The organism is Allobosea sp. P4_E12, from assembly GCF_056401655.1.
The window spans coordinates 110,732-214,671 of record NZ_JBFUIY010000011.1; the positions used below are offsets into that span (position 1 = coordinate 110,732).

Annotated in this window: 99 protein-coding genes, 1 tRNA gene, 1 pseudogene and 2 riboswitches (1 of these 103 cut by a window edge); of the genes and pseudogenes, 61 read left to right on the forward strand and 40 right to left on the reverse strand. The window is 65.7% G+C overall.

All coding sequences use genetic code 11. The features are described from left to right. A protein-coding gene (locus AC1DW9_RS16140) for an alpha/beta hydrolase (protein WP_441506481.1) crosses the window boundary here: on the forward strand, positions 1-394 show its 3' portion. 380 nt of this gene lie to the left of the window's left edge; the window shows 394 of its 774 coding nt (coding positions 381-774); its start codon lies beyond the left edge, outside the window; its stop codon occupies positions 392-394. Positions 395-404: 10 nt separating this feature from the next. On the opposite strand, the gene AC1DW9_RS16145 is transcribed toward AC1DW9_RS16140, so the two are convergent. The 6 genes from AC1DW9_RS16145 to AC1DW9_RS16170 form a co-directional block, all read right to left on the reverse strand. Next, positions 405-671 carry a BQ00720 family protein gene (locus tag AC1DW9_RS16145; protein WP_441488957.1) on the reverse strand — a complete coding sequence of 89 codons (267 nt, stop codon included), beginning with the start codon at positions 669-671 and terminating at the stop codon, positions 405-407. A gap of 97 nt (positions 672-768) precedes the next feature. Then, on the reverse strand, positions 769-1,197 hold the full coding sequence (locus AC1DW9_RS16150) for an Hsp20 family protein (RefSeq protein WP_043233104.1): 429 nt from the start codon (positions 1,195-1,197) through the stop codon (positions 769-771). A gap of 225 nt (positions 1,198-1,422) precedes the next feature. After that, the gene (locus tag AC1DW9_RS16155; protein ID WP_441488956.1) at positions 1,423-1,779 is read right to left on the reverse strand and encodes an HdeA/HdeB family chaperone; all 357 of its coding nucleotides are present in this window, start codon (positions 1,777-1,779) and stop codon (positions 1,423-1,425) included. 1,424 nt (positions 1,780-3,203) lie between these two features. Continuing rightward, a tRNA-His gene (locus tag AC1DW9_RS16160) sits at positions 3,204-3,280 on the reverse strand. A gap of 150 nt (positions 3,281-3,430) precedes the next feature. Then, a complete protein-coding gene (locus AC1DW9_RS16165; RefSeq protein ID WP_441506480.1) occupies positions 3,431-4,483 on the reverse strand; it encodes a hypothetical protein in 1,053 nt (350 codons plus the stop codon). 100 nt (positions 4,484-4,583) lie between these two features. Further along, positions 4,584-4,979: a phasin gene (locus tag AC1DW9_RS16170; RefSeq protein ID WP_069877448.1), complete on the reverse strand. Its 396-nt coding sequence runs from the start codon at positions 4,977-4,979 to the stop codon at positions 4,584-4,586. 216 nt (positions 4,980-5,195) lie between these two features. Here AC1DW9_RS16170 and AC1DW9_RS16175 point away from each other — a divergent pair, with 216 nt between their 5' ends. From AC1DW9_RS16175 to AC1DW9_RS16185, 3 genes are all read left to right on the forward strand, one after another. Beyond that, entirely contained in the window at positions 5,196-8,111 is a 2,916-nt protein-coding gene (locus tag AC1DW9_RS16175) for a sensor histidine kinase (protein WP_441506479.1), read from the forward strand. Positions 8,112-8,445: 334 nt separating this feature from the next. After that, a complete protein-coding gene (locus AC1DW9_RS16180; protein WP_476776305.1) occupies positions 8,446-10,107 on the forward strand; it encodes a GGDEF domain-containing protein in 1,662 nt (553 codons plus the stop codon). Between the two features lie 210 nt (positions 10,108-10,317). Then, on the forward strand, positions 10,318-12,261 hold the full coding sequence (locus tag AC1DW9_RS16185) for a M23 family metallopeptidase (RefSeq protein WP_441506477.1): 1,944 nt from the start codon (positions 10,318-10,320) through the stop codon (positions 12,259-12,261). Between the two features lie 127 nt (positions 12,262-12,388). Here the strand turns inward: AC1DW9_RS16185 and mgtE are convergent, their stop codons facing one another. Further along, positions 12,389-13,762 carry a magnesium transporter gene (mgtE, locus tag AC1DW9_RS16190; protein WP_441488951.1) on the reverse strand — a complete coding sequence of 458 codons (1,374 nt, stop codon included), beginning with the start codon at positions 13,760-13,762 and terminating at the stop codon, positions 12,389-12,391. A gap of 323 nt (positions 13,763-14,085) precedes the next feature. On the opposite strand from mgtE, the gene AC1DW9_RS16195 reads away from it, so the two are divergent. From AC1DW9_RS16195 to AC1DW9_RS16235, 9 genes are all read left to right on the forward strand, one after another. After that, positions 14,086-15,243: an acyl-CoA dehydrogenase family protein gene (locus AC1DW9_RS16195; protein WP_441506475.1), complete on the forward strand. Its 1,158-nt coding sequence runs from the start codon at positions 14,086-14,088 to the stop codon at positions 15,241-15,243. 26 nt (positions 15,244-15,269) lie between these two features. Further along, a complete protein-coding gene (locus tag AC1DW9_RS16200) occupies positions 15,270-15,932 on the forward strand; it encodes a glutathione S-transferase family protein (protein ID WP_476768159.1) in 663 nt (220 codons plus the stop codon). An 82-nt stretch (positions 15,933-16,014) separates the two neighbouring features. Further along, positions 16,015-16,959, forward strand: a complete 945-nt coding sequence (locus AC1DW9_RS16205) for a DMT family transporter (protein WP_441506473.1) — start codon at positions 16,015-16,017, stop codon at positions 16,957-16,959. Between the two features lie 135 nt (positions 16,960-17,094). Further along, positions 17,095-18,084: a LysR family transcriptional regulator gene (locus tag AC1DW9_RS16210; RefSeq protein ID WP_476855126.1), complete on the forward strand. Its 990-nt coding sequence runs from the start codon at positions 17,095-17,097 to the stop codon at positions 18,082-18,084. Then, on the forward strand, positions 18,084-18,602 hold the full coding sequence (locus tag AC1DW9_RS16215) for a tripartite tricarboxylate transporter TctB family protein (RefSeq protein WP_441506472.1): 519 nt from the start codon (positions 18,084-18,086) through the stop codon (positions 18,600-18,602). The genes AC1DW9_RS16210 and AC1DW9_RS16215 overlap by 1 nt, the downstream gene beginning before the upstream one ends. 4 nt (positions 18,603-18,606) lie before the next feature. Further along, positions 18,607-20,109, forward strand: coding sequence for a tripartite tricarboxylate transporter permease (locus AC1DW9_RS16220; protein ID WP_113518957.1), 1,503 nt, complete (start codon positions 18,607-18,609; stop codon positions 20,107-20,109). Positions 20,110-20,171: 62 nt separating this feature from the next. After that, positions 20,172-21,146, forward strand: coding sequence for a tripartite tricarboxylate transporter substrate-binding protein (locus AC1DW9_RS16225; protein ID WP_441506471.1), 975 nt, complete (start codon positions 20,172-20,174; stop codon positions 21,144-21,146). An 81-nt stretch (positions 21,147-21,227) separates the two neighbouring features. Further along, on the forward strand, positions 21,228-21,755 hold the full coding sequence (locus AC1DW9_RS16230; RefSeq protein ID WP_441506470.1) for an ureidoglycolate lyase: 528 nt from the start codon (positions 21,228-21,230) through the stop codon (positions 21,753-21,755). A 121-nt stretch (positions 21,756-21,876) separates the two neighbouring features. Then, complete coding sequence (locus tag AC1DW9_RS16235; RefSeq protein WP_441506469.1) at positions 21,877-22,308, forward strand: DUF1236 domain-containing protein; 432 nt, start codon at positions 21,877-21,879, stop codon at positions 22,306-22,308. A gap of 99 nt (positions 22,309-22,407) precedes the next feature. On the opposite strand, the gene upp is transcribed toward AC1DW9_RS16235, so the two are convergent. The 6 genes from upp to AC1DW9_RS16265 form a co-directional block, all read right to left on the reverse strand. Continuing rightward, a complete protein-coding gene (gene upp / locus AC1DW9_RS16240) occupies positions 22,408-23,049 on the reverse strand; it encodes a uracil phosphoribosyltransferase (protein ID WP_441506468.1) in 642 nt (213 codons plus the stop codon). 70 nt (positions 23,050-23,119) lie between these two features. Continuing rightward, on the reverse strand, positions 23,120-24,337 hold the full coding sequence (locus AC1DW9_RS16245; protein WP_476776303.1) for a URC4/urg3 family protein: 1,218 nt from the start codon (positions 24,335-24,337) through the stop codon (positions 23,120-23,122). A 15-nt stretch (positions 24,338-24,352) separates the two neighbouring features. Continuing rightward, on the reverse strand, positions 24,353-25,615 hold the full coding sequence (locus tag AC1DW9_RS16250) for a GTP cyclohydrolase II (RefSeq protein WP_441506466.1): 1,263 nt from the start codon (positions 25,613-25,615) through the stop codon (positions 24,353-24,355). A 110-nt stretch (positions 25,616-25,725) separates the two neighbouring features. After that, complete coding sequence (locus tag AC1DW9_RS16255) at positions 25,726-25,893, reverse strand: Thivi_2564 family membrane protein (protein WP_441488940.1); 168 nt, start codon at positions 25,891-25,893, stop codon at positions 25,726-25,728. 236 nt (positions 25,894-26,129) lie between these two features. Further along, positions 26,130-28,268, reverse strand: a complete 2,139-nt coding sequence (glyS, locus tag AC1DW9_RS16260; RefSeq protein WP_441506465.1) for a glycine--tRNA ligase subunit beta — start codon at positions 28,266-28,268, stop codon at positions 26,130-26,132. Continuing rightward, entirely contained in the window at positions 28,268-29,185 is a 918-nt protein-coding gene (locus AC1DW9_RS16265; protein WP_069882152.1) for a glycine--tRNA ligase subunit alpha, read from the reverse strand. The genes glyS and AC1DW9_RS16265 overlap by 1 nt, the downstream gene beginning before the upstream one ends. Positions 29,186-29,423: 238 nt before the next feature. Here AC1DW9_RS16265 and AC1DW9_RS16270 point away from each other — a divergent pair, with 238 nt between their 5' ends. Together AC1DW9_RS16270 and AC1DW9_RS16275 are read left to right on the forward strand one after the other, a co-directional pair. Next, entirely contained in the window at positions 29,424-29,714 is a 291-nt protein-coding gene (locus AC1DW9_RS16270) for a hypothetical protein (protein WP_441488938.1), read from the forward strand. 161 nt (positions 29,715-29,875) lie between these two features. Then, the gene (locus tag AC1DW9_RS16275; protein ID WP_441506464.1) at positions 29,876-30,196 is read left to right on the forward strand and encodes a hypothetical protein; all 321 of its coding nucleotides are present in this window, start codon (positions 29,876-29,878) and stop codon (positions 30,194-30,196) included. Positions 30,197-30,321: 125 nt separating this feature from the next. On the opposite strand, the gene AC1DW9_RS16280 is transcribed toward AC1DW9_RS16275, so the two are convergent. Next, positions 30,322-31,077 (reverse strand): tRNA1(Val) (adenine(37)-N6)-methyltransferase, encoded by a 756-nt coding sequence (locus tag AC1DW9_RS16280; protein ID WP_441506463.1) that lies wholly within the window; start codon positions 31,075-31,077, stop codon positions 30,322-30,324. Next, positions 31,070-31,294 (reverse strand): putative signal transducing protein, encoded by a 225-nt coding sequence (locus AC1DW9_RS16285; protein ID WP_069877466.1) that lies wholly within the window; start codon positions 31,292-31,294, stop codon positions 31,070-31,072. The genes AC1DW9_RS16280 and AC1DW9_RS16285 overlap by 8 nt, the downstream gene beginning before the upstream one ends. A gap of 150 nt (positions 31,295-31,444) precedes the next feature. Between AC1DW9_RS16285 and AC1DW9_RS16290 the strand changes: the two genes are divergently transcribed. After that, complete coding sequence (locus AC1DW9_RS16290) at positions 31,445-32,461, forward strand: polyprenyl synthetase family protein (RefSeq protein ID WP_441506462.1); 1,017 nt, start codon at positions 31,445-31,447, stop codon at positions 32,459-32,461. Positions 32,462-32,495: 34 nt separating this feature from the next. On the opposite strand, the gene AC1DW9_RS16295 is transcribed toward AC1DW9_RS16290, so the two are convergent. The 3 genes from AC1DW9_RS16295 to AC1DW9_RS16305 form a co-directional block, all read right to left on the reverse strand. Beyond that, a complete protein-coding gene (locus AC1DW9_RS16295) occupies positions 32,496-33,377 on the reverse strand; it encodes a 4-(cytidine 5'-diphospho)-2-C-methyl-D-erythritol kinase (RefSeq protein WP_476776302.1) in 882 nt (293 codons plus the stop codon). Positions 33,378-33,409: 32 nt separating this feature from the next. Continuing rightward, positions 33,410-35,188: a tetratricopeptide repeat protein gene (locus AC1DW9_RS16300; protein ID WP_441488934.1), complete on the reverse strand. Its 1,779-nt coding sequence runs from the start codon at positions 35,186-35,188 to the stop codon at positions 33,410-33,412. A gap of 417 nt (positions 35,189-35,605) precedes the next feature. Further along, on the reverse strand, positions 35,606-37,285 hold the full coding sequence (locus AC1DW9_RS16305) for an electron transfer flavoprotein-ubiquinone oxidoreductase (RefSeq protein ID WP_441506460.1): 1,680 nt from the start codon (positions 37,283-37,285) through the stop codon (positions 35,606-35,608). A 219-nt stretch (positions 37,286-37,504) separates the two neighbouring features. On the opposite strand from AC1DW9_RS16305, the gene AC1DW9_RS16310 reads away from it, so the two are divergent. From AC1DW9_RS16310 to ypfJ, 4 genes are all read left to right on the forward strand, one after another. Next, complete coding sequence (locus tag AC1DW9_RS16310; RefSeq protein WP_441506459.1) at positions 37,505-38,317, forward strand: uracil-DNA glycosylase; 813 nt, start codon at positions 37,505-37,507, stop codon at positions 38,315-38,317. Positions 38,318-38,467: 150 nt separating this feature from the next. Continuing rightward, entirely contained in the window at positions 38,468-39,898 is a 1,431-nt protein-coding gene (locus AC1DW9_RS16315) for a cytochrome ubiquinol oxidase subunit I (RefSeq protein ID WP_476768150.1), read from the forward strand. 13 nt (positions 39,899-39,911) lie between these two features. Beyond that, on the forward strand, positions 39,912-40,916 hold the full coding sequence (cydB, locus tag AC1DW9_RS16320) for a cytochrome d ubiquinol oxidase subunit II (RefSeq protein ID WP_441506457.1): 1,005 nt from the start codon (positions 39,912-39,914) through the stop codon (positions 40,914-40,916). Between the two features lie 109 nt (positions 40,917-41,025). After that, entirely contained in the window at positions 41,026-41,907 is an 882-nt protein-coding gene (ypfJ, locus tag AC1DW9_RS16325) for a KPN_02809 family neutral zinc metallopeptidase (RefSeq protein ID WP_069877471.1), read from the forward strand. A 102-nt stretch (positions 41,908-42,009) separates the two neighbouring features. Here ypfJ and AC1DW9_RS16330 read toward each other — a convergent pair whose 3' ends face one another. Next, on the reverse strand, positions 42,010-42,498 hold the full coding sequence (locus AC1DW9_RS16330; protein ID WP_441506456.1) for a glycosyltransferase family A protein: 489 nt from the start codon (positions 42,496-42,498) through the stop codon (positions 42,010-42,012). Between the two features lie 127 nt (positions 42,499-42,625). Between AC1DW9_RS16330 and AC1DW9_RS16335 the strand changes: the two genes are divergently transcribed. The 3 genes from AC1DW9_RS16335 to AC1DW9_RS16345 all read left to right on the forward strand — a co-directional run bounded on the left by AC1DW9_RS16335 (position 42,626) and on the right by AC1DW9_RS16345 (position 45,854). Next, positions 42,626-43,816 carry a PA0069 family radical SAM protein gene (locus tag AC1DW9_RS16335; protein ID WP_476855127.1) on the forward strand — a complete coding sequence of 397 codons (1,191 nt, stop codon included), beginning with the start codon at positions 42,626-42,628 and terminating at the stop codon, positions 43,814-43,816. Between the two features lie 51 nt (positions 43,817-43,867). Further along, positions 43,868-44,479: a ribonuclease HII gene (gene rnhB / locus AC1DW9_RS16340; protein ID WP_441506454.1), complete on the forward strand. Its 612-nt coding sequence runs from the start codon at positions 43,868-43,870 to the stop codon at positions 44,477-44,479. Positions 44,480-44,669: 190 nt separating this feature from the next. Continuing rightward, positions 44,670-45,854, forward strand: coding sequence for a DNA methyltransferase (locus tag AC1DW9_RS16345; RefSeq protein WP_476776316.1), 1,185 nt, complete (start codon positions 44,670-44,672; stop codon positions 45,852-45,854). Here AC1DW9_RS16345 and mutY read toward each other — a convergent pair. Beyond that, positions 45,835-46,905, reverse strand: a pseudogene (gene mutY, locus AC1DW9_RS16350) (A/G-specific adenine glycosylase); the annotation flags it as partial. The gene AC1DW9_RS16345 and the pseudogene mutY sit on opposite strands and share 20 nt — an antisense overlap. Positions 46,906-46,997: 92 nt before the next feature. On the opposite strand from mutY, the gene AC1DW9_RS16355 reads away from it, so the two are divergent. The 11 genes from AC1DW9_RS16355 to AC1DW9_RS16405 all read left to right on the forward strand — a co-directional run bounded on the left by AC1DW9_RS16355 (position 46,998) and on the right by AC1DW9_RS16405 (position 56,678). Then, a complete protein-coding gene (locus tag AC1DW9_RS16355) occupies positions 46,998-47,594 on the forward strand; it encodes a demethoxyubiquinone hydroxylase family protein (protein ID WP_476776315.1) in 597 nt (198 codons plus the stop codon). A gap of 12 nt (positions 47,595-47,606) precedes the next feature. Continuing rightward, positions 47,607-48,170, forward strand: coding sequence for a GNAT family N-acetyltransferase (locus AC1DW9_RS16360; protein ID WP_441506453.1), 564 nt, complete (start codon positions 47,607-47,609; stop codon positions 48,168-48,170). Between the two features lie 48 nt (positions 48,171-48,218). Beyond that, the gene (locus AC1DW9_RS16365; protein WP_441506452.1) at positions 48,219-48,701 is read left to right on the forward strand and encodes a DUF721 domain-containing protein; all 483 of its coding nucleotides are present in this window, start codon (positions 48,219-48,221) and stop codon (positions 48,699-48,701) included. Between the two features lie 104 nt (positions 48,702-48,805). Further along, the gene (locus AC1DW9_RS16370) at positions 48,806-49,435 is read left to right on the forward strand and encodes a DsbA family protein (protein ID WP_441488923.1); all 630 of its coding nucleotides are present in this window, start codon (positions 48,806-48,808) and stop codon (positions 49,433-49,435) included. A 42-nt stretch (positions 49,436-49,477) separates the two neighbouring features. Beyond that, on the forward strand, positions 49,478-52,933 hold the full coding sequence (locus tag AC1DW9_RS16375; protein WP_476855128.1) for a chromosome segregation SMC family protein: 3,456 nt from the start codon (positions 49,478-49,480) through the stop codon (positions 52,931-52,933). 219 nt (positions 52,934-53,152) lie between these two features. Then, a complete protein-coding gene (locus AC1DW9_RS16380) occupies positions 53,153-53,500 on the forward strand; it encodes an AtpZ/AtpI family protein (RefSeq protein ID WP_113512844.1) in 348 nt (115 codons plus the stop codon). A 44-nt stretch (positions 53,501-53,544) separates the two neighbouring features. Next, complete coding sequence (locus AC1DW9_RS16385) at positions 53,545-54,303, forward strand: F0F1 ATP synthase subunit A (protein ID WP_441506449.1); 759 nt, start codon at positions 53,545-53,547, stop codon at positions 54,301-54,303. A gap of 64 nt (positions 54,304-54,367) precedes the next feature. After that, positions 54,368-54,595, forward strand: coding sequence for a F0F1 ATP synthase subunit C (locus AC1DW9_RS16390; protein ID WP_043231023.1), 228 nt, complete (start codon positions 54,368-54,370; stop codon positions 54,593-54,595). A gap of 80 nt (positions 54,596-54,675) precedes the next feature. After that, a complete protein-coding gene (locus tag AC1DW9_RS16395) occupies positions 54,676-55,260 on the forward strand; it encodes a F0F1 ATP synthase subunit B family protein (protein ID WP_441506448.1) in 585 nt (194 codons plus the stop codon). 12 nt (positions 55,261-55,272) lie between these two features. Continuing rightward, positions 55,273-55,749, forward strand: coding sequence for a F0F1 ATP synthase subunit B family protein (locus AC1DW9_RS16400; protein WP_441488920.1), 477 nt, complete (start codon positions 55,273-55,275; stop codon positions 55,747-55,749). A gap of 173 nt (positions 55,750-55,922) precedes the next feature. Further along, positions 55,923-56,678 (forward strand): dienelactone hydrolase family protein, encoded by a 756-nt coding sequence (locus AC1DW9_RS16405; RefSeq protein WP_441506447.1) that lies wholly within the window; start codon positions 55,923-55,925, stop codon positions 56,676-56,678. A 4-nt stretch (positions 56,679-56,682) separates the two neighbouring features. On the opposite strand, the gene AC1DW9_RS16410 is transcribed toward AC1DW9_RS16405, so the two are convergent. The 7 genes from AC1DW9_RS16410 to AC1DW9_RS16440 form a co-directional block, all read right to left on the reverse strand. Then, a complete protein-coding gene (locus tag AC1DW9_RS16410) occupies positions 56,683-57,960 on the reverse strand; it encodes a L,D-transpeptidase family protein (RefSeq protein WP_441506446.1) in 1,278 nt (425 codons plus the stop codon). Between the two features lie 130 nt (positions 57,961-58,090). Continuing rightward, positions 58,091-59,665, reverse strand: coding sequence for an aminomethyl-transferring glycine dehydrogenase subunit GcvPB (gcvPB, locus tag AC1DW9_RS16415; protein ID WP_476855129.1), 1,575 nt, complete (start codon positions 59,663-59,665; stop codon positions 58,091-58,093). Beyond that, on the reverse strand, positions 59,665-61,005 hold the full coding sequence (gcvPA, locus tag AC1DW9_RS16420) for an aminomethyl-transferring glycine dehydrogenase subunit GcvPA (protein WP_441488916.1): 1,341 nt from the start codon (positions 61,003-61,005) through the stop codon (positions 59,665-59,667). Before gcvPA ends, gcvPB begins: the two co-directional genes overlap by 1 nt. Positions 61,006-61,087: 82 nt before the next feature. Next, the gene (gene gcvH, locus AC1DW9_RS16425; protein WP_113512857.1) at positions 61,088-61,462 is read right to left on the reverse strand and encodes a glycine cleavage system protein GcvH; all 375 of its coding nucleotides are present in this window, start codon (positions 61,460-61,462) and stop codon (positions 61,088-61,090) included. A gap of 32 nt (positions 61,463-61,494) precedes the next feature. Next, entirely contained in the window at positions 61,495-62,652 is a 1,158-nt protein-coding gene (gene gcvT / locus AC1DW9_RS16430; RefSeq protein WP_441506445.1) for a glycine cleavage system aminomethyltransferase GcvT, read from the reverse strand. Positions 62,653-62,709: 57 nt separating this feature from the next. Further along, positions 62,710-62,807: riboswitch (glycine riboswitch) on the reverse strand. Positions 62,808-62,811: 4 nt separating this feature from the next. Then, a riboswitch (glycine riboswitch) is annotated at positions 62,812-62,911 on the reverse strand. 94 nt (positions 62,912-63,005) lie between these two features. Continuing rightward, positions 63,006-63,617 carry a hypothetical protein gene (locus AC1DW9_RS16435; RefSeq protein ID WP_441506444.1) on the reverse strand — a complete coding sequence of 204 codons (612 nt, stop codon included), beginning with the start codon at positions 63,615-63,617 and terminating at the stop codon, positions 63,006-63,008. Further along, positions 63,614-64,126: an invasion associated locus B family protein gene (locus AC1DW9_RS16440; RefSeq protein ID WP_441488912.1), complete on the reverse strand. Its 513-nt coding sequence runs from the start codon at positions 64,124-64,126 to the stop codon at positions 63,614-63,616. The genes AC1DW9_RS16435 and AC1DW9_RS16440 overlap by 4 nt, the downstream gene beginning before the upstream one ends. A 446-nt stretch (positions 64,127-64,572) precedes the next feature. Between AC1DW9_RS16440 and coxB the strand changes: the two genes are divergently transcribed. The 12 genes from coxB (at position 64,573) to AC1DW9_RS16500 (ending at position 77,613) form a co-directional block, all read left to right on the forward strand. Then, positions 64,573-65,457, forward strand: coding sequence for a cytochrome c oxidase subunit II (coxB, locus tag AC1DW9_RS16445; protein ID WP_441488911.1), 885 nt, complete (start codon positions 64,573-64,575; stop codon positions 65,455-65,457). 56 nt (positions 65,458-65,513) lie between these two features. Further along, on the forward strand, positions 65,514-67,148 hold the full coding sequence (gene ctaD / locus AC1DW9_RS16450) for a cytochrome c oxidase subunit I (RefSeq protein ID WP_441488910.1): 1,635 nt from the start codon (positions 65,514-65,516) through the stop codon (positions 67,146-67,148). A gap of 144 nt (positions 67,149-67,292) precedes the next feature. Next, the gene (locus tag AC1DW9_RS16455) at positions 67,293-68,246 is read left to right on the forward strand and encodes a heme o synthase (protein WP_476776300.1); all 954 of its coding nucleotides are present in this window, start codon (positions 67,293-67,295) and stop codon (positions 68,244-68,246) included. Continuing rightward, positions 68,243-68,413 carry a DUF485 domain-containing protein gene (locus AC1DW9_RS16460; protein ID WP_141739979.1) on the forward strand — a complete coding sequence of 57 codons (171 nt, stop codon included), beginning with the start codon at positions 68,243-68,245 and terminating at the stop codon, positions 68,411-68,413. The genes AC1DW9_RS16455 and AC1DW9_RS16460 overlap by 4 nt, the downstream gene beginning before the upstream one ends. Further along, the gene (locus AC1DW9_RS16465; protein ID WP_441506443.1) at positions 68,413-69,009 is read left to right on the forward strand and encodes a cytochrome c oxidase assembly protein; all 597 of its coding nucleotides are present in this window, start codon (positions 68,413-68,415) and stop codon (positions 69,007-69,009) included. Before AC1DW9_RS16460 ends, AC1DW9_RS16465 begins: the two co-directional genes overlap by 1 nt. Before the next feature lie 56 nt (positions 69,010-69,065). Further along, complete coding sequence (locus tag AC1DW9_RS16470) at positions 69,066-69,929, forward strand: cytochrome c oxidase subunit 3 (RefSeq protein ID WP_441506442.1); 864 nt, start codon at positions 69,066-69,068, stop codon at positions 69,927-69,929. Between the two features lie 66 nt (positions 69,930-69,995). Next, complete coding sequence (locus AC1DW9_RS16475; RefSeq protein WP_441506441.1) at positions 69,996-70,370, forward strand: DUF983 domain-containing protein; 375 nt, start codon at positions 69,996-69,998, stop codon at positions 70,368-70,370. Further along, positions 70,367-71,134, forward strand: coding sequence for an SURF1 family protein (locus tag AC1DW9_RS16480; RefSeq protein ID WP_441506440.1), 768 nt, complete (start codon positions 70,367-70,369; stop codon positions 71,132-71,134). Before AC1DW9_RS16475 ends, AC1DW9_RS16480 begins: the two co-directional genes overlap by 4 nt. Positions 71,135-71,225: 91 nt before the next feature. Then, positions 71,226-72,641 (forward strand): threonine synthase, encoded by a 1,416-nt coding sequence (gene thrC, locus AC1DW9_RS16485; protein ID WP_441506439.1) that lies wholly within the window; start codon positions 71,226-71,228, stop codon positions 72,639-72,641. Beyond that, a complete protein-coding gene (locus tag AC1DW9_RS16490; RefSeq protein WP_441506438.1) occupies positions 72,638-73,981 on the forward strand; it encodes a M16 family metallopeptidase in 1,344 nt (447 codons plus the stop codon). The genes thrC and AC1DW9_RS16490 overlap by 4 nt, the downstream gene beginning before the upstream one ends. A gap of 6 nt (positions 73,982-73,987) precedes the next feature. Beyond that, on the forward strand, positions 73,988-74,602 hold the full coding sequence (locus tag AC1DW9_RS16495) for a GNAT family N-acetyltransferase (protein WP_441488903.1): 615 nt from the start codon (positions 73,988-73,990) through the stop codon (positions 74,600-74,602). A 101-nt stretch (positions 74,603-74,703) separates the two neighbouring features. Continuing rightward, positions 74,704-77,613, forward strand: a complete 2,910-nt coding sequence (locus tag AC1DW9_RS16500; RefSeq protein ID WP_441506437.1) for an EAL domain-containing protein — start codon at positions 74,704-74,706, stop codon at positions 77,611-77,613. A 35-nt stretch (positions 77,614-77,648) separates the two neighbouring features. Here the strand turns inward: AC1DW9_RS16500 and AC1DW9_RS16505 are convergent, their stop codons facing one another. Then, positions 77,649-78,260 carry a YqgE/AlgH family protein gene (locus AC1DW9_RS16505; protein ID WP_441506436.1) on the reverse strand — a complete coding sequence of 204 codons (612 nt, stop codon included), beginning with the start codon at positions 78,258-78,260 and terminating at the stop codon, positions 77,649-77,651. A 176-nt stretch (positions 78,261-78,436) separates the two neighbouring features. Between AC1DW9_RS16505 and AC1DW9_RS16510 the strand changes: the two genes are divergently transcribed. From AC1DW9_RS16510 to AC1DW9_RS16520, 3 genes are all read left to right on the forward strand, one after another. Then, entirely contained in the window at positions 78,437-79,288 is an 852-nt protein-coding gene (locus tag AC1DW9_RS16510; RefSeq protein ID WP_441488900.1) for a protein-disulfide reductase DsbD domain-containing protein, read from the forward strand. Between the two features lie 46 nt (positions 79,289-79,334). After that, complete coding sequence (locus AC1DW9_RS16515) at positions 79,335-79,820, forward strand: peroxiredoxin (RefSeq protein ID WP_113518915.1); 486 nt, start codon at positions 79,335-79,337, stop codon at positions 79,818-79,820. Between the two features lie 150 nt (positions 79,821-79,970). Beyond that, positions 79,971-80,420, forward strand: coding sequence for a GNAT family N-acetyltransferase (locus AC1DW9_RS16520; protein WP_069877496.1), 450 nt, complete (start codon positions 79,971-79,973; stop codon positions 80,418-80,420). A 15-nt stretch (positions 80,421-80,435) separates the two neighbouring features. Here AC1DW9_RS16520 and rnhA read toward each other — a convergent pair whose 3' ends face one another. The 3 genes from rnhA to ispH are packed head-to-tail and all read right to left on the reverse strand — an operon-like array spanning position 80,436 to position 82,822. Beyond that, positions 80,436-80,882 (reverse strand): ribonuclease HI, encoded by a 447-nt coding sequence (gene rnhA / locus AC1DW9_RS16525; protein WP_441506435.1) that lies wholly within the window; start codon positions 80,880-80,882, stop codon positions 80,436-80,438. Then, positions 80,879-81,844, reverse strand: coding sequence for a homoserine kinase (locus AC1DW9_RS16530; protein WP_441506434.1), 966 nt, complete (start codon positions 81,842-81,844; stop codon positions 80,879-80,881). Before AC1DW9_RS16530 ends, rnhA begins: the two co-directional genes overlap by 4 nt. A gap of 6 nt (positions 81,845-81,850) precedes the next feature. After that, a complete protein-coding gene (gene ispH, locus AC1DW9_RS16535) occupies positions 81,851-82,822 on the reverse strand; it encodes a 4-hydroxy-3-methylbut-2-enyl diphosphate reductase (protein WP_441488898.1) in 972 nt (323 codons plus the stop codon). Between the two features lie 196 nt (positions 82,823-83,018). Between ispH and AC1DW9_RS16540 the strand changes: the two genes are divergently transcribed. From AC1DW9_RS16540 to AC1DW9_RS16550, 3 genes are all read left to right on the forward strand, one after another. Then, on the forward strand, positions 83,019-84,878 hold the full coding sequence (locus tag AC1DW9_RS16540) for a monovalent cation:proton antiporter-2 (CPA2) family protein (protein WP_441506433.1): 1,860 nt from the start codon (positions 83,019-83,021) through the stop codon (positions 84,876-84,878). Beyond that, the gene (locus AC1DW9_RS16545) at positions 84,875-86,230 is read left to right on the forward strand and encodes an MATE family efflux transporter (protein WP_476770029.1); all 1,356 of its coding nucleotides are present in this window, start codon (positions 84,875-84,877) and stop codon (positions 86,228-86,230) included. Before AC1DW9_RS16540 ends, AC1DW9_RS16545 begins: the two co-directional genes overlap by 4 nt. Before the next feature lie 99 nt (positions 86,231-86,329). Continuing rightward, positions 86,330-87,289: a DUF937 domain-containing protein gene (locus tag AC1DW9_RS16550; RefSeq protein ID WP_441488895.1), complete on the forward strand. Its 960-nt coding sequence runs from the start codon at positions 86,330-86,332 to the stop codon at positions 87,287-87,289. A gap of 122 nt (positions 87,290-87,411) precedes the next feature. Here AC1DW9_RS16550 and AC1DW9_RS16555 read toward each other — a convergent pair whose 3' ends face one another. Continuing rightward, positions 87,412-89,316 (reverse strand): methyl-accepting chemotaxis protein, encoded by a 1,905-nt coding sequence (locus AC1DW9_RS16555; protein ID WP_476855130.1) that lies wholly within the window; start codon positions 89,314-89,316, stop codon positions 87,412-87,414. 224 nt (positions 89,317-89,540) lie between these two features. Continuing rightward, positions 89,541-89,927 carry a DUF1127 domain-containing protein gene (locus AC1DW9_RS16560; RefSeq protein ID WP_441488893.1) on the reverse strand — a complete coding sequence of 129 codons (387 nt, stop codon included), beginning with the start codon at positions 89,925-89,927 and terminating at the stop codon, positions 89,541-89,543. 175 nt (positions 89,928-90,102) lie between these two features. Between AC1DW9_RS16560 and AC1DW9_RS16565 the strand changes: the two genes are divergently transcribed. Then, the gene (locus AC1DW9_RS16565; RefSeq protein WP_069877505.1) at positions 90,103-90,984 is read left to right on the forward strand and encodes a LysR substrate-binding domain-containing protein; all 882 of its coding nucleotides are present in this window, start codon (positions 90,103-90,105) and stop codon (positions 90,982-90,984) included. Between the two features lie 49 nt (positions 90,985-91,033). Here the strand turns inward: AC1DW9_RS16565 and AC1DW9_RS16570 are convergent, their stop codons facing one another. The 4 genes from AC1DW9_RS16570 to AC1DW9_RS16585 all read right to left on the reverse strand — a co-directional run bounded on the left by AC1DW9_RS16570 (position 91,034) and on the right by AC1DW9_RS16585 (position 94,959). Further along, positions 91,034-91,210 (reverse strand): Flp family type IVb pilin, encoded by a 177-nt coding sequence (locus AC1DW9_RS16570; RefSeq protein ID WP_441506430.1) that lies wholly within the window; start codon positions 91,208-91,210, stop codon positions 91,034-91,036. 102 nt (positions 91,211-91,312) lie between these two features. Continuing rightward, complete coding sequence (locus AC1DW9_RS16575) at positions 91,313-92,692, reverse strand: glutamate--cysteine ligase (RefSeq protein WP_441506429.1); 1,380 nt, start codon at positions 92,690-92,692, stop codon at positions 91,313-91,315. A gap of 192 nt (positions 92,693-92,884) precedes the next feature. After that, positions 92,885-94,057 carry a carboxylate-amine ligase gene (locus tag AC1DW9_RS16580; RefSeq protein WP_441506428.1) on the reverse strand — a complete coding sequence of 391 codons (1,173 nt, stop codon included), beginning with the start codon at positions 94,055-94,057 and terminating at the stop codon, positions 92,885-92,887. Positions 94,058-94,206: 149 nt separating this feature from the next. Further along, the gene (locus AC1DW9_RS16585) at positions 94,207-94,959 is read right to left on the reverse strand and encodes a 16S rRNA (uracil(1498)-N(3))-methyltransferase (protein ID WP_441506427.1); all 753 of its coding nucleotides are present in this window, start codon (positions 94,957-94,959) and stop codon (positions 94,207-94,209) included. Between the two features lie 201 nt (positions 94,960-95,160). Between AC1DW9_RS16585 and AC1DW9_RS16590 the strand changes: the two genes are divergently transcribed. Both AC1DW9_RS16590 and ubiA read left to right on the forward strand, forming a co-directional pair. After that, positions 95,161-95,637: a hypothetical protein gene (locus AC1DW9_RS16590; protein WP_113518927.1), complete on the forward strand. Its 477-nt coding sequence runs from the start codon at positions 95,161-95,163 to the stop codon at positions 95,635-95,637. Positions 95,638-95,644: 7 nt separating this feature from the next. Beyond that, positions 95,645-96,610, forward strand: a complete 966-nt coding sequence (gene ubiA, locus AC1DW9_RS16595) for a 4-hydroxybenzoate octaprenyltransferase (RefSeq protein WP_476770475.1) — start codon at positions 95,645-95,647, stop codon at positions 96,608-96,610. Between the two features lie 119 nt (positions 96,611-96,729). Here the strand turns inward: ubiA and AC1DW9_RS16600 are convergent, their stop codons facing one another. Further along, a complete protein-coding gene (locus tag AC1DW9_RS16600) occupies positions 96,730-97,251 on the reverse strand; it encodes a DUF6101 family protein (protein ID WP_476855131.1) in 522 nt (173 codons plus the stop codon). A gap of 246 nt (positions 97,252-97,497) precedes the next feature. Here AC1DW9_RS16600 and AC1DW9_RS16605 point away from each other — a divergent pair, with 246 nt between their 5' ends. The 5 genes from AC1DW9_RS16605 (at position 97,498) to lpxK (ending at position 101,801) form a co-directional block, all read left to right on the forward strand. Further along, positions 97,498-98,325 (forward strand): 3'(2'),5'-bisphosphate nucleotidase CysQ, encoded by an 828-nt coding sequence (locus tag AC1DW9_RS16605; protein WP_441488886.1) that lies wholly within the window; start codon positions 97,498-97,500, stop codon positions 98,323-98,325. Positions 98,326-98,434: 109 nt separating this feature from the next. After that, a complete protein-coding gene (locus tag AC1DW9_RS16610; protein ID WP_441488885.1) occupies positions 98,435-98,677 on the forward strand; it encodes a DUF4170 domain-containing protein in 243 nt (80 codons plus the stop codon). A gap of 39 nt (positions 98,678-98,716) precedes the next feature. Further along, positions 98,717-99,448 (forward strand): lysophospholipid acyltransferase family protein, encoded by a 732-nt coding sequence (locus AC1DW9_RS16615; RefSeq protein ID WP_441488884.1) that lies wholly within the window; start codon positions 98,717-98,719, stop codon positions 99,446-99,448. Further along, positions 99,445-100,749 (forward strand): 3-deoxy-D-manno-octulosonic acid transferase, encoded by a 1,305-nt coding sequence (locus AC1DW9_RS16620; protein WP_441488883.1) that lies wholly within the window; start codon positions 99,445-99,447, stop codon positions 100,747-100,749. The genes AC1DW9_RS16615 and AC1DW9_RS16620 overlap by 4 nt, the downstream gene beginning before the upstream one ends. Further along, positions 100,749-101,801, forward strand: coding sequence for a tetraacyldisaccharide 4'-kinase (lpxK, locus tag AC1DW9_RS16625; RefSeq protein ID WP_441506425.1), 1,053 nt, complete (start codon positions 100,749-100,751; stop codon positions 101,799-101,801). The genes AC1DW9_RS16620 and lpxK overlap by 1 nt, the downstream gene beginning before the upstream one ends. On the opposite strand, the gene AC1DW9_RS16630 is transcribed toward lpxK, so the two are convergent. Next, complete coding sequence (locus AC1DW9_RS16630; protein ID WP_113518934.1) at positions 101,747-101,968, reverse strand: DUF2093 domain-containing protein; 222 nt, start codon at positions 101,966-101,968, stop codon at positions 101,747-101,749. The two genes, lpxK and AC1DW9_RS16630, sit on opposite strands and share 55 nt — an antisense overlap. A 99-nt stretch (positions 101,969-102,067) precedes the next feature. On the opposite strand from AC1DW9_RS16630, the gene AC1DW9_RS16635 reads away from it, so the two are divergent. Beyond that, a complete protein-coding gene (locus AC1DW9_RS16635; protein ID WP_441506424.1) occupies positions 102,068-102,889 on the forward strand; it encodes a dienelactone hydrolase family protein in 822 nt (273 codons plus the stop codon). A 21-nt stretch (positions 102,890-102,910) separates the two neighbouring features. Here the strand turns inward: AC1DW9_RS16635 and AC1DW9_RS16640 are convergent, their stop codons facing one another. Next, entirely contained in the window at positions 102,911-103,873 is a 963-nt protein-coding gene (locus AC1DW9_RS16640; protein ID WP_476855132.1) for an IS481 family transposase, read from the reverse strand. Positions 103,874-103,940: the final 67 nt, after the last annotated feature.

Below are 103,940 nucleotides of genomic sequence, written 5' to 3' on the forward strand. Positions count from 1 at the left end.
CGGCATGGTGCTGATCGCGCCCGCGGTGGATTTCTCCGAAGAGCTGATGTGGGCTCAGATGCCGACAGCGATTCGCGAGACGATCCTGCGTGACGGAGTCTGGCAGCGCCCATCCGCCTATTCGCCGGAGCCGACGCCGATCACGCGGGCGCTGATCGAGGATGGCCGCAGCCATCTCCTCTTCGGCGGCGAGATCAAGACGGGTTGCCCCGTCCATATCCTTCAGGGAATGCAGGACCCCGACGTGCCCTGGCAGCATGCGATCAAGCTGGTGGAACACCTGAGCGGCGATCCCGTGACGCTGACCTTGATCAAGGACGGCGATCACCGGCTCTCGACGCCGCTCGACATTGCGAAACTGCAGGCTGCGGTGGCGGAAATCGCCACCGCCTGACGCTCGCAGTTCAATGCACGCTGACCATCCGCAGGTCGTGTTCCCAGGCATTGGCGGTCGCAGCTTCCCGGGAATCGGTTACCAGGATCGGCGCACCATCGGCGGAGAGCAGCGCGAAGAGCTTGAGGCCCGGCTCGATTTCCGGAGCCTGCGGAAAGATCCTCAGCAGTTCCTCGGAACTCATCGGCTTGAGATAGGCCACTTCGCCCGTGCCAAGGGCAGCGAATTCTGCCTGGGTCAGTGGTGGCGTGCGAATAACATTGGTCTCTTCAGTCATCGCGCCCTCCTTTGAGCAGTGCGAATGGCGGTTCCTATGTTGATCACCAGATCATGAACGAAAGCACAACCGCGAAGCCTTCGTTCCGACCTTGGGCTCAATCGCGACTGATAATATCAATACGCCTGATGAGCCGCTCCGGTTCCGGCCTGACCAAATCAATGGCTAGCAGGCCATTCGACAAATCCGCCCCGAGTACCTGCATTCCGTCAGCCAGCAGAAAGGAGCGTTGGAACTGACGCGCCGCGATGCCGCGATGCAGGAACTGCCTGCTCTTGTCGTCGCTCTGTCGGCCACGAATGGTGAGCTGATTCTCTTCCAGCGTGATCTCAAGCTGGTCTCGCGAGAACCCCGCCACGGCAAGAGTGATCCGGAGACGATCCGGCTCATCCTCCGTGCGCGGCATGCGCTCGATATTGTAGGGAGGATATCCCTCGCTTGCGCCTTTCGCGACCCGGTCCAGCGCGCGTTCGATATCATCGAACCCAAGCAGGAAAGGATGGGACAGGCTAGGCGTACGCGTCATGCAGAAGCCCTCGAAAGGCGCCTCATCTGTCGATCGGAGCCCGCTGGCGCAGCACTCCGCAGGCGGAAGGCGAAGCCCTTCCGCTTGATGGTGATATGGCAATCGCCAGCAACGGGTTCAAGACCGTCGAAAGCTCAGCCCACAAGCGCAGCGTCGGAAGGACGTCACTCGGCCAAATCGCGACGCCGCGCGAGGGCGATCAGCGGCGCCGGTGCGCGACCCGCATCATTTGGCGAGGACGATGCCACGCTCCTTGCGCATCTTGTCGAACACCAGGCCCATCGCCTTGATGACTGTCACCTTTGGGTTGGCCTTGCAGTAGACAATGGTCTCGTGCTCGGCCTCCCTGGCCCGCGCGACGTTGATGAAGTGTTTTTTGCCAAGGCCATTGTACCAACCGCTATACCACGTCGTCAGGAGATCGGCGTCTTGCTGGAAAGTACCGGCCAGCTGGGCACAGGTCAGTTTCTGGACATCGATGTAACCGTTCGCGTCGGCGTAGGTTTTCAGCTCAACCTGTGCATTCGCACCGGTTGCGGCGAAGGCGATGAAAGCTGCGGTGGCAAAGGCGAGGCTGCGCATGGTTCGTTCCTTCATTATCCAAAGATTGAGAATGGGAGGCGATGCCAGACTAGACCGTCGAAAGCTCGTCAGCAGGTTTTCTCGAGTTCAGTATCCGCCAGTCGTTATTCTTTCTCAGCTCAGATGACGGAAAAAGCGGCCTGTTGTCGTGCCTGCGCGCGAGGCTGGGACGTCGCTCATTTTTGGCATTTACGAGCGACGCCACAACATTGGACTGATCCACTTCGGCTGCACAAGTTGTATTCGGAGCGAAGCGAACTTCAAGTCCGCTATCCGAGAGCCGGACATCCAATCTCGGGCTATGCCATTTCAATCTGGAATCGAGGGAGAACCTCTGAGCTCAACGTCGGAATCCGCCGCTTCGCTTCCGGTTCGATTGCCCCATCTCGACCCAATTGACGCACCCCTTTGGGAGCTCAGGCGCGGCAGCACACGAGCACAGCCCTCCCCGATTATTGAGCAACCGCGAGGCGTTCAAAAACGCCCGGCGGTTGCTGAACGATCAGCGAAGGCTCTGATGGCTCGTGAAAACAGAATTAGGCGCTAGCGACGGACGCCGACCCTGTTGACCCCACCATTGCGATTGCCCGGACGCGGCGCTGTCACGGCACCGACCCCAACGGGCCGAGCTACGAGACGAACGCCGGGCCGCGCGACGCACCCGGCGGGATAACCGATATAGCTGCAATAAATGACAGCATTTGCGGGAGCCGTTGTCGCGGCAAGACCGGTGAAGGCGATTCCGACCGTCGCCATTGTGAAAATCGCAAGTTTAACTTTTGTCATTTCAGGTCCCCGGGACTTTGAAGATAACAAGCGCTGGGGAGGATAACATCACATCTACTTCGACGGAAGGACCGATGACATCACCGACACCACCGACACCCGAGTCGAAAATGGGATTCGCGCGTCCGGAATGTGGCGCCTGTGAGCTACCATCGAAATGCGCGTCGCCGGTCTATTTGACGCGCGCCGCACCAGGGGGATAGCCGATGCTGACGGCGGCTGCGGCGCAGATCCCGCGGGGGCGTTGACGGCGGATCGGCCTCGCCCGATGCCGCAGCATGTCGACGCCTTTGGCAGACACCGACACCCTGCCCCGCCACGCGCCCGTGCCGAGCCCCACCACAAGCGCGCGGACGTTGATGGCACCAAAACGCCTGAAGGCCCGCACCGGCCGCTGATCAGGGCCACTGGGGCGCTGACATCCCATCCCGCGATGGATGTGCCGCACATGGCCGCTTCGACGATGGAGCGGCTTCGCCGCTTCATCTGGACGGCACTGCCCCGAATCGCGGCGACTTCGAAAGGGAGCCCGGGAGCCCACGCGTCGGGTCGCTCAAATCCGCGCGGAGCCCCGACAGGCGAGGCCAGTCCAACCGGACACGCCTCCGACACGATCGATGATTTTCAACGGGGGGGAATGGTACAGCCACCCCGGCTTGAACGGGGGACCTCTAGATCCACAATCTAGCGCTCTAACCAACTGAGCTATGGCTGCACGGCACTCTCGGCGCCCTTCGGGCGCCCTGCCAGACCGCGCAAGGATGCGAACTGGCCGGCGGCGCGGAACCTAGTGCCGTCGCGGCGCGATTGCAACCGCCGAAATGCACCGCACCACACGAAATCCAGCGCGCCGTCGTTTGCCCCTTCAATCCCGCCGCAAAACGGCCTGCGCGGTGCGTGCCAGATCCGTCACATGGGCGGAATAGGCCTCGTAGCCACGGCGCAACGCCTTGGCGTGAATCACCACCGCATCGGCGGGATTGTCCGTCCTGGCGAGCGTCTCCGCCTCGCTCAATGCTGCTTTCAGCTCGGTACAGGCATGGTCGAGAACCTTTGCCTGCAGCGCGCCGACCACGCGTGCAGCGGCGAGCATCTGAGCCAGCCAGGTCGAAGCTGTCAGCGTCGCAAATTCCGGTGGGCGCGAAAGCGGCGATACAGCGGCCGCAACCGGCGGGGCCGCGCTGGCAAGCTTCCGAACGTCTGCGGAGACGGTCGCCGTCGCCTTCTTCACGACTTCCGTGCCGGTCTTTACGGCGGCGGCACCGACTTCTGCGGCCGATTTGAGGATAGCGGCCGGCTGGCTGGTGGCCGCAGTCGAAACTGCCTTGGCAGCGGCAGCCGGCTTTCTGGTCACCTGCTTTGCGACGCGAACCTTGGTCGACGGCTTGGCCTTGGCCGCAGCCGCTGCGGGCTGGCGCGCCACCCCGGACTTGGCAGCGGGCGCGACTGGCGCCGAGACGGGGGCAGCGGCGACCTTGGCGGGCGGCACAGCGCTGGCGGCCTGGACTGGCGCAACCGGAGGCTTGACGGCGCTCTTCAGCGGCTCAACCGGCTTGCTCACGGCCGCAGACGGCAGGGCGGAGGCCGGGACAGCGGCGACCTTGGCGGGCGGCACAGCGCTCGCGACCTGGACCGGCGCGACCGGAGGCTTGGCGACGACGGGCGCGGGAGCCGGCTTGACCGGCGCAACCGCGACGGGCTCCGCAGGCGCTGGAGCAGGATTGGCAGGGGCGGAAACTGGAGTTGGGGCCACTGCAGCAGCGAAAGCAGCAGGCGGCGCACCGACGACCGGACCGGTCGCGGCCGGGATTGCTGGCGCGGCCTTCGACTCAGTCGGCGCGTCGCCCGAGAGGGCCTTGACGGAAGCGAGACTGATCGGAGCCTTTGATCCGATCTTTGGCGGAGCAGGCTTAGCCATCGTCATTCCTCCTTCAGCGAGCGAACGGGTGGCGCCGAGCCCTGGCCCGGCGCCAATGACCTTGTCGCGTGGAGCGGCGCAGTACTGCGCCGCTGGCGACTCACTTCATCTTGGTCGCCTTGGCGGCGGTCTCGGCGGCCTTGGCCGCAACCTCCTGGGCGGCAACGCCCAGATCCTTGAGCTGGCCCTGGAGAGCCGCAACCTGCGACTTCAAGAATTCGGACTGATGCTGCAGGACCTCTGTCAGGTCCTTCGACTTGACCAGCTTCTGGGCGAGATCGAAGGCGGCGGCGACGTTGCTCTCGGCATAGGTCATGGCCTTGCGGGTCACGTCCTGAGCGTTGACGCGTGCGGATTCGGCCGAACCATGCGCACCGTCCACTGCCTTGTGGGCCGCGCCGATGAAGCCATCGAAGGCCTTGCGGGCCTGCTCGACACTGCGCTCGGCGAACTCGCGCATCTCGGTCGGCACTTCATAAGGCGTCTTGCCGGTCATGGGTTATCCTCCTGGCTGTGGATGGCTTGGTTTACCACTCGATTGTGCACTGCAATATCATTATTGCGGCGCAATGACAATCGCGTGACCCCGCTACGTTAACGCTGTTTCGATCAGACGCGGGAGAGCCTTCATCAGTTCCATGGATTTGCAGTCATTTGCCCGCTATTAAGGCTTTGTTAGCCATATCGGCGCAGACCGAACGAGCGGATGGGAATGAGCGAACCCGGGCAGGATTGGGCGATGCAGGGAACAGACGCAGCGAAAGACGCAGCGCTGGCGCCCTTCATTGCGGACGGCGCCTTGATGCTCTGGGACCAGAAGACTTCCCGGGTCGGCTTTGTCAACGCGGGCGCCGAAGCACTGCTCGGCCAGCACGCCGATGGCACATCATTGCCCACACCAACGCGCAACAGGCTGGCACTGCTCGCCGGCGGGCTCGCTCCGCGGGATCATTTGCGCCTTGAACGCCTCCGGCTGACGCCCGGCTTCACTGCCACGCTGGTGACATGCGGCTGCAAGTTGCTGACGGGACCAGAGGGTCAACAGATCCTCGCGATCGCCATCGCTCCGTCGGAGCTGCGCCGACTCGGCATTACGGTTCCGCCGGCTCCACGTGTCGTGGCGCCATCTGCCCCGGGCGCAACCGTCGCTTCTCCCGCTCCGGCGCCGGCAATTGCTGCACCGAAGCGCGCGACCGTGCGTTTCGTCTGGCAAAGCGACGTTGACGGCCGCTTCACGAGTCTTTCGCCCGATATTGCCGAGATCGTCGGGACCGATGCCGCCGCAGGCCTGATCGGTCGTAGCTGGCTCGAGCTGATCGACCGCGATCTGCTCGACCGCGAGGGCAGTCTGATCCAGCGGCTGGCCTCCGCCACCACCTGGAGCGGACACCCGGTCCTGTGGCGGACTGCCGGCCTCGCCGAAGGGGTTCGGGTCGAGCTTTCCGGTGTGCCCGTCCTCGATGCGAAGCGTGATCTTGCAGGTTTCCGTGGTTTTGGTCTCGCCCGCATGATCGAGCGCGAACCATTCCCGCTGCCCACCGATGCGTCGGACAGCCCCGTGCCCGCTTCAGCGCCGCCCCCCCCTGCCCCAGCCTCCGATGAGCCTGGTCCCGCGCCGCTCGTCGCGGTGTCCGCCGACAGCGCCGACGAAGGCAAAGCCCCGGAGATGAGCATCGACGTTCCGGCCACGGAGCCGACACCGGCGGCTCGCACCGAAACTCCGCCTCCGAACGAGGCCGGCGCCAATGTCGTGCCGCTTCGCAACGGTCATCTCACAACGGTCAGACCGCTGCTCGAACCTTCGAAGGCGCTGCTGACCTCCGCTGAGCGCAATGCTTTCCGCGAGATCGCCAAGGCGCTCGGCGCCCGCATCGCCGGAGACGACGAAGGCGAGCCCCGGCTGCCACCGGCGGTCCCGTTGCGCCTGAACGAAGAAGCCGACCGCCCTGGCCAGCCGGCACCCGAGCCGACGGAGCCGGTCGACACGGCGGCAGCGGAATCGAAGCCCGCTGCGGCGGAAGCGTCCTTCGTTTCCGAGCCGGTGCCGTCGGTCGACGCCCCCTCCGCAGCTGCGGCGCGGCAACGCCTGCCGAATTCGCATGCCGATGTGCTCGACCGCCTGCCCGTTGCAGTCCTGGTCAACCGCGGTGACGAACCGCTCTATGCCAATCGCACGCTTCTCGATCTGCTCGACTACGCCGATCTCGCCGACCTGACGTCCGGCGGCGGCATCAGCCGCATGATCAAGGGAGCGGCCCGCTCCGATGGCGGCACCATGATCCTGGTCGATCGGACGGGCCATCTCGTCAGTGTCGATGCCCGCCTGTCGAGCGTCTCATGGCAAGGCGAGCCCGCGACGCTGATGGCCTTCCGTCATCCCGATGGCGGCGGCGAGGTCAAGGTCCTGACCGAGGAAGAGACTGAGGAAGCGGAACTCGCAGCCGAGTTCGAGGCCGAGGAGGCCGAGATTGCGGCGCGCGTCGACGCGTTGCGGCTCGACATCGACGCCCGTGAAGCCCGGATCAGCGAGATGATCGCGGTGCTTGATACCGCGACCGACGGCGTCGTCACCGTCGACGAGCGCGGCCGCATTCTCTCGCTCAACAAGACCGCGGAGGCCCTGTTCGGTTACGACCAGCGGGAGGTCTCAGGCGAATTGTTCACGTTGCTCTTCGCTCCGGAGAGCCACGCTCCTGCCCTCGATTACCTCGAAGGCCTCAAGGGCGGCGGCGTCGCCTCGGTGATGAATGACGGGCGCGAGGTCATGGCGCGCGTGCGTCAGGGCGGCCGCATTCCGCTGTTCATGACCATGGGCCAGATCGCCGACGGCGCAGAGCGACGCTTCTGTGCCGTGCTGCGCGACATCACCGCCTGGAAGAAGACCGAAGGCGAATTGGTCGAGGCCCGCAAGGCGGCCGAGAAGGCCAGCGCCCAGAAATCGGACGTGCTTGCCAAGATCAGCCATGAGATCCGCACGCCGCTGAACGCGATCATCGGCTTCGCCGAGGTCATGGCCGAGGAGCGCTTCGGGCCCATCGCCAATGAACGCTACAAGGAATACCTGCGCGACATCCACCAGTCGGGCGGCTACGTCATCAGCCTGGTCAATGACTTGCTTGACCTCGCCAAGATCGAGGCGGGCAAGCTCGATCTCGACTTCGTCAGCGTCAATCTGAACGAGATCGCGCTGTCCGTCGTCAATCTGCTGCAGCCGGAGGCTCAACGTGGGCGCGTGGTGCTGCGCTCCGGGCTCTCGCCCAAGCTGCCGCCGGTCGTGGCCGATCAGCGTTCGATCCGTCAGATCGTGATCAACCTGCTCTCCAATGCGGTGAAGTTCACCGATGCCGGCGGGCAGGTCATCGTCTCGACGGCCCTCGGCGATCAGGGCGAGGCGATCCTGCGGGTCCGCGATACCGGCATCGGCATGGACGACAGCGAAATCGCAATGGCGCTGGAGCCGTTCCGCCAGGTGCCAACGACGCGACGCGCCGGAGGCACGGGCCTGGGCCTGCCGCTGACCAAGGCGCTGGTCGAAGCCAACCGCGCGGCGATGACCATCACCAGCGTCAAGAAGGAAGGCACGCTGGTCGAGATCACCTTCCCGCCGCAGCGCGTCCTGGCGGGCTGAGGCCCGCGCGCCTTCGGTTTACATCTCGGGGCGCGCCGCCTTGTCGCAGCGGAAGCTGCCCCGCATGCCCTTTACTTTGATGTCGTCTTGCGCGCCTAAGCTCTGACGTTCGGAGCAACTCTGCCTCCGAAGGCACCGGCCCCGGATCGGTCCGCCTGGACTTTCCTCTTGCGGCGATATTCTGAGCGGAATATCCGCCCCCTGGGCAGTTTCCCATGGGTGATGCGAGTAAATTCTGTCTGCCATGGTTCCCGCTGGAAGAAATGCCGCAGACCGCCCTGGCTCAGAGCATCCCAATCTGAGCTACCGGTTCTGGGCCGCGATCATCCTGGTCATGGCCTGTTCACTGGCCCTCGGCCTGACACTCATCGCCAGCTATTACAGCGATCTGGACGCCAGTCGCGACAATCTCTCCAAGCTGCAGGCCTTCCGGTTCGCCCTGGACGCGGCCAATCGGCTGACTGCTGAACGGGGGCCGACGAACAGCGTCTTGGGCGAGGAGCCGTCGCTCGACAGCCCTTCCCGCCAGCGGCTGATCGCGTTTCGCGCCGAGACCGACGCCGCGCTGGCGCGGATTTCCGAGACCGCGCAACTCAAGCCATCGCTGGATGCCCTGGTCCAGACGCTCGCCTCGGCCCGGCAGCAAGTCGACGCTCTCGCCAGCCGCCCGCTGTCAGGGCGCAGCAATGCCGAGATCGAGCAGGCGGTCGAGACCATGTTCGGCGTCTTCGATGCGGCCCAGCCGATGCTGTCCATGGTCATGACCGGCCTCCTGGCTGGCGAGACCGATCTCGTCGGCCACGCCATGGTCGCGCGCATGCTGAGCGAGCTGCGCGAATATGCCGGGCGGCTCGGCTCCCATCTGGTCATCCCGATGGCCAGCGGCCTGCAGATCGATCTCGACCGCAGGGGCGCGTTCGAGCTGAGCCGGGGGCGGGTGCTCGCCTTGTGGGATCTCGCCGGGCAACAGACCGGGGCGAGCGACGATGCGCGAGTCGCCGCTGCGCACCAGGCGGTCGTCGAGCGCTTCTTTGGGAACGGGATGGCGCTGCTCGAGCGAACGCTCAAAGCAGGCCAATCCGGCGATTTTGGCGTCACCCCGACCAGCTTCACCCATCTGATCGTGCCGACATTCGCACCGCTGGAGCAGCTTCGCGACGCCTATCTCGATGTCACCGTCGAGCATCTGCAGATGGAGCGCAACGTCGCTCTGCGGTCCCTCATCGCCGTCGTGGCCGCGACCTGCCTTGCGCTCATCATCGAACTCGCGCTGCTCGTCGCCAGCCAGAACCTGCTGTTCCGGCCCTTGCTGCGCGCCCGCAGCCACGTCCTTGCCCTCGCCGACGGAGCCGTGCAGGAGCCCATCGACGGTCGGGGCATGCGGGGCGAGATGCGCAGCCTCTTCCTGGCGCTCGATACGCTTCGCCGGCGGCTGATCGAGCGCAACACGTTGGACAACGAACGCGCGGCACTGACGGAAAAGCTGAGGAAACGGGCCGACACCGATGGCTTGACCGGCGTGCTGAACCGGGGCGCCCTGGAGCGGCTGGTCGCTCACCTCCATGACGGGGAAGCCGACCCGACGGGTATCGGTCTGATCCTGCTCGACATCGACTACTTCAAGGACGTCAACGACCGATTCGGCCATGCCGCGGGAGACGCGATCCTCAAGGAAGCCGCCCAGCGCCTGCGCTCGGCGCTGCGGCGCGACGACGTCATTGCCCGCTTTGGCGGCGAGGAGTTCGCCATCCTCCTGATGGATCCACACGTCGAATCGCCGGTCGACGTCGCAGAGCGGCTCCGGACGATTCTGCAGGCCTCCCCCTTCACGCTGGAAACGGGGCAAAGCATCGAGGTGACCGCGAGTTTCGGCGTCGCCCGAAGAGAAAACCAGGACGGAGGCTGGCCTGCGCTCGTCACAGCCGCCGATCGCGCGCTTTATGTCGCCAAGGCCGCGGGGCGCAACCGTGTCGAGGAAGACCGAGAGACGTCCTGATTCGGGCTCATCGCCATCCCGGCCGGGGATGACGACCAGCGGAACGTCACCGGTTCACGACGATCCTCGAACAGCCTCGAACGCGCATGCGCTGACGGGCCGCGGGTGAAAAGTTTCTGCCGTCATAGTTTCGCCCCTTCCCGCCGCACATAGGGAGGCACCCCGTTCTCGCAGGCAGAGTCGCGAAGAGTTCCGACCGACGGAGTGGTGTTGCGCCCGTTCTACGACGAAAACGCCGATGCGCTGACCGATCCCTTTGCGCCTCGCCCGAGCCCCATGCCGCTGCGCGATCACGCCGCCTTCTCGGGACGGTGGCTTTCGGCCAGCCTGCTTCTGGGGCTGGTCGGAGCCGGATTGCTGACCTGGTCATTGCTGGTTTCCGAGGCCGATAGCCCCGCCACGCGAAGCCCGGAACGGGCCGTCACGGCCTTGCCGCGCGGCACCAGTGCAAACGGTTCGGCCCGCAAGGGCGACCTGCTTGTGCAGCGCGGGTTCTCGATCGGCACGGCGCGTCATTTCCGTGCGCCGCTCACCGAAACGGTCGGCGCGCGCGAAATCACCAAGGTCCATGCGCTCGTCCATGTCGCCGCGGAACTCTCGCCGCTCGCGATAGCTGCTCCCAACATGCCCGACCTCGAATCGCTCAGCTCTCCGCCCAGCGCCGGTCGAGAGGCTGCTCCGCAGGCGGCAGTCGATCCCGCTGATGCCGATGTGTCGGTCGTGAGGCGCGATCTATCCGATCAGGCGGCGACAGGCACCGAGCCCGGCCTCTCCGATACTGCCGCCGCCGAGCAGGTTGCCGAGTTGCTCCGCCTCTCCGGATCGGAACCGCAACTGCCGCTGGAGTATTCGAACCAGCGCATTCTCTCGCGCACCCTTCGCTTGGCCGGGGAAACCGAAACGGAGCAGGCGGCTCCCCTCGGCTCACCGGCATTCGGCTCTCTGGATGTCAGAATCATCCCGGAGAACGTCACCAATATTCCTGTGCGCACCGGCTCTCCGGGACCGTTCGAAGAGCGCGACATCATGCTCGGCCATGGCGACACCCTGGCCTCCATCCTCCAGAACAATGGCGCAGACGACCGGCGGGTCGCGGCCATCGTCGCCGCACTCGGAAAGCGCGCGAAGGCGGAGCTCCCGGAAGGCCAGCATCTGCGCCTCCTGATCGCACCGGAGGGCAGCGGCCAAACCATCCAGCGCGTCATTCTCTTCGACGAAACCGGCCCGGAAGAGATCGCTGCGGCAGATGATGGCGGCCGGTTCGTCGCGGTGGCCAAGAATGACGCGCACCACAATCCAGCTGACGACAGCAGCGATGACGACGACGAGGACAGCGGCGAGCGCGCCACCCTCTTCCAGAGCGTCTATGCCAGCGCGGTCAAGAGTCAGGTACCGCGTGAACTCATCGACGAGTTCGTCGGCATCTTCGCATCGAATCTCGATCTCAAGCAGCGAACGAATGTCGGCGATCGCCTCGAGATGATCTTCAGCGACGACGAGGCCGCCTCGACCGGCCGCCGTGAGCTGCTCTATGCCGCCCTGACGGCGGAGGGAGAGACCCACCGCGTCTATCGCTACGCTTCGCCCGAGACCGGGGATGTCGACTATCTCGACGAAGAAGGGCTTTCGCTGCGAAAGCTCCTGCTGCGCCGGCCGGTCCAGATCGGACGCATCAGCTCACCGTTCGGTATGCGCCGTCACCCGATCCTGCGCTATTCACGCCTTCACAGCGGCGTCGACTGGGCCTCGCCCCGCGGCACGCCGATCATGGCTGCAGGTGACGGGAAGGTGGTCGCCGCCGGCCCGCATGCCGGCTACGGCAACCGCGTCGAGATCGAGCACGCGAACGGCTACGCCACCGCTTACAACCACATGGCCAATATCGGCTCGCAGATCAAACCCGGAGCCACTGTCCGCATGGGCGAGATCATCGGCACCGTCGGCACGACGGGCCTCTCGACCGGACCTCACGTCCATTATGAGGTGACGATCAACAGCCACTTCGTCGATCCGATGAAGGTCAAGCTGCCGAGCAATCACAGCCTGGGCGGCACGGCACTGAGCGAGTTCAAGGACCACCAACGCCAGATCGAGAAGCTCAGGCAGCCCGGGCCCGCCACCACGGTCGCGGTGCAGAACGGACGCGCCGGCTAAGGCATCGCCCCGGGACGGGGATTGCGGTTTTCGGGGAAGGCCGATGCGAGCACGGAAGGCTTACATCATCGGAGCGGATACGAGATCCGGTCCGATGATGGAGCCGTGCCCGTCCTGCAGCGGGCGTTCAAAGCAAGGTGCCGCTCAAGATCATCGCGGCCACCCCGAAATAGATCATCAGGCCGGTGACATCGACCAGGGTCGCGACAAAGGGAGCCGAAGCACTCGCCGGGTCGAAACCCAGGCGCTTGAGGATGAAGGGCAGCATCGAGCCGGTGAGCGAACCGAAGGTGACGATACCGAGCAGAGCCACGCCGACGGTTGCCGCGATCAGGGCCCAGTGCTCGCCATAATCGTACAGACCGAGCTTCTGCCAGGCGATGACGCGCACGACACCGATGGCGCCGAGGATGGCGCCAAGCGTGAGGCCGGTCGGAATCTCACGCAGCGCCACCCGCCACCAGTCGCTCAGCTTGATCTCGCGCAACGCCAGCGCCCGGATCAGCAGCGAGGTGGCCTGCGACCCGGAATTGCCACCCGAGCTCATGATGAGCGGGATGAACAGGGTCAGCACGATCGCCTTCTCGAGTTGACCTTCATAGTGCTGCATCACCGAGGCAGTCAGCATCTCGCCGATGAGCAGGATGCTGAGCCAGCCGGCGCGCTTGCGGATCATCCGGCCGAAGCTGATCTCGTTGTAGGGCTCGTCGAGCGCCTCCATGCCGCCCAGTTTCTGCACGTCCTCCGTCGTCTCCGCGATCATCGCATCGATGACGTCGTCGACCGTGACGATGCCGATGACGCGCTCGCCAGCATCGATGACGGGAACGGCAAGGAGGTCGTATTTCGTGAACAGCCGCGCGACATCTTCCCGGTCGACCTCCGGCGTCACGCTGATCGGCTTCATCTCGGGCACGACAGAGGCGACGAGCGCCTGCGGATCGCCGCTGATCAGCCGGCGCAGCGAAACGGCGCGGACCAGCTTCCCGGTCGCGGGATCGAGGACATAGATCGCATAGATCGTTTCGCGCGTACGCTCGACATGCCGGATGTAATCGAGCGTGCGCGCGACGGTCCAGTCGGCCGGGACGCTGACGAATTCCGTCGTCATGATCGAGCCCGCGCTTTGCTCGGGATAGGCGAGCAGGCGATTCAGCGTCGCGCGCGTGTCGTGGTCGACACGGCCGAGCAGGCGCAGGCGCAACGGCTCGTCGAATTCCGGGACCACGTCGGCGACGCGGTCCGCCGACATGGCGGACAGGAACTGCGCCGCGCGCGCTTCCGGCATCAAGCCGAGCGCTTCGGAGGCCGCCGTCAGTTCATGCTGGTCCAGGACCTCGACGGCCCGTTCGAACGGCAAGGCAAGGAGCACGGCGGCAACCGTTTCGACGTCCTGGTCGTTCAGGGTTTCGACAATGTCGGCGATATGGTCCCGCGCCAGCGTCTGGGCGAGGGTTGCAGCGAGAAGATCCCGCTCCGGTGCGGTGGCAACGGCATTCATAGCTCGTATCCTTTGATCGGCCGTCATGGCCGATCGCAGGCGAGCCGGTTTCCCCGGTCAGGCGCGCGAAGCGGCGTCAGACGGCATCGACTGTCGACTGGGACTGTCGGTTGGCATTGGGTCGGGGTTCCTGTGAAACTGCCGCCGGAAGGCTTGCAGCGAGGCCGAGATGCACCCGAAGGCTCATCGCGTCAACCCCCATCTCCGTGACCGGAGCGCATGTGCGGGAACGCGCGTCCATCTTCGCAGGAACGAGCCGATCACGCCGGTTGGCGGTTCAGTGCCGGCCCTCTAAGGTCGGTGCACGAAACGACGAGGGCAGCATGGAATTCGCGCTGAGCGACGAGGAAGGACTGATCCGCGAAGCCGCCCGGAAAATCGCGTCCGACCGGCTGGCGCCGCTGGCCGAGGCTCTCGATCGCGGCGAGGGTCGCAGCGAATTCCTGGCCAATCTGAAGACCCTCGCCGAAAACGGCTTCATGGCGCTCAATGTCCGCGGCGAGTTCGGCGGCAGCGAGGCCGGCACGGTCGCCTTCGCGCTGACACTGGAGGAACTCGCGGCCGCCTGCGCCTCGACCGCGGTCACGACCTCGGTGACCAATATGGTCGGAGAGGTCATCCAGGCGGTCGGCTCGGCCGCGCACAAGACCGCCTATCTGCCGAAGCTCGCTGACGGCACCTATGCGGCCGGCGCCTTCTGCCTGACCGAAGCCGGAGCGGGCTCGGACCCCGCGGGCATGCGGATGCGGGCGCGCCGCGACGGCGACAGCTATGTGCTCGACGGCCAGAAGATCTTCATCACCAGCGGCGAATATGCCGGCCTCTTCGTCGTTTGGGCCGTGACCGACCCCGACGCACCGAAAGGCAAGGGCATCTCGGTCTTCCTGGTTCCGGCCGACACGCCGGGCGTCAGCGTCGGCAAGGCCGAGAAGAAGATGGGGCAGACCGGCTCGGCCACGAATACCATCCATTTCGAGGGCGCACGCATCCCGGCCTCGAACCTGATGGGTCGGGAGAATGACGGCTTCCGGGTTGCGGTCGGCGAGCTGGCCGGCGGGCGCATCGGCGTCGCCGCCGTTTCGCTCGGCATCGCCCGCGCGGCCATGGAGGCCGCGAAATCCTACGCCAAGGAGCGGCAGCAATTCGGCCAGGCGCTCAGCGACTTCCAGGGCCTGCAATGGATGATCGCCGACCGCGAGCTCGACCTGCATGCTTCGCGGCTGCTGATCCTCGACGCCGCCGCCCGGAAGGATCGCGGCGAGCCTTTCGCCCGGGAAGCCTCGATGGCCAAGCTCTTCGCCTCGGAAGCGGCGCATCGCTGCACCGACACGGCAATCCAGATTCATGGCGGCGCCGGCTATTGCCGCGACTTCCCCGTCGAACGCTATGCCCGCGATGCCCGCATCACCCGCATCTATGAGGGCACCTCCGAGATCCAGCGCCTGATCATCGCCCGCGAGACCTTGCGCCAGACCGTCTGACCACCCCCAACCTGAAAGCCTGCCTCATGACCCTGACGATCTACGGGTGCTATCGTTCGCGCGCGACGCGCAATATCTGGCTCGCCAACGAGCTTGGCCTCTCCTTCAGGCACGTGCCTGTGATCCAGGCCGGCCGGGTGCCTGATCCCAAAGCGGCTGACGCACCGGTTCATACCCGCAGCGCCGAATTCCTGAAGGTGAACCCCAACGGGCATATTCCGTCGATCGACGATGACGGCTTCGTCCTGCACGAATCGCTCGCGATCAACCTCTATCTCGCCCGCAAGCATGGCGGGCCGCTGGCGCCGAAAGACGTCCAGGAAGAGGGACTTGCTGCGATGTGGACGCTCTGGGCCGCGACCGAATGCGAGATCAACGCGCTCAACACGCTCTATCACCGCATTGCCAAGCCGCCGGCGGAGCGCGACGCCAAACTGGCCGACGCCGCGGCAGAGGCCCTGCGCGCGCCTCTGGCGGTGCTCAACGATGCCCTCGCCAGGGACGGCTATCTCGTCGGCGGTCGCTTCACCGTCGTCGACATCAATGTCTCCGAAGTCATTCGCTATGCCCAGACCGGCGCGCCCGAGCTGTTTGCCGCCGTCCCGCATGTGAAGGCCTGGCTCGAAGTCTGCCAGGGCCGCCCTGCCTTCAAGGCGATGTGGGAGGCACGGGACGCCGAAGCCGCCTGATCAGAAAGCGGGTGGCGGCCCGCCTGACTTCACCCTAGCGATCCTGCAACTGCGTTTCAGGATCGCGTCAAGGACCGACCCCATGGGCTCCTCTCCCGCCTCCCCGCCTCCCGCGATGGGCACGCGCGAGTGGCTCCTGCTGCTCGTGCTTTCGCTGCTCTGGGGCGGCTCTTTCTTCTTCGCCAAGATCGCGGTGACGGAGTGGCCGCCGCTCGCCGTGGTGCTGGCGCGGGTCGCGCTTGCGGCAGCCGTGCTCCATGTCGCCGTGCGCGCGCTTGGCCTGACGATGGCAGTGGGCGGCCGGATGTGGCTCGCCTTCTTCGGCATGGGCCTGCTGAACAACCTCATCCCCTTCGGCCTGATCTTCTGGGGGCAGACGCAGATCGGCGCTGGCCTCGCCGCGATCCTGAATGCGACGACCCCGGTCTTCGGCGTGGTCGTCGCTCATCTTTTCGGAAGCAACGAGAAGGCCACACCACTGAAGATCACCGGCGTGCTGGCCGGTGTCGTCGGCGTCGCCATCCTGATGGGCCCGGATGTGATCAGTGGGCTCGGCAATGCACTGCTTCCGCAGCTCGCCTGCCTGGCGGCGGCTCTCTCTTATGGCTTTGCCGGTCTCTATGGCCGCCGGTTCCGCGAGCTCCCGCCATTGGTGACGGCAACGGGCCAGCTCAGCGCCACGACGGTCATGACCCTGCCACTGGTCCTGCTCCTCGCCCCGCCATGGCTCCTCCCGTTCCCATCCAAGGCCGCGATCGGTGCGTTGGTCGGACTCGCCCTGCTCTCGACCGCGCTCGCCTATGTCATCTTCTTCCAGATCATGCGGCGCGCCGGCGGCAGCAACGCCATGCTGGTGACCTTCCTCGTGCCGGTCAGCGCCATCCTGCTTGGCGTCGGGCTGCTCGGGGAAGCGCTGCTGCCACGGCATTTCCTCGGCATGGCAGCGATCTTCCTCGGCCTCGCCCTGATCGACGGACGGCTCTTCCGGCGCCGCAAGGGCCCTCATCCCAAGGAAAGCCTCGGCTAGGTCCACGGCTTTGTTGCCAAAAAATTATGAATTGCTCTACGGTCGCTTTCACGGCACCAGCCGCTAAAGGCCATAACCGCGAAGGCTGGAAGATATCGCAAAAAGCGATACGCCAGAGGGGAGCAGACGATCGTCATGGATGTTCGGCAACTGCGATGCTTCATCGCGGTGGCGGAGGAGTTGCATTTCGGCCGCGCGGCTGAAAGGCTTGGCCTCGCACCACCCGCACTTTCGCGCCAGATCAGCACGTTGGAAGACGAGCTGGGCGTCAGTCTGCTTACGCGCACGACACGTCAGGTCGCGCTGACCCGCGCCGGCCTGCTGATGCTCGAGGAAGCCAAGGGCATCCTCGTCAAGATGGAACATGCCTCGCGCGCCGTGCGCGAAGCCTCGCTCGCCTCGAGCAAGGTCTTGCGGGTCGGCGCAATCGACGCCGCCTCCTCCAGCTTCGTCCCGCAAGCTCTCGTCGCCTTCCGCGAACGCCATCCCGGTATCGAGATCAAATTTGTCGAAGCCAWGACCGCGGCACTGATCCAGATGCTGGAAGCCGGCAAGCTCGACATCGCGCTCGTACGTCCGCCACGCAAGCCGACAGACTGCGCCTTCGAGATATTGCGTGTCGAACGGCCGATCGTGGTGCTCAACGAGAGCCACCCTCTCGCCGCCCGTGAGAGCCTGACGATGAACGACCTGATCGGCGAGCCGTTCGTCGTTCCGTCCAAGCGGATCCGGCCCTTCGCCTATGATCTCGTGATGGCCTATTTCGAAAGCGTCGGCTCGGTGCCGAACGTGACGATCGAGGCTACCGAAAAGCCTGCCATGATGTCTGCGGTCGCCGCGGGGCTCGGCATGGCGCTCGCCCCCGACTGGGTCTCGCGACTGACCTTTCCGGGCGTGACCATGCGCCGCCTGCGTGGCGCATTGCTCGATCCGCCGCCGCCCGGCGCCCTTGTCGGCGTCGCCTGGCGTCCGCACCAGAAGCTCGCGGCGCGCGACGACTTTCTGAACATCCTTCGCGAAAGCGTGACGTTGATCGACGAGAAAAACGTCCTGCCATTCACAATGCCTGTCAAAAAACTGAAGCGTGCGGCCCAGACCGCCAGACCGCAGACTGGAGGAGCCTGATGAGCTTGAACACTATTGAACGCGCGCAGGGGCTGCGTGTCCGTTCGCAACAGGATCTGGCCGCCGGGCTGTTCATGATCCTTCTCGCTGCCGTGGCGCTGTTCCTCGCCAGCGATCTGCCGATGGGGTCGCTGCGGCAGATCGGGCCGGGCATGCTGCCGAAGGCGTTTGCCGTGATATGCGCCGGGCTCGGAGTGCTGCTGGCCCTGAGTTCGCTGCGCTTTAACGGCGAGAAGCTCTCGGGCTGGTCCTGGCGCGGCGTCATCTTCGTGCTCGGCGGCGCGGTCGTCTTCGGCCTCACCATTCGTGGCTTCGATCTGGGGCCGATCAAGGTCCCGCAGCTCGGTCTCGTCGTTTCAGGCCCCCTCGTCGTGCTGATCTCCGGCCTGGCCGCGGATGATCGCAAGATCAAGGAGCTGGTGATCTTCGCGCTCGTCATGACGACCTTCTGCGCACTGCTGTTCAAATATGCATTGGGTCTGCCGATCCCCCTGGCACCCTGGCTGTTGGGGATCTGATTCAATGAGTGAAATGATTGCCCATCTGCAGCTCGGCTTCGGCGTCGCGCTCTCGCTGCAGAATATCGCACTCGCCTTCGCCGGCTGCCTCGTCGGCACGCTGATCGGTGTGCTGCCCGGCGTCGGGCCGATCGCCACCATCGCCATGCTGCTGCCGATCACCTTCGGCCTCGATCCTGTCGGCGCTCTGATCATGCTGGCCGGCATTTATTACGGCGCCCAGTATGGCGGCTCGACCACGGCGATCCTGGTCAATATCCCCGGCGAGGCGACCGCGGTCGTCACCACCCTCGACGGCCACCAGATGGCCAAGCAGGGCCGCGCCGGCGTTGCGCTCGGAACCGCAGCGCTCGGCTCCTTCTTCGCCGGCTGCGTCGCCACCCTGATCATCGCCGCGCTCGGCGCGCCCCTGACCAAGCTCGCACTGCTGTTTGGCCCGGCCGAGTATTTCTCGCTGATGGTCATGGGGCTTTGCTTCGCGGTCGTGCTTGCGCGCGGCTCGATCCTCAAGGCCTTCTGCATGATCATGCTCGGCCTTCTGCTCTCGACGATCGGCACCGATCTCGAGACCGGCCAGGAGCGCATGACCTTCGGCTTCCCACCTTTGTCCGATGGCATCGACTTCGCCGTGCTTGCAATGGGCGTGTTCGGTTTTGCCGAGGTGCTGAGGAACCTCGAGAATCCCGAGACGCGCGACGTCGTGCGCGCCAAGATCGGCCGCCTGCTGCCGGACTGGAACGACATCAAGCAGTCGTTCTTGCCCGTCGTACGCGGCACCGCCATCGGCGGCATTCTCGGCATCCTGCCGGGCAACGGCGCGGTACTGGGCCCGTTCGCCAGCTACACGATCGAGAAGAAGATCGCCAAGGACCCCTCGCGCTTCGGCCGCGGTGCCATCGAAGGCGTGGCAGGTCCGGAATCGGCCAATAATGCCGGCGCACAGACGGCCTTCATCCCGCTGCTCACGCTCGGCATCCCGCCGAATGCGGTGATGGCGCTGATGGTCGGCGCGATGACCATCCACGGCATCATCCCCGGCCCGCAGGTCATGACCAAGAACCCAGAACTGTTCTGGGGCATGATCGCGTCGATGTGGATCGGCAACCTGATGCTGCTGATCATCAACCTGCCGCTGGTCGGCGTCTGGGTGAAGCTGCTTCAGGTGCCCTACCGCCTGATGTTCCCGGCGATCCTGATCTTCTGCTGCATCGGCATCTACTCGGTGAACAACCAGCCGGTCGACGTCGCCTTCACCGCGCTGTTCGGCCTGTTCGGCTACATCCTGATCAAGCTCGGCTTCGAGCCAGCCCCGATGCTGCTCGGCTTCGTGCTCGGCAAGCTGATGGAAGAGAAGCTGCGGCAGGCGCTGATCATCTCGCGCGGCTCGTTCATGACCTTCATCGAACGGCCGATCTCCGGCGGCCTGCTGGCCGTCGCCGTGATCATTCTGGTCGTCGCTCTGCTGCCATCGATCTCCCAGAAGCGCGACGAGGTGTTCACCGAATGACGGGGTTGCCTCGCCATCCATTTCACCATCACGCTACGTCACCGATCTCTGGGAGGATCCACATGAAGAAACTCGTACTTGGTTTGGCTACGACAGTTGCGCTCGCCCTCACCGGCAGCGCGCAGGCACAGTCGAAATATCCGGAGAAGCCGATCACCATGATCGTGCCCTTCGCTGCCGGCGGCCCGACCGACATCATCGCCCGCATCGTCGGCGAGAACATGTCGAAGACACTCGGCCAGCAGGTCGTGATCGAGAACGTGGCGGGCGCCGGCGGCACGACCGGTATCACCCGCGCCCTGACCGCAACGCCCGACGGCTACACCATTGCGATGGGCCATCTCGGCACCTTCTCGGCTGCGCCTGCGACCTATCCCGGCCTGAAATACGACCCGATCAACGGCATGCAGCCGATCGGCCTCGCCGGCGGCACGCCGATCCTGATCGTCGCCCGCAAGAATTTCGAGCCGAAGGACCTGAAAGAGTTCGTCGCCTATGTGAAGACGAACACCGACAAGGTGAACGAGGCCCATGCCGGCGTCGGATCGGTCTCATGGACGACCTGCACGTTGCTGAAGGGTCAGCTTGGCGTGCCGAAGCTGAACGCCGTCGCCTATCGCGGCACGGGCCCAGCTCTCAACGATCTCGTCTCCGGCCAGATCGATTTCATGTGCGACCAGATCGTCAGCGTCGCCGAGCAGGTCAAGGCCGATACGATCAAGGCTTATGCGATTGCCTCGACCGAGCGCTCGCCCGCCCTGCCGAACGTGCCGACCACCAAGGAAGCCGGGCTGCCCGAGTATCAGATCGAGGCCTGGAACGGCATCGCCGCGCCGAAGGGCACGCCGAAGGAGGTCGTCGACCGGCTCGTCGATGCGCTCGACAAGGCCCTGAAGGACGAAGGCGTCAAGAAGCGCCTGCTCGATCTCGGCACCGTGATGCCGAGCGCCGAGGAGCGCACGCCCGCCGGCTTCGGCGCGTTGATCAAGCGTGACGCCGACAAGCTCAGCCCGACCCTGGCGGCGGCGCCGAAGTAAGCGCCCTCCCTATCGGCTTCCATGGCGGCGGGCCCAGCGGCCCGCCGTTTTCTTTTGGCCCCGAACCGATAGCATCGCGCCATGACCGAGACGATCAGCCTCACCATCGAGCCTCTCACCGCCGAGACCTTCGCGCCCTATGGCCGGCTGCTTGCGCCGGAAGGGCCCCGCGATGCCGGGCGCGAGGGCTATGACATCTGGATCAAGCCGTTCAGCGCCGAGAGCGAGGCCAGGCTCCAGATCGTGCGCTATCACGCCCGCCCCTTCGTCGTGCGGGTCATGGAACGGCATCTTCATGTCACAGAAACCCGGATGCCGCTGGGAGGACCATCCTCCGTCCTCGTGGTCGCACCGCGCGAGGCAGATTTCCCGACGGGTGCCAACCTGCGTGCCTTCCGCCTCGAGCGAACCGGCATCCTGCTGCATCGCAGCACCTGGCATTCGATCGACGCCTATCCCGAGTCAGGCACGCATGCCGATTTTCTCTTCCTCTCGGAAGAGGCGACCGTAAGCGAGCTCTTCGACACCCCGAACAGCCCCCCGCGAAGGACCGAAGTCGTCGACCTTCGCAAGCGAGAAATCCACGTCGTGATCGACGTTAGTCGTTGATATCGCGAACTGATCGCGAGTTCTTTCGCGGTCAGTCACATCTCGTTACCTCGAAATTCCGGAACCTAATCTGCAGTACATCGTTCTCCTCCCAGTTTCCCGAATTCGAAGGAGAATGAAAATGATCAAGAAGCTCCTTATTGCTGCTGCTATCGCTGCAACTCCTGCGATGGCCTTTGCCCAGACGGATACAGCGCCGAAGGGCGGCGCGGTCGGCGGTGCAACCAGCGGGGCCGTGAGCGGCGCCGTCGGTGGCGCGGTTGTCGGCGGTCCGGTCGGTGCCGTTGTCGGCGGCGTCGGCGGCGCGGTGGTCGGTGCGATCATCGGCGACGCGACGACACCGCGCTTCCGCCAGTATGTCGTCGAGCAGCAGGTCCCGTCCTACACCTATGCCGAACCCGTTGCCGTCGGCACGGTCCTGCCGGAGCGGGGCGTGGTCTACCGCCAGGTGCCGACGGAATACGGCGCTCAGAACTATCGCTATACGGTCATCAACAACCGTGCCGTCCTGGTCGAGCCGCAGACTCGCCGCATCGTCCAGGTGATCGAATAACCGGTGATCGAAACGATCCGAAGGGCGACCTTATATCGAGACCCGGCCGCTCTTCAGATCGGGCCCGCTCCAGCAATGGGGCGGGCCTCAATCCATGCGTCAGCGCGTGCCGAACATGCGGTCGCCGGCATCGCCGAGGCCCGGCACGATATAGCCGTGCTCGTTTAGGCGCTCGTCGATCGCAGCCGTCCAGATGCGCACATCCGGGTGAGCACCGCGCAGGCGTGCGACCCCTTCCGGCGATGCCAGCAGGCAAACGAAGCGAAGGTCCTTGGCACCGCGCTCCTTCAGCCGATCCATCGCCGCCACGGCCGAGTTTGCCGTGGCCAGCATCGGGTCCATGACCACGATCATGCGGTCGGCAATGTCGGACGGGGCCTTGAAATAATACTCGACCGCCTGGAGCGTATCAGGATCGCGATAGAGCCCGATATGAGCGACGCGGGCAGCCGGGACGAGTTCCAGCATGCCATCGAGGAAGCCGACGCCGGCGCGCAGGATCGGCGCGAAGACCAGCTTCTTGCCGGCGATGATCGGCTGCATGCTCTTGGTCAGCGGCGTCTCTATCTCGATCAACTCGGTCGGCAGGTCGCGCGTGACCTCGTAGCAGAGCAGCATGCCGATCTCGTTCAGGAGCTGCCGGAAGCTCTTGGTCGAGCGATCCTTCTCCCGCATCAGCGTCAGCTTGTGCTGGACCAGCGGATGGTCGACCACGGTGACGCCGTCGGAATGCCTGGTCATACGCTCTACCCCTCATCGTTCTCATGAGCCCTCGCCCCAGGCGAAGGCTGCTGCTCACGGCAGCACGGTCTCAGAATACCGTGCCATCGCTGACGATGGTCAAGGGCGGCCCGCCATCCCCGCGTTTTTCTCGTGCGATGCGCCGTCCGGCAGCCCAGGTCCCACCCTCGAGGATCTTGGCGAGCGGGAGTTCGTCCCGCGAGCGATCAAGCCGCTCCCGAATGAGCACACCCAACTCATCGAGAAGGGCCACCGTGAGCGCCCGCCATTCGACCACGAGCGGCGACGCGACGTCGTGACTGCGCGCCGCATCATCCGCATGCTTGAGCGTGATCACGCCCACGTCGAGGAACAGCCCGCCATTGCGATACTCGGGCAGGCCGGTGAGATCATCGATATCGACGACGGTGATGCCGGCCCATTGCAGCGGTTCGATCAGCGAATAGGAGAGCCATTGCGAGAGCTTGTGGAACGGCACGAGTCCGGCCGTGGAGAGATCCGGAGCGATCAGCGGATGACGCCAGGTATCGCCCAGGGCAATTCCTGCGATCGTCAGTCGTGACGGCCAGATGCCGCCGAAGGTGCCAAGAACCTCGGCCAGGATGTGGGCGGCGCGGATCGAGCCGCCCGACGCCGTCTCGATGAAGCGATCGAAGAGGTCGCCCGGCCGTGTCAGGCCCTGGCGTTCGAGTTCCTCGCCGAGTCGGTTCAGCAATGCGGCCCGCCCTTCGAGCGCAAGCAGGGGATTGGCCGGTCCGGCCTGGAAACCGGCGGCGAGTGCCTCGGTGTCGAGCCGCTTCAGGGCCTCGGAATCGGCCCGTAGCGAGTCCGCCGCGTCGCTCGAGAACAGCCCCGCAGCGAACATGTCGAGCGAGGCGAGCGCCAGCCCTTCCGATCGGCTGATCGGCTTGCCCGTCACCCTGTCGTGATAACTCCAGGTGGGCCCCGCACCGGCATCGAGCAGAACGCTGACGACCGCGAGATCGTAGGCCGCGCGGCCGCGCGCTCCGGCATCTGGGAAATGCGCCCCGCGCTCAAGCATGCTCCAGCGATCCATGCCTCCGACCACGAAATGGCGCCAGCGCGCGTGGAAGGGGATGTCCAGCGTCGGATAATTTGCCCGGATCGTCTCGAGGACATAGTCCGCGCAGGCCGCCAGCCGCTCGGGATGCACGGAGAAATGCAGCAGGCGGCCCTCAAGGCCGAGCTGGAGCATTTCCTGCGCCCGCTCACGGATTGCGGCGGGCTTCAGGAGCCGGCGGACGGCCTCGGGGTCACGGTCGGACATGGCTGGCTGGTGCTCTCAGAACTTGTCGAGGTCGCGACCGACGGTCGCCTTCAGCGTGTTGTCGCCAGGCGTGCCCTCCGGCGAGTAGTAGCCGGCTGCCTTCTTGGCCTCGATCTCGACCGAGGCATCGGGCGGGATCAGCTCCGGCGGAATGGCAACGCGCTCGCCGATCTCGATGCCCGACTGCACCATGGCGTCGTATTTCATGTTCGACATCGACATCAACCGGTCGATGCGCGTGACACCGAGCCAATGCAGCACATCCGGCATCAATTGCTGGAAGCGGGCATCCTGCACGCCGGCAACGCATTCGGTGCGCTCGAAATAGGTCGCAGCGGAATCGCCACCCTCCTGGCGCTTGCGGGCATTGTAGACGAGGAACTTGGTGACCTCGCCAAGCGCCCTGCCCTCCTTGCGGTTGTAGACGATGAGGCCGACGCCGCCGCCTTGCGCCTCCTTCACCGCCTCCTCGATGCCATGCACGAGATAGGGCCGGCAGGTGCAGATATCGGAGCCGAAGACATCCGAGCCGTTGCATTCGTCATGGACACGGCAGGCAACCCTGCGCTTCGGATCGATGATCGCTGAGATATCGCCGATGACATAGCAGGTGATCGAGCCGATCGGCGGCAGGAAGACGTGCAGATCGGGCCGGGTGACGAGTTCGGGGTACATGCCGCCGGTCTGCTCGAACAGCGTGCGGCGCAATTCCTGCTCCGACGTACCGAAGCGCTCGGCAATGCCCGGCAGGTGCCAGACCGGGTCGATGGCGATCTTGGTGACGCTGATATCGCCGGACTTGTGCAGGATACCCTCATCGGCGGCGAGCCTGTGGCCAGCCATCGCAGCGAGAATCTCCGGCAGGTTCAGCCGCGCCTTGGTGATGGCGATGGTGGGCCGGATATCGACGCCCTCGGCAATCAGTCGCCCGAAATCCTGTGCGACCCGATGGCCGTAAGGGTCCAGCGAGACGATCTTGCCGGGTTCAGCCCATTGCGGCCGCGGCAGAATGTCGGTGGTCGGCTGCGTGTTCGTCAGGTCCGGGCGCTGCGACGGATTCATGGCGCGCGCCGAGATCGCAAGCGCACGATAGACCGAGTAGGAGCCGCCATGGGCTCCTATGACGTTGCGGTCAGCCGGGTTGGTGGTCGAGGCAATGACCGGGCCGCGCTCGACGGCGGTTTCCGCACCCCATCGGATCGGGAAGCGCGTCGCCGCACTGCCAGGCTCGGGATGCGACGTCAGGCGGATATGGGTGGTCCGGTTCTGCGAATTCATCGCGACGCTCTCGAATCGGAAAAGGGCCCATGACGGAGTCGTCCGGGCCCTTTTGACCGATAGGAGAGTGGATCAGTGCTCAGCGCACGTCAATCGACCCGCGCTGGCGCTCAGAAAACCGCGAGATAGCGCAGCAGCGAGATGATGCCGATGATGATGACGATGATCTGGACGATGTTCTTGATCTGGGCATCGAGCGGCAGCATGCGCACGAGATAAAGCACCAGACCGATCACCAGAATCGTGATCAGAAGCGAAATCAGAATACTCAGACCCATAGCCCACATCCTTTATCGCGGCCGCTTGCCGGCCCCCCGGAGGCCGTGCGCGAGGCGTTCGCGGCACGGTTTCTCTGCAGGACAGAACGTCGCAGGATGGGAATTGGTTCCGTTTCAGGGGCCGAGCGCCCGCTTATCCCGAGCTTTCACCGCCATTTTCGGCATAATCGGGACTGACCCGACCATGCCTGTCGCGAGGCGCGGATGCTCGCCGGAATGGCGAGCCATGGGGCGCGCTAGCCTGCGATCCGCGAGAAATCCGCCACGGCGCGCGTCGCCTCGCGCAGCTGGTTGAGCAGCTTGAGACGGTTGGCGCGCAGGGCCGGATCGGGATCGTTGACCGTGACCTTGTCGAAGAAGGCATCGACCGAGGGCCTGAGCTCGGCCAGCGCAGCCATCGCACCTTCGAAATCCTCCTTGGCGACGGCAGCCTCGGCCTTCGGCGTCGCCTGGGCCAGTGCAACGGCGAGCCCCTTCTCCTCGATCAGGCCGGCATCGGCGATGAGCTGGAGATCGGCGGCAGCGGCAAAAGCGCCCTCGCCGTCCTTCTTCTCCTCGGCCTTGAGGATATTCGCCGCACGGCGATAACCGCTGAGCAGGTTCACGCCGTCCTCGGTGTCGAGGAAGCGGCTGAGCGCGTCGACGCGGCGGGTGATGAGCAGGAGATCGTCGCTGTTCGATGCGCCTTCGCCCAGCACGGCATCGACCAGGTCATGCCGCGCCCCGGCATCGCGGAGCACGACCTTCAGGCGGTCGTGGAAGAACGAGACGAGGTCTGGATCTGGGGCGACACCGGCGAGCGAGAGCCGTACCCCATTCTCGACAACCAGCCTGATCACACCCAGCGCCGCACGGCGCAGCGCGTAGGGATCCTTGCTCCCGGTCGGCTTCTCGTCGATGGCCCAGAAGCCGACCAGCGTATCGAGCTTGTCGGCCAGGGCGACGGCAACGGAGACCGGGTCCGTCGGCACACGATCGGACGGGCCGAGGGGCTTGTAGTGCTCTTCGATCGCTGCCGCGACAGAAGCGTTCTCGCCCTGCAGCTCGGCATATTTCCGGCCCATCAGCCCCTGCAATTCCGGGAACTCGCCGACCATCTCGGTCGGCAGATCGGCCTTGGCGAGTTTCGCCGCGCGTTCGGCGAGAGCGGGATCGGCACCGACGAGCGGCGCCAGCTCGCGAGCCAGCGCCGCGATGCGCTGCACGCGCGCGCCCTGCGTCCCAAGCTTGGCGTGGAAGACGACGCCGAGCTTGTCGAGCTTGGCCATGCGCTGGTCGAGCGGCTTGGCGAGGTCGAGGCCAAGTGTCCCGGCACTCTCCCTGAACGTGTCGAGATCGGGCAGCGAGCCCTTGTCCGTCGCAAAGAAATAGGCCGCGTCCGAGAGGCGCGCACGCACGACGCGGCCGTTGCCGGCGACGATTGCGCTGCCGCCATCGCTGGCGTTCAGGTTCGAGACCAGGATGAACTTGTTGGCGAGCGCCCCCGTCACCGGGTCACGCAGCACGAAGCATTTCTGGTTGGCGCGGATCGTGGCGCGGATCGCCTCGCCCGGAATCTCGAGGAAGCGCTCCTCGAAGGCGCCCATCAGCACGACCGGCCATTCGACGAGGCCGGCGACCTCCTCGAGCAGGCCTTCATCCTCGACGAGGTCCAGCCCCTGCGCGAAGGCGAGGTTCCGGGCGTCGGTGAGGATGATTTCCTTGCGCCGGTCGGCATCGAGCACGACCTTCGCCTTCTCCAGATGCGCGACATAATCGTCGAAACGCCTGACCGTTATGGCCTGGGGCGCATGGAAGCGGTGGCCATAGGTCGTGTTGCCAGAGGCAATGCCGTCGACCTCGAACCGGACCACCTCGGGCTCCTCGGTCTCCGGCCCGAAGGTGCAGAGGATCGAGTGGAGCGGGCGCACCCAGCGCAGGCTGGCGCCAGCGGCGGAGGCTTTGCCCCAGCGCATCGATTTCGGCCAAGGGAAGTTGCGAATCACGTGCGGGACGATCTCGGCGATGGCCGCGACCGTCTCCTGCCCCGGCTTCTCGATGATGGCGACGTAGGAATCGCCCTTCTTGGGGTCGCTGACGATGGTCGCCTGGTCGAGCGAGGCAAGCCCTGCCGCCTTCAGGAACCCTTGGACGGCGGCGTCGGGCGCGCCCACGCGCGGCCCCTTGCGCTCCTCGCGGATATCGCGGCCGCGCACCGGTAGTTCAGCGATGTGCAAGGCGAGGCGGCGCGGCGTCGCAAAGGCCCTGGCGCCCTCATAGACGAGGCCGCGTTCGACCAACGCATCGGTGACGAGTTTCTTGAGGTCTTCCGCCGCCTTGCGCTGCATGCGGGCGGGAATCTCTTCCGAGAAGAGTTCGAGCAGGAGATCGGGCATCAGTTCGCTCCCCCGCCGGCGGTCTTCAGCCAGGCCGCACCGCAGGCCTTGGACAGTTCACGCACGCGCAGGATGTAGCTCTGGCGCTCGGTGACCGAGATCACCCCGCGCGCATCGAGCAGGTTGAACATGTGGCTGGCCTTGATGCACTGGTCATAGGCCGGCAGCGCCAGCGAGTGGCGCGGATCATTGGCTCCCTCCCCGGCTTCGCCCGCGGCGAGCAGCGCCCGGCACTCGGCCTCGGCATCGTTGAAGTGGCGGAACAGCATCGCCGTGTCGGCATGTTCGAAATTATAGCGCGAGAATTCCTGCTCGGCCTGGAGGAAGACATCGCCGTAGCTGACGCGATCCTCACCCTCGAGCCCGTTGAAATTCAGATCCATGATGCGGTCGACGCCCTGCAGATAGCAGGCGAGACGTTCGAGCCCATAGGTCAGCTCTCCCGCGACAGGCGCGCATTCGACGCCGGCGACCTGCTGGAAATAGGTGAACTGACTCACCTCCATGCCGTCGCACCAGCACTCCCAGCCGAGCCCCCAGGCGCCCAGTGTCGGGCTCTCCCAATCGTCCTCGACGAAGCGGATATCGTGGAGCCCCATGTCGACGCCAATGGCCTGGAGCGAGTCGAGATAGAGCTGCTGCAGATCCGGCGGCGATGGCTTCAGAATGACCTGGAACTGGTAATAATGCTGCAGGCGGTTGGGGTTCTCGCCATAGCGGCCGTCCTTCGGCCGACGCGAAGGCTGGACATAGGCAGCCTTCCAGGGCTTGGGACCGAGCGCGCGCAGCGTCGTCGCCGGGTGGAACGTACCGGCGCCGACTTCCATGTCGTAGGGCTGCAGGACGACGCAACCGCGCTCCGCCCAGAAGCGCTGCAAGGTCAGCAGCAGGCCCTGGAACGAGCGGGTCGGGTTCATCGGATCGGAGACGGGAGCACCGGCCAAGAGCTTGAGCCTTCCAGACAATCTAAGAATAGCGGCGTGCTTAGGGGCAGCCACGGCGCGCGGTCAAGCATTCCGCGCATGACCATGGAACCGACGCGGACAGCATTCGTTCATGATCGGCGGGATAATCTCCGCAGCAACCGTACAGTCCGCGGCGTTCGGGGCGAGCGCTCGAGACGGGCCGGCGGCGTCAGCCAGCAGGAGTAGCTTAATGCTGTCATCACGTTTCATTGCCGCTCTCTTCGGAGCGCTCACCCTCATGTTCGCGGCCTTCACCGTCGCCCCCGCAACGGCCGCACCGGTCAGCACCGGCACGATGCAGACGACGCAGGCTCCGACTGATCTGGTCCAGCAGGCGCAGTACTATGGCCCGCGTCCCTATTATGGCCCGCGCCGCCCGTATTACGGCCGCCCGGTCTATCGTCCGCGCTGCTTCTACAGTAACCGCCGCGTCTGGAACGGCTATCGCTGGGTGATGCGTTCGGTGCGCGTCTGCCGCTGATCGCGGCGTGAATTGTGGCTGCCATGTGGCGGTCCGATGAAGGATAGCTGAACGGCGCGGTGTCGCGCCGTTCAGTTTTTGAGCGTTAGCATCTTCACCGAATTGGTGTTCGACCGCGCGGCAAGGGCCGCGGGCGCCAGGCAGGGGAGAGAATCCACGCCATGCTTCGCAAAGCTTTTCTCGGTGTCGCGGCAGCGGTCAGCCTCGGCGGCGGCGTCATCGCCAGCGCCCCGGCCTCGGCCCAGGTCGTCACCCTCGGCTTGAGTGCAGCCGCGCAGGCGGATCATGGCTACGAGCAGGTCCAGTACGGCTATGGCCCGGGTTGGGGCCCGCGCCCCTATTACGGTCGGCCCTATTATGGCGGTCCGCAGCCCTATTACGGCTATGGCGGTCCGTATTACCGCCCGCGCTGCTTTTTCCGCCCGTTCCGTTATTGGGATGGCTCGCGCTGGGTCGTGCAGCAGCAGCGGATCTGCCGCTGATCTCACCGTCCGTGATTGCATCGGCTTTCCCGAGAGCGGTGATCCACTTTTCGGGCCGGTGATCTAACCTTCTGTGTTCGCATCGGCTTTCCCGAAAACCGCAATCCACTTTTCGGGCCGATGCTTTAGCCGAGCAGTGCCCGGCCACGGTGAACCGCTTCGCTGAGTTCGGTGAAGCGGCCATCAGGCCCGTTCAAGACAAAGGCCGGCAGCAGCGCTGCCGGCTTTCTGCTGTTCAGCGTCGCCGTGACGATGATGCGAATCGCCGGCCGGTCGGCCGAGGCGTGCACGGGGCGGATGGCCACGCCACCAAAGCCGGTTTCCAGCCCATTCAGAATAGCCCCCAGCGCCTCGGCCCGATGAATGATCGCGACGCGTCCGCGCGGCTTGAGCAGCCGGCGCGCTGCCTTCAACCAGATTTCGAACGGCTGATCGGCGACATGCGCCGTTCGCCGGTTGCTCACTGGCGACGCCTTCACCGTATCGTCTACAAAGAAGGGCGGGTTCATTGCCACGCAGGCGAAACCTGCTGGCACAAGGCTGGCTTCGGCACCGGCCCCGACATCGGCCGCAACGAGCCTGACCCGATCGCCGAAGCCGTTCAGGACGATGTTCTGCTCGGCCAGCGCCGCAAGGCGGGGATGCCGCTCGATCAACGTGACCGTCAGCTCCGGCCGAAGCATCGCCGCGGCCAGACCGACCGTCCCGACGCCAGCGCCGAAATCGGCCAGCGGGCCTGTCTCGTCTTCCGACAACGCCGCAGCGAGCAGAATCGCGTCCGTGCCGGCACGATGCCCCTTCTTCGGCTGACGAAGAATCAGACGGCCATCGAGCAATCGATCCTCGACGATCTCGCCGAGATCCGTCTCCGAATCACTCATCGCGCAGCTCGGCGCCGAACCCCGCCTCGATCAAAAGCGCGCGGGCCCTTCGGCGATCCACCTCGCGCACGAGCAGGCGCCTCTGGAAGGCTCCGGTCATGCCCTCAAGCGCGCTCATGTGCTGGTCGGCGATCAGACAATCGAGATTGGCGGATGCGAGCAGCGCCTCGATGGCGCCAAGCAGGACAAGGTCATTGGTACGGACGAGTTCGTGCATTGTGTCATGGAGACGAAGGCAGGGTCTGCGCGCAAGCCATTTTCGGCCCTGGACTCGCGGGTGCGGCGTCAAAGTGCGATTGCGGGGGCTGGCCACCCATGCAACGGTTGTGGCAATGCAACAAAGCTGAAATCGGCCGGAGTGAGCAGCGTGGGCGTCGTCGTACCCTTCGAGGACAAGGAACAGGGACAGGCCAGCATCGAGGGTCTCGTGGGCCTGACACGCACCGACATGGAGCGCGTCAATGCGATGATCCTGTCGCGCACCGGCTCGGACGTCACCATGATCCCCGAGGTCGCCAACCACCTGATCTCGTCGGGCGGCAAGCGCCTGCGGCCGATGCTGACGCTCGCCACGGCCGCGCTCTGCGGCTATCGGGGCGAGGGTCATGTCAAGCTCGCGGCCAGCGTCGAGTTCATGCACACCGCCACGCTGCTTCATGACGACGTCGTCGACGAGAGCGACATGCGCCGTGGCAAGCTCGCGGCCCGGATGGTCTGGGGCAATGAAGCGAGCGTGCTCGTCGGTGACTTCCTGCTCGGACAGGCTTTCAAGATGATGGTCGAGGTCGGCTCGCTCCGCGCGCTCGATATTCTCTCCACCGCAGCCGCCGTCATCGCCGAAGGTGAGGTGATGCAACTCGCCGCGGCCAAGAACACAGCCACGACCGAGGACGAGTACCTCGCCGTCATCCGCGGCAAGACCGCGGAGCTGTTCGCGGCGGCCTGCGAAGTCGGGCCGGTGATCGCCGAATCACCCAAGGCCGATGCTGCCGCCTGCCGCAGCTATGGGCTCAATCTCGGCATCGCCTTCCAGCTCATCGACGACGCGCTTGATTATGGCGGCGTCGCGAACAAGCTCGGCAAGAACACCGGCGACGATTTCCGCGAGGGCAAGATCACCCTGCCGGTCGTGCTCTCCTTCCGGCGCGGCGACGAGACCGAACGCGCCTTCTGGCGCCGCACGCTGCAGGATGGCGAGATCAAGGACGGCGATCTCGAGGAGGCGCAGGCGATCATGCGCCGTCACCGTTCCCTCGACGATACGATCGAGCGGGCCCAGCACTACGCCAAGATGGCGAAGGATGCGCTCGGCCTCTTCCCCTCATCGCCGATGAAGCAGGCGCTGAACGAGACGGTCGATTTCTGCGTGGCGCGGGCGTACTGAGCGTGGCGCGGGCGCACTGAGCAGCCCGCGGACCTCATCTCAGCAGGGTCGGCTTGATCCACCAATCCGGCCGCTCATCCGCCAGCAGCTTCGCAGCGGCAGCGCTCTGCCGGCAATCGTCGAACAGGGCAAAGCAGGTCGCGCCCGAGCCTGACATTCTGCCGAGCCGGTAACCCGGCAGCCGGGACAGCCGCTGCAGGACGTCGGTGATGATCGGCGCGACCTGAGCCGCCGGGGCTTCGAGATCGTTGCCGGTCCGATGCAGCGCCGCAAGGTCCGGGGCAGCAGCGAAGCGCTCCGCCGCACCGATGCCCGATTCCACTGCGGCCGGGCAAGATTGCCCCTGCGCAAGTCCGAGCGTACGGAAAACGTCTGCGGTGCCGACGGCGACATTCGGGTTGACCAGAATGGCGAAGAGCGGCGGCAGGCACAGTGCGGGGCCGAGGCGCTCGCCAATCCCGGCCATGATGCGAGCGCGCGACTCGAGGCAGACCAGGACATCGGCGCCAACCCTGATGGCAGCGCGCTGCAGCTGAGGCGAGGCAGGCGAGAGCCCGTTCAGCCTTGCCAGCAGACGCAAGGTTGCTGCCGCGTCAGCCGAGCCTCCGCCAATGCCGGAGGCGACCGGCAGACGCTTGACGAGGTGGAAATGTCCGGTTCGCAGTCCGGGGAGCTCGTCTGCCAGCGCCTGCACGGCACGGAGAACCAGATTCCCATCATCCGCGACAAGACTGGTGCCTTGCGGACCACCGATCGTCAGGCCGAGGCCTGAAGCCGGTTCCAGCGCCAGCGAATCACCGACACTGGCGAAGGCGACGAGGCTCTTCAGCTCGTGATAGCCATCGGCGCGACGGCCGAGGATTTTCAGATCGAGATTGACCTTGGCGCGAGCGCGGGTCGTCAGCGCAACAGGCACGCGAGGTCCGTCACCGCATCACAATGCATCGGTCAGCCGCCATCCGCCTTCGGCTCGGCGGCATTGGCCGACGGGGCCTCCTCCAGCCCCTTCTCGATCTTGTGCTTGATCTTGACCAGATCCTCGGGCTCCGGGCTGAGATCGCGGGCGGCGTTCCACTGAAAGACCGCCTCCAGCTTGCGGTCGACGCGCCAATAGACATCGCCGAGATGATCGTTGATCACCGGATCGGAGGGCCGCAGCTCCATCGCGCGCTCGAGTTCGCGGGTCGCCTCGGTATAGCGGCCGAGCCGGTAGTAAGCCCAGCCGAGCGAATCGGTGATGTAGCCGTCACGCGGGCGCAGTTCGACGGCCCGGCGCAGCATGCCCAGCGCTTCATCGAGCTTGAGATGCTGATCGACCAGGGAATAGCCGAGATAGTTGAGCACCAGCGCCCGCTCGCGCCCCAGCGCCTCCGGCATCAGTTCGAGGGCCTTGCGCAGATCCTCCTCGGCCTCCGCCCAGCGCTTGATGCGCTCGCGGGCAATGCCACGGAAGTAATAAAGGTCCCAGTTCGAGCGGCCCGGCGAAGCGAGCTTCGCGATCGCCTTGTCATAGGTGTCGGCAGCCTCGGCGAAGCGCTTGCGTGAGCGGTAGACATTGCCGAGCGCCGAGAGCGCGTCGACATCGTCAGGACGCGCTGCGATCAGCGCTTCGAGATGCTTCACCGCCTCGTCCGACTTGCCAAGCGCTTCCAGCGCCAGACCGGACTGGATCTCGGCATTGGAGGCCAGCGGCGAACCCGGCGGCATGCGGTTGTAGACCGTCACCGCATCATCGAGCTGCTTGGCCCGCTCCAGGATGTCGCCGAGCGTCAGGACGGCGAGATCGTGATTGGGGTCGAGATAGAGGGCGAGCCTGAGATAGAGCAGTGCAGCGGCCTCGTCTCCCTGGCGGTTCCCCGCGCTGGCGAGGCCGTAGAGCACTTCGGCTGCACCCTGCTGCGCCGTAGCGACCGAGCGGGCAAGCGGCTCCTTGGCGGCGACCCGGGTCAATCCGTCACGCACGATGGGGTGATTCGGCAGGAGCCTGTCGAAGGCGCCATAGGTTGCCGCAGCTCCTTCGAAATCGCCGGAGCGGGTCTGGAAGCGAGCCCAGAGATCGACGAGACGCAGCGTCGTCTTCTCGGCCTCATAGGCCGCCTTGAGCCTGCGCTCGGAATCCGCCTTGCGGCCGGCGATATCGAGGATCAGGCCGGCATGATAGTCGCGGAAGAGATTGTAGGAAGGCTCGCCCTTGAGCCGCTCGAGCGTCTCGAGCGCGCGGTTGGTCTGGCCGGAGCCGGCATAGGACCATGCGGACAGCAAGGTCGCCGTGATGTCGGCGGAACGCCCGCGCCCGCCGCGCTGCAGGTGATTGCGCGCCGTCTGATACTGTTTCTGCTTGATGGCGCGAATGCCGATCGCGAGCTGCGCCAGCCCGTTGCTCGGGTCGCGCTGCACCAGCTTCTCGGCGGCGCGGAACGCGTCATCCATGGAGCCATCGGCCAGGAAGGCGACGAAACCACGCTCCAGCAGATCGTTGTTCTTCGGATCGCCCTTGATCGCCTCCCGCAGGAAGACCGAGGCCGCGCCAAGGTCTCGGCCGGCACCGGCCACGATCGCGGCCAGATAGTTGCCTTCAAGGCTTTCGGCAGGCTCAAGCGGCTCGGTGGTGCGGGTCGGCGTATTGGCTTGCGTGGTGGCCTGCGCAGCGGCCCCGGCATGAAGGGCGACAAACAAGGCCAAGGCCAATGTCGCGCCGGCCCCTCGGCCGTTCATTCGAAACGTCACGACTGCTATTCTCCCTCGGTCCGCTGCCTCGTGTGGCACAGGGGCTGGGTCCATTCAGCGCGACCGTGACCGCTTCGCATAGGCGCGCAAGATGGCCGTTTCCGGGCGCCCCGGCAAGCCGCAAAGCCGGCGCAGATCGCCTCCGTAGCAAGGATGCAACAACCACTGCAATCACGTCGTGCAGCGCACAAATTCAATCACGTCACGCTGCAGTTCGGCACGCCATCACCATTGCAGCTGCATCTCTCGGCTCTGTGGCGACGATTCGCCCAGGATCATCCAGGGAGACGATCGTTCGCTCGGTCGCCGCGATCATCGACCGCACCTCGCCGGGGCCAAGTGACCATTTCGGCAGGACAAGCCGCCGCCCTGGCAGGGCGCGGCCTCCTTATCGCACCGGTCACCGTCGCCGACTCATCACATGTTCGAGTAACCCGGGCCACCGCCGCCCTCAGGCACCACCCAGGTGATGTTCTGGGCGGGATCCTTGATGTCGCATGTCTTGCAGTGCACGCAGTTCTGCGCGTTGATGACGAAGCGCGGATCGCTCTTCGTCTCGTTGTCCTTGTAGACGATCTCGTAGACGCCGGCCGGGCAATAGAGCCGGGCGGGCTCGCCATACAGCGGCAGATTCTTCGCCACAGGAATGGCGGGGTCGGTCAGCTTCAGATGGGCGGGCTGGTCTTCCTCGTGATTGGTCGAGGACAGGAACACCGACGACAGCTTGTCGAAGGAGAGCTTGCCGTCCGGCTTGGGATAGGTGATCGGCGTCACCTCGCTCAGTGGCTTCAGCGTCGCGTAATCCGGCTTGCCATGCTTGAGCGTGCCGAAAGGCGACCAGCCGAAGAGCTGGTTCAGCCACATGTCGATGCCGCCGAGCACAACACCGCCGATCGTCCCGAATTTCGACCAGAGCGGCTTGACGTTGCGGACCGGCTTGAGGTCGCGGCCGATCGGAGACGCGCGCCAGCTGGTTTCGATCTCGCTGACTTCGTCATGCGCGCGTCCCGCCGCCAGCGCCGGCACGAGATGCTCGGCCGCCAGCATTCCGGACAGGATCGCGTTGTGGCTGCCCTTGATGCGCGGCACGTTGACGAAGCCGGCCGCGCAGCCGACCAATGCCCCGCCCGGGAAGCTGAGTTTCGGCACGGATTGCCAGCCACCTTCGGTGATGGCGCGCGCGCCGTAGGACAGGCGCTTGCCGCCCTCGAAGACGTCCCGGATCATCGGGTGCGTCTTGAAGCGCTGGAACTCGTCGAAGGGCGAGAGTGTCGGGTTCTCGTAGTTGAGATGCACGACGAAGCCGACGGTGACGAGATTGTCGTCGAAATGATAGAGGAACGAGCCGCCACCGGTCTTGCCGTCGAGCGGCCAGCCGAAGGAGTGCTGCACCCGGCCCTTGTGGAACTTCTCCGGCTTGACCTGCCAGATCTCCTTGAGGCCGATGCCGTATTTCTGGGGCTCACGATCCTTGTCGAGACCAAAGCGCTGGATCGCGATCTTGGACAGCGAGCCGCGCGCTCCTTCGCCGAGCAGCGTATAGCGCCCGCGCAGCTCCATGCCGCGGGTGAAGCGTTCGGAGACCGTGCCGTCCTTGGCGATCCCCATGTCGCCCGTGGCGACACCAGTGACGGCGCCCTTCTCATCGAAGAGAAGCTCAGCGGCCGCGAAGCCCGGATAGATCTCGACACCCAGCGCCTCGGCGCGGGTCGCCAGATAGCGCGTCACCAGCCCGAGCGAGCCGACGAAATTGCCGTGATTGTTCATCAGCTTCGGCATGCCGAAATTCGGCAGCCGGATTCCGTTCGGCTCGGTCAAGAAATAGAAGATGTCCTCGCTGACTTCCGTGGTCAGCGGGCGTGCCTCGTCCTGCCGCCAGTCAGGCAACAGCGCGTCGAGACCAATCGGATCGATAACCGCGCCCGAGAGGATATGGGCGCCGACCTCCGCCCCCTTCTCGACCACGACCACCGAGATGGCCTCGTCGAGCTGCTTCAGGCGAATGGCGGCTGCGAGACCAGCGGGACCTGCGCCGACGATGACGACGTCATAGTCCATGCTCTCGCGCGGGGTGCTTTGCGCTTCCTCGAGTTCCATCCTGCCCTCCGCCAACAACTTTCGCCTCGACAGCGATAGTTTATATATGAACGATCACACTCTCTGGCTCAAGCCAAACCGAAACCAGATTGGAACCCCTCTATCCGAGCCCACGTTCCAATTTGCAACCGCGTTTGACCGCTCTGGCGAGCACGCGGAGCCGGGACAGCCGCCCGACAGGTGTCGCGAAGCCGCGCCGGACCGTGCTAAGACGCCGGGATGATCCCTGCTGGCCACGATCCCGTCGAACTCATTGCCTGGTACGCCGAGATGGGCGTCACCGAGATGCTCGACGAGACGCCGCATGACCATTTCGCCGAATCCGCACAGGCCGCCGAAGCTGCCGCCACGCAGCCTGCAGCACGCCGCAATCCTCTGCGTGCCGTTCCTGCCGCGCGCGTCATCGCGGCCGACGCAACGGCGCCCGACGAGGCCATGCAGAGCGCGCGCCTGCTGGCCGGGCAGGCCAAGACGCTCGACGAATTGAAGGAGGCACTGGCCAGCTTCGAGGGCTGCGCGCTCAAGGCGACCGCGAAGAATCTCGTCTTCGCCGACGGCAATCCGGAGGGGCGCGTGATGTTCGTCGGCGAGGCCCCCGGCGCCGATGAAGACAGGCTCGGCCTGCCCTTCGTCGGGCGCTCCGGCCAGTTGCTCGACCGGATGCTGGCGGCTATCGGCCTCAACCGGCAGGAACATGTCTACATCGCCAATCTTCTGCCCTGGCGTCCGCCCGGCAACCGCACGCCGACGCCGCAGGAGGTCGCGATCTGCCTGCCGTTCATTCAGCGGCAGATCGAACTCGCCAATCCCGATATCCTCGTCTGCATCGGCGGCCCCTCTGCCCAGGGCCTGCTCGGCTTCACCGGCATCCTCGCCTCGCGCGGCAAGTGGACCGAGTACGATATGGGCACAAGGCGCATCCGCGCCCTCGCCACGCTTCACCCCGCCTATCTGTTGCGCCAGCCCCTGCAGAAACGCCTCGCCTGGCGCGACATGCGGGCGCTCAGGACAGCGCTCGACGCAGCCAGCTAAAGTATTCGCCTGCGACAACGCAGCCCTGCCTCTGCGACATTCCGGCCCCTCGCGCAGTTTCGGATTTGACTAAATTGCCGCGCAGCGACGATGCTGTGCGGGCAGAGTCGTTTCAAGCCGCTCGTGCGGCGTGCCGGCCGGAGCCTTGCGATGGAAATCGACGCTTTTCTGCTTTCGCGTATTCAATTTGCTTTCACGGTTTCCTTCCACATCGTCTTCCCCGCCTTCACCATCGGGCTTTCCGCCTATATCGCGACATTGCTCGGCCTCTGGCTGAAGACCGGCGACGACAAGTTTCACCTGCTCGCCCGGTTCTGGACCAAGATCTTTGCGGTCTCCTTCGCGATGGGCGTCGTTTCGGGCATCGTGCTGTCCTACCAGTTCGGCACGAACTGGAGCCGGTTCTCGACGGTGGTCGGCAACGTCATCGGTCCACTGATCGGCTACGAGGTTCTGAGCGCCTTCTTCCTCGAGGCCTCCTTCCTCGGCGTCATGCTGTTCGGCTGGAAGCGCGTTCCGCCCTGGCTGCATTTCCTGTCCGCGGTGATCGTCGCCGCCGGAACGGCCTTGTCGGGGTTCTGGATTCTCTCGGCCAATAGCTGGATGCAGTATCCGACCGGCCACGAGATGCGCGACGGCATCGCCTATCCGGTCGACTGGCTGCAGATCATCTTCAATCCGACCTTCCCCTTGCGCTTCATGCACATGATGACGGCGGCCTATCTGACCACCGCCTTCGTGGTGCTGGCGACGGGAGCGCGCCATCTCCTGGCCGGGACGAGCATCGAGCCTGCCAGGACGATGGTGCGAATGGCGATCCTGATGATCGCCCTGACGGCTCCGATCCAGGCCATCATCGGCCACCAGCACGGCGAGGACACGGCGAAATACCAGCCGGCGAAGCTCGCAGCGATCGAAGCGCATTGGGATTCGTCGAAGCCCGGCGCTCTGGTTCTCTTCGCCTGGCCCGACGAGAAGGCCGGCATCAACCGCTACGAAATCGCGATTCCCGGGCTCGCCAGCCTCGTGACCCATGGCAGCATGAGCGCTCTCTTTCCCGGCCTGAATGATTTCGCGCCGCAGGACCGGCCGCCCGTCAAGATTCCCTTCTTCGCCTTCCGGCTGATGGTCGGCATCGGCTTCCTGATGATCGGCTTCGGCTGGCTCGGTGCCTATCTCTGGTCACGTGGCAAGGTGTTCGAAGCACGACGTTGGCTCTGGCTGGCGCAATACACCTGGCCACTCGGTTTCGTCGCCATCCTCGCCGGCTGGTTCGTGACCGAGGTCGGGCGCCAGCCCTGGCTCGCAACGGGTGTGCTGCGTTCGGTCGACTCCGTCTCGCCGGTGACGGCGATGCAGGTCGCAATCTCGCTCGCGCTCTTCGTCTGCGTCTATTCCGTGGTCTTTGCGGCCGGGATCCTGCTGATGAACCGGTTGATCGACAAGGGCCCCGACGCTCTCCTCGCCACGGACCCACCGGAGCAGCCTTCGCAGCGGACGCTCAAGGCGACGCAGGATGACGCCTCTGTGCTGTTCGGCGACGGGCATCCCGGCGACGACAAGATCCAGCCGGCGAATTGAGGGGAGAGCTGAGATGGAATGGTATCTCCCCGTCATCTGGGCCGTCCTGATCGGTACTGCCGTGATGCTCTATGTCGTGCTCGACGGTTTCGACCTCGGCATCGCGATCCTCTTCCCGACGACCAGGGACGAGGGCGAACGCGACCAGATGATGAACTCGGTCGCGCCCTTCTGGGACGGTAACGAAACCTGGCTCGTGCTCGGCGGCGGCGGCCTCTGGGTCGCCTTTCCGACCGCCTACGCCATCATCATGCCGGCCTTCTACACACCGATCATCCTGATGCTGCTGGCGCTGATCTTCCGCGGGGTCGCCTTCGAATTCCGCTGGGTCGCCAAGCCGCATCACAGGAAATGGGACATTGCCTTCTGGCTCGGCTCGACCCTTGCGGCCTTCGCTCAGGGCCTCGTGCTCGGTGGCTTGATCCAGGGCATCACCGTGAGCAACCGCGAGTTTGCCGGCGGCCCCTTCGACTGGCTGACGCCGTTCTCGGTGATGTGCGGGGTCGGCGTCGTCGTCGGCTACGCGCTGCTCGGCGCGACCTGGCTCGTCTTCAAGACGGAAGGTGCCGTCGCGGACAGGGCACGGCGCCAGGCGAAATGGCTCCTGCTCGGTCTGATGGCTTTCGCTGTGATCGTCTCGCTGTGGACGCCCTACGCACATCCGCGCATCGCCGAACGCTGGTTCACGCCGTCCAACCTGCTGCTGCTCTGGCCATTCCCGGTCCTGACGGCGTTCTGCGGCTATATGGTCTGGAAGCGGCTGCACGGGCAGCACGAATTCACACCCTTTGCCTTCACCATCGCGATCTTCCTGCTCTGCTTCCTGGGACTCGCGATCTCGAACTATCCCTATCTGGTGCCCCCGAGCCTGACGATCTGGGATGTGGCCGCAGCGCCGTCCTCCCATATCTTCGTCCTGATCGGCGTCTGCTTCCTGCTGCCGATGATCCTGTTCTACACGGCCTTCGTCTACTGGACCTTCCGCGGCAAGGTGAGGGCCGACAGCGGCTATCACTGAGGTAACAGGAAGAACCTGGGGAACCACCCGCGCGCGAGCCGGTTGACGAATAGCTTGAGTTCCGGGCCTCTCTCCACGAGATTGCTCGGGACTAGACGGGGACTCCGCCATGCGTTGGGAAGATTATCGCCAGTCCGAGAATCTCGAGGACAGGCGCAATGGCGGCGGCGGCTTCGCGGGGCTTCCCGGCGGGCGCGGCGGTGTCGGCATCGGAACTATGGTCGTGCTTGGCCTTGTCGGCTGGGCTCTCGGGATCGATCCGCGCATCCTGATCGGTGGCGCCGAAATGCTCGGGGTCGGGCGCAGTGCTCCGACCCAGGAGAGCCGCCCGGCCTCAGGCCCGCCGCAGGATGAAATGGGTCGCTTCGTTTCGGCGGTGCTGGCGCAGAACGAGGATATCTGGACCAAGATCCTGCCGCAGCAGGCGAACCGCCGCTACGAACCGCCGAAGCTCGTGCTGTTCTCGCGCATCGATCGCTCGGGGTGCGGCACGGCACAGGCAGCGATGGGGCCGTTCTATTGCCCCGAAGACAAGAAGGTCTATCTCGACCTCTCCTTCTTCCAGGAGATGCAGCGCAAGCTCGGCGGTGGTGGTGACTTCGCCTATGCCTATGTGATCGGCCACGAGGTCGGCCATCACATCCAGAACCTGCTCGGTATCCTGCCCAAGGTGAACCAGCTGCGACAGCGCATCTCGGAGCGCGAATCGAATGCGCTGTCAGTGCGGGTCGAGCTGCAGGCGGACTGCTTCGCCGGCGTCTGGGCGCATAATGTCCAGGCGATGGGCCGAATCGACCAGGGCGATGTCGACGAGGCGATGCGGACGGCGGCGGCGATCGGCGATGACCGGCTGCAGCAAGCCTCGCAAGGCGTGGCCGTGCCCGATTCCTTCACCCACGGCTCGTCGGCGCAGCGCACACGCTGGTTCACGACCGGCTTCAAGTCCGGCTCGCTGCAAAGCTGCGATACCTTCCGGACGAACCAGCTTTAGATCATCGGACCCGATCTCGTATCCGATCCGATCTCACCTTCTGGGGTTGCGTCGGCTTTCCCCGAATACCGCGATCCACCTTTCGGGCCGATGCCTTGCGTCTCAGGATACGGCACGCTCCCGGCGCACCGAGAGACGCCGCGGCGCGGCATTCAGCCGCCCGGCCAGAACCAGCCCCTTCGGCACCACAAGGCCGGCCCGCAGCCGACGCGGGCCGAATGACAGCGCGGCGCGCTCCTTGAGCGCCGCAGCAACCCCGCTCAGCGGCAACAGGGCCGGCCTGTCGGGCGCCAGCAGCAGATGGCGCTCGGTCGCCTGAATCCAGTTTGGCTGCAGGATGTCCCCGGCGCTCAACAGAAGCAGCCAATCGCCGCGCGCCTGCGCGGCACCGGCATGCCAGCTTTCAGGCACGGCCGCCCTGACATAGGTCGCACCCGTCGCATCGGCGAGGCGTTCCACCTCCCCCTCACCATCCGCATCGACGACCACGGCATGGCCGAGGAAACCTTCGGCAACGGCCGGGATCAGCGCGGAAAAAGTCGCAGCGAGTGCTCTGGCCGGTCCGTCGGCCCTGATGACGGCTGTAAGCATGGCCCATTGATTATGACGCAGCGCAACATGCCGCAATCCCGCCACTTGCATTTTGTTCCCTATATGTTCACATTGATGGTCACGGAAACGCCGATTCTTACGGCCCTCTCAGGAACGGCTCAGCGCCATGCAGCAAGCCAGACCCAGTTCGCGACCGATCGCAGCCCAGCCGCTCAGGCGGCATGACGGCGAAACCCTGTCGGCATCCGCGCGTGTCGCTCCGGCTGACCYCCTCGCCTATGCCGGCCACCGCATCGATCCGGAACGACGGCGCGGGCGCGGGGCAACGATCAATCCAGGCGGACGCTTCGAGACCGAGCAGCGCGTCGCCGAAGATGATGGCTGGGGCTCTCTCGGCGAATTACCAGCCTTCAAGACCGAAGTCGCGATCGAGAAAGCGCGCACGATCATCACGCGGAATGATTCGCCGGATATTTCGTTTGACCGCTCGATCAACCCCTATCGCGGCTGCGAACATGGCTGCGTCTACTGTTTCGCGCGGCCGAGCCATGCCTATCTCGGGCTTTCGCCTGGGCTCGATTTCGAGAGCAAGTTGACAGCCAAGCCCGACGCCGCGCTGCTGCTCGAGAAGGAATTGTCTGCACCGTCCTACCAGCCGCGCACCATTGCGATCGGCACCAATACCGACGCCTATCAGCCGATCGAGAAGAAGCTGCGGATCATGCGCTCGATCCTGGAGGTGCTGGCGCGCTTCCGCCACCCGGTCGGCATCGTCACGAAATCGGCACTGGTACAGCGCGACATCGACATCCTGGCGCCGATGGCAGCGCAGGGCCTCGCCAAGGTCGCGATCTCGGTGACGACGCTCGATCCCAAGATCGCGCGCGGCATGGAGCCGCGCGCCGCCGCGCCGGCGAAGCGGCTGGAGACGATCAAGCGGTTGTCGGATGCCGGCATTCCGGTGACCGTGCTGGTCGCGCCGATCATCCCCGCGATCAACGAGCAGGAAATCGAGCGCATCCTCGACGCCGCCAAGGCCGCCGGGGCGCGCGAGGCCGGTTACGTGCTGCTGCGGCTGCCGCTGGAGGTGAAGGATCTCGTCCAGGACTGGCTCCTGACCCACCATCCAGACAAGCTGCGCCATGTCGTTTCGCTGATCCGCTCGACACGCGGCGGCAAGGATTACGACTCGGCCTGGGGCCAGCGTCAGGTCGGTTCCGGTCCCTATGCCTGGATGATCGGGCGGCGCTTCGAAATGGCAGCCGAACGCCTCGGCTTCAACGCGACGCGGTTGCGGTTGCGCAGCGACCTCTTCCTGAAGCCGGAGAAGGAAAAGGCACAGCTCAGCCTGTTCTAGACGACGGCCTTCCGGCATAAGCCCGGCAACGATTTCTTTCCTGGACCGGGCATGGCCGCCGATTTCAGCCGCGAGGCGCACGCAATTGAGCAAGGATTCTGGCCATTGGCCGGCGTCGACGAGGTCGGACGCGGGCCGCTGGCCGGGCCAGTGGTGGCGGCTGCCGTCATTCTCGACCCCGGCCTGATTCCGGCTGGCCTCGCCGATTCGAAGGAACTCAGCGCCGCAAGGCGCGAAGCGCTGTTCGGGGAGATCGCCAAAGCCGCGCTCGGTATCGGGATCGGCAGCGTCACAGCGCAGGAGATCGACGCGCTCAACATCAGGCAGGCGACGCTGCTCGCCATGAAGCGCGCGGTTGCCGGTCTGCCTGTCCAGCCGCGGCATGTGCTGGTCGATGGCAACGACCCTCCCACTCTGCCCTGCCCCTGCGATGCGATCATCAAGGGCGACGGCAGCGTGGCCTCGATTGCGGCCGCATCGATCATCGCAAAGGTGACCCGCGACCGGATGATGGCGCGCCTGGCGACGCATTATCCGGCCTATGGTTTTGCCGGGCATGCCGGATATGGCACGGCCGCGCATCGCGCCGCGATACAGACCCACGGCCCGTGCCCGGAGCACCGTTTTTCCTTCGCGCCGATCAAGGGCGTCTGGCGGCGCTGAGCGGTTGTGCGATGCCCGCGACACGTTAGCCGTTTCTTAACACCCGATCCGGATTCAGCTGGTTTGCCAATGCACTAGGCAAAAACTGCAGCCCCAAAACGAGACGCATTTTTTTCAACCCGGAAACCCGGCTTTTACCCTGACTCCCCCAAGATCGCGACTGTTGAAGTTGCGTAAATGGTTCGGCGTCATGGGTACCTCGCGTACCGGGACTGCCAGCGCCGCCGTCCGGATTCAGGTTTCGCGTACCGGACGGCCTGCGCTGCAGTCTCGGATGAAGGCTTCGAGCCTTTCATTTGATCTTCCGCTCGATCAGGTCGTCGTCGGCGACTGCATCTCCGCGCTCGACCGCCTGCCTCCGGCAAGCGTCGACCTCGTCTTCGCGGATCCACCCTACAATCTTCAGCTTGGCGGCGATCTCCGCAGGCCTGACGACAGCCTCGTCGATGCCGTCGACGACGACTGGGACAAGTTCGCCTCCTTCGCCGAGTATGACGCCTTCACGCGAGCCTGGCTGACCGCCTGCCGGCGGGTGCTGAAGCCGGACGGCGCAATGTGGGTGATCGGCTCCTATCACAACATCTTCCGCGTCGGCGCGATCCTGCAGGATCTCGGCTTCTGGATGCTGAACGACATCGTCTGGCGCAAGGCCAACCCGATGCCGAACTTCCGCGGCCGGCGCTTCACCAACGCGCATGAAACACTGATCTGGGCGGCGCGCGGCGAAAGCTCGAAATACACCTTCCATTACGAGGCGTTGAAGGGCGGCAATGACGACCTGCAGATGCGCTCGGACTGGTATCTGCCGCTCTGCACCGGCGAGGAACGTCTGAAGGACGCGTCCGGCGCCAAGGTGCATCCGACTCAAAAGCCGGAGGCCCTGCTGGCCCGCGTCATGCTTTCGGCTAGCAACCCCGGCGACGTGATCCTCGATCCGTTCTTCGGCACCGGCACCACGGGTGCCGTCGCGAAGGCTCTCGGTCGGCGGTTCATCGGCCTTGAACGCGACCCGGTCTATGCCGAGGCGGCGCGCAAGCGCATCGCCGCTGTCCAGCCATTGCCGCCCGAATCGTTCTCCACCGCGCCTTCGAAGCGCAGCGAACCGCGCGTGCCCTTCCTCAGCCTGGTCGAGGCCGGGCTGGTCAAGGCCGGTGAGAGTGTCGTCGACGAGAAACGCCGCCACAAGGCGACGATCCGGGCCGATGGCACGCTGTTGCTTGGCCCGGCTGTCGGCTCGATCCACAAGGTCGGAGCGCTGGCCCAGGGGTTACCCGCCTGCAATGGCTGGACCTTCTGGCATGTCGAGCGCCCGGAAGGGCTGACGCTGCTCGATTCACTGCGCGGCGAGATCAGGGCGCAGATGGCAGCGGCCTGAGCGCCTCGAGCCCTGCCTCGAGCGCTTTCAGGAAGACCGCCGGGAACGGCTCGTCACGGAGCCGCGCCAGCGGGGTGAAGCGGGAGCCTTGCGGCGCCGGCGTCGCCCGCGGGGCACGCGCGACAAGGACCGTGAGCTCCAGCGGAAAATGGGTGAAGACATGGCGAACGGGCGTTGCCAGCCTGCGCCACTGCGCCGGAAGCGGAGCATCCTGCAAGGCGTCAGCGAGGCGGTAATCCGCGCTCCATTGACCGGTCGGCACCTCCGCCATGCCTCCAAGCAGCCCCTTGGCCGGCCGCGTCCGCAGCAGAACCGCGCCATCCTCGCGCAGCAGCACGAAGGCAGCCCCGTAGCGGGTTGCCCCAGTCTTCTTCGCCGCCTTCCGCGGAAAGGTCTCCTGTGTCCCCGCCGCCCGTGAGACGCACGGCGCCTGCCACGGACAAATGCCGCAGGCTGGCGAGCGCGGCGTGCAGATCGTGGCGCCGAGATCCATCAGTGCCTGCGCGTAATCGCCCGGTCGTTCCGACGGCAACAGGGCCAGGGTGCGCTCCCTGATCAAGGGCTTGGCCCCCGGCAAAGCATCCTCGATTGCAAAGAGACGGGTCATGACGCGCTCGACATTGCCGTCAACCGCAACCGCCGGCCGGTTGAAGGCAATGGCTGCGACAGCGCCTGCCGTATAAGTTCCGATGCCCGGCAGTTCGCGCAGGCCTTCCTCGGTATCGGGAAAGCGACCCGCGTGCAGCGCCGAGACCGCTTTGGCGCAAGCATGCAGATTGCGAGCCCGCGAGTAGTAGCCGAGGCCGGCCCAGGCCTGCATGACCTCCTCGCTCGGCGCGTCGGCAAGAGCCCCAACCGTCGGGAACCGTGCCATGAACCGTTCGAAATAGGGCTTCACCGCCGCGATCGTGGTCTGCTGCAGCATGATCTCTGAGACCCAGACGCGATAGGGTTCGGCCCTCTCGCCGGGCAAGGCACGCCAAGGCAGGACACGGCGGTGGCGATCGTACCAGTCCAGGAGATCGGCGGCAGTCGCAGCAGGGGCGCGCATTGCGAGGGTCATGTCCCCGGTTTAGCGTGCCGTCCCCCAGCCGCAAGATGCTAACGTCCAAGATGCTAACGTCATTGAGCTCCCGCGATCACATGACCATATCGCCGGAGAGCCCTTCACCCCGCGACGCCCTCACGATCAAGCGGATCGTGCGCGTGAACCATGCCGGGGAATACGACGCGATCCGCATCTACTCCGCGCAGATCGCAGTGGCGAAGCGGCTCACGCCCGACATCGTCCCGGCTTTGCAGCAGATGCTCACCGACGAAATCGACCATTGCGTCAGGTTCTATGCGGCCATGCCGGCACGCGGTTCACGTCCCTGCCGGATCATGAAGCTGTGGAGTCTCGGTGGCTCGCTGCTCGGCTTGATGACGGCATTGATGGGGCGACGCGCGATTTGGGTTTGCACCGCAGCGGTGGAAGAGACCGTACACCGTCATCTCGATGAACAAATGCATTTCCTACAGGGCCGAGACGCCGATCTCCACGCCGTCATCAACAGCATCCGCGAGGAAGAGCTGGCGCATCTTCATCATGCCGAAATGCAGCTCGGCAGCGAAGCAAGACACTCGCTGCAGACGATGCTGCAATCCGCCATTGCGATGGTGACCGAAATTCTGATCTGGCTATCGACTTGGGGGGATTCCACCCGCATGACACGCGCGCTGCGGCAAGCGCGCTCGTAACGGCGAACGACCATGTCGACAGCAACGCAAGCCATCCCCGCCCTCGAAACGCGCCGCCTGATCCTCAAGCCGCTGACGCTCGATGACGCACCAGCGATCCAGGCGCTGTTTCCGCACTGGGAGATCGTGCGCTATCTCACCAGGCGGGTGCCTTGGCCCTACCCGCCCGACGGCGCGCTCGCCTATCTGCATGAGGTCGCCGTGCCAGGAATGGCGCAAGGTACGGAATGGCACTGGAGCCTGCGGCTGAAGAGCGAGCCCGGCCAACTCGTCGGCCTGATCTCGCTCAGGGAGGGCGAGGACGAGAACCGCGGCTTCTGGCTCGGTCTGCCCTGGCAGCGACAAGGGCTGATGAGCGAAGCGGCCGCCGCCGTCACCGATTTCTGGTTCGATGTCCTCGGGCGTTCGGTGCTGCGCGTGCCGAAGGCCGCCGACAACACCGCGTCCCGCCGCATCTCCGAGAGTGGCGGCATGCGCGTCATCCGGGCCGAGATGCGCGATTATGTCGGCGGCCGGCATCTTTCGGAAATCTGGGAGATCAGCGCCGAGGAGTGGCGACGTCACCGGAACAGCTGATACAGCTTCTGCCCTTGTCGCGCCGATGCGCCGGTCCCAGAATAGAGCATGGCTGCCAAACCCCTCGCCGACCTGATCGATGACTGCCTTGCGCCGGCGCTCGCCGCCCAGGGTTTTGCCGGGCGCGCCATCGTCTCGCACTGGCCGGAGATTGTCGGCGAGCGGCTGGCAGCACGATCGCGGCCGCTCAAGATTGACTGGCCGCGCCGACGCCCGGCGCCCGGCGAGACATCGGAACCGGCAACGCTCGTGGTGCGCGTCGAGGGCGCCTTCGCGCTCGACATGCAACAACTCGGGCCCGTGGTCCTCGAGCGGGTCAACACCCATCTCGGCTGGCGTGCCGTCGGCAAGCTCGTGCTGAAACAGGGACCGGTCGAGGCCCCGCAGCAGAAGCCGGCGCCTCCGCCGCCCGACCCGGCCCTCGTTGGGCGGATCGCGCAGCAGGTCGCCCATATCGAAGACCCGGGACTGCGGGCCGCGCTGGAACGGCTCGGCCTGGGCGTCGCTCAGAAATCCGCCACCACGAGATGACACGGCTTCGTGAGGAAGCCGTCATTCCCCGTGAACCGATCTTGCCACATTCGTGTTGGCCACTATGGTCCCGACACCGATTTGGCCCCTTAGGATATTGCACGATGACGAACAGGCGACAGCTTCTGACCGGCGCGGCCGGGATCGCAGCCGCCGCGATGCTGGGTTCCGCTCCGGCCCGGGCGCAATCCGCGACTGCCGACCTCGCTGTCGCCGGCCCTCTGGGCGATGTCTGGCTCGGCAAGCCCGACGCCAAGGTCACCATCATCGAATACGCCTCGCTGACCTGCAGCCATTGCGCGAGCTTCCACCGCGATACCTGGCCGGCGCTGAAGGCGAAATATATCGACACCGGCAAGGCGCGCTTCACGCTGCGCGAATTCCCGCTCGATCCGCTGGCGACGGCGGGCTTCATGCTGGCGCGCTGCAACGGCAACGACAAATACTACCCGATGTCGGATCTGCTGTTCGATCAGCAGCGCAACTGGGCTTTCACCGAGAAGCCGGTCGATGCGCTGGCCGCGATGGTGAAGCAGGCCGGTTTCACACAGGAATCTTTTGAAGCCTGCTTGAAACGGCAGGATATCTATGACGCCGTCACACAAGTGAAGGATCGCGGGGCCAAGGCTGGCGTCGACTCGACGCCGACCTTCTTCATCAACGGGCAAAAGCGTGCAGGTGCGCTTTCGATCGCGGAATTCGACAAGATCCTCGAGCCGCTGCTGGCCGGCTAAGCCCACGCGCCATCCTGCCACCCTGGACGATGAGGCGCGTCGATGCATCTGACGCGCCTCAAGCTGACCGGCTTCAAGACCTTCGTCGAGCCGTCCGAGTTCCTGATCGAGCCAGGCCTGACGGGAATCGTCGGCCCCAATGGCTGCGGCAAGTCCAATCTCGTCGAAGCCCTGCGCTGGGTGATGGGCGAGAGTTCGTTCAAGAACATGCGCGCGTCCGGCATGGACGACGTCATCTTCGCCGGATCCTCCGAACGTCCCGGCCGCAACATGGCCGAAGTCGCGCTCACCCTCGACAATAGCGACCGCAAGGCTCCCGCGGCCTTCAACGATACCGATGTCCTCGAAGTGACCCGCCGGATCGAGCGCGAGGAAGGCTCGACCTATCGCGTCAATGGCAAAGAGGTGCGCGCCCGCGACGTGCAACTGCTCTTTGCCGATGCGGCGACCGGAGCCCGCTCGCCGGCCCTGGTGCGGCAGGGGCAGATCAGCGAACTGATCGCCGCCAAGCCGCAATCGCGTCGCCGCATCCTTGAAGACGCCGCCGGCATCGCGGGCCTGTACAGCCGCCGACACGAGGCCGAACTCCGACTCAGGGGGGCGGAAGAAAATCTGACGCGGCTGGAGGACGTGCTTGGCGAGATCGGCACGCAGGTCGACGCCTTGCAGCGGCAGGCGCGGCAGGCCGGGCGCTATCGCAGCCTTGCCGCCGACATCCGCCGTGCCGAGGCGACGCTCGCCCTGATCGCCCATCGCGACGCGCGCGAACATGCGGCCGCTGCCGATCGGGCCCTGGAAGCGGCGGTCCGCGGCGTTGCCGAACAGACAGGCATCCAGGCCGAAGCGGCACGCCATCAGGCCGTCGCGGCGCATGCGCTGCCGGCGCTACGCGAGGCCGAGGCCGCCGCAGCCGCCGCCCTGGTCAGGCTGAAGCGCGGCCTTGATGAGCTCGAGGCGGCAAACAGACGCGCCAAGCTACGCGCAGACGAGCTTGGCAAGCGCCTGACCGAGTTGCAGAGCGATCTGACGCGCCAGGACAGGCTCGCCGACGATGCCGCCGAAAGTCTCGCGCGGCTGACCGGAGAGGATGAGACGCTTGCCGGCGAAGCCAGCGCGGCCACGACCGTGGGAGAGGCTGCAGGAGCCTCGCTGGCCGAGGCCGAAGCGATCCTGCTTCAGGCAGAGGGTGAGCATTCCACGGCACAGGCCAGATTGTCGGAATTCGCGGCCCGCCGCGACGCCATGGAGCGGACGCTCCGTGACGCCCGGAACCGCGAGGCCAGGAATGTCGCGGAGCAGGACAGGTTGCGTCGCGACCTTGCCGCGCTCGACGCAGATGATGCCGCGGCTCAACTCGACAGGCTGACGGGCGCGCGTGCTCAGGCCGAGGAGACCATGCTGGAGATGGATTCGGCGGCAGCCAGCGCAAGAGCTGTTCTGGGTGCAGCCCGAGAAGAAGAGACCCGGCTGCGCGCGCCGCTGGCCGAGGCAGATCGCGCAGCCCAGCGCCTCGACACGGAAATCCGCACGCTGCAGAAACTTCTGGCACCGGCGGCCGGCGATCGCTGGCCGGCGATCCTCGAAGCGATCAGCGTCACGAAAGGGTTCGAGACCGCACTTGGTGCGGCCCTTGGCGACGATCTCGACGCCGCCTCCGACACTGCTGCCCCGGCTCATTGGCGCGACATGGGCAATGCTGCGGGGGACCCTGCCCTTCCCGATGGCGCCGAGCCGCTGGCCCGGCATGTGCGCGGTCCGCAAGCCCTGGCGCGGCGCCTGGCCCAGGTCGGCATCGTGCCGCGCGAAGAGGGCGCGAGGCTTCGCGCCTCGTTGCAGCCCGGCCAGCGCCTGGTCTCACGCGAAGGCGACATCTGGCGCTGGGACGGCTTCACCAGCGCGGCGGAGGCCCCATCCCCAGCGGCCCGCCGCCTCGCCGAAAAGAATCGCCTTGGCGACCTCGAACGCGAGGCGGAGGCCGCGCGCAAAGCTGCAGAGATTGCGCGGCAGGGCCTCGATACCGCCAGCAAGACGGTTCGCGCCTCCGCGCAGGCTGAAACGGCCGCCGTCGAAGCCGTGCGGCTCGCCCGCCGCGATCTGGATCAGGCCCGAGAGCGGCTCGCAAGCGCCGAGCGCAAGGCCGGCGAGACAGCCGCGCGCCGCTCGGCTCTCGATGAGGCCGTCGCCCGCCTGGGCCAGGCGATCGCGGAAGCGACGACCCAGGCTTCTGCAGCCGAAGAGGCGCTCGCCGCCCTGGCGCCGGCGACCGAGCTCGAAAGCGTCCTCCTGAAGGCGCGCGCCGTCCTCAGTGAACAGCGCGCAGCCGCTTCGGATGCGCGTGCCCGCGTCCAGACCCTGGCGCGAGAGGCGGAGCTTCGCGAGCGACGCCGCGCCACGATCTTCGTCGATATCCGGGCCTGGCAGGAACGAGCCAGGGCGAGCGCCCAGACCGCTGACGAGACGAAGCGGCGCATCGCGACTGCGGAGATCGAGCGCAAGGCGCTGCTCGACGCACCGGACACCTTCCTGGTCGAGCGCAGGCGCCTGGTCGGCGAGATCGAGGCGGCCGAGACGGCACGCCGCGAGGCGGCTGACCGCCTGGCCACGGCGGAGACCGCCCAGGCTGAGGCCGATCGGCTGGCCAGAGCGGCCCTGGAAACCCTCTCTGGTGCACGCGAGGTCCGCGCCTCCGCCGAGGCGCGCCTGGAGGCAGCCCGACAGCGCCTGGTCGATGTGGAGCGGCAGATCGAGGACGGGCTCGAGACAGGGCTCGCCGGGCTCCAGGAACTGACTCTGATCAAGCCGGGCGAAGCGCTGCCGAATCCCGCCGAAATCGAAGGTCGCCTCGCAGGCCTGAGGACCGAACGCGAACGTCTGGGCGCTGTGAACCTGCGTGCCGAGGACGAGCTCGTCGAAATCCAGACCAAGCGCGCGGGCCTGACAGGGGAGCGCGACGACCTGAGCGAGGCGATCCGGCGCCTGCGCCAGGCCATCGGCGCGCTGAACCGCGAAGGCCGCGAGCGGCTGCTGGCCGCGTTCGAGGTGGTGCACGAACACTTCCAGCGTCTGTTCGGCATCCTGTTCGGCGGTGGCACGGCCGAGCTCCGGCTGGTCGACTCGGAGGATCCTCTCGAGGCGGGGCTGGAAATCTTCGCGCGCCCCCCGGGCAAAAAGCCGCAGGTGATGACGCTGCTCTCCGGCGGCGAGCAGGCCCTGACCGCGACCGCCCTGATCTTCGCCGTGTTCCTGACCAACCCCTCGCCGATCTGCGTGCTCGACGAGGTCGACGCGCCGCTCGATGACGCCAATGTCGAGCGCTACTGCGATCTGCTCGACGATATGGCCCGAAATACCGAGACGCGCTTCATTTTGATCACCCACAACCCCATTACCATGGCGCGCATGGAACGGTTGTTCGGCGTGACCATGGCCGAGCGAGGGGTCAGCCAACTGGTCTCGGTCGACCTCGCAACAGCGGAACAAATCCGCGAAGCCGTCTGAAAAAAAGCCACATTCGGGTTCGCAATGCGGCAAGAATGCCGCACAAAGCACTAATATCAAATAATTTCAACAACTTAACACCAATCCCCATGCCTTGACAGTCGCCGGAGCGGACAATAAAGGAAACGCGCTGACAACGGCTCGGCCTGCGGGTCCGGACAGGTTCGTGGCAATTTCGGACGCGGTCGTGGCCATGACACGGTCGGAAGGGAGTTGCTGATGTCTGAATCCGACCCGAACGGCTCCGATCCGAAGTTGCGGGAAAGACTGGACTCGCTGAAGGCCGCCCTCGGGCGTGCTGAAGCCGCCGAAAAGGCGGATTCAGAGAAGGCGGGTCCCGACAAAGCGCTTGCTGGCGCGATGTCATCAGGTTTTCGCGCGGCCACGGATATGGCTGGCGGCGTTATCGCTGGTGCCCTGATCGGGTATTTCGGCGACCGGTGGTTGGGAACGTCGCCGTTCCTGCTGATCGCCTTCCTGGTGATCGGAACCATCGCCGGCCTGCGCTCCGCCTATCGGCTCGGAACGCGCCCTTCCTCACCGAAGGGCGGCGAACCGGAACGTTGAATGTGTTTGCAGTGCCCCGAACCGGGGCAATTTAGGGGTGACTTATGGCGGCTGGCGGCGGAATCGATCCGATCCACCAATTCGAGATCAAGCCGATCCTGGGCCTGCGGCCGTTCGGCCTCGATCTGTCCTTCACCAATGCTTCGCTGTTCATGGTGGTGGCCGTCGCGGTGATCTCCGCCATCATGATCTATGGCTCCAGCCAGCGGGCGACGGTTCCAGGCCGCCTGCAGTCGCTCGCCGAGATGCTCTACGAGTTCGTCGCGTCCACCATCACAGGCGTGATGGGTCGGGACGGGATGCGCTTCTTCCCCTTCGTGTTCTCGCTCTTCATGTTCGTGCTGACCGCGAACATGCTCGGCATGGTCCCGGGTTCGTTCACCGTCACAAGCCAGATCATCGTGACGGCGGCCTTCGCCTTCCTCGTGATCACCGTCGTGCTGGTCTACGGAATCACGAAGCATGGCAGCCATTTCTTCGGCCTGTTCGTGCCGTCAGGCGTGCCGGGCTGGCTGCTGCCCTTCATGGTCCTGATCGAAGCCGTCTCCTTCATGTCCCGGCCGATCTCGCTCAGCCTGCGCCTGTTCGGCAACATGCTGGCCGGCCACATCGCGCTCAAGGTCTTCGGCGGCTTCGTCGTCGCCCTGACCGGCGCCGGCATCTACGCCACACTGGCGCCGCTGCCGCTGTTCCTGGCCGTCGCGCTGACCGCGCTTGAGTTCCTCGTCGCTTTTCTGCAGGCCTATGTCTTCACGATATTGACCTGCGTCTATCTCAACGACGCTCTCCATCCGGGACACTGACCGGGCGAGCTCGCGAGACTTCACCCTTCCACCACTCTCAACTGTTTTACATCGGAGAAAGACTATGGATCCCGTCGCAGCTAAGTATATCGGCGCTGGTCTCGCCAGCCTCGGCATGGGCCTCGCCGCTATCGGCGTCGGCACCATCTTCGGCAACTTCCTGTCCGGCGCCCTGCGCAACCCGTCGGCTGCCGACGGTCAGTTCCCGCGCGCCTTCATCGGCGCGGCGCTCGCGGAAGGTCTCGGCATCTTCGCGTTCGTCGTCGCGCTCGTTCTGCTCTTCGTCGTCTGACGAGCATTCACTGCGGCTCCGCAGGCGTTATCATGCGCCGCGGAGCCGTCATTCGTTGACGCAACCTTCAGAGGCGTTCCATGCAGGTTCGCGCTTCCCGCGCACAGCGCATCGGGGTCGTATCAGCCGCCGCCAGCGTTATGGCGGTTTCGGCCGACACGGCGTTCGCGAAGGGCGCTTTCCCCCCCTTCGACCCGACCTTCTTCGCCAGTCAGATCTTCTGGCTCGCGATCAGCTTCGGTGCGCTCTATTGGCTCATGTCGCGGATCGCCCTGCCGCGTGTCGGCGAGGTTCTGGCCGAACGCAGCACGACGATCGCTCGCGATCTCGACCAGGCCACCGAGATCCACGCCAAGGTCGAGGCCGTCGCCAAGGACCATGAGCACGCGCTCGCCGAAAGCCGCCGCAACGCCCAGGCCATCGCTCAGGAGGCTCGCACCGCCAGCGCTCGCGAGACCGATGCCAAGCGTCACGCAACCGAAGCGGAGCTCGGCGCCAAGCTCGCAGCCGCCGAGAAGACAATCGCGGATCGCAAGACCGCCGCGATGAAGCATGTCGAGACGATCGCTGCCGGCGCTGCCGCCGAGATCGTCGGCAAGCTGACGGGTCAGAGCCCCACCGACGCCGAGACCGCTGCCGCGGTCAAGTCCGTCCTGAGCGCCTGAGGAGACCGAACCATGGATACCGTCTGGGTTGCGGTTGCCCTCGTCATCTTCCTCGGCATTCTGGGGTATTTTGGCGTCCACAAGTCGCTTCTGAGCGCACTCGATTCGCGCGGCGAGAAGATTGCCCGCGAGCTTTCCGAAGCCCGCCGGCTGCGTCAGGAGGCTGCCAAGCTGCTCGCCGAGTACGAGGCGAAGCGCAAGGCTGCCGAAGGTGAAGCCGAGGCGATCGTCGCCGCAGCCAAGGACGAGGCGATCCGCCTTGCCACCGAGGCTGAGGAGAAGCTCGCCGATTTCGTCACCCGCCGGACCAAGTCCGCCGAGGACAAGATCGCGCAGGCCGAGATGGAGGCTGCCGCGGAAGTCCGCGCTGCCGCCGCCGAGGCCGCTACGCTGGCCGCCGAAGGCATCCTGCGCAGCCAGATGGGCGGCAAGGCTGCCGAAAGCCTGTTCGCGACCGGTCTGAAGGAAATCAAATCCAAGCTGAACTGAGCGATCAGTTCAGCCAGGGAATGCGACGCCGCGAACCTCCGGGTTTGCGGCGTTGTCGTTTTCACATCCTGCGCGCGCCGGATTCGGCCGAGCACATAGAACCTCGCCGAGATGGAGGCCCCATCCTGATCGCTCGCCTGGCACTGGCCACGATTGTTGTGCTCGCCTGCGCCATGCCGGCCCGCGCAATGGAGGAGGTCTCGTTCTCGTCACGCGACGGCACCGTCCTGACCGGCTGGATCGCCAAGCCCGCTGGAACAGGCCCCTTCCCCGCCGTGGTTGCCCTGCACGGCTGCAGCGGCCTCTGGCGAGCCTCTGGAGGGCTTAGCGCACGCGAGAGCGACTGGAGTGCCAGGCTGGTCGCTGCTGGCTTCCTCGTGCTCCTGCCCGACAGTTTTCGCCCGCGCGGGATCGTAGCGCTTTGCAATGACCGCGAACGTGCGCTGCGGCCGGCGGATCGCGCCAGCGATGCCCTCGGCGCCGCCGACTGGCTCGCCCGTCAGCCCTTCGCCAAACCCGCCGGGATACATCTGATCGGCTGGTCGAATGGCGGCTCGACAGCGCTCCATGTCGCCGCCGATCGCGCGGCCGCGGGCCCCGGAGGGTTTCGGGCGATCATCGCCTTCTATCCTGGCTGCAGGGTCCTGCTGAAACGCGGCTGGCGCGCTCGGGTGCCGACGACGATCCTTCAGGGACTGGCAGATGACTGGACACCAGCGGCGCCCTGCCAGGCGCTGGCACGGCAAGGCGGAGCGCGCTTCGTGGGCTTCGCCGGCGCCTATCACGATTTCGACCATCCGGACCTGCCGCTCCGGGAGCGCCGCGCGGCCTATTCGCAGCGCCCGGACGGCAAGGTGACGATCGGGACGGATGTCGCGGCGCGCGCCCAGGCCATCAGCGACGTGATGGCGATCCTCCGGGCGCCCTGACGCCTCAGTTGACGGCGGTGACCGCCTTCACAGTCGCGGCCCTGGCAGGGGCTGCAACCGGGCTCGGAGCAGCCGGTGCCGGACGCGCCTCGAGCTTGGCGGGCTGTACTTTCGGCTTGGGTTTGCGCGCCTGGATCGTCGATGTGACGATGCCCTGCGGCGTGTCCAGCCCATAGATGTCCTCGCGGAACTGGACCAGCCCATCGGCGCCCTGCCAGCCGGTCAGATAGACCCAGGCCACGGGCACCGCCTTCTTCAGCCGGATGTCCTTGCGCTCGCCCTTGGCGATCTCGGCCACGATCACCGGCTCGGTCCACTCGGTGCCTTCGAGCAGCCAGGCGGCGAGGTCGCGCACCCCTTCGATGCGCGCACAGCCGGAAGAGTTGAAGCGAACATCCGAACGGAACAGCGTCTTCTTCGGCGTGTCGTGCATGTAGACCGCCTCGGTATTCGGCATGTCGATCTTGAGCTGGCCAAGCGCGTTGAGCGGTCCAAAATCCTGCCGAACGGTGAAATACGGCGAGGTCAGGCCTGCCCAGTTCACGGTCGCCGGATCGATCTCCCGATTTTCTGCTCCGAGAAGGCGCATGTTCGACTTCACGATGAAGTCGGGCTCCTTGCGCATCTTGGGGATGATGTCGGCCTTCACGATCGAGGTCGGCACGGTCCAGTAGGGGTTGAGGTTCACCGAGGTGATATTGGCCTGGAGCACCGGCGAGGGTCGATCGGGGCGACCGACAACCGCGAGATGCTTGCGCTGGACCACGCCGTTCTCGACCGCCTCGACGCTGGCGCCGGGGATGTTCACGACGACATAGCGCTCGGCAAAGACGAAGCCGTTGCTCTTCAGCCGCTCCAGGGTCGCGGTCAGCTGGTTCAGCCGGACTTCAACGGGAACGTTCAGCGCCTTGAGCGTCAGGCGGCCGACCGTTCCGAGATCGGACAGGCCGTGACGAACCTGGAAGCGCTTCACGGCTGCGATCGTCGCAGCGTCATAGATGTCGCCGGGCAAGGCCGTCGGCGGCAGATCTCCGCTCAACATCAGGCGCTGCTTCAGTGCGACGACATCCGGCCCCTGCGAATCCGGCTTCAGGGCGGAGACACTGCCGGCGAGCCTGGGCCAGCCACCACGCGACGCGATCTCCTCATGGGAGATCAGCGCCTCAAGCGTGCGGTCATAGGTGTTGGGGCCGTAGCTCGGCTCCTGTGCACGAGCGATGCCGACCGTCAGAACGAGCGCGGCAACGGCAACTGCGGAGCTCCGGACAAAAGAGCGATACATCGACTGTTCCCAAGGTGCGAAAACACGCACCGAGGAAATCATCCTCGCACATGGTCAAGGAATGCTTAAGACCGCGAGGGGATATGACGATAGGGCAGCGTCCGATCGCTGCCCTATCGATTAAGCATCCTTACTCAGCCGCAGCTGCTATCGGCTCCGGCTTCACCCATTTCAGGATCGGCTGCCGGGCAGCGCGCGTCTCGTCGAGACGGCGGATCGGGGCATGGTGCGGCGCCGCGGTGAAGCGGGCCTTGTCATTGCCCTTCGCGGCCATGGCCAGATCGCGCAGCGTCGCAATGAAGAGGTCGAGCGAGGCCTTCGATTCCGACTCGGTCGGCTCGATCAGCATCGCGCCATGGACGACCAGCGGGAAATACACGGTCATCGGGTGATACCCCTCGTCGATCATCGCCTTGGCRAAGTCGAGCGTGGTGACGCCSGTGYCYTYCAGCCACTYRTCGTCGAACAGCGCCTCGTGCATCGAGGGGTGGTCGGGAAACGGCAGCGACATCAGGTCGGACAGGCCGGCGCGGATGTAGTTGGCGCTCAGCACCGCATCCTCGGAGGCCTGCTTCATGCCGTCGGCGCCATGGCTCAGCATATAGGCGAGCGCACGCACATACATGCCCATCTGGCCGTGGAAGGCGGTCATGCGGCCGAAGGGATCATTGCCCGCCGGCGCGTCGCCGGCGTGCTCCACGAGCCGCGCCGCACCACCCTCGACATGGATGAAAGGCACCGGCGCATAGGGAGCCAGCCTGCTCGACAGCACGACCGGACCGGCGCCTGGGCCGCCGCCGCCATGCGGCGTCGAGAAGGTCTTGTGCAGGTTGATATGCATGGCGTCGACGCCGAGGTCACCCGGCTTCGCCTTGCCGACGATGGCGTTGAAGTTCGCGCCATCACAATAGAAATACGCGCCGGCCGCATGCAGGGCAGCCGCGATTTCGACGATCTGCGGCTCGAAGATGCCGCAGGTATTGGGGTTGGTCAGCATGATCGCGGCAATGTCCGGCCCGAGCAGGGCCTTGACGTCCTCGACCGCCACCGTGCCGTCCGGGCGCGCCGGGACGGACCGGACCTCGAAGCCGATCAGCGCCGCGGTCGCCGGGTTGGTGCCGTGCGCCGATTCCGGCACAAGCACGACCTTGCGGGTCTCGCCCTCGCCCTTGGCGGCAATGGCGGCCTTGATCGCCATCATCCCGCAGGCCTCGCCATGGGCACCGGCCTTGGGCGACAGCGCCACGGCCGGCATGCCGGTCAACGTCATCAGGTACCGCGCGAGCTCCAGCATCAGCTCGAGCGCGCCCGGCACGGTCGAAACCGGCTGGAGCGGATGGACGTCCGAGAAGCCCGGCAGCCGCGCCATCTTCTCGTTGAGGCGGGCATTGTGCTTCATCGTGCAGGAACCGAGCGGGAAGAGCCCGGTGTCGATGCCGTAGTTCTTCTGGCTCAGGCGGACGTAGTGACGCATCGTCTCCGGCTCGGAAAGACCGGGCAGGCCGATGCCGTCCTTGCGCGCATGCTTGCCGAGGCGGCTCTTGAACGGCGCCGGCTTCTCGATATCGACGCCGGTCGTCTCATGATGGCCGATCTCGAAGATCAGCGGTTCGATCTGCTGCAGCGCGCGATTGCCGGTGAAGGTCTCGCGGCCATGATCCACGGAGGAAGCAGCCTGGGTGGGACGTCCCTGACGGTTCAGCATCACAGCACCTCCACGAGCGCCGCCACGAAGGCCGCCCGATCCTCATCCGTGTTGATCTCGGTATTGGCGACGATCAGCAGATCGTCGAGCCCGGCTCCCGGCAGCAGGCGCGAGGCCGGCACCCCACCAAGCACGCCCCTCTCGGCCAACGCCTCGACGACCTCGGCCGCCGGCTTCGACAGCTTCAGCGTGAACTCGTTGAAGAAGCTGTCGTTGAGCAGCTTCACCCCCTTCACGCCGGCCAGCATGTCGGCCAGCTTCACGGCATTGGCGTGATTGAGCTCGGCCAGACGCGCGAGCCCGGCCTCGCCGAGCAGGGTCATGTGAATGGTGAAGGCCAGCACGCAGAGGCCGGAATTGGTGCAGATGTTCGACGTCGCCTTGTCGCGCCGGATGTGCTGCTCGCGGGTCGAGAGCGTCAGCACGAAGCCGCGATGTCCGTCGGCATCGACGGTCTCGCCGCAGAGCCTGCCCGGCATCTGGCGCAGATATTTCGTCTTGGCGGCGAAGAGGCCGACATAGGGACCACCGAAGTTCAGCGCATTGCCGATCGACTGGCCTTCCCCGACGACGATATCGGCGTCCATCGCGCCTGGAGGCGTGACCGCGCCGAGCGACACGACCTCGGTGAAGACGGCGATCAGAAGCGCACCATGGGCATGGGCCTTGTCGGCGATCGGCTTCAGGTCGCGGAGATTGCCGAAGACGTCCGGAGACTGGACGACGACGCAGGATGTTTGATCGTCGATCTGCGCGAGGATGTCCTCGTTAGCGGCGACATCGGGCGCCAGCGCCACGACCTCGTCGCTCGCCATGCCGGACAGGGTCTTCACCACATCGGTGTAGTGGGGATGCAGCCCCCCCGATAGGACCGCCTTGCGGCGCTTGGTGACGCGGTGAGCCATCAGCACGGCCTCGCCGGTCGCGGTCGAGCCGTCGTACATCGAGGCGTTGGCGACCTCCATGCCGGTCAGCGCGGCGATCTGGGTCTGGAATTCGAAGAGGTATTGCAGCGTGCCCTGCGCAATCTCGGGCTGATAGGGCGTGTAGCTGGTCAGGAATTCCGAGCGCTGGATCAAGTGATCGACGGTCGCCGGAACGTGGTGCTTGTAGGCGCCTGCACCCACGAAGAACGGAGCCGCGGAGGCTGCGACATTCCTGGCGGCCATCCGGCCCATGATGCGCTCGACCTCGAGTTCACCCTTGGCGCGCGGCAGGTCGAGCGGAGCCTTCAGCAGCTTGCCGGTGGGCACGTCGCTGAACAGGGCGTCGATATCGGGAACGCCGATGCGCGCGAGCATGTCCTCGCGGTCGGTGTCGGTGAGGGGCAAATAGCGCATCGGGGTTTCCTTGATCATTCCAGGTCCGGGCGCAGCGCGCGCCCGGCACCGGACATTCAGGTCATGGGCAATGAATCGCTGCTCACAGCGTCTTCACGTAGTCCTGGTACTCGGCCTCGCTGAGCAGGCCCTCGAGCTCGGCAGGATTGGTCAGCTTCAGCTTGACGAACCAGCCCTTGCCGGCCGGGTCCTCATTGACCGCGCCAGGCGCAGCCTCGAGCTCGCTGTTGACGGCGACAACCTCGCCCGAGACCGGGGCATAGACCTCGGACGCGGCCTTGACGCTCTCTACCACAGCAGCCTCGCCGCCCTTGGCGACCGCCTTGCCGACGGAAGGCAGCTCGACGAAGACGACATCGCCGAGCTGGCCCTGGGCATAGTCGGTGATGCCGATGGTGCCGGTGTCACCCTCGATGCGGATATATTCGTGGTCCTTGGTGTAACGGGTCTCGGCCATGATGGTCCTCCAGATCAGGATAGGGTCGGGAATCAGCGCTTGTAGCGGTTGGGCACGAAGGGCATCGGCGCGACGGTCGCCGCCAACGGCTTGCCGCGCACGATCAGGTCAAGGCGCGTGCCGGGAGCCGAGTGGGCCTTTGCGACATACCCCATCGCGCAGGGCGCGTTGAGCGTCGGGCCGAAGCCGCCGGATGTGACCTTGCCGACGATCTCGCCTTCCGGCGTCGCAATATCGGCGCCTTCGCGGGCAGGAGCGCGGCCCTCGGGCAGGAGCCCGATGCGGACGCGCGAAACGCCTTCCGCGAATTCGCGCTGGATGCGGGCCGCTCCCGGGAAGCCGCCTTCCTCGCGCCGCCGCTTCTGGATCGACCAGTTCAGCCCGGCCTCGACCGGCGAGGTCGTGGTGTCGATATCGTGCCCGTAGAGGCAGAGCCCTGCCTCGAGGCGCAGCGAATCGCGGGCACCGAGTCCGATCGGCTTGACGCGCGGATCGAGCAGGAGCGCGTCCCAGATCTCGCCTATCCTGTTTGCCGCGGCGGAAATCTCGTAGCCGTCCTCGCCGGTATAGCCGGAGCGGCTGAGATTGGCCTTGACGCCCGCCACCTTCATGCTGCGCGCACTCATGAAGCCCATCTCGGCGGCCTCGGGCGCCAGCGCGGCGAGCGATTCAGCGGCAGCAGGCCCTTGCAGCGCGATCAACCCGCGATGTTCCGCGCGGACGAGCTTCACATTGGCCGGCAGGCGCGCCTCGATATGGGCGTAGTCGGCCGTCTTGCAGGCCGCATTGACGATGAGGAGGAGAGCGCCGTCCTCGTCGGGCTCGCTGGAGCGCGTGACCATCAGATCGTCGAGGATGCCGCCATTCTCATCGAGGAGCTGCGAATAACGCTGTTTGCCGGGAGCGAGGTTGACGATGTCGGCGGGGACCAAAGCCTCGAGCGCGCGCGCGGTGGTCTCGTGATCGGGCCCGAGCAGAAAGGCCTGCCCCATATGCGAGACGTCGAAGAGCCCGGCCTTCTCGCGCGTCCAGTTATGCTCGGTGAGAATACCCATCGGGTACTGCACCGGCATGTCATAACCGGCAAACGGCACCATACGGGCACCGAGCATGACATGACGGGAATGAAGCGGGGTCTTGAGCAGCGCCTCGGCGCCTGCGGCATCAGCTTCAACGGCTTCGGCAGCCATGGCGGCCCCTTCCAGAATCGAGCGCAAGCCCCGGACGGAATGTCCGGAGCGCGCCCCCTCTGTCTTGGGACCTGAGAGATTTCCCCGAACCGGCAGGATCAGCCGGACAGGTTACACCCGTCGGTGGGCGGAGTTGCATCCGCCGCTTTCCAGAGCGCCAATTCCCACGCGGTCCGTTTGCCTGAGCGTTTCCGGGGCGGTTGCGCCTTCGGCGCCGGGCCTGGACAAGTCCGGACCCGGTCTCTCCCGCGGGGATGATGCGGCGTCAGCACAGATACAAGACGCCGCCTTCGAGTCAATCGGCGCCTTGCCTCAGTTCACGGCAAACACCGGCGCCATTCGCGACTGCAGGACTACCGGCGCCGCGCGCGAGCCGGCGCCGCAGCGCCAGCGGTGTTGAGGCCGACGATGATCTCGACGTCGCCCTTGCCCGCCGGGACGACAATGCCGTCCTCGATATGGGTGAAATCGGTGCCCGCCTGACCGGACGAGATCGTGCCGCCGACGCGCGCCGCACGGCGTGCAACGACGGTCGTCCCGCGCAGGACCTCCGTGCTCATCGACGCATAATAGCTGCCGGGGCCACCGGCCGGACCAGCCAGCACACGGCCTTCGGCACCCACCTTCAGCCTGAAGCCGCCACCGCCCGTCGGCGTGCACTCGCGCGCCACGTTCAGGATCGAAATCTGGTGCCGCAGGCTACCGCTATCGGGGCCGGACTGGGCGCGAATGGCAGCGCCACCATCGGCAATGGTCACGCTCGGGCAGACGAAGTCCGCCTCCTGATCGACCAGCGGCTTCTCCACCGGCGGAGGTGGCTTGGTCGACTGGAACATCACGATATTGCTCAGCGTCTGCATGCCGCTCTGCTCGCCCGCGGGCGAGCGCGAACCGCAGCCGGCAAGGCCAAGGCACAGCACAGAAGCAGCCAGCATAGTCAGCCGGCGAGGCATCACGTCATTCACGGCAGGGTCTCCACGCCAGGCCCGAATCCGGAAAGCGAGACGGGGATACCCACGCCCTCCTCCGGAGTCTGAAATACGATGAATGTGGCGCTTTTTCCGGCCTTGAGCTGGCCGAGCAGCGTATCGTCCATCACCACCTCGGCAACGCAGCCCGTGGTCAGGCAACGAACGAAGCCAGCGCGGCCGATGTCCTTGTCGTCGATCTTGAGACCGAGCCCCGACGGCAGCAGCACACCCAGGGGCGCCACGACACGCAGAAGCCGGCTCTTCTGGTCGGCCGTCTTCAGCACGATCACCAGCAGCGTCAAATTCGGCCGATCCTCGGCCGCGACATTCTGCACGAGCGCGCATTGCTCAGCCTTGGCGCCAGGCGGCACCTCGCAGCGCAACTGCCAATCGCCGTGCGTCGACTTCACAGCGCCCTGGGCGAAAGCCACGCTGCTCGAACCCAGACATACGCCCACGGCCGCCAGCGCAGCCGCGAAGACAGGTCCGATGAACTTGCCCATCCCCGTCATTCCCTTCAAACCGGCACGAATAGCCGGACATCGCCCCCTGAAGCCGGATCGCCCTTGCGGGAATCGTTCGTCCGATTCCGACAAAACCGCCATCCGTCTCTAATCATATTCGAGAGGGCGATCCATGTTTTGAGGGATGCCAGAAGGGCTTCCACACAAAACAATCACGCTCCGAATGTGCCTGCGTTGGGACCATGCAGACCCCGCCCTGTCAAGGACAGAGCCACAACGGAAGCACTTCTTGAGGCCGAGACCTCGCGTGATTATGCCGCACGGGCTGCGTGGAAGGCCTGCATTGCCCCTCTGGCGCAAGCGTGATCTTTGATTTATCGCAATGCCGAAGAACGAGGCGGGCCGATCAGCCGGCCTCGTTGCGCGTGGGCCGCATAGACAAGGACAGCGGGCCGCGACGGGATCACAGGAGCTATGTCGGACCGATGCGATTTCTGAGCAGGACCATTGCAACAGTGGCCGCAGCGGCCCTCGCCGCGGGCGCGACGACGCTTCTTCCTGAAAGTGCGCTGGCCGGCACCGGCATGCCTTCGCCCTGGCAGATGAATCTGCAGGGCGCCGCCACCGAGGTCTCGGAATACATTCACTGGTTCCATGACTGGCTTAACGTGATCATCTTCACGATCTCGATTTTCGTGCTGGGGCTGCTGATCTATGTCGCGTGGCGCTTCAACGAGAGGAAGAACCCCGTCCCCTCCAAGACGACGCATAATGCGCTGCTTGAAGTGGCCTGGACGGTCATCCCGGTCCTGATTCTCGTCGTCATCGCCATTCCCTCCTTCCGCCTGCTCAAGCTCCAGCTCGAGATTCCGCAGTCGGACCTGACCGTTAAGGTCACCGGCAAGCAGTGGTACTGGTCCTACGAATATCCGCAGGACGGCGGCGCCTTCGGCTTCGATTCGCTGATGCTCGACGAAAAGCAGCGCGCCGAAGCGATCGCCAGCAACAAGATCGCCGCAGCCGAGGCTCCGCGCCTGCTCGCTGTCGACAACGAGGCGGTCGTGCCGGTCGGCAAGGTCGTGCGCGTCCAGGTCACCGCGGCCGACGTCATCCACAAGTTCACCGTGCCGTCCTTCGGCATCAAGATCGACGCCATCCCCGGCCGTCTCAACGAGACCTGGTTCCGCGCCGATCGCGAAGGCATCTATTATGGCCAGTGCTCGTTCATCTGCGGGCAGAACCACGCCTATATGCCGATCGCGTTCCGCGTCGTGAGCGCCGAGCGCTATGCGGCCTGGCTTGCCGAATCGAAGAAGAAATTCGCCAGCGCCGGCGACGCCGCCGGCAAGGTCGCCGCCGCGGCCGAGTGAACGAACCAGATCTGACTGAACTCACGCGAACAGATTTCGCACGAGGAGACGAATCCATGGCAACTGCGGCTCCGGGCGCCCACGCCCACGCACACGGACATGATGACGCCCACGCCCACCCGACCGGGTGGCGGCGCTGGCTGCTCTCGACCAATCACAAGGACATCGGGACGCTCTACCTGACCTTCTCGATCATGGCTGGTCTGGTCGGCGGCTTCCTCTCGATCATGATGCGCATCGAGCTGCAGCAGCCCGGCCTGCAGATCTTCGCCAACGGCCAGAGCTACAACGTCTTCGTCACCGGCCACGGCCTGATCATGATCTTCTTCATGGTCATGCCCGCCGTGATCGGCGGCTTCGGCAACTGGTTCGTGCCGCTGATGATCGGCGCGCCGGACATGGCCTTCCCGCGCATGAACAACATCTCGTTCTGGCTGACCGTCGCCGGCTTCGTGCTGCTGGTCATCTCGATGTTCGTCGAAGGCGCACCTGGCGCCCACGGCGTCGGCACGGGCTGGACGATCTATCCGCCCTTCTCGTCGGCAGGCCACCCAGGTCCTTCGGTCGATTTCGGCATTCTCGCGCTTCACCTCGCGGGCGCTGCCTCGATCCTCGGCGCGATCAACTTCATCACCACCATCCTGAACATGCGCGCGCCTGGCATGACCATGCACAAGATGCCGCTGTTCGCCTGGGGCGTTCTGGTCACCGCCTTCCTGCTGCTGCTGTCGCTGCCCGTGCTCGCCGGCGCCATCACCATGCTGCTGACCGACCGCAATTTCGGCACCACCTTCTATGACCCGGCCGGTGGCGGCGATCCGGTGCTCTACCAGCACCTGTTCTGGTTCTTCGGTCACCCCGAAGTGTACATCATGATCCTGCCGGCTTTCGGCATCGTCAGCCACATCATCTCGACCTTCTCGAAGAAGCCGATCTTCGGCTATCTCGGCATGGCTTATGCGATGGTGGCGATCGGCGTCGTCGGCTTCATCGTGTGGGCGCACCACATGTACACCGCCGGTCTCTCGCTCAACACGCAGCGCTACTTCGTCTTCGCCACGATGGTGATCGCGGTGCCGACCGGCATCAAGATCTTCTCCTGGATCGCGACGATGTGGGGCGGCAGCCTGCGCTTCACCGCGCCGATGCTCTGGGCTATCGGCTTCATCTTCCTGTTCACCGTCGGCGGCGTGACCGGCGTGGTGCTGGCCAATGCCGGCGTCGACCGCTCGCTGCATGCGACCTATTACGTCGTGGCCCACTTCCACTACGTGCTGTCGCTCGGCGCCGTGTTCGGCATCTTCGCCGGCTTCTACTACTGGTTCCCGAAGATGTCGGGCTATGTGATGCCGGACTGGATCGGCAGGCTGCACTTCTGGGTCGCCTTCTTCGGCGCCAACCTGCTGTTCTTCCCGCAGCATTTCCTTGGCCTTGCCGGCATGCCGCGTCATTATGCGGACTATCCCGATGCCTTCGCCGGCTGGCATTTCTGGTCGTCGATCGGCTCCTACATCTTCGCTGCCGGCCTGCTCATCTTCTTCTACGGCGTCATCGTCGCCTTCTCGAAGAAGCAGCTCGCCGGGGACAATCCGTGGGGCGAAGGTGCAACGACGCTGGAATGGACCCTGTCCTCGCCTCCGCCGTTCCACCAGTTCGAGACCCTGCCGCGCATCGTCGGCTCGGACCACTGATCCATCTGGCGGCGGGCTCCCCGGCCCGCCGCCGCCCCTCCCCCGAGCGCCACCTGCGGCGTTCCGGAGATGGGCGGCAAGACCGCTCCCTCTCATTCCCCACGGCCGCTGGCGGCCGTCGTAAAGAGTGAAACGACAAGACCAATGTCCGCTGCGTTCGACAGGTTCGATTCCCGCACCGATGGCGCGAAGAGCTCCACCGGCGAGGCGCGCGATTTCTTCGCGCTCCTGAAGCCGCGGGTGATGTTCCTGGTCGTCGTCACCGCACTGGGCGGCATGGCGACGGCCCCCGGTACGATCCACCCGGTGATCGGATTCGCCTCGCTGCTCGCGATCGCGGTCGGCGCCGGTGCGTCCGGCTGCCTGAATATGTGGTACGACGCCGATATCGACGCGCTGATGGTGCGGACCGCCAAGCGTCCGATTCCGGCCGGGCGGATCCTGCCATCCGAGGCGCTCGCCTTCGGGCTGAGCTTGTCTGTCGGCTCGGTGATCGTGCTCGGCCTCGTCGCCAATCTGCTCTCGGCGGCGATGCTCGCCTTCACCATCTTCTTCTATGCCGTCGTCTATTCGATGTGGCTGAAGCGCTCGACGCCGCAGAACATCGTCATCGGCGGAGCGGCCGGGGCCTTCCCGCCGATGATCGGCGAGGCCGTCGTGACCGGCGATTTCGGCCTGCACTCGATCGTGCTCTTCGCGATCATCTTCCTCTGGACGCCTCCCCATTTCTGGGCGCTGGCGCTGGTCAAGTCCGGCGACTATGCCCGCGCCGGCATCCCGATGCTGCCGAATGTCGCCGGCCCCGCCGCGACGCGCCGGCAGATCGTGGCCTACTCGCTGGTCATGGCGCCGGTCGCGGTCCTGCCTGCCCTGATGGGGTTCGGCGGATTGGCCTATCTCGTCGTCTCCGTGGTGACCGGACTTGCCATGATCGCGCTGGCCTTCCGCGTGTTGCGCGTGACCGAGGGTGAAGCCGCCCACAAGGCCGCCTATGCGCTGTTCGGCTTCTCGATCCTCTACCTCTTCCTGCTCTTCGCCGTGCTGCTGGCAGAGAACAGCCTCGGCCTGATGTGGGCCCTGCCCAAGGTGCTAGGATGAGCGAAGCTCCGAAACGCGAGATCCCGCCGGCCTTCTCTCCGGAGGACATGGCACGCCGCAGGCGCCGCTCGGTCGCGCTGGCGCTGGTCCTTGCAGGCCTGGTCATTTTCTTCTTCGTGGTGACGCTGGTGAAGACCGGTCCGGCCATCATGAACAGGCCGCTGTGATGACCGCGACGCCATCGAACCGTCAGCATGCGAGAATGCGCCGGACAGCGCTGATCTGCGCCGGCGTTGCGGTCGGCATGACCGGCCTCGCCTTCGCAGCCGTGCCGCTCTACGACCTGTTCTGCAAGGTCACCGGCTTCGGCGGCACGCCGATGGTCGGGACAGCGGCCGCCGGGCGCATCCTGGACCGCAAGATGGCTGTGCGTTTCGACGCCAATGTCTCGCCGGCCCTGGGCTGGCGCTTCGAGCCGGAAAGCTCCGAGATCATCTTCCGCGTCGGCGAGACGCAGACGGTGTTCTACAAGATCACCAACACGACGGACCGGGTCTCCACCGGCATCGCGACCTTCAACGTCACGCCGACGCAGGGGGCCGCCTATTTCGTCAAGCTGCAATGCTTCTGCTTCACCGAGCATACGCTGCAGCCGGGCGAGACGCTGGAAGCGCCGGTCGTGTTCTATGTCGACCCCGAGATCGAGCAGAACCGCGATCTCAACGGGGTCAAATCATTGACGCTGTCCTACACCTATTTCCCGTCCAAGGCCGGCCAGCCGGTCGCGGATGGCAAGGGTGACGCGGGCAAGTCGAAACTATAAGAACTGCGACAGCACCAAGCGCTGCGCAGCAGAGTCGGACGCGGAGACAAAGTAAGATGGCCGGGGCCCATACCAAGAACCACGATTACCATCTCGTCGACCCGAGCCCGTGGCCGCTCGTCGGCGCGAGCAGCGCGACGATCATGGCCATCGGCGCGGTCATGTGGATGAAGGCGATGACCGTCGCCGGCATGCATCTCGGCCCCCTGGTCTTCGGCGTCGGCCTGCTCGGTGTTCTCTACACCATGCTCGCATGGTGGATGGACGTGGTGCGCGAGGCCGAGCACGAGGGCCACCACACCCGCGTCGTCCAGCTTCACCATCGCTACGGCATGCTGATGTTCATCGCCTCCGAGGTGATGTTCTTCGTCGCCTGGTTCTGGGCCTTCTTCGACGCCAGCCTCTTCAGCGGCGAAACGATCCAGTACGCCCGCCACGACTTCACCGGCGGCGTCTGGCCTCCCAAGGGCATCCAGACCTTCGATCCCTGGCACCTGCCGCTGCTGAACACGCTGATCCTGCTGACCTCGGGCACGACGGTGACCTGGGCGCATTACGCGCTGCTGCAGGACGACCGCAAGGGTCTGAAGCAGGCGCTCTGGCTGACCGTGTTCCTCGGCGGCCTGTTCTCGATCGTGCAGGCCTACGAGTACGCCCACGCCACCTTCGCCTTCAGCGGCCATATCTATGGCGCGACCTTCTTCATGGCGACCGGCTTCCACGGCTTCCACGTGCTCATCGGCACGATCTTCCTGGCGATCTGCCTGTACCGGGTCTATCTCGGCCACTTCAAACCGGCCCAGCATCTCGGCTTCGAGTTCGCGGCCTGGTACTGGCACTTCGTCGACGTGGTGTGGCTGTTCCTGTTCGCGGCGATCTATGTCTGGGCGTCCGGCGCCGGATCGGCCGCGGCGCACTGAGCGGCCGCCTCAAGACAATCCCGAAGGCGGCCGCGAGGCCGCCTTTGTTTTTTGCGGGAAACCATGATGGCAGAGTACGAGCATATCAGCCCCTCGCCCTATGCGACCGGCCTTTCCGGCCGTTGCCCGCGCTGCGGCGAAGGCAAGCTCTTCGACGGGTTTCTGAAGCTGCGCCCTCGTTGTGCCGCGTGCGGGCTGGATTTCGCCTTCGCCGACTCGGCTGACGGCCCTGCCGTGTTCATCATGCTGATCGCGGGCTTCGCGGTTCTTGGCGCGGCGCTCGCTGTCGAGATCGCCTATGAGCCGCCGATCTGGGTGCATCTCTCGATCTGGCTGCCGCTGGCCATCACCGTCTGCCTCGCCCTGCTGCGGCCGATGAAGGGGCTCGCGGTCGCGCTGCAATACGCCCACAAGGCCGAGGAAGGCAGGCGAGAAAAGTGAGCGCGCAGACAATGCCAGACAGCACACGGCGTCCGAGCCTTCTCCTGCCCGCGATCCTGACCATCTGCGGGACTTTGGTGCTCTGCACGCTGGGGAGCTGGCAGCTGTTGCGGATGGGCGAGAAGCACAGCTTCATCGAGCGCCTGCAAGCGCAGGCAGCGAGCCCTCCGGCGCCCCTCCCGCCCGAGCAGCAATGGAGCACGCTCGACCCAGCGAAGCTCGACCTGACGCGGGTCGCGGCATCCGGGCGTTACGTCGACGGCCCCTTTGCCGGCGTGCGCACCACGATCGCATCGGGCGGACCGGGAACGCGCCAGCTCTCCGGCTTCGGCCGCTGGATCTTCCAGGGGTTCCGGCTCGATGCCGGCGGGGTCATCCTGATCAATCGCGGATTCGTGCCGGAAGCGCGCCTGGGCGAGATCAAGCCGGCCTCCGGACCGGCAACCGTGAGAGGCTTCCTGCGCACGCCCGAAGCACGCAACAGCTTCACCCCAGCCGACCTCCCGGCCAATCGCGAGTTCTTCACACGCGATCCGGCCGCCATTGCGTCCTCCCTCGGCCTGGCGGCCGCGCCGTTCTATCTCGAGCTCGAGCGTCAGGGAGACGGGCTGACGCCGCCGGCCGGCGTCGATGTCAAAGAGTTGATCGGACGTATTCCCGACAACCACCTGCAATACGCACTGACCTGGTTCGGGCTGGCCCTGACCCTGATCGGTGTCTTCATCGCCTTCGCCTGGCAGGCCCGGCGACAGAAACACGACTGACCTCGCCCCGCGGCCCTGCCGCGGGCGCGCAACCTTTGCCCTCGCTGCGCTCCCGGCCTATAGCAGCAGCACGACCACAGAGAGCGACACCGTGCTGCATGTCTCCACCCGGGGCGAAGCGCCCTCCCTCGCCTTTTCCGACGCCCTGCTCGCCGGGCTCGCCCGCGATGGCGGCCTTTTTGTCCCGAAGGCCTGGCCCAGAATTGAAGCCCAGGACATCGCGGGCTTCGCCGGCAAACCCTATGCCGAAGCTGCCGAGCGCATCATCGGCGCGCTGGCCGACGGAGATATCGAGACGGCGGCGCTGCGCGCCATGATCCGCGAGGCCTATGCCACCTTCCGGCATCCGGCCACCTGTCCGCTGACGCAGCTCGGCGACAATCTCTTCGTGCTCGAGCTGTTCCACGGCCCTACTCTGGCATTCAAGGATGTGGCAATGCAGCTGCTTGGGCGGCTGATGGACCATGTGCTGGTGCAGCGCGGCGAGCGCGCCACCATTGTCGGCGCAACCTCCGGCGACACAGGCGGTGCTGCCATCGACGCCTTCAAGGGGCTCGAGCGGGTCGACATGTTCATCCTCTATCCGCAGGGGCGCGTCTCGGACGTGCAGCGGCGGCAGATGACCACAGTGGACTCACCCAATGTCCACGCCATCGCGGTCGAGGGCACGTTCGACGATTGCCAGAACCTCGCCAAGGCGATGTTCAATCACCACACGTTCCGCGACGAGCTGCGCCTCTCCGGCGTGAATTCGATCAACTGGGCCCGCATCGCGGCGCAGGTGGTCTACTACTTCACCTCGGCTGTCGCCCTCGGCTCGCCCCGGCGCAAGGTCTCTTTCGCGGTGCCGACCGGCAATTTCGGCGACGTGCTCGCCGGTTGGGTCGCCAAGCGCATGGGTCTGCCGATCGAGCGCCTGGTGATCGGCACGAACAGCAACGACATCCTGCCGCGCACGCTCGAGAGCGGCGCCTATGAGATGCGGGGCGTCGCCGCCACGACCTCCCCTTCGATGGACATCCAGATCTCCTCGAATTTCGAACGCCTGCTGTTCGAGGCGCATGACCGCGACGGTGCCGCCGTGCGCCGGCTGATGCAGTCCTTGCAGCAATCCGGCCGGTTCGAGATCGCGCCGGAGCCGCTGGCCCGCATCCGCTCCGAGTTCGACGCCGGCGCGGTCGACGAGGCCGAGGTCGCCGACGAGATCGGCCGCACGTGGCGCGAGGCCGGCTATCTGCTCGACCCCCATAGCGCGATCGGGGTTGCAGCCGCGCGCCGGGGCCTCGGGGCAGATCCTGCCACGCCTATGATCGTGCTCGGCACAGCCCATCCCGCCAAGTTCCCCGCAGCCGTTGCGGCGGCGAGCGGTGTCACGCCCGCCCTGCCAGCCCATCTCGGCGACCTGATGGAGCGCAAGGAGCGCTTCACCCTGCTGCCGAACGACCAGGGGCGCATCGAGGCCTTCATCCGGCAGAACGCCCGGACAGTGCGGGGAGCGGCGGCATGATCGCGACGGGGCCGGCCGAGATCGCCGAACTGGCCACGCCTGCGCCACGCTCGCCGGGGGCGCATGACCCTGAGGTCGACCTGACGACCCTGCCCTCCGGCCTGCGCATCGTCTCGCAGCGCATGGACCATGCGTCCACCGTCTCGCTCGGCATCTGGATCGGGGCCGGCGCGCGCGACGAGCTTCCGAACGAACACGGCCTGGCGCATCTGCTCGAGCACATGGCCTTCAAGGGCACGGCGCGGCGCAGCGCCCGTGAGATCGCCGAGGAGATCGAAAGCGTTGGCGGGGATCTCAACGCCGCGACCAGCGTCGAGTACACCTGCTACACAGCCCGGGTCCTGGGCTCCGACCTCGCACTCGCCGTGGACATCCTGGCCGATATCCTGACGTCGCCAGCGCTTGCGCCCGAGGAACTCGCCCGCGAGAAGGGTGTCATCCTGCAGGAGATCGGCGCGGTTCAGGATACGCCCGACGATCTCGTCTATGACCGCTTCCTGCAGGCGGCCTTTCCGGACCAGCCCCTCGGCCGCCCGATCCTGGGAACAGCGAAGACGGTCAACAGTTTCACACCCGACGCCATCCGGGCCTATCTGGCGCGGCACTACCATGCCGGCAACATGGTGCTGGCTGCTTCGGGCGCCGTCGACCATGACGAGCTCGTCGCCTTGGCACGTGACAGGCTCGCCAGCCTCCCATGCAAACCCGTCAAAGCCTTCGAGCGCGAAGATGGTCATTACCGGGGCGGCGAAGCGCGGATCGAGGGCGACGAGGAGCAGGTCCATCTGGTGCTCGGCTTTCCCGGCCAGCCTTTCCGGGACGGCGCGCATTACCCGCTCCAGGTGTTCTCCTCCGTGCTCGGCGGAGGGCTGTCATCCCGGCTGTTCCAGGAGGTGCGCGAGCAGCGCGGCCTCGCCTATTCCATCGACGCCTTCCACTGGCCCTTCTCCGATTGCGGCGTCTTTGGAATCAGCGCCGGCACGGCACCGGAAGATGCGAGCGAGCTGATCGATGTCGCGCTTGGTTGCCTGCGGCAGGCTGCCGAAGATGTGACGGAGGTCGAGGTTGCACGCGCCCGGGCCCAGATGAAGGTCGGGCTGCTGGCCTCGCTTGAGAGCCCTGGTGGCAAGCTTGAACAGATGGCCCGCCAGGTGCTTGTCTTCGGACGTGCGATACCGCGCGAGGAGCTGGCGCACCGGCTCGATGCTGTCACGCTGGAGGATGTTCGCGCCGCCGGACGTTCTCTGCTCGGGCACCAGCCAACGATCGCCGCCGTTGGTCCGCTGTCCGGTCTCCCGGCGGCAGAGCAACTGCGGCAGGCCGCACGCTCCGGGGATTGAGCAACCATGGCTCTCTTCCGCTTCTCGACCGACCCGCCAGCCCGCCCGCTCGTTCGCACGCCGAACCTGTTTCTGCGGGCGCCACTGGCGAACGACTATGCGGCCTGGGCGGTTCTGCGGATGGAGAGCCGGGAATTCCTGACGCCCTGGGAGCCGGTCTGGAACGAGGATGACCTGACGCGGAATTCGTTCCGCCTGCGCGTCAAGCGTGCCGCACGTGAGATCGCGGCTGACGAAGCCTATCCCCTGTTCATTTTCGATGCCGGCAGCGAAACCTTGCTGGGGGGACTGACGCTCGGACTGATTCGCCGCGGCGTCGCCCAGGCCTGCACGCTCGGCTACTGGATGGGGCAACGCCACGCCGGCAAGGGATATATGACCGAAGCCGTGCGCGGCGCGGTGCGCTTCGCTTTTTCCGACCTCGGCCTGCATCGCGTCGAAGCCGCCTGTCTGCCCGGCAATGAGCCGTCTCGCCGGCTGCTGGAGCGCGTCGGCTTCCGCTGCGAAGGCGAGGCGCGGGCCTATCTGCGCATCAACGGAAACTGGGCGGACCACTTGCTCTATGCGATGATTTCGACGGACCGGCTGCTCGGCCCCGCGGAGACGGGCGGCGCGCGATGATCCACAGGGCCGAGCCTCTGCCTTGCCCTCGCCACGACCGGTCGGTACGACTGGGTCCCCCGCCCCGCTTGAGCGCGGCCCACACAGTTACCGAGTCGCGCTTGTCCCTTCCTGACCGACTTCTCCGGTTTGGCCTTGCCTTTGTCGGCCTCGCACTCCTGTTCGTGCTGTCCCTGGCCGCACCGGCCCAGGCCGTCGAGGCCGTCCGCGTCCCTGTCGACGCACCGGTGATCGACCTGACCCATGTGGTCGAGCGCAACAAATCCGATGGCGACGTCATCCAGATCTCGACCGCGCCGGGGCCCGACGGCATCGTGCGCCGCATCGCGGTCAGGGCACGCGAGTCGGGCGCACGGCCGGACTGGATCGTCTTCGCGCTCACAAATGATTCCGACGAGCAGATCGACCGGCTGCTGGTCGCGCCGTTCCATCGCCTGATCGGCTCCGGCGTGATCTGGCCTGATCTCGGCGACACGCGGATCGAGGCCGTGACGGCGAGCCAGGGGCTTCGCCCCGAGCGCGAGGATAGCCCGGACGCCGACGTCTTCATGATCACGCTCGACCCGGGCACGACGGTGACCTTCGTCGCCGAGCTGAAATCTCCGAACCTGCCTCAGCTCTATCTGTTCGAGCAGGAGGCCTATCGCCAGAAGACCAACGGGCTGACGCTCTACAAGGGCATCATCATCGGCATTGCCGGCCTGCTCGCGCTCTTCCTGACCATCATCTTCGTGGTCAAGGGAGCGGTGATCTTCCCGGCCGCCGCCGCCCTGGCCTGGGCCGTTCTCGCTTATGCAGGGCTCGATTTCGGCTTCTTCCAGCGCATCTTCCCGCTGACGCCGGCGATCGAGCGCATCTACCGCGCCGGAGCGGAAGTGGTGCTGGCGGCGACGCTGCTCGTCTTCCTCTTCGCCTATCTCAACCTGTCGCGCTGGCATGTCCGCTACAGCCACGTGACGATCATCTGGATCCTCGGCCTCTTCGGCCTCGTCGGTCTGGCCGTCTTCGATGCCCCGATGGCGTCGGGCATCGCGCGCATCTCGATCGCCGCCGTCGCGGCCGTCGGCTTCGTGCTGATCCTGCACCTGGCGACGCATGGCTACGAGCGCGCCGTCATGCTGATCCCGACCTGGTTCCTGCTCGCCGTCTGGGTGACGGCGGCCGGGTTCACGGTCACCGGCCAGTTCCAGCGCGACCTCGTCGCGCCCGCCCTGATCGGCGGGCTGGTGCTGATCGTGCTGCTGATCGGCTTCACCGTCATTCAGCACGCCTTCGCCGGCGGCGCGCTGGCGCAGGGCCTTGTCTCCGATACCGAGCGACGGGCGCTGGCGCTGTCGGGCTCCGGCGATCTCGTCTTCGACTGGGATGTCAGCGCCGACAAGATCTTCGTCTCGCCGCAGACCGAGACCCTGCTCGGCCTGTCGCGCGGCGCGCTCGAAGGTTCGGCGGCGCGCTGGCTTGAATACATGCATGTCTCCGATCGCGACCGCTATCGCGTCACGCTCGATGCCGTGCTGGAACAGCGGCGCGGCAAGCTGCAGCTCGATTTCCGTCTGCGAGCCGCCAATGGCAGCTATCACTGGTTCAACCTCAAGGCCCGACCCGTCATCGGCTCCAACGGCGAGGTCATCCGCGTGATCGGCACGCTCGCCGATGTCACCGAGCAGAGGACTGCGCAGGAGCGGCTGCTGCATGACGCGGTGCATGACAACCTGACCGGCCTGCCCAACCGCAAGCTGTTCCAGGACCGTCTCGGCGCCGTCTTCGGCTTCTGCCGCGCCGACGACAATATCCGCCCGACAGTGATCGTCATCGACATCGACCGCTTCAAGCAGGTCAACGAGTCGGTCGGCTTCTCCGCGGGCGATTCGATCCTGCTGACGCTCGCCCGCAGGCTCGGCCGTCTGCTGCGGGCGCAGGACACGCTTGCCCGCATCGGCGGCGACACCTTCGCCATGATCCTTGTCTCCGAGCGGGACCCCGAGCGTATCCTGGCCTTGGCGGAACTCGTTCGCCGCGCCGTCTCGACGCCGGTGACCTTCGCGGAACGCGAGATCTTCCTGACCCCCTCGATCGGGCTTGCACTGTTCGACGCCTCGCCGGCGGCCCGCAAGGACGATGCGCTGAAGAACGCCGAGCTGGCGATGGCGCATGCCAAGCGCCAGGGCGGCAACAAGATCGAGGTCTTCGTGCCCGCGATGCGGACCGATCGCAACGATCGTCTTGCCCTGGAGAGCGATCTGCGTCGCGCCATTGAGCGCGGCGAGATTCAGGTGATGTACCAGCCGATCGTCAGGCTGGAGGACCGGACCATCGCGGGCTTCGAGGCCCTGGTGCGCTGGGACCACCCACGCGAGGGCCGGCTGCTGCCGCAGGATTTCCTGGCGATCGCTGAGGAAACCGGGCTGATCGTCGATCTCGGCGTCTATGTGATGGACCGTACCGCACGCGAGCTCGCCGCCTGGCAGGCCGCGCTCGAGGTCGACCCGCCGATCTTCGCCAGCGTCAACGTCTCGAGCCGCCAGTTGCTGCGCCACGACCTGCTGCATGACGTCAAGACGGTGCTGGCGCGCCGGCGCGTCTTGCCGGGCACGCTCAAGCTCGAGATCACCGAAAGCCTGGTGATGGAGAATCCGGAATATGCCGCGCAGATGCTCTCGCGCATCCGCGAACTCGGCGCCGGGCTCTCGCTCGATGATTTCGGCACCGGCTATTCCTCGCTGTCCTATCTGCAGCGGTTTCCGTTCGACACGATCAAGGTCGATCAGAGCTTCGTGCGCCAGATGGGCAACGGGAAACCGCCGGTGATCCTGCGCTCGATCGTCCAGCTCGCCGCCGATCTGCGCATGGACGTCGTTGCCGAGGGCGCGGAGACGGAGTCGGATGCGATCGAGCTCTACCAGCTCGGCTGCCAATATGCGCAGGGCTATATCTTCGGGCAGCCGATGAGCGCAGCCGAAGCCCGCAGGCTGGTGGGCGCGAGCGCCGCGTCCTCTTCGGAAGCAGCGTAACCCCTCCCCTATACCGGGAGGGAGGCCGGCGCCGCTCAGGCGTGTCCGGCCGTGCTGGACAGGAACGCGGGATCGATGCCGATCTTGTGCAGCGCGCGTTGGTATTTGGTTTCGATGCTGTCGTCGAAGAGCAGCGCCGGGTCAGCGGCGCAGTGCAGCCAGCCATTCGACTGGATCTCGGATTCAAGCTGCCCCGCTCCCCAGCCCGCATAGCCAAGAGCAAGCACCGCGTTCTCCGGACCGCTGCCAATGGCAATGGCCCGCAGGATATCCAAGGTCGCCGTCAGGCAGATGCCGTTGTCGATCGGCAGGGTCGCCGATTCCAGGAAGAAGTCCGAGGAGTGCAGCACGAAGCCACGCTTGGTCTCCACCGGTCCGCCGCGCAGCACCTGCATCCGTTCGGCCTGGCTCGGCAGGCGAATCAGCTCTTCCGAGGGAATCACGTCGAGCTGGACCAGCAGATCGGGAAACCGCGTGTCCGGCGCCGGCTTGTTGAGGATGATGCCCATGGCGCCATCCTCGGAATGCGCACAGATATAGACCACGCTGCGGCTGAAACGCGCGTCAGTCATGCCGGGCATGGCAATCAGGCACTGCCCGTCGAGATAGCTGCGGCCGCTGACGCGTTGGCTCGATCCGATCTTCATACCGCCATGCTAAATCCAATCGGCCCGGCTGGAAACCGGTGTCCTTGAAAATGCCGGCACCGCGATTGCGCCCCAATCATGCGGCATAGGATGAATGGCTGCATGTCACATGATTGCCAGCAAATGTGAGAGAGATTGTTTCGCTTTTTGCAGACGCATTCCCTAAGACGGTCATCGTGAAGTTGGCATTGCTCTCACTCGCGCTCGCCGCGCTGGCGTTCAGCGCTCCTGCTCAGGCGCAGGAGGCGGCGGTGTCGTCATGGTCCCGCAGCACGCATTCCTCGATCCGCCTGATCGCCGGAGCGACGGCCCCCTCGGGCAAGCAACGCATCGGCGTCGAGATCACTATGGCGCCAGGCTACAAGACCTATTGGCGCAACCCCGGCGATTCCGGCGTTCCTCCCTCCTTCGACTGGAGCGGCTCCACTAATGTCGGTGGCCTCGACGTGCGCTGGCCCGCGCCGGAACGCTTCGAGGATGGCACCGGCTTTTCGATCGGCTATGTCGGCGAGGTCGTGGTGCCGGTGTCGGTGCAGCCGGTCGACCCCAGCAAGCCAGTCATGGTCGTGCTCAAGCTCGATTATGCCGTCTGCGAGAAGATGTGCATTCCCGCCAAGGGCGAGGCTCAGCTCTGGCTCGAGCCCGGCGTGACCTCGGTCACCTCGCCACGGCTCGAGAGCTTCGAGGCGCGGGTGCCGATTCCCGTCAAGCTTGGGCCGCACAAAGAGAAGATCTCGGTGATCGAGGTACTGCCCGGCGAGGCTGGACCCGAGCCCAAGGTCAAGCTCGTGCTGCAGGCTCCGCCGGACGGCGCGATCGAGGATGTCTTCGTCGAGGGGCCCGGCGCCTGGTCCTTCAGCAAACCGGTCCTGAAGCCGCAGGCCGATGGCACGGTGCTCGCCCATGTCCGGATTACCGACCGTCCCAAGGGCGCAGCGGGACCGGTGCCCTTCATCGTGACGGTGCGCGGCAAACCTGCGGCGGTCGAGACGCGGCTTGAACTCGACATCCCGGTCGCCAAGCCCTAATCCCTGACCGAGCGGCGAAGGCCGCATGGCTCACGGAGAACAGGCGATGACGATCAAGGTGGGTGACACACTTCCGCAGGCGACGTTCCGCGTGATGACGGCGGACGGCCCGGCAGCGAAGACGACCGAAGACCTGTTCAAGGGCAAGAAAGTGGTGCTGTTTGCGGTGCCCGGCGCCTTCACGCCGACCTGCCACAAGAATCACCTCCCCGGCTATCTCGCCAAGGCTGCAGAGATCAAGGGCAAGGGCGTCGACGCCATCATGGTGACCGGCGTCAACGACGTCTTCGTCATGGATGCGTGGTCGAAGGCAACGGGCGCAGTCGGCGTCATCGAGTTCCTCTCGGACGGCAATGCCGATTTCGCCAAGGAGATCGGGCTTTCGCTCGACGGTTCGGGCTTTGGCCTCGGAACCCGCTCGCAGCGCTATTCGATGATCGTCGAGAACGGCGTGGTCGAGGCTCTCAATGTCGAAGACGCACCGGGCAAGGCCGACGTCTCCGGCGCCGAGGAAATGCTGAAGCAGCTCTGAGCGCTTCGTGCATGAAAGAGCCCGCCCGGCACCCGCCGCGCGGGCTTTTTCATGCCTGCTGCAACGATGCTGATCGAAAGCATGGCGCTTTGTCATGAGACAGATGCAGCGCCCCCGGGCTAGCGTGACAGCGCTATTGGGAGAGGCTGCATGTCCGAGATCACCATCCGCCCGCTCGTCGCGAGCGACCGTACCGCCTGGGGACCGCTCTGGCAGGGCTACCTGACCTTCTACAAGTCGAGCCTGCCGGAAGAGATCCATGACCTGACCTTCGCCCGGCTCACAGGCGGCAAGGAGCCGATGGGTGGCTTCATCGCCGAACGCGACGGCAAGGCTGTCGGCATCGTGCACTGGGTCACGCACCGCACCACCTGGAGCGCCAAGGATATCTGCTATTTGCAGGATCTGTTCGTCAGCCCGGATATCCGTGGCGGCGGCGGCGGCCGGAAGCTGATCGAAGCCGTGCGGCAGATGGCCGAGGCCAAGGGCTGTTTCCGCGTCTACTGGCAGACGCATGAGACGAATCTTCAGGCGCGCGAACTCTACGACAAGGTCGCCGATCTCTCGGGCTTCCTGGTCTATCGGCAGCCGCTCGGCTGACGAGCCTGCTGGGCTCTATCGCCCTGGCTTGAACGGCGCCATGCCGGCGCGGGCGAGCATATCGGCGCGCTCGTTCATCTCATCGCCGGCGTGGCCCTTGACCCATTTCCACTCGATCTTGTGACGGCCGAGCGCGGCATCGAGGCGCTTCCAGAGCTCCTCGTTCTTCACCGGTTTCCGGTCGGCCGTCTTCCACCCGTTCTTCTTCCAGCCATGGATCCAGCCGGTGATGCCCTGACGCAGGTACTGGCTGTCGGTATGCAGCGCCACCGTGCAGGGCCGCGTCAGCGTCTCGAGCGCCGAAATCGCCGCCATCAGCTCCATGCGGTTGTTGGTGGTCATCTGTTCGCCGCCCGAGAGCTCGCGCGCCTTGCCATTGTAGCTGAGGATCGCGCCCCAGCCCCCCGGGCCGGGATTGCCCGAGCAGGCCCCGTCGGTCCAGATCTCTACTGTATCGCTCATCGTTTCAGGCCGTATTCGCGGGCGTCACCGACGCGCTGGTGGAAGGCAAGTTTGCGGTCGTATTCGAGCGGATCGAGCGGCTTGACCAGGGCCCCCGGCGGAACGTTCAACCAGTCCACCAGCCGGGTCAGCAGGAAACGCAGGGCCGAGCCGCGACAGAGCGCCGGAAGCGCCTCAACCTCGGCGGGGGTCAGGGCGCGCACGCTTTCATAGCCCGCGAGGATCGCCTGCCCCTTGGTGAGATTGAACGACGCATCGGCCTCGAAGCACCAGGCATTCAGGCAGATGGCGAGATCATAGGCAAAGGCGTCGGTGCAGGCGAAATAGAAGTCGATCAGTCCCGACAACCGGTCCTTGATGAAGAAGACGTTGTTGGGAAAGAGATCGGCGTGGATCACGCCGCGCGGCAGGCTCTGTGGCCAGTTGGCCTCGTGGAACGCGATTTCCGTCATGACGCGCTTCGCCAGTCCAGGCGAGACCGTCTCGGCCCCGGCACCGGCCTGTTCCGCCAGCGGCCGCCAGCCCGCGACTGACAGATCATTGGACCGGGTCATGCCGAAGCCCTCGCCCGCCTTGTGCAGGAGCGCCAGCCCACGCCCGACCTCGGCGCAATGAGCAGCCGTCGGACGACGCACGGAGAGACCATCGAGGAAAGTCACGATCGCCGCCGGCCGCCCCGCGAGCCGGCTCACAGCCAGACCGTCCTGCGCCTTGACCGGCAGCGGGCAGATCAGCCCGCGCTCGGCCAGATGTTCCATCAGTCCGAGGAAGAACGGCAGATCAGCCGCGCTCACCCGCTCTTCGTACAGCGTCAGGATGAAGAAGCCCTGCGTGGTGTGCAGCAGGAAATTGGAATTCGAGACCCCCTCGGCGATGCCCTTGACCGCCAGCAGATCACCAATGCCGTAACGCGCCACGAAGGCAGCCATCTCATCGTCGGGCACTTCAGTATAGACGGCCAAATTCGCTCACTCGGCCGCATTCGGCGCAGGCTCGCCGCGCAGTTCGCGCGGCAGGGGGAAGAAGACGCTTTCATCGGCGGTCGAGACGGTCTCGACGCGGACGTCATAGCGCTCGGCGAAGGCATCGATGATCTCTTCGACCAGCACCTCGGGAGCGCTGGCGCCCGCCGTGATGCCCAGCCGCTTGATCGCACCGAAGATCGACCAGTCGATCTCGTCGGCGCGCAGCACCAGCCGCGCAGAGGGGCAACCGGCCCGCTCGGCGACCTCGCGCAGGCGCTGCGAATTGGAGGAATTGGGCGAGCCGACGACAAGAAGTCCGTCGACCAGCGGGGCAACCCGCTTCACCGCCTCCTGACGGTTCGTGGTGGCGTAGCAGATATCTTCCTTGTGCGGCGCGATCAGCTCCGGGAACCGCGCCTGCAGCGCCTGGACGATGCCGCGTGTGTCATCGACCGAAAGCGTGGTCTGGGTGACATAGGCAAGTGGTTGGCCGGTGGGAGGAGCAAGCTGCGCCACGTCGTCCAGCGTCTCGATCAGCGTGATCGCACCCGCAGGCAGCTGGCCCATCGTACCGATGACCTCGGGATGGCCGGCATGGCCGACGAGCAGGATATGGCGGCCGCGCTTGTGATGAACCTCGGCCTCGCGATGCACCTTCGTGACCAGCGGGCAGGTCGCGTCGATGGCGAAAAGTGTCCGCGATGCGGCCTCGGCAGGAACCGATTTCGGCACGCCATGGGCCGAAAATATCACCGGACGGGTGGTGTCGGGCACCTCCGACAGCTCCGCGACGAAGACCGCGCCTTTGCGCTTCAGCGATTCGACGACATATTTGTTGTGCACGATTTCGTGGCGCACATAGACCGGCGCGCCATGCAGCGTGAGCGCCTTCTCGACTGCGTCGATGGCGCGCACGACCCCGGCGCAAAAGCCGCGCGGGGCACAAAGCAGGATGTCGAGCGGCGGCTTGGTCACGCGGTTTCGAGGCCTCGGAAATGGTCAGCGCCTTCTTTCGGCGTGCGCCCCGCGATGTCAAGGAAGAGCAGCGCCGCAGGACGTGACGGGCCGTTGCGCAACTCGCCCCTCGCAGCGCAGCAAGGAAGCGCCTAGATAGGCAGCATGGTCGGCTGTGGCACTTGCGCGGGCCTGCTTTCCACAACGAAGAGTTCCCATGGCCGACGCCAGTCACACGAGTTACCTGCCGCCGATCCTGATTTTCTGTGCAGGCGCAGTCATTGCCGTGCCGCTGTTTCGTCGTCTCGGCCAATCCGCCGTGCTCGGCTATCTTGCGGCCGGCATCGCGATCGGCCCTTCGGTGCTCGCCCTGGTCAATGACCCGGACGCGATCCGGGGCACCGCCGAGATCGGTGTCGTGCTGCTGCTATTCTTGGTTGGGCTGGAGCTTCAGCCGTCACGCCTCTACTCGATGCGCAAGGACATCCTCGGCGCCGGCCTCGCGCAGATGGCGCTCAGCGCGACGGCGATCGGGCTCGTTGGCTGGAAATTCGGTCTCTCCGTCGGCGGCGCCATTGCGGTGGGGCTTGCGCTTGCCCTGTCTGCGACATCGATAGCCCTGCAGGTCCTGGAGGAGCGCGGCGACGGCAGCGAAACCTACGGCCGGCGCACCTTCTCGATCCTGCTGTTCCAGGATATCTCGATCGCTCCAGCGCTGGCGCTGCTCCCCCTGCTGGCGACCACGGGCGCGCAGAACCACGGAGGCGCTCCGGCACTCGCGGGATTGGGCCTCGCCCTGCTCGCCGTCGCGCTGCTCGTGCTCGTCGGACGCTACCTGCTCAATCCGTTCTTCCGGATCCTCGCCAGCACCGGCGCGAAGGACGTGATGACCGCGGCCGCGCTGCTGATCGTGCTCGGTGCCGCGATGCTGATGGAGCGGGTCGGCCTCTCCATGGCCATGGGCGCCTTCCTCGCCGGAGTGCTGCTGGCGGACTCGCATTTCCGGCACGAGCTCGAAGCCGATATCGAGCCGTTCCGCGGCGTGCTGCTCGGCCTGTTCTTCATGGCGGTCGGCATGTCGCTCGACCTCCAGCTCGTTTTCGAAAACGCCCTGCTGCTGGCGCTCGCGGCGCCATTGCTGGTCGCCTTCAAGATCGTCGTCGCGGCAACGATCCTGCGCGTCTCCTGTTCGTCGAGGACCGAAGCCATACGGGCCGGTGCCCTGCTCTCGCCGGCCGGCGAATTCGCCTTCGTTCTCCTGCCGCTCGGTGCTGCGCTCGGGCTGCTCAACAGCCAGCAGGCGGCCCTGGCGACATCTCTCGCCGCACTCTCGATGCTGATCGGACCGGTTGCCGCCAAGCTGATCGACCTCTGGCTGACCCGGAGCGCCGCCCCGGCGGAAACCATGGAAGAGGATTTCGAAGGTGCCGGCGGCTCCGTCATGGTCATCGGGTTCGGCCGGTTCGGGCAGGTGGTGACCCAGGCCCTGCTGCTGCAGCACATCCCGGTGACGATCATCGACTCCAATGTCGAGCGCATCCGGTCGGCGTCCAAGTTCGGCTTCCGCATCTATTACGGCGACGGCACGAGACTGGACGTGCTGCGTGCTGCCGGCGCCGGGAAGGCCAAGATCATCTGCATCTGCATCGACAATCGCGAAGCGGCCTTGCGGATCGTCGAGATGGCGAGGGCCGAATTCCCCTCCGCACGGCTGCATGTGCGGGCCTATGACCGTGTCCATGCGATCGAGCTGATGAAAGCCGATGTCGACTTCCAGATGCGCGAAACCTTCGAGTCGGCGCTTGGCTTCGGGCGGGTGACGCTGGAGAGCCTCGGCCTCAGCTATGATGAGGCCAGTCTGGTCATCGACAGCGTCCGTGACCGCGACGCCCAGCGCATGGAGATCCAGTATCACGAGGGCATCGCCGCCGGCATCCAGAAGGTGCCGCGCGTCTCGCCGGAGCCGCTGGTTCAACCGAAGGCCAAGTCCAAGGCACTCACCGAGGAGACGCGCGAGGTCATCGAGGATGGCGGAGCTGAAGTCGCGGTCGGCGGCGTCGGAGAACCGGAATTGTGAACGCACCCGTCAACCCCAACCAGGCCGTCTTCGTCAGCGGCTCGACCTTTCGCCATGTCGCGGTGATGACCGCGACCGGAGCGGTCGGGCTGATGGCGATCTTCGTCGTCGACCTGCTCTCGCTGCTCTACGTCTCCTGGCTCGGCCGGCCGGCGGCGACTGCTGGCGTCGGCTTCGCGACGATCGTGCTGTTCCTGACGGTCTCGATCAATATCGGCTTCATGATCGCGGTCTCGGCGCTGGCCTCCCGCACGCTTGGATCCGGAGACCGCAAGGGCGCGCGCCGGATCGCGGGCTCCGCTATGACCTTGATGGCGCTTGCCGCAATCGCGCTCACGCTGCTGGCATTGCCTTGCCTGCCCTGGCTCCTGAGGCATCTTGGGGCGCATGGCGAGGCCTATGACGTCGCCCTCTCATTCCTTTGGATCGCCCTGCCCTCCAATCTTCTGATGGCGCTGGGCATCGGATTTTCGGGCGTACTGCGCGCCATCGGAGATGCCCGGCGCGCCATGTTCGTTACGCTCGGGGGCGGGCTCGCAACTGCAGTGCTCGATCCGCTGTTCATCTTTGGCTTTGCACTCGGCACAGACGGCGCCGCCTGGGCGACCGTGCTGTCACGTGTCATTTTTGCCTTTGTCGGCTTCCGTGGCGCGGTGAAGATCCACGACATGGTCGGCATGCCCAACCGGCAGGCGCTGCTGGCCGACACGCCGCGCACGCTTGCGATCGCCGGCCCGGCGATCCTGACCAATCTCTCGACGCCGATCGCAAACGCAGTCTTCGCCAGCATCTTCGCGCGCTTCGGAGATGGCGCGATCGCGGCAATGGCGATCATGGATCGGTTGGTGCCGGTCGCCTTTGGCGTGATCTTTGCGCTATCGGGCGCAGTCGGGCCGATCCTTGGCCAGAACTGGGGAGCCGGCCGTTTCGACCGCATGCGCCGCGCGCTCAGCGATTCCGTGATCTTCGCCGTGGCCTGCGTCTGCGTTGCCTGGCTCGCGCTCCTCCTGCTGCGCGGCCCGATCGTCGCCGTATTCCATGCCAGCGGCCTGACCGCAGAGCTGGTGATGTTCTTCTGCCTGATCTCCGGGCCGATGTGGATCTTCGTCGCGATACTCTTCGTCGCCAATGCCGCGTTCAACAATCTCGGCATGCCGATCCTGTCGACTCTCTTCAGCTGGGGGCGCGCAACGCTCGGGACGATGCCGATGGCCTGGGTCGGCGCATATTATGCGGGGCCGAAGGGGGCGATGGTCGGCACCGCGCTCGGGGCTGTGGCGTTCGGCCTCGTCGCGCTGGTCTTTGCCTATCGCGGCATCACGCGCCTGGAGCGCCAGCCCAGGGGCGCGTGAGCATCCAGCATCGCGGCGGCCTCGCTTGCCTGCCCGCCCCGCCCTGCTATCGTTCGGGGTGCAGGCGGCGGCAGACCGCGACGAAGACGGAGAGGCGCCATGATGAACCTGTTCGAGATGATGCAATCGGCCCAGAACGGGCAGGCCATGCAGAATCTGGCTCGGCAATACGGGCTCAGCCAACAGCAGACGCAGAGCGCGCTCGACGCCTTGCTGCCGGCCTTCACCATGGGACTGCAGCGCCAGACGCAGGACCCCCGCGCTTTCGGCAATCTCGCCCAGATGATGACGGCCTCGCCCTTCGGCTCGCTCTATGACGCCGATGGCGATGGCATTCCCGACAACGCCGCGATGATGGGCAACAACGTCCTCAACCAGCTCTTCGGCTCGAAGGACGTCAGCAACGCGCTGGCCGCCCAGGCTGCGGCGACCAGCGGCGTCGGCCAGGCGGTTCTGAAACAGATGCTGCCGGTCATCGCCTCCATGATCATGGGCGGGTTGTTCAAGTCGACCAGCAATCAGGGGCTCGGCGGCATCTTCGGGCAATTCGCCGAGATGATGCAGGGCAGGATGCCGGGCCAGCAGCCCGCGCCCCAAACCCAACCGCAAACGCCGGGGAGCTCGCTCGACGCGATTCTCGGGAGCCTGTTCGGGCAGGCGGCTGGTGCCCCTCCGACACAGGGTGGCGGTCCCTTTGGCGGCGGTCCGCTCGGAGGTGGTCCTCTGGGCGGGGCAAGGCCAGGCGAACCGGCCGGGGCCGACCCGATGGGCGGGCTTCTCGGCCAGATCCTGACCGGGATGCTTGGCGGTGCAGCGGCTCAGCCCCAGGCGGCGCCGCCCCCGTCACAACCGCGTGGCCAGGCCACCAGGCCCACGGCAGAGCCTGAGCTTGAGCCGGAACCGGACCAGCCGGCGCCTTCGGGCGAAGCCGGGCCGGGGTCGATCGGCCTCGACGCGCTGAACCAGATGTTCGAGCATGGTCGCCAGGTGCAGGACGACCATCAGAACGCGCTGAAGTCGATTCTGGACGCGATGCTCGGCGGCGGGCAGCGTCGCTAATTCATCGGACCGGATATCGTATCCGGCCTGATGACTTAACCTTTTGTCTTTGCATCGGCTTTGCCGAAAACCGCAATCCGCTTTTCGGGCCGATGCTTTCGGCACTCATCGCCCTGTCCCGATCAGGCGCTGCGCCGCTGCGACCACTCGATCACGGCGCCACGGCCTTCGGACATGGCCGCAGCGATCGCCCGGAGATCGGCGACATTGTCGCGCGTGCGGAAGCTCGAGACGAGATCGTTGAGGCGCCGGATCTGATCGCCCAGTGCGCTGGCAGAGGCTGCGCTCTGTTCGGCCAGTGCGGCGTTCTGCTGGGTCATCTCGTCCATAAGCGCGACCGACTGGCTCATCTCGTCGATTCCATTGGCCTGCTCGGCCGAGGCCGCGGAGATTTCGGATACGGTCGCGGAGACTTTTCGCGATGCGGCCACGATCTGATCGAGCGCTTCACCGGCAGAGCGGACGAGCCCGACGCCCTGGGCCACCTCCGCTMCCGATTCCGAGATCAGCGCGCTGATACCCTTGGCGGCCTCGCCCGAGCGCTGCGCCAGCGTGCGGACCTCCGAGGCGACCACGGCAAAGCCCCTGCCGGCATCGCCCGCCCGCGCCGCTTCGACCGCCGCATTCAAGGCGAGCAGATTGGTCTGAAAGGCGATCTCGTCGATGACCGAGGTGATGTCGGAGATCTTTCGTGAGGCCGTCTCGATGCGTGCCATTGCAGCGACCGCATCATGGACGATTGCACCGCCCCGTTGCGCCACGCTCATCGCCTCATCGGCCAGCGAGACGGCCTGCTTCGATGCCTGCGCAGAGGCCTTGACCGAGGCGGCAAGCTCTTCCGTGGTTGCCGCAGTCTCCTCCAGCGAGGACGCCTGTTCCTCGGTGCGCTTCGAGAGATCGTCTGCGCCCATATTGATCTCGCGCGCCGCGTTGCCGACATCGGCCGCAGTCGCCTGGATGGTGGTGATCGTCATCGAGAGATGCTCCACCGCCGTATTGAAATCGTCGCGCAGCTTCTCATAGGCAGCGGTAACCTCCGCATCGATGCGATGGCTGAGATCGCTCTTCGAGAGCAGGTCGAGGCCCTCTGCCAGCAGCCCCATGACCAGCCCCTGCTCCCGCGCGAGTTGCTCCTGCTGCTTTGCCTGCTCGGCCCGCTCGGTCTCGATCTGCCGGCGCTGCTGCTCGGAAAGGTCTCGTCCCTCGGCGCTCTCCGCCTCGAGACGCTGCACGGCAAGGCCGTTTTCCTTGAAGACCTGAACCGCACGCGCCATCGCGCCGATCTCGTCCTTGCGCGCCTGGCCCTGAACTTCGACCGCGTAATCGCCCCTGGCGAGATCATCCATGCGCGATCTCAGCGCTTCCAGCGGCCTGGTGATCGAAAACCGGGTCAGCAAGGCAGCACCGCCCAGGCCAAGCAGGATGCCCAGGGCTGAGAGGCCCAGAATGACGATGCTCAGTTCGCTGGCCTCGGCATCGAGCGTTTCCGAGGTCGCCTGGGTTTCCGTCTTGATGGCTTCGTTGAGTTTGCCTGCGGCGGTGACGATCTCGCCAATTGTGCGATCGAGCTGGGACATGACCGACAACGCGGCCAGATCCTCGTCCTTCGCGGCCTGGGCGACGATATCGTCGATCTGCGGTTTGAGCGCGGAGAGTGCCCGGCCCATGGCGTCGAACTCGGCAGCCTTCTGCGGGAAGCTGATCTTGGCCTCGATCAGCTGGAACTGCGCACGGTCATAGGCCTTGCGCACATCCTCGATGCTGGTCGCGTTCTGCTTCATGAATTCGGGATAGGCGATCGCCTTGTAGAGATCGCGCACGATGTCGGTCATGGCGCGGGTGGTCCGGCCCGAATCGAGGATCGCCGTCGCATTGTGCGAGATCAGATCGGAATATGCCTTCTGGATCCGCGCATATTCGCGGCCGGCATAGACGGCAGTTGCAACGCTGATCAATCCGAGAACGATCAGCGGGATCGCGATCTTGGTCCTGAGACGCAGATCCTGAAAGCGCAGAGAAATCCGCATACCGACACCCACCCCCCCGAGAAGCATCGAACCGGGCATCGCCGCGGCATGTCGGGAACGTTCGGCGGGAATGCTGAAAAATAGGTTACGAATGCCGATTAGGGCCAAATTGCAGGCGAAATGGCTTCAAATCCCGCTTCCGCCATGCCCGGCGAGAGCTTGGAAAAGAAAAACGGACGGAAGCACGAAGCTCCCGCCCGCAAGAAACGCGCAGTGCCAAGGGGTCAGGCGCTGCACGCAACCGTCGAATTCGAACCGGCCGCGACCGGACGCGGCGTGAGAGGCTTGGCGACAGCATTCTTCACCTGAGCCTGTCGAACGCCCTCTTCGCGCCGGAGAGAGGCGACGCCGGCCCGCGCGCTGGAGCGGGCCGCGAGAGCCGCCGAAGGGTCCTTCAGCCAGGATACGGTCAGCGCGCCGTCGATATCGGAGCGGACGAGACCGATATCCTTGAGGCCGCGCTCGTCGAGTTCGGAGAGCCTCAGCACCTCACGGCGGTGAATCAGAGCGCGCGTCAAGGCTTTCACGCCAACATAACCGCCGGCCACAACACGCGTGACGCCGGTGGCGACGAACGAGAGCGACTTCGGAACGAATGTCAGGATCAGCATGGCGACCTCCTTCAGGGGTCTGGCGGCAAAACGAGCATTTTCCGGCCCGGCTGGAGCGCACCGACGACACGGACTGGAGAATGTGCGCAGGATAGCTTTGCGCTGGCCATCAGCCAAACGAATGGTTATGATGCTTCACAGCACGGATATTGATGATCCATCGTGGGGGTGCTCCATGGCGCATGTTCTCGACGCCGACCAGCTCAAGACCTTTGTCGCCATTGCCGATACGGGCTCGTTCACTCGCGCGGCGGAGATCGTCTACAAGACGCAATCCGCCGTCTCGATGCAGATGAAGCGCCTTGAGGAACGGGTCGGGCGCCCGCTCTTCGGCCGCGACGGACGCCACGCCAAGCTGACGGAAGATGGTGAGCGCCTGCTGGATTACGCGCGCCGCATCGTGCGCCTCAATCTCGAATGCGTGGCGAGCTTCGCCGATGCAGACCTCAAGGGGCGCATCCGCCTCGGCGTCCCCGACGACTATGCCGACCGCTATCTACCCGAGATCCTGGCTCGCTTTGCTCATTCCAACCCGCGCGCCGAGGTGACGGTCGTCTGCGAGCCGACTCCGATGCTGGCCGAGCGCATCGGCACCGGTGATATCGACCTTGCCATCATCACCCATGTCGAAGGCCGCGGTCAGGGCGAGATCATCCGGATCGAGCCACTGCTCTGGGTCACCTCTGCGCGCCATACCGTCCATGAGGAGGACCCGCTCCCGCTCGCGCTCGGCCGTCCGACCTGCAATTGGCGGCAGGCTGCGGTCGAAGCGCTGGAGAAGAAGGGGCGCCGCTTCCGCGTGCTCTATGCGAGCTGGAATTCGACTGCGGTCGGTGCAGCCGTGGTCGCCGGCCTCGCCGTCTCTGTGCTGCCGGAGAGCGCGATCAGGCCCGGTATGCGCATACTCGGCCCCAGCGAGGGCTATGCAACCCTGCCGTCCTGCAAGATCGGGCTATTGCGCACGCGCTTCGACCCGTCGGTGCTCTCCAATGCCCTGGCGGAGCACATCATCCAAAGCCTCGACAACCTCGCGAGCTTCAAGACGGCGGCGGAGTAGAACCGTCCGCAGCCTGCCCTGGGCCCGGCTCCCTCGGGAGCCGTGGTTTTCAGGGATTGAGCCCGGTCTGTACCGCTTCGAATACACCGCGTACGAACCGACCTATCTCCTGCCCGCCGACGATCACGGACATCGAGATCAGGCCAGCAACGAGCCCATACTCGATCGCCGTCGCGCCGCGGTTGTCGCGGGCGAAGCCGAGAAGAAGGGTGAGCAATCGTTCCATGGCCGGATGCTCGCTCCGAAGCTTCGGAGAAAGCGTTAACGCCCGATGGCAAATGCCGCGAACCACCGACCTTGCCTGGGAATTCCCTGGCTGATCGGCCGTTTAGATGAGCAAATCCTTAAAGACCGGCTCGACACGCTCGTTCCATTCCCCGCGATACCGGTCGGCAAGGTCCTGAGCCAGGCTGCGGCCGCTCTCGGCAATCGCGAGAACAGGATCAAGGAAACGCGTCTCGTCCTCGCCCTTGCCGTTCAGGCGGGCGCGGCGCGCGAGACCAGCGCGCGACAATTCCAGAACCTGTTGCGCAATCTCACGCGCGCTGCGGCCGGCGACTGTGGCAGAGAGCCCCGCCGCAGGCACTGCGTCGCGCAGGCCCTGACGCTCCTCGGTGCTCCAGCCTTTGACCAGGTCCCAGGCGGCGTCGAGCGCGACCTGATCATAGAGCAATCCGACCCAGAAGGCGGGCAACGAGTTCAGCAAGGCGGGCGGCCCGGCATCGGCGCCCCGCATTTCCAGAAAGCGCTTCAGCCGGACCTCGGGGAACAATGTCGACAGGTGGTTGGCCCAATCGGACATGGTCGCGTGCTCGCCCGGAAGCTGCGGCAACCGGCCGGCGAGCAGATCGCGGAAGGAGGCGCCCGTCACGTCGTGGTAGACCGGCCCGCGTTTGACGAAATACATCGGCACGTCGAGCGCCCAGTCGACATAGCCCTCGTAGGACATGCCCTCATCGAACACGAAGGGCAGCATGCCCGAACGGGCATTGTCGGTATCGAGCCAGATTTCGGAACGGACCGACTGGAAGCCGTTGAGCTTGCCCTCGGTGAAGGGCGAAGAAGCGAAGAGCGCGGTTGCGATCGGCTGCAGGGCAATCGAAACCCTGAGCTTCTTCACCATGTCCGCCTCGTCGGCAAAATCGAGGTTCACCTGCACGGTGCAGGTCCGGAACATCATGTCGAGGCCGCGCGTGCCGACCTTCGGCATGTAGTTGGCCATGATCCGGTAGCGGCCCTTCGGCATGACCGGGGTCTGCTCCCGCGTCCAGAGCGGCGAGTGGCCCAGCGCCAGGAAGCCGATATCGTGAGGCTCGGCGACCGCTTTCACATCGGCAAGATGCGCGGCGAGCTCCGCCGCCGTTTCATGCAGCGTTTCGACCGGCGCGCCGGAGAGTTCGAACTGGCCACCGGGTTCAAGCGAGATCGCCCCGCCACCTTCGGGCCCGGCCAAGCCAATGATATGGCCATCGTCAATGATCGGCTCCCAGCCGAGCCGCTGCTGCATGCCCTCGAGCAGGTGCCGGATACCGCCCGCGGCCCCGCGCCCCTCGTACGGCACGGCGCCGATATCCGCGCGGTAGAACGGGAACTTCTCGTGCTCGGTGCCGATCCGGAAGGCGGAGCGAGGCTTCTCGCCTGCCGCAATCCAGCCGATCAGCTCGGACTTCGACGCGATCGGGGTGGAATCGGACACATCGCGAGCCATGGGCGCTCCGGCAGGACGAAAGGGTGGCCGACATCTCGCACGCACCGGACGGCACGGGCGAGGCAGGCCCAGGAAGCGTCAGACATATGCGACCGCCGAACGGAGGACAACGACCTCCGTCCCGCGTTGGTGGAAGGAGATTGCTTGCGCAAATGCACAACGCACATGCCGGCATCCGGCATCCGCTTGCGTTCAGGCCACACCGCGCAGGGGCTGGCTCATGTCCTGCAGCCGGCTTGCGCCATAGTTTCGCGTCTCTGACGCCAGCCAGTCGATGACGGAGGCCAGCCCTCCCGCGTCGCTCCCGGTGCGCGCGCGGGCCTCCTCGAAGATGGCGAGCTGTCGATCCGCACTGGTGCCCTGAGCCGCAATCGTCCGGCACTCGCCAAGTTCGGCGGTACAGCCGAGCGCCGCGGCATCGTCCGAAAGCTGATCGATCAGTTCGTCGACCAGGCTCGGAACCGAGCGCATCCCCTTGCTTTCCGGGCAGACCAATCCGCCATGGATCCCATAGCGCTGGGCCCGCCAGACATTCTCTGCTGCGATGGCGCGCGCGGCCGCGGTCAGATCAGCGTTGAGCCCGGGGTTCCTGCAGAGGTGGCGAACAAGGCACCGATAGAGCGCGGCGATGGCCAGCGTATCGTCCAGGCGCGTGCAGCTGTCGGCGATGCGCAATTCCAGCGTCGGATGCTTCTCTGAAGGGCGAATCGCCCACCAGATATAGCTGGCATCCTTGATCGCCCCGGCCGCGACCAGGGTATCGACATAGGCGCGGTAGTCGGCGGGTTCGAGGAAGAGCTCCGGCAGGCCGGTGCGCGGTAGTTCCGCGTAGGCGGATAGTCTGTAGCCCATCAGGCCGGTGCGCCGCCCCTGCCAGAAGGGAGACGACGTCGACAGCGCGAGAAACACCGGGAGGAACGGCATGATCCGCCCCATCAGCCGGATGCGCTGATCTTCGTCCGGCACCTCGACATGGATATGGAGCCCACAGAGCTGGTTGCGGCTGCCGAGCATCTGGAGTTCGCGCATCAGCTTGTCATAGCGAGCCGCCTCGGTGGCGCGCTGGCGCGACCAGGCCGCGCTCGGATGCGTGCCGCAGGCGAGCAGGAGCATGTCATGCGCCAGCCCGATGCTCGCAAGGCCGGTCCGCAGCGTCGCCAGCGATTTGCGCGCCTCTGCCATCGTCTCGCAGACCGGTGTCGCCACCTCGATCTGGGACTGCAGCATCTCCCGTTGGACTTCGCTCGGAAACGCCGCATGCACGGCATCGAGGAATGCCGGCGAGATCTTCCGGACGATGCCACGTGTCGTGAAATCGGACAGGAAATACTCTTCTTCGATACCGAAGCGGCAGGCTTGGCTCATCTCATGGTCCTCGCGGGTCGTCGAATCACGGGAGCAGACCCTCGCGCGCAAAACCGGCCCTGAATGAGCCGGTTCGATGGCACCGCGACGAATGTGGATCTTCCTCCCCAACGACCAACGTGGAATTCGGCGCGTCGTTCCCTGCGCGCTCAGCCCGATCTCGAGACCCAGTCGCCCAATGTCGCCTGGACCAGGGCAAGCGCCGCGACCGCCGCCGTATCGGCGCGCAGGATGCGCGGGCCGAGCGAGATACGGATTGTCTTGGGGCGTGACAGCACTCGCCGGCGCTCCTCGTCGTCAAAGCCACCTTCGGGACCAATCAGCAGGGCGAGCGGCGCCGGCGGGGCTTCCGCCAGCGCGCTCAGGGGACTCGCCGCGGCCATGTCCTCGTCGCAGAAGATCAGCAGGCGCTCGGGCTCGAGAGCGGCCAGCGCCGCATCGAGCGGCTGCTCGGAACGAATTTCCGGCAAGGCCAGGATGCCGCATTGCTCGGCAGCCTCGATGGCATTGGCCCTGAGGCGTTCGAGGTTCAACCGCGAGACCTGCGTGCGTCGGGTGAGCACCGGCTGCAGCACGCCGGCCCCCATCTCCACGGCCTTCTGAGCCATGTAATCGAGCCGCGCGTGTTTCAGCGGCGCAAAGAGATAATGCAGGTCCGGCACGGAGGTCTGGAGCTGCAGCTGCCGCAGCGGGCGCAGGCTCGCCTGCTTCCGCCCTTCCGGAACGATCTCGGCAAGCCATTCGCCGTCGCGCCCGTTGAAGACGAGAACGCCGGCGCCATCGCGCAGGCGCAGGACGTTGAGAAGGTAATTGGCCTGCTCCCGCTCGAGAGGAACGGGCGCATCCTGTGCCAACGTGGAGTCGAGATAGAGCCGATGTTTCGGCAGGTCTGGCATCGGCATAGGCGCAAACAATCTCCCTCTTGCGACAGCAGCCGATCTTGCAATGCCATTGCGGCGGGAAAGTCGCCACATTCTTCGTCTAATCGCAAGAGTCGGTGACAGAATTCAGTTCAATGTCGCCTGACGCTTGGCGAGACCGCCCCTCTGCTGATATGGAGTGCGCGGTTCCAGGAACCCTCATCGATTGGGAGCAGGACTATTATGCGGCGATACGTGGCCTCGGGGTTGATTGCGACGCTCGGCTTGGCAGCGGCGACATTCCTCCACGTCAGCCCGGCGAGCGCTCAGGCCTCGGGCTGCGAACAGCTTCAAAAGCTCCTGCAGGAGCGGCAGTCGATCGTCGCGCGGTTGAACTCCGCGTCCAAGGCCAAGCGCAAGCTGACGCCGGCGGAGGCCTGCGGAACACTCGGCAGCCTCGTCAACAACGGCAACGCCACCCTCAAATTCGCAACCGCCAATCAGGACTGGTGCCAGATTCCGCCGACCTTCGTGGACGGCATGAAGGCCGACAATGAGAAGGCAGCCGGCTTCCGCAATCAGGCCTGCAATGCGGTGAAGCAGCAGGCGGCCATGCAGCGCAAGGCGCAGCAGCAGGCCCAGCAACAGGGCAACAATCCGTTCGGCGGCGGCGATTCTCTGACCGGCGGCCCGATGCGGGTGCCGCAGGGCGCGCTCTGATCTCGCCATGGTCCTGGCCTCGAAGCCAGCCGACATGACCCTGGTTGATGCGCCCCTTCCCGACGCCCTGAAAGGTCATTGGGTCGATACAAGGGCGCCGGTCTGGCTGCGCCCTTATCTCAAGCTTGCCCGCATCGACCGGCCAATCGGCTGGTGGCTGCTGCTGCTTCCGTGCTGGTGGGCCGCAGGGCTTGCAGCCATCGCGAGCGGCAGCGCGTTTCCCAATCTCTGGCACGGCCTGCTTTTCATGGTTGGCGCCATCGTGATGCGAGCCGCCGGCTCGACCTTCAACGATATCGTCGACCGAAAGCTCGATGCTCAGGTGGCACGAACGCGCGGACGCCCGTTGCCCTCCGGGCAGATCACAACCAGGTCCGCCGCGCTCTTCATGGTCGCGCTGTCATTGGTCGGACTGCTGATCCTCGTCCAATTCAATCGCTTCACGATCGTGCTCGGCATCGCCTCGCTGGCGATCGTCGCGATCTATCCCTTCATGAAGCGCATCACCAGCATGCCGCAATTCGTGCTGGGCCTCGCCTTCTCATGGGGCGGGCTCCTGGGCTGGAGCGCCGTGTTCGGGCAGCTCGACCCACCGGCCTACCTGATCTACGCGGCCGCGATCGTCTGGACGATCGGCTACGACACCATCTACGCCATGCAGGATATCGAGGATGATGTCATTGCCGGCATCAAGTCGAGTGCCCGCTATTTCGGGGCCTGGACGCGCGAGGCGGTCGGGTTTTGCTTCACGCTCTCTGTCGCGCTCGCTGGCGTGGCGACCTGGAGCACGGGCGGTGGCGCCATGGCCTGGATTGGACTTGCGGCCTTCGCCGCGCATCTCGCCTGGCAGGTTTCCCGGATCCAGGGCGCGACCTCTCCGGTCGCGCTGGGCCTGTTCCGCTCCAACCGCAACGCCGGCCTGCTGCTGGCCGGCGGCTACGCACTCGATGCGTTGAGCCGCTCTTTCCTGTGAAATGAAGGCCCAAGGCAGCGGCCCGAAGAGCGGTTTGCGTTCTTCGGGGAAAGCCGATGCCGACATGGAAAGATTAGATCATGGACGGGATGCGATATGCGGTCCCCTGATCTAACCGCTCAATCCGTCAGCCGCTCGCCGGAGACGATGACCGGCCGCGCTGGAAGCTGCGCGGTCTYGCGCCGTGTCAGGAAGCGTGGGCGGCGGCCATTGAGAAAGGCGTGCCGACGGCGGATGCGGATCGGCCCCAGTGCCAGCCGGCCGAGCTGAGGAAAGGGCTCGGTGATCACGCCATCGACGGATTCGAGCAACAGCGGCAAACCGCTGCTGCGACCACAGTCGCGCCAGTGTGCCACGGCATCTTCGGCATCGAAGACCGCGACACTGATCGCACGGCCATCGCCGGCCGTCAGAGCGAGTTCCAGACGTTCATCTTCGCCGGACGGATTGGCCAGCCGCAGGGCAATGCCGCGCCAACCGGGGTTTCCGCGCAAGATCCTCACCGAGGCGATGCGCTCGATGCGGGGCGCCTCGACCTGCACCGGCATCGGATTGCGCGCGACTATGCTGCTATGGTTCGGGCAGCCGAGAAGGTTCGGCGCAAAGCCGACCTCCCCGGCAGCCGGCGTGACGCTGGCCATCGGTTTTACGCCTCTCATGTCCCTGCTGCGCGGAGCCCTCTGTGAAGTCCGGGGCTCTCGTGCTTGCAGGGTGGAGAGTGGACCGCAGCCCTATCCGAGCGCTTAAGAGCTTCGGTTAAAGGAATGTGTTGCGGCCATTTGGGCGTCTAAATCGGCCGCTATCCGGCGTGATGCTTGACGGAATCTTTCGCAACTGCGCTGCTTTTTCACCTTGAAACCGCAGCAGGGAGGCTCGATAGGGAGCGCATGACTTCGCAAACGCTGCCTGTCGCCCCGGATCTTCTGCCTCACGTCCGGGAAAGCTGCATCGAGGCGGGTGCGCTGGCACTCGAACTGTTCCGCCCCGGAGCCAAGACCGCGGCCCGGACATGGTCGAAGAGCGGCGGCTCGCCCGTCACCGAAGCCGACATCGCCGTCGACACCTTCCTGCGGATCAGACTCTCGGAATTGCTGCCGGATGCCGCATGGCTATCGGAAGAGACCGCCGACGACGCGCAGCGGCTGTCGCGCCGTCTCGTCTGGGTCGTCGACCCCATCGATGGAACGCGCGCGTTCATGTCGGGCTCGCCGGACTGGGCGGTTTGCGTCGCCCTCCTTGCTGATGGCGCTCCGGTGACCGGCGTCGTGCATGCGCCCGCCTGCGGCGCAACCTATACGGCCCGACGGCACGAGGGGGCCTACTGCAACGACCGGCCGATCGCGACGACCCGCCTGACCAAGCTCGGCGGCGCTCGCATTGCGGGGCCGAAGCCGATGCTCGACGCCTTGGCGCGGATCGAGACGTTCGACGCTGCCGAGAAGATCCCTTCGCTCGCACTCAGGCTGGCACGGATCGCGGACGGCACGATCGATGCCGGGCTGGTCTCCCCTGATGCGCGGGACTGGGACCTTGCCGCCGCGCATCTCGTGCTGGACGAAGCCGGCGGCCAGCTCAGCGACGGGAGCGGCAACCCCGTCGTCTACAACCGCGAGGTACCGATCCACGGCATGCTTGTTGCTAGTGGCGCAAGCCTCGCGGAGCCGCTGCTTGCTGCAATGCAGCGCCTGCGCGAGACCCCGCCGCAGAGCGCATGAAGGCCAGCCGCCTCGGACAAATTCGACCTCGCTCAATCGGCACTCGCACCGCTCGCGCGGATAGCTTATCTGGTGCCGCGGCAGAGCCTCATTCCCGCTGGAGAGACCAATGAACGCGGACACCGACCAGAAGCAGCTTCTTCATCTCGTCTTCGGCGGCGAGCTGAGCTCCCTTGACGGCATCACCTTCAAGGACCTGTCGAAGCTCGACATCGTCGGCATCTACCCGAACTATGCGAGCGCCCATGCGGCCTGGAAGGCCAAGGCACAGGCGACCGTCGACCAGGCCCAGATGCGCTACTTCGTCGTGCACCTGCATCGCCTGCTCGATCCCGAAACCGCGAAGTCCTGAGCTGCGGGACAGGCATTCAGCGGTTCGGAAGCGGAGTTCATGGGCTTTTCCATCCTCAAGACGCGTGTGGCGCAAGAGACGCTCGGCCGGCTGCTGGCCGGCTATCTCAAACTCGTCCGCCGCACCAGCCGAACCGTTGTCGAACCGGCCGACATCTATGATCATATCCGGCCGGAGCTGCCGCTGATCATCGCGATGTGGCACGGCCAGCACATCATGATCCCCTTCGCACGGCCGGATTGGATGCCCGCCTGCTCGCTGGTTTCCCGCCACGGCGATGGCGGATTCAACGCCGTCGCGTTGCGCGAACTCGGCATCGGCGCCATTCGCGGCTCAGGGGCGCTCGGCCGCAAGGTCCGCGAGAAGGGTGGTGCGAGCGCGTTCCTCGCCATGGTTCGACGCCTGGCCGCCGGCGACACCATGGTGCTCACGGCCGACATTCCCAAGCGCGCCCGCGTCGCGGGGCCTGGCATCATCGCGCTGGCCAAGGCATCGGGTCGCCCGGTCCATCCCGTTGCCGTGGTGACGAGCCGGCGCGTCGACTTCAACAGCTGGGACCGCGCCTCGATCGGCCTGCCCTTCGGCCGCTGCGCGATCGTGGTCGGCGATCCGATCCGGATCGCGCGCGATGCCGACGAGGCCACGAGCGAAGCCGCCCGTCTCGCGCTCCAGGCCGGGCTCGACGCGGTCCATGCCCGCGCCTATGAGCTGGTCGGTTCCCGCGACCCCGGCGCGGGGCTCCGCGCTGCAACAGGAGCCAAAGCGGCATGAGCGGCAAGGGCCCCTTCCTCAGAGCCTACCGCATGGCGACTGCGCTGTTCGAGCCGGCCGCTGCAGGCCTGCTGGTCTGGCGCCGTCGCCGCGGCAAGGAAGATCCGACACGCTTCGCCGAGCGCCGCGGCTATCCCGGCGTCCAACGGCCCGACCAGACGCTGATCTGGCTGCATGGCGCCAGCGTCGGCGAGACGGTGACGCTGCTCCCCCTGATCGAGCGCCTGCAGCGGCGCGGGCTGGCCGTTCTCGTGACCTCCGGCACCGTGACCTCGGCGCGCCTGCTTGCAGCGCGTTTGCCAGCCGGCGCCATCCACCAGTACCTGCCGCTCGACGTACCGCGCTACATGCGCCGCTTCCTGGACTATTGGCAGCCGGCCATGGGGCTGATCTGCGAATCCGAAATCTGGCCCAATATGGTGATCGAGGCACGCAAGCGGGATATTCCGCTCGTGCTGGTCAATGCCCGGATGTCGGAGCGCTCCTTCAAGCGCTGGTACAGGGCGCCCAGAACCTCACGCTACCTGCTCTCCAGCTTCGATTCCTGCCTTGCCCAGTCGCAGGGCGACGGCGAGCGTCTTGCCCAGCTCGGCGCGCCGCGTGTCAGCATCGCCGGCAATCTGAAATTCGATGTCGCGGCGCCCCCGGCCGATCCGAACACGCTCGCGATTCTCGATGGGCTGACGGCCGGCCGGCCGATCTGGATCGCCGCCAGCACGCATCCGGGCGAGGAGGAGCAGATCCTGTCGGCCCATCTCGGCATCAAGCCGCATGTGCCGAAGCTGCTCACGATCATCGCTCCGCGGCACCCTCAGCGCGGCCAGGAGATCGAGGATCTCGCCCGGGCCAACGGTGTCGCCGTCGCGCGGCGCGCGGCTGGAGAGATGCCGGACCCCGATATCGAGCTCTATATCGCCGACACGGTCAACGAGCTCGGCCTCTTCTATCGGCTCTCGCAAGTGGCCTTCCTTGGCGGTTCGCTCGTGCCGATGATCGGCGGACATAATCCGATCGAGCCCGCCAAGCTCGGCTGCGCCCTGGTGCACGGGCCGTATGTCCACAACAACGCCGAGATCTTCGCCGCCTTCGATCAAGGCGGCGGTGCGCGTGAAGTTCCCGATGTGCAGGCGCTCGCAGGCGCGGTGCATCGCTGGCTCAGCGACCCGGCAGCCGCACGGCAGGCCGCGCGCGCGGCGGGGCAAACCAGCAAGCAGCTCGGCGGCGCACTGAGCCGCACGGAACAGGCCATCGAACCGCTCTTGATGCGCGTCGCTCTGGGCCAGCGCGAGATCGACAGCTGATGCGCGCACCGGCGTTCTGGTGGCAGCATCGGCCGAGCCTTCTTGCCCGGCTGCTGCAACCGATCGGCTCCCTCTACGGCGCGCTCACCGCGCGCCGCATGCGCCAGACCGGTACCGATGCAGGCATCCCGGTGATCTGTGTCGGGAATTTCATTGCTGGCGGTGCCGGCAAGACACCGACGGCGATCGCGCTGGCCGCGCTTGCGACAGCCCGCGGAGAAACGCCCTTCGTCCTGATGCGGGGCTATGGCGGACGGCTCGCCGGGCCTGTCGAAGTGGACAGGCGTCACCATGATGCCAACGGCGTCGGGGATGAGGCCGTGCTGATGGCCTCTGCCGCCCGCACCGTGGTAGCCCGCGATCGGCCGGCCGGAGCCGCCTTCGCGAAAGCGTTCGGCGCAAGCCTGATCATCATGGATGACGGGCTGCAGAACCCCTCGCTCACCAAACAGCTGCGGTTGGCTGTCGTCGATGGCGCGAGCGGGATCGGCAACGGTCTATGCCTGCCAGCCGGCCCGTTGCGGGCGCCGCTGGCTGAGCAGTTGGCGATGACCGATGCGATCCTGGTGATCGGCCCGGGCGAGGCAGGGGACAGGGTCGCCGCCGCGGCCCGGGAGGCCGGCAAGCCGGTTCTGCGCGGGCGGCTTGCGCTGTCGGCCGGGATTGCCGACAGACTTCGTGGTCAGGCCGTCCTGGCCGTCTCAGGGATCGGACGGCCGGAGAAATTCAGCGCGACCCTGCGCGAGGCCGGCGCCGAGATTCGCGCCGAACATGCCTTCGGCGATCACCACGCCTACACGGCCGAGGACGTGGCCAAGATCATCCACGAGGCAGCGGCGCAGGATTGCCTGGTGGCGACCACCGAAAAGGACATGACAAAGCTCGCTGCACTCTGGCCGTTTGCGGAGCAGCACCGCCTGCTGGCGGTCCCGGTCTCGCTCGTCTTCGACGAACCGAGCGAGATCACGCACCTGCTGGATGGCGTGAAGGCGGGCTCTCAGGCACGCCCGGCGCGGCGCAGCCGCAACAGCACCGCCTCCGGAGAGACATAGGCTTCCTGCCACTCGACCGACCAGTAACGCAGATCGTCGAGCTTGATCGGGGCGCCGGTCACGGCGCAGCGCACGAAGGCGCCGGGGCGCACCACGCGGAATTCGCCGTGACCATAGTCGACGGCAGCTTCGGGTCCCGGCACGGGAGGACGCTCGCTGATGTTCATCTGTAAGATCGAAAACCGTTGCTCAGGGAATGAATTATCCGATAACTCGGAGCTGTGATAGCGTTCCTGCCGATGATGTCCAGTCTCGTCCGACACGTCATGGCCCTTACAGGCCTCGCGCTGCTTTGGTGCGCGCCCGCGTCTGCGGGCGGCTATGAGCGCGTTCGCATCCCGGTCGAGGAAGGACAGCTGGACGGTGTGCTGTACCGCCCGAACGGTCCAGGGCCATTCCCGGCCGTGGTCGCCCTGCATGGTTGCGGCGGCCTGTGGCGCGACAATGGCAAATTGTCCGCCCGGCATTCGGACTGGGGCGAGCGGCTGGCTGCCGCTGGCTACGTCGTGCTGATGCCGGACAGCTACGGCTCGCGCAGGCTCGGTTCACAATGCGGCGTCAAGGAACTGACGGTTCGGGCTAGCCGTGAGCGCGTCGCCGACGCGGCAGCATCACGGCAATGGCTGCAGGCTCGCGATGATGTGCGCGACAAGGAAATCTCCCTGCTCGGCTGGTCCGGTGGCGGCTCCACCGTCCTGACCGCGATCCGCAAGGACAGGCGCCCGGCCGACGGCCAACCCGATTTCGCACGCGCCATCGCCTTCTATCCGGGCTGCCGCTTCCAATCGGAGTCCGCGAGCTTTTCGGCCAGGCTGCCGACCCTCATCCTGATGGGTGATGCGGACGACTGGACGCCGCCAGCGCCCTGCGACCATCTCGCCAAAGCGGCACGGGCGCGCGGCGAAGCCATCGAACTCGTGCTTTATCCCGGCGCGCTGCATGATTTCGATCACCCTCGCCTCGAGGTGAAGGAGCGCAGCGACGTGGCCTATTCCGCGACCGGAACCGGCAAGGTCACGGTGGGGACACATCCTGAAGCCCGCGATGACGCGATCAAACGCGTCAAGAGCTTCCTGATGGGGCGTTGAGGGACCCCGTACCGCGCTCAGCTAGATGTGCGGTCTCGGGATGAGATGGTGCGGATTGATTTTGAAGGGTGACGGGTCACTGATCCAGGCGTCGCAGATGGCCTGATAGGGCGTTCGCCATCGCAGCGCCTTGAGATGCTTGGCGAAGTTGTAGGCGGTAACGAAGACCAGGACGTGGGCCTTCAGGCTTTCCAGGCAATCGTAGTGGAAGATCTTGATCGTGGCGTCCTTGATGGTGCGGTTCATCCGTTCGGCCTGGCCGTTGGTCCATGGATGATAGGGTTTGGTCAGTCGGTGCTCGATGCCGAGCTCCCAGCAAGCGCGGTCGAAGGGATGGCCGCGCATCATGGCTGTCGGACCGGAACGGTTCTTGGGCAGATCAGCGAAAGCCATGCCGTTATCGGTAAGGACCGTGTGTATCTGGTAGGGGAATACCTCGGCCACAGCCCGCAGGAAGTCTGCGCCGATCTTGCTGCCGATGCGCGCGTGGAACTCAACGTAGGTGAACTTGGAGACCCGATCGATAGCCAGGAACATGTGCAGCTTGCCTTCGGCGTGGCGCAGTTCGCAGCTGTCGATGTGGACGTAGCCGATGGCGTAGGTCTTGAACTGGCTGCGCTTGTCCGCCGTTTCATCCTTAGGCAGTCGGGAGATGCCGTGGCGTTGGAGGCAACGGTGCAGGGCGCTGCGGCTGAGGCCGGGGATGGTGTCCTTCAGGCAACCCAGCACGTCGTCCAGCGGCAGCAGTGTCTTCTGCCGGAAGGCCACGACGATGGCTTCCTCGGCCGGCGTCAGCACCGTACTTCGAGGGTCCTTCGGTCCCATGGGCGCATCGGATGTGGTGGTCCTTTTGCGCCACTTGAGCACAGTCTTCGGATTCAAGCCGTAGCGGACGGCAAGGGCCCGGCTGCTCTCTTTCGACCCTTGGAGCTCGGCTCGAACACGCGCCGTCGTGCGGGCGCTGCCATGAAGAACGCTTCCCATAATGCATCCTCCTCCTGACGACTCAGGATCGATGATGCACCATCAGATTTCGGGACTACACATCTAG

Excerpts from the sequence above, each read along its gene's own strand:
- AC1DW9_RS16360 (WP_441506453.1), top strand. The coding sequence starts at position 47,607 with ATGTCGACAGCAACGCAAGCCATCCCCGCCCTCGAAACGCGCCGCCTG.
- AC1DW9_RS16355 (WP_476776315.1), top strand. The coding sequence starts at position 46,998 with ATGACCATATCGCCGGAGAGCCCTTCACCCCGCGACGCCCTCACGATC.
- mgtE (WP_441488951.1), bottom strand. The coding sequence starts at position 13,762 with ATGAATGCCGTTGCCACCGCACCGGAGCGGGATCTTCTCGCTGCAACC.
- AC1DW9_RS16200 (WP_476768159.1), top strand. The coding sequence starts at position 15,270 with ATGACCCTGACGATCTACGGGTGCTATCGTTCGCGCGCGACGCGCAAT.
- ypfJ (WP_069877471.1), top strand. The coding sequence starts at position 41,026 with ATGCGTTGGGAAGATTATCGCCAGTCCGAGAATCTCGAGGACAGGCGC.
- AC1DW9_RS16635 (WP_441506424.1), top strand. The coding sequence starts at position 102,068 with ATGGCCCTTACAGGCCTCGCGCTGCTTTGGTGCGCGCCCGCGTCTGCG.
- AC1DW9_RS16570 (WP_441506430.1), bottom strand. The coding sequence starts at position 91,210 with ATGGAACGATTGCTCACCCTTCTTCTCGGCTTCGCCCGCGACAACCGC.
- coxB (WP_441488911.1), top strand. The coding sequence starts at position 64,573 with ATGCGATTTCTGAGCAGGACCATTGCAACAGTGGCCGCAGCGGCCCTC.
- AC1DW9_RS16580 (WP_441506428.1), bottom strand. The coding sequence starts at position 94,057 with ATGAGCCAAGCCTGCCGCTTCGGTATCGAAGAAGAGTATTTCCTGTCC.
- AC1DW9_RS16220 (WP_113518957.1), top strand. The coding sequence starts at position 18,607 with ATGAGTGAAATGATTGCCCATCTGCAGCTCGGCTTCGGCGTCGCGCTC.
- AC1DW9_RS16305 (WP_441506460.1), bottom strand. The coding sequence starts at position 37,285 with ATGGAACTCGAGGAAGCGCAAAGCACCCCGCGCGAGAGCATGGACTAT.
- AC1DW9_RS16520 (WP_069877496.1), top strand. The coding sequence starts at position 79,971 with ATGTCCGAGATCACCATCCGCCCGCTCGTCGCGAGCGACCGTACCGCC.
- AC1DW9_RS16620 (WP_441488883.1), top strand. The coding sequence starts at position 99,445 with ATGAGCGGCAAGGGCCCCTTCCTCAGAGCCTACCGCATGGCGACTGCG.
- AC1DW9_RS16550 (WP_441488895.1), top strand. The coding sequence starts at position 86,330 with ATGATGAACCTGTTCGAGATGATGCAATCGGCCCAGAACGGGCAGGCC.
- AC1DW9_RS16265 (WP_069882152.1), bottom strand. The coding sequence starts at position 29,185 with ATGAACCCGACCCGCTCGTTCCAGGGCCTGCTGCTGACCTTGCAGCGC.
- AC1DW9_RS16145 (WP_441488957.1), bottom strand. The coding sequence starts at position 671 with ATGACTGAAGAGACCAATGTTATTCGCACGCCACCACTGACCCAGGCA.
- AC1DW9_RS16405 (WP_441506447.1), top strand. The coding sequence starts at position 55,923 with ATGCCGGCCCGCGCAATGGAGGAGGTCTCGTTCTCGTCACGCGACGGC.
- AC1DW9_RS16565 (WP_069877505.1), top strand. The coding sequence starts at position 90,103 with ATGGCGCATGTTCTCGACGCCGACCAGCTCAAGACCTTTGTCGCCATT.
- AC1DW9_RS16575 (WP_441506429.1), bottom strand. The coding sequence starts at position 92,692 with ATGGCTCGCGATGTGTCCGATTCCACCCCGATCGCGTCGAAGTCCGAG.
- AC1DW9_RS16280 (WP_441506463.1), bottom strand. The coding sequence starts at position 31,077 with ATGAGTGATTCGGAGACGGATCTCGGCGAGATCGTCGAGGATCGATTG.
- glyS (WP_441506465.1), bottom strand. The coding sequence starts at position 28,268 with ATGCCCGATCTCCTGCTCGAACTCTTCTCGGAAGAGATTCCCGCCCGC.
- AC1DW9_RS16515 (WP_113518915.1), top strand. The coding sequence starts at position 79,335 with ATGACGATCAAGGTGGGTGACACACTTCCGCAGGCGACGTTCCGCGTG.
- AC1DW9_RS16615 (WP_441488884.1), top strand. The coding sequence starts at position 98,717 with ATGGGCTTTTCCATCCTCAAGACGCGTGTGGCGCAAGAGACGCTCGGC.
- AC1DW9_RS16270 (WP_441488938.1), top strand. The coding sequence starts at position 29,424 with ATGCTGTCATCACGTTTCATTGCCGCTCTCTTCGGAGCGCTCACCCTC.
- AC1DW9_RS16330 (WP_441506456.1), bottom strand. The coding sequence starts at position 42,498 with ATGCTTACAGCCGTCATCAGGGCCGACGGACCGGCCAGAGCACTCGCT.
- AC1DW9_RS16225 (WP_441506471.1), top strand. The coding sequence starts at position 20,172 with ATGAAGAAACTCGTACTTGGTTTGGCTACGACAGTTGCGCTCGCCCTC.
- AC1DW9_RS16585 (WP_441506427.1), bottom strand. The coding sequence starts at position 94,959 with ATGCCGATGCCAGACCTGCCGAAACATCGGCTCTATCTCGACTCCACG.
- AC1DW9_RS16495 (WP_441488903.1), top strand. The coding sequence starts at position 73,988 with ATGGCTCTCTTCCGCTTCTCGACCGACCCGCCAGCCCGCCCGCTCGTT.
- AC1DW9_RS16180 (WP_476776305.1), top strand. The coding sequence starts at position 8,446 with ATGGCCTGTTCACTGGCCCTCGGCCTGACACTCATCGCCAGCTATTAC.
- ubiA (WP_476770475.1), top strand. The coding sequence starts at position 95,645 with ATGGTCCTGGCCTCGAAGCCAGCCGACATGACCCTGGTTGATGCGCCC.
- rnhB (WP_441506454.1), top strand. The coding sequence starts at position 43,868 with ATGGCCGCCGATTTCAGCCGCGAGGCGCACGCAATTGAGCAAGGATTC.
- AC1DW9_RS16375 (WP_476855128.1), top strand. The coding sequence starts at position 49,478 with ATGCATCTGACGCGCCTCAAGCTGACCGGCTTCAAGACCTTCGTCGAG.
- upp (WP_441506468.1), bottom strand. The coding sequence starts at position 23,049 with ATGACCAGGCATTCCGACGGCGTCACCGTGGTCGACCATCCGCTGGTC.
- AC1DW9_RS16605 (WP_441488886.1), top strand. The coding sequence starts at position 97,498 with ATGACTTCGCAAACGCTGCCTGTCGCCCCGGATCTTCTGCCTCACGTC.
- AC1DW9_RS16440 (WP_441488912.1), bottom strand. The coding sequence starts at position 64,126 with ATGGGCAAGTTCATCGGACCTGTCTTCGCGGCTGCGCTGGCGGCCGTG.
- cydB (WP_441506457.1), top strand. The coding sequence starts at position 39,912 with ATGGAATGGTATCTCCCCGTCATCTGGGCCGTCCTGATCGGTACTGCC.
- AC1DW9_RS16250 (WP_441506466.1), bottom strand. The coding sequence starts at position 25,615 with ATGAATTCGCAGAACCGGACCACCCATATCCGCCTGACGTCGCATCCC.
- AC1DW9_RS16205 (WP_441506473.1), top strand. The coding sequence starts at position 16,015 with ATGGGCTCCTCTCCCGCCTCCCCGCCTCCCGCGATGGGCACGCGCGAG.
- AC1DW9_RS16245 (WP_476776303.1), bottom strand. The coding sequence starts at position 24,337 with ATGTCCGACCGTGACCCCGAGGCCGTCCGCCGGCTCCTGAAGCCCGCC.
- AC1DW9_RS16345 (WP_476776316.1), top strand. The coding sequence starts at position 44,670 with ATGGGTACCTCGCGTACCGGGACTGCCAGCGCCGCCGTCCGGATTCAG.
- AC1DW9_RS16610 (WP_441488885.1), top strand. The coding sequence starts at position 98,435 with ATGAACGCGGACACCGACCAGAAGCAGCTTCTTCATCTCGTCTTCGGC.
- AC1DW9_RS16165 (WP_441506480.1), bottom strand. The coding sequence starts at position 4,483 with ATGGCTAAGCCTGCTCCGCCAAAGATCGGATCAAAGGCTCCGATCAGT.
- AC1DW9_RS16455 (WP_476776300.1), top strand. The coding sequence starts at position 67,293 with ATGTCCGCTGCGTTCGACAGGTTCGATTCCCGCACCGATGGCGCGAAG.
- gcvPA (WP_441488916.1), bottom strand. The coding sequence starts at position 61,005 with ATGCGCTATTTGCCCCTCACCGACACCGACCGCGAGGACATGCTCGCG.
- AC1DW9_RS16365 (WP_441506452.1), top strand. The coding sequence starts at position 48,219 with ATGGCTGCCAAACCCCTCGCCGACCTGATCGATGACTGCCTTGCGCCG.
- AC1DW9_RS16490 (WP_441506438.1), top strand. The coding sequence starts at position 72,638 with ATGATCGCGACGGGGCCGGCCGAGATCGCCGAACTGGCCACGCCTGCG.
- AC1DW9_RS16170 (WP_069877448.1), bottom strand. The coding sequence starts at position 4,979 with ATGACCGGCAAGACGCCTTATGAAGTGCCGACCGAGATGCGCGAGTTC.
- AC1DW9_RS16155 (WP_441488956.1), bottom strand. The coding sequence starts at position 1,779 with ATGCGCAGCCTCGCCTTTGCCACCGCAGCTTTCATCGCCTTCGCCGCA.
- AC1DW9_RS16385 (WP_441506449.1), top strand. The coding sequence starts at position 53,545 with ATGGCGGCTGGCGGCGGAATCGATCCGATCCACCAATTCGAGATCAAG.
- AC1DW9_RS16390 (WP_043231023.1), top strand. The coding sequence starts at position 54,368 with ATGGATCCCGTCGCAGCTAAGTATATCGGCGCTGGTCTCGCCAGCCTC.
- AC1DW9_RS16310 (WP_441506459.1), top strand. The coding sequence starts at position 37,505 with ATGATCCCTGCTGGCCACGATCCCGTCGAACTCATTGCCTGGTACGCC.
- AC1DW9_RS16505 (WP_441506436.1), bottom strand. The coding sequence starts at position 78,260 with ATGAAGATCGGATCGAGCCAACGCGTCAGCGGCCGCAGCTATCTCGAC.
- AC1DW9_RS16540 (WP_441506433.1), top strand. The coding sequence starts at position 83,019 with ATGGCCGACGCCAGTCACACGAGTTACCTGCCGCCGATCCTGATTTTC.
- AC1DW9_RS16560 (WP_441488893.1), bottom strand. The coding sequence starts at position 89,927 with ATGCTGATCCTGACATTCGTTCCGAAGTCGCTCTCGTTCGTCGCCACC.
- AC1DW9_RS16475 (WP_441506441.1), top strand. The coding sequence starts at position 69,996 with ATGGCAGAGTACGAGCATATCAGCCCCTCGCCCTATGCGACCGGCCTT.
- gcvT (WP_441506445.1), bottom strand. The coding sequence starts at position 62,652 with ATGGCTGCCGAAGCCGTTGAAGCTGATGCCGCAGGCGCCGAGGCGCTG.
- AC1DW9_RS16230 (WP_441506470.1), top strand. The coding sequence starts at position 21,228 with ATGACCGAGACGATCAGCCTCACCATCGAGCCTCTCACCGCCGAGACC.
- AC1DW9_RS16460 (WP_141739979.1), top strand. The coding sequence starts at position 68,243 with ATGAGCGAAGCTCCGAAACGCGAGATCCCGCCGGCCTTCTCTCCGGAG.
- AC1DW9_RS16465 (WP_441506443.1), top strand. The coding sequence starts at position 68,413 with ATGACCGCGACGCCATCGAACCGTCAGCATGCGAGAATGCGCCGGACA.
- rnhA (WP_441506435.1), bottom strand. The coding sequence starts at position 80,882 with ATGAGCGATACAGTAGAGATCTGGACCGACGGGGCCTGCTCGGGCAAT.
- AC1DW9_RS16315 (WP_476768150.1), top strand. The coding sequence starts at position 38,468 with ATGGAAATCGACGCTTTTCTGCTTTCGCGTATTCAATTTGCTTTCACG.
- lpxK (WP_441506425.1), top strand. The coding sequence starts at position 100,749 with ATGCGCGCACCGGCGTTCTGGTGGCAGCATCGGCCGAGCCTTCTTGCC.
- AC1DW9_RS16235 (WP_441506469.1), top strand. The coding sequence starts at position 21,877 with ATGATCAAGAAGCTCCTTATTGCTGCTGCTATCGCTGCAACTCCTGCG.
- AC1DW9_RS16590 (WP_113518927.1), top strand. The coding sequence starts at position 95,161 with ATGCGGCGATACGTGGCCTCGGGGTTGATTGCGACGCTCGGCTTGGCA.
- AC1DW9_RS16370 (WP_441488923.1), top strand. The coding sequence starts at position 48,806 with ATGACGAACAGGCGACAGCTTCTGACCGGCGCGGCCGGGATCGCAGCC.
- AC1DW9_RS16410 (WP_441506446.1), bottom strand. The coding sequence starts at position 57,960 with ATGTATCGCTCTTTTGTCCGGAGCTCCGCAGTTGCCGTTGCCGCGCTC.
- AC1DW9_RS16640 (WP_476855132.1), bottom strand. The coding sequence starts at position 103,873 with ATGGGAAGCGTTCTTCATGGCAGCGCCCGCACGACGGCGCGTGTTCGA.
- ctaD (WP_441488910.1), top strand. The coding sequence starts at position 65,514 with ATGGCAACTGCGGCTCCGGGCGCCCACGCCCACGCACACGGACATGAT.
- AC1DW9_RS16215 (WP_441506472.1), top strand. The coding sequence starts at position 18,084 with ATGAGCTTGAACACTATTGAACGCGCGCAGGGGCTGCGTGTCCGTTCG.
- AC1DW9_RS16380 (WP_113512844.1), top strand. The coding sequence starts at position 53,153 with ATGTCTGAATCCGACCCGAACGGCTCCGATCCGAAGTTGCGGGAAAGA.
- gcvH (WP_113512857.1), bottom strand. The coding sequence starts at position 61,462 with ATGGCCGAGACCCGTTACACCAAGGACCACGAATATATCCGCATCGAG.
- AC1DW9_RS16150 (WP_043233104.1), bottom strand. The coding sequence starts at position 1,197 with ATGACGCGTACGCCTAGCCTGTCCCATCCTTTCCTGCTTGGGTTCGAT.
- AC1DW9_RS16630 (WP_113518934.1), bottom strand. The coding sequence starts at position 101,968 with ATGAACATCAGCGAGCGTCCTCCCGTGCCGGGACCCGAAGCTGCCGTC.
- AC1DW9_RS16275 (WP_441506464.1), top strand. The coding sequence starts at position 29,876 with ATGCTTCGCAAAGCTTTTCTCGGTGTCGCGGCAGCGGTCAGCCTCGGC.
- AC1DW9_RS16175 (WP_441506479.1), top strand. The coding sequence starts at position 5,196 with ATGAGCGAACCCGGGCAGGATTGGGCGATGCAGGGAACAGACGCAGCG.
- AC1DW9_RS16470 (WP_441506442.1), top strand. The coding sequence starts at position 69,066 with ATGGCCGGGGCCCATACCAAGAACCACGATTACCATCTCGTCGACCCG.
- AC1DW9_RS16195 (WP_441506475.1), top strand. The coding sequence starts at position 14,086 with ATGGAATTCGCGCTGAGCGACGAGGAAGGACTGATCCGCGAAGCCGCC.
- AC1DW9_RS16285 (WP_069877466.1), bottom strand. The coding sequence starts at position 31,294 with ATGCACGAACTCGTCCGTACCAATGACCTTGTCCTGCTTGGCGCCATC.
- AC1DW9_RS16400 (WP_441488920.1), top strand. The coding sequence starts at position 55,273 with ATGGATACCGTCTGGGTTGCGGTTGCCCTCGTCATCTTCCTCGGCATT.
- AC1DW9_RS16395 (WP_441506448.1), top strand. The coding sequence starts at position 54,676 with ATGCAGGTTCGCGCTTCCCGCGCACAGCGCATCGGGGTCGTATCAGCC.
- AC1DW9_RS16255 (WP_441488940.1), bottom strand. The coding sequence starts at position 25,893 with ATGGGTCTGAGTATTCTGATTTCGCTTCTGATCACGATTCTGGTGATC.